Genomic DNA, 115343 nt, shown 5'->3' with positions numbered 1-115343 from the left:
GCAGCTGGTGCAGACTACGTTGGTGACAGCGAATTAGCTCAAAAAATCCAAGGAGGATGGTTTGAGTTCGACGTTATCGTTGCAACACCTGACATGATGGGTGAAGTTGGTCGTTTAGGTCGTGTATTAGGACCTAAAGGCTTAATGCCAAACCCTAAAACAGGTACTGTTACAATGGACGTAACTAAAGCTGTTGAAGAAATCAAAGCTGGTAAAGTTACTTACCGTGTTGACAAAGCTGGTAACATCCACGTTCCAATCGGTAAAGTTTCATTCTCAGATGAAAAATTAGTAGAAAACTTCAAAACAATTCACGAAACATTATTACGTATCAAACCTGCTACAGTTAAAGGTCAATACGTACGTAACGTTGCTGTGACAACTACTTTCGGCCCTGGGGTTAAAGTAGACGTAGCTTCTCTATAATTTAAAAATGGATAGAACCGAGCCATGTGCTTGGTTCTTTTTTATTAGTGTTTTTTGTTGACAATGAAGAGTCAATCGTGTAAACTAATAAAAGTTGAATGCGACCGAAGACAGTAGGGGGCACTAGCCTTAATATCCTACCGAGGGAGAACAAGTTGATCTTATTTCTCTATGTCTTTGTGGGTATAGAGTTTTTTTTATGCCCTACCTAAATTTCAGGAGGTGAAAAACGAAGATGAGTGAAGCAATCATTGCTAAAAAAGCGCAACTAGTTACAGAAGTTGCTGAACAGTTCAAAAACGCATCATCAGTTGTTGTTGTTGACTATTTAGGAATTACTGTAGAAGAAGCAACAAATCTACGTGCAGAATTACGTAAAGCAGGAGTACAATTTGCAGTTGTTAAAAACAGCATTTTAACTCGTGCAGCTAAAGAAGCTGGTTTAGAAGGAATGGATGACATTTTCAAAGGACCATCAGCTGTAGCTTTCAGTAACGAAGACGTAGTAGCTCCTGCTAAAATCTTAGCTGACTTTGCTAAAAAAGTTGAAGCTTTAGAAATTAAAGCAGGTGTTGTTGAGGGTAAAGTTTCTTCAAAAGAAGAAATCGAAGCTCTTGCAAAATTACCAAGCCGCGAAGGGTTACTTTCAATGCTATTATCAGTATTACAAGCACCAGTTCGCAACACTGCATTGGCAATCAAAGCCGTTGCAGATCAAAAAGATGGCGCAGCAGCTTAATAAAGCTAGCTAGCTAACTTTCAAAAACACAAAACAAAAATTATTAAAACAACCAAAAAATGGAGGAAATTAAAAATGGCATTAAACATTGAACAAATCATTGCTGACATTAAAGAAGCAACTGTATTAGAATTAAACGACTTAGTAAAAGCTATCGAAGAAGAATTTGGCGTAACAGCAGCAGCTCCTGTAGCTGTAGTAGCAGGTGGCGCTGGTGAAGCTGCAGAAGAAAAATCTGACTTCACTGTAGAATTAACTTCTGCTGGAGACCAAAAAATTAAAGTAATCAAAGTTGTTCGTGAAGCAACTGGATTAGGATTAAAAGAAGCTAAAGCATTAGTTGATGGCGCTCCTGGCGTATTAAAAGAAGGTGTAGCTAAAGAAGAAGCTGAAGCATTAAAAGCTCAATTAGAAGAAGTTGGCGCTTCAGTAACATTAAAATAATTTTTAATGACACTTTTCAAGGTCGGACTATCCAGTCCGGCCTTTTTGTTTTAATTAAAATCTCCGGATTGTCTGGGAGTTCAAAAAGCTTTAGCGGAGCGATAATGAAAAAATAAGCCTCCCTAGTTATAATTCGTATGTGGTCTGCAAACTACATCGAAAGAACTAAGGAGGCTTTGTCATGGGATATACCGATGACTTACACAGTTTATCACATACGAAATGGAACTGTAAGTAATCATATCGTTTTCGCACCAAAATATAGAAGAAAGGCATTCTATGAGTCAAGGAGGCTTGATGTCGGCAGAATGTTAAGGCAGCTATGCGGATGGAAACATGTAAATATAATCGAAGCAGAAGTCTGCGTGGAACATGTGCACATGTTAGTAGAAATACCACCAAAAATGAGTGTTTCTGGTTTTGTCAGATATTTAAAAGGGAAAAGCAGCCAAATGATATTTGAAAGATGGTCGAATGCAAGATTTAAGTATAGAAATAGATTGTTTTGGTGTAGAGGGTATTATGTAGACACGGTAGGTAAGAACTCGAAAGTATATACGGAATCAACTAAAAGAAGATCATATAGCGGAACAATTGGAATTAGAATTGGAAGATACGTTTGCAGAAAAACGTAAATAGGTGCTCGTCGCAGAACACACGAGCGCATTGATGCGTCGCTCTGAGATCAGGGCTATGCCCGAAACTGAAAAACCACCGGCTTAGCCGGTGGATATTTATTTAAAAAATTCCTGAGCTTACTTGTTGACATTTGTAAACTATAGTTGTAAACTAACAACGTAAACGACAAATGTAAACGAAAGCGGTGAAAGTAATGAGCAAACAAAAAGAGTACATTATTGAAGGAATGAGTTGTGCTTCATGTGCCATGACGGTAGAGAATGCCGTTAGCAAAATGCCTGGCGTTAACAAAGCTAGCGTTAACTTGGCAACCGAGATCATGACCGTTGAAGCAAACGATAGCGTGACCCCTGAAGACATCGCCAAAGTGGTCGATGGTGTGGGATACGGTGCTCGTCCTCGTGGGAAATCAGTGGAAGAAGAACTCGAAGAAAAGAACGAAAAGAAAGAAGCGCACTTAAGAGAAATGAAGCGAAACCTAACCATTTCAGCGATTTTCGCTGTGCCACTTCTCTTTATTGCAATGGCCGATATGATTGGAATTCCAATGCCAGCGTTCCTAAGCCCAATGCAAAGCCCTGTGAGCTACGCGTTGATTCAATTAGCGCTCGTTCTCCCAATTCTCTGGCTTGGACGTCATTTCTTCGTGGATGGATTTAAAGCCTTATCTAAAGGTCATCCAAACATGGACAGCCTAGTCGCTCTTGGAACAAGCGCTGCGTTCCTGTATAGCCTTTACGGAACGTACCATGTATTAGAAGGCCATGCGCATTTTGCGATGAACCTTTACTACGAATCAGCCGGCGTTATTTTAACATTGATCACACTTGGAAAATACTTCGAAGCCGTGTCAAAAGGAAAAACATCCATGGCGATTCAAACGCTCGTAGGACTCGCTCCTAAAATGGCGACGGTTTTACGAGACGGACAAGAAGTAGAAGTTCCTGTAGAAGAAGTGCAAGTAGGCGACCTCATTCGTGTAAAACCGGGTGAAAAAGTTCCAGTCGATGGCGTCGTGACAGAAGGCAACTCAACCGTTGACGAATCGATGTTAACAGGGGAAAGTATTCCAGTATCGAAAGCAGTTGGCGATGAAGTGATTGGGGCAAGTTTAAATAAAACAGGCTCCTTCATTCTAAAGGCAACAAAAATCGGGAAAGACACAGCCCTTTCTCAAATCATTCAGTTAGTTGAACAAGCACAAGGATCAAAAGCACCAATCGCAAAACTGGCCGACAAAGTTTCAGGAGTATTCGTTCCAATCGTAATCGGCTTGGCTCTTGTTTCTGGACTTGCTTGGTATTTCCTTGGACAAGAATCATGGGTATTTGCCCTCACGATTACCATCTCAGTCCTCGTCATCGCCTGCCCATGTGCGTTAGGACTTGCGACACCGACTGCTATCATGGTTGGGACTGGTAAAGGGGCCGAAAACGGAATCCTTCTTAAGAGTGGAGAAGCGTTGGAAGAAGCCAACCACGTGAATATGGTTGTTTTCGATAAAACAGGAACTATCACAAACGGAACTCCGGTTGTCACAGATGTTGTTACTGCCGATAATACCGATGCAGATGCGCTCGTTCGCCTAGCTGCGAGCCTTGAAGTAGCGTCAGAACACCCTCTTGGCGAAGCGATTGTTGCCAAAGCCAAAGAACAAGGTGCCACATTTGATGAAGTGACGAACTTCGAAGCCATCCCTGGTTTCGGGATTAAAGGCCACGTTGGTGAAACGCTCGTCTTCCTTGGGAATGAAAAATGGATGCGCGAAAATGGTCTTGCCAATGAGGCGATGAACGAAAAAGCAAACCATTTCGCCGAACAAGGAAAAACACCGCTCTATATCGGATACAACGATGCGGTACAAGGCTTGATTGTTGTAGCGGATACTGTTAAGGAAAGCAGCGCGCGTGCCATCCAAACCCTACATGAAATGGGCATTCAAGTAGCCATGATGACAGGGGACCATGAACGAACTGCACAAGCGATTGCCGCTGAAGTGGGGATTGACCGCGTATTTAGTGAAGTTTTACCGCAAGATAAGGCGAATTATGTCTCAAAATTGCAAGAAGAAGGCTATATTGTGGCGATGGTGGGAGATGGTATCAATGATGCCCCAGCTCTTGCACAAGCACAAGTCGGTATCGCAATCGGTACCGGAACAGACGTAGCCATCGAATCTGCAGACGCCGTCTTAATGAAGAGCGACTTGATGGATGTACCAGCGATGTTAAAACTCAGCCGTGCAACCATCCGTAATATTAAAGAAAATCTATTTTGGGCATTTGCCTACAACGTAATCGGAATTCCATTCGCGATGGGAGTTCTTCACCTCTTTGGCGGACCACTCCTCAACCCTATGATTGCCGGAGCCGCAATGAGCTTCAGTTCCGTATCCGTTGTCCTCAACGCCCTAAGATTAAAACGCTGGAAAGCATAACTATAAAGGAGAGATTTATGATGAAAAAAGAATACAATTTAGAAGGAATCAAATGCGCAGGATGTGCCAACACAGTGAAAGAACGCTTCTCAAACGTCCCAGGCGTAACAAATGTTGAAGTCAGCTTAGAAAACAAAGTAGCTACAGTCGAAGGAGACGCAAGCGTCGACGCATTACAAGCATCCCTCGAAGGCACAAAATACAGCATCAAAAAATAATCAACCCCAAAAAGGCCGAGCGTTTTCGCCCGGCCTTTTTTCTGTTTTCTCTCTCCCTTCCTCCGCAAACCATGGTTAGAAGAAGTAAAAAAAGAAGTGCTTTGCGAAAAAACACCTAGACTTCTGATTGGCATTTTTCTACTGGGTCTGGTTTCAACTGCGCCCATGGTTAGTGGAAGTAAAAAAGTAGAGCGTTGCGAATAACACTCAGTGTGGTTTCGGAGAATCTTGCGGATTCTATAGTAATAGTGATGGAGCTTGCATTAAAATGAGGGAGAAAGACAGAAATAGACAAAATAGAAGATGCTATTTTGTCCATTTCGTTTTCTTTCCCCCACAAAGTTGAATAGGGACGAGCGAGTTACATGTAGCGAAGCTCGTTCCATTCAACCACTGTGCAAAGGGGACGTAGGAATAAAATTCCGTACGTCCCCTTTGAGGCTTTAAAGGCGAGAGACCTTAGGCTCGAGCCGGTGCCTCATCCTTGTATCTCTCACCCTTCCTCTGCAATCCATGGTTAGAAGAAGTAAATAATGTTGAGTGTTGCGAAAAAAACACCTAGGATTCTATACGAGTAGTAGTCGCGAGTGTACTCGATGCGAATTACAGACTCAGGAAATGAAATTTCCTAGAGTCTGTTTGAGGCTCGAGAGGTCTGAGACCTTGGCTCAGACCGGTACAGCCATTACTACTCGTATGAGAAAATCCTAGGTGTTTAGAAGAGCAACGCTCTTTAAATTATTTTACTTCTGCACGATCTAACCATGGAGTTGCAGTTTCATCTAAAACAACATTAAGGTCCTCGATGTTCTTACGTCCTTGGTTTTCCAACCACGCACGACCAGCTTCTTCCCCTTCAGTCGCAAATACAGATACAGCATCTTTCCATGTTGCACGACCACATAACACACCATTGAAAGTAGAACCAGCTTCTTTAGCAAAGCGTAGAGTTTCTTGGAATAATTCAGCAGAAACACCAGCACTTAAGAAGATGAATGGTAGGTCAGTAATTTCAGATTGTTCTTTGAATAAACGTAAAGCTTCTTCGCGAGTATAAACAGGTTCAACGCCTTCTTTAGTGAAGCCTTCTACGAAGTTCATGTTTACTGGAACTTCTACTTTTAATACGTCAACGTTGTAACGTGGGTCAGAGAAGACTTTCATTGCGTCGTTTACTTTATGAGGTTTCACTTTTGCGTATGCAGCTGATTTCACATCGTCGTCACTTGCTTCGTAAGAAACGATTTCTAAGAAGAATGGAATATCTTCTGCCACACATTCGCTACCAACACGTTCTACCCATGCATGTTTGATGTCGTTGATTGCTGGATCTTCGTCAATATCATAGTATAAAAGAACTTTAACAGCGTCAGCGCCTAATTCTTTAATGCGTTTTGCAGACCAAATTGGAAGTAAGTCTGGTAAGCGGCCGATTTCAGTTGCATCGTAACCAGTTTTTTCGTAAGAGATTAAAAGTCCGCAGTCTTCGTGGCGTAATTTTGCAGCTGGAAGACCGTATTCAGGGTCTAAAAGGATTGAAGAAGAGAATTTTGTTAATTCTTCAGAGACTAATTCTTTGAAGCGGATGATGCCTTCGTCACCTTTTACATTTGGATTTCCTGCAGCAATCATTTTTTTCAATGAACCACGTTGGTCAATTGCTAAAGCACCGATGACATGGTTTTTGTTTGAAAGTTTTACTAAGTGATCATATTTTCCTTTTGTTAATACTAATTTTGACATAATAACACTCCTTTAGTTGTTTTTATTTTATTAAGCTTCGAAATAGGACTTACCGTCTAAGTAAGTCGCTTTGAGTTGTAAATCATCGTCTAATACGATGAAGTCCGCTGCGTACCCTGGGTCGATGCGTCCGCAAACGTCGTCGATACCGACTGATTTTGCAGGAACAAGGCTAGCCATTGTAATAGCTTCGTGTGGAGTCGCAATGCCCCATTTCACAACGTTTTGAACCCCTTGGATGAGTTCTAGGATACTTCCAGCAAGGCTGCCGCCGTCTTTTAATCGAGCCGTACCGTCTTTTACGATAACAGGGAATTCTCCAAGCATCGATTCGCATTCGCCCATACCGCCAGCACGCATGCAGTCTGTAATAAGGGCTACATGGTCGTGACCGCAACATTTCATCACGATACTTGCGCTCACTGGGTGGACGTGGTGACCGTCGCAGATGAGTTCGTCGAATACGTTTGGCAATGTGAGAGCCGCGCCGACAACACCTGGTTCGCGGTGGTGTAAGCCGCGCATTCCGTTGTAAGTGTGAACGAAGATATTCGCACCGGCTTCAACGGCGTTTTTACAATCTTCGTAAGTGCCATCTGTATGTGCAAGAGCTACATAGATGTCTTTTGTTTTCGCGTGTTTGATGAAATCAACGACACCTTCACGTTCAGGCGCAATCGCGATTTTCTTCACCCAACCGCCAGCGCGTTCTTGCCATTCATCCAAGATTTCAGATTTAGGGTCGCCCATGTATTTAGGGTTTTGCGCGCCTTTGTATTTTTCGCTAAAGAATGGACCTTCTAGGAAAATCCCTCTGATTTTAGCGCCGCCAAGTGTTGTGGCGTTATCGCCGACTGTTTGGCAAACATCCGCTAATAATTCGCGAGATGCGGTTAAGGTTGTTGGTAAGTAAGAAGTAACCCCGCAGGAAGGAAGTCCTTCTGAAATGGTACGAAGTGCTTCTACGTCGTTATCCATGACGTCAGCGCCTTTGAATCCGTGGATATGTGTATCTACAAGACCTGGGGCAATTTGATAGTTGCCGTAGTCGATTACAGTAGCGCCGCTTTCTGGTTTTTCAGTTTGAAAGGCTCCGAAAGTCCCATTGTCTAAGATTGGTAAGTACCCTGGGCCTTTCACTTCGTCTTCAAAATAAAATGCTTTTGCATAAATATAAGTTGTCATAGGATCATCTCTTTTCAATAAAGTTATTTATGCTTCTAATGGGTGAATCGTTACTCCTTTAACGACACGGTTCACAGTGCCTGTTGGTGAAGGAGTGTCTGGTTTGTTTCCAACTTTGATAGAAGAAAGTAGAGAAACCGTTTGTCCAAATACCGCATATGGAAGTGCAAGATAAGCATCTGGAACGAAACGATAGTCTTTATCGAAGCTGAAAGATAGACCTTCAAAGTCGCTTTCTGCATCCACTCCAACCGCAAGAACAAGGCGTGCAATTTGGTCGCCGTGTAATTCGTTTAAGATATCGATGTCGTATTGACGCGTATAGTCGTCGTTCGATACGAATACGAAGGCTAGAGAAGAGCCGTTTACGAATGATTTAGGACCGTGACGGAATCCCATTGAAGAATCGAACGCTGTTGCGATTTGTCCAGCAGTCAATTCAAGAATCTTCAATTGAACTTCGCGAGCAAGGCCGCTAAGTGAACCAGAACCTAAGTAAATCACACGGTTGTAGTCTAAGTTTACGTAATGTTGAATCACGTCTTCACGTTCGAGGACGCTTGTACCCATTTGACGGATGGCTTTCACGAAGCCTTCTTTTTCTTCAAGTGAGTGTGCTTCGTCGAATACAAGAAGCGCTGTAAGAGTCATACATGTGAAGCTTCCTGTCATCGCAAAACCAGCGTCGTTAGAGCGGTCTGGCATCATTAAGAGTAAGTTGTTTGTATCGTCTTTAGCAGCAATGGCTAATTTTCCTTCTGGCGCACAAGTGATGGTGATTTGATAGAAGTCACGCACGATTTGTTGGCCAAGTTGCACACTGGCAAGACTTTCTGGTGAGTTCCCGCTACGTGCAAATGAAACAAGCACTGTAGGAATTTCTGCTTTGAAGTAGTCATGTGGATTACTTACAAGGTTTGTTGTTCCGACAGATTGGAAATCAAAACGGTCCTCATTTCCTGTACGTTTTAAGTAAGGAAGAATCGTATCTCCCACATATTGTGATGTACCCGCACCTGCGAAAATCACGCGAAGGCGACCTTCAGGTAAGTTGCTTAAGAAAGCAGTGATGCGTTCTAAGTTTGCTTTGTAGTAATCAAAAGCTTCTTTCCACAATTCTGGTTGTTGGCGAATTTCGCGCGTTGTAATTTCTGCAGATAAAGCTTCTAATTGACTAGTTGAAAATTGAAACATAATACCCTCCAAATATTTTTTTAGTTGTTTGTACGATAGTGTCTTACTTTGTAGAAGAATTGGTCGCTTCTGGCAACACTAATCGTATATTCGATGATGCGATTTTCAGGATTTAATGTAGTTCGCATAAACCGTAAACAAGCGCTGTGCGGGTCCACATCCAAGACTTCCGCTTCTTCCGGCGTGAGAATGCTCGCTGAGAATTCTTCGTCGGCGTAGTGGATTTGCTGATTAAAATCATTCGCAAACACTTCATATAAAGATTGGCCTTCTAACTGAGTCTTCGTTAATGTTTTGAAGACGTCGTATGGTAAGAAAGTTGTTTCTTTCATGAGTGGAATGCCATCTGCATACCGAATGCGTTTCAGACGAAAGAGCTTGTCACCAGCTTCGATTCCAACGAGTGGAGCGATAAATTCATCGGCTTCGTAACAATCCAACGAAGTAATTTTCGTGGAAGGGACCTTGCCGAGTTCCTTCATCTGTTCCGTGAAACTGTAGCCTTCCAGCAAGTTTTGGCGTTCTTTCCATTGCGTTGAAATGAACGTGCCTTTTCCATGACGCTTATAAATATATCCAAGCGTCTCCAATTCCTTCAACGCTGTTCGAACGGTGGTGCGACTGACATTATAGACTTTTGTAATTTCGCGCTCCGAAAGCATTTTTTCGTGTGCCTTTCCCTTGGTCTTAATGAAGTCGATCAACGCTAAACTCAGTGTTGAGTAGAGCGGAGAAGGTTTGGCTACCATATCGGTTCCTCCTTTCGTAAAAAACTCTTCCACAACTGGTCACTACCAGTTAATACCATTGTAAGTTTTTTTTACGCTTTCGTCAATAGCGTTTGCCGAAAAATAGAGGGATTATGCGGAGTTTCAACCGAATTTGTCAAAATGTAATGTTAAGTGAATTTCCGAAAGTTGAAAAGAAGCGAAAAAATAGCCTTTATAGATGGAATAAGATCAAAAATAATTTACATTGAAGGCGTATACTGATACGATAGTAAAGCAAAGAAAGGAGTGCCGACATGGAAGGAAATAAAGTACAAAATTATAAGAGTTGTTTTGATATTATTGGTCCGATTATGGTAGGTCCTTCTTCTTCACATACTGCTGGAGCGATTGCGATGGGTGCTCTTGCGAGACAGTTGTTCGGTGGCACACCAAAGAATGTGCGATGCGACTATTACGAATCATTCTCCGAAACGCATAAGGGACACGGAACGGATTTTGCGATTATTAGCGGAATTTTAGGCTTTACGACAGATGACGAGCGCGTGCCGCGTGCCGTTGAGATTGCTGTATCCCAAGGGATGCATATTGAATTTGTCGAGCGAAAAGAACCAAGCCCTGTGAATCACGCCAATACTGCGGATTTGACCTTGAGCGACGAGAAACGTACGATTCGCCTCATTGGGACCTCTGTTGGTGGCGGAGCAGTGGAAGTGAAGTACATCGAGGTGGATGGCTTTAAGATGGATCTTTCAGGTCCGCTTCCGGTTTTACTTGAAGTGGTTTCTCTCGGGGAAATGCCTGTTCTCTACAATTTACTACATGAGCATGGCATTACCATTTCAAAACAACGAGTGGAAATGACAGAAGATAGCCAAATGATGGGATATGAGCTTGCTGATTTATTATCCCCAGAATTAAAAGAACAAATACAAACATTAAGAAAAACGCATGACATCTATATGTTTGCGTGATGATAAGGAAGGAAGTTTGCAATGTTTTCGACCATTAAAGAATTGGTAGCATTAGCAACAGAACAAAAGAAGCCCATTTCGGAAATCATGATTGAACAAGAAATGGAAATGACCCAGCAAAGTCGTGAGTACATCTGGGAGAAAATGGAAAAAAACTTACAAACGATGAAGAACGCCGTTGAACGAAGCGTGGAAGGAGAGGGTGTGTTCTCTCCAACAGGCTTAACGGGTGGCGATGCGTTGAAGATGAAGAAATATCGTGAACGTGGGAAAACATTGTCGGGCGATAGTATTCTAGCGGGGGTACAATACGCGCTTGGAACAAATGAAGTGAATGCTGCGATGGGGCTTGTATGTGCAACGCCGACAGCAGGAGCGAGTGGAACCTTACCGGGCGTTGTGTTTTCGATTGCCGATACGATGAACTTGAACCATGAACAACAAGTACGTTTCCTCTTCACTTCGGCAGCCTTCGGGATGGTCGTAGCCAATAACGCGATGATTGCCGGAGCGACAGGTGGATGCCAAGCCGAAGTCGGAAGTGCCAGTGCGATGGCCGCAGCCGCAGCCGTTGAAGCAGCCGGTGGAACGCCGCAAGAGAGTTCCGAAGCCTTTGCGACAGCGCTTGGGAATTTATTAGGACTTGTTTGTGACCCTGTAGCCGGTCTTGTAGAAGTGCCGTGCGTGAAGCGAAATGCGATTGGTGCAGGGAATGCGTTGATTGCCGCAGACATGGCGCTCGCAGGAATTACAAACGTGATTCCAGCCGATGAAACCATCGAAGCGATGCGCAGTATCGGGGTGAGAATGCCACGAGAACTCCGTGAAACGGGACTCGGTGGAACGGCAGGCACAAGAACAGGGATTGCGATTAAGATGCGCATTTTCGGGGAAGATGTTTCCTTGAACCCGGAACAAGAGTAGGAGGAATACACATGGCAAAAGAAATTGCTACATTTGCAGGAGGCTGTTTCTGGTGCATGGTGAAGCCATTTGACAGCCAACCAGGAATCGAGTCTGTGATTTCAGGATACACAGGCGGCCACAAAGAAAATCCGACATACAAGGAAGTATGTAGCGGAACAACAGGACATACAGAGGCCGTGCAAATCACGTTCGACCCAGAAGTATTCCCTTATGAAAAACTCGTAGAAGTCTACTGGCAACAAACGGACCCAACGGATGCAATGGGACAATTCGTGGACCGTGGAGATTCATACCGACCAGTTATCTTCTATCATTCAGAAGAGCAAAGAAAGATTGCGGAAGCTTCCAAAGCAGCCTTGCAAGCCAGCGGACGATTCAAAAAAGATATCGTGACAAAAATCGAGCCTGCAAGCACGTTCTATCCTGCAGAAGAATATCACCAAGATTTCTACAAGAAGGATCCAGAACACTATAAACGTTACCGCGGACTTTCAGGTCGCGACACTTTTATCGAAAGTATTTGGAAATAAGCAAAAGAGCTAAAATTATCATATATGATAATTTTAGCTCTTTTATTTGTTATTCAACTTCAGTATATTGTTTTTATCAATCGGAATGTCTTATTAGAGATTGGCTCATGAAAAAAGTTTCAGAATGAAAATGAACATGTAATTACCAAATATGGTAATTACATGTTCCGCCTCTACATTTTTTAAATAAAAACGATATAGTATATAAACTATAAAGCAAAAAAAGACCATATATGGTTTTTTTCGCCTTCCAAATATTAGATGTTTGCTAAGTAAGTTGTTAAACGAGCGACAACTTCTTTTAGGTTTTCCATTGAAGCAGCGTAACTGAAACGAACATAGCTTTCGCCACCAGGTCCGAAAGATACCCCTGGAATCAACGCTACTTTTGCTTTTGGAGCAAGGTCACGAACGAATGCCCATGAGTCAGTACCGCATTTTGCAGGAATTTTCGCGAATAAGTAGAAAGCCCCGTCAGGACTTGCGACTTCGAAGCCAAGTTTCTTCAACTCAGCAGCAAGGTAGTCACGACGTTCGCTATATTCAACCATCATTTTCGCGCAGTCATCTTGGCCGTGTAACATCGCCGCAAGCGCTCCGTATTGCGCAAAGCTTGTTGGAGCTGTCACCATGTATTGGTGAGTTTTTACGACTTCGTTCATGAAGTGTGTTGGTCCTAAGATGAATCCGATACGCCATCCTGTCATCGCGTGTGATTTTGATAAACCAGTGATGACAATCGTTTGGTCCGGTAAAATATTCGCAAGAGAGTAGTGAGTCTTGTCGTATGTTAATTCTGCGTAGACTTCATCGCAAAGCGCCCATAGTTGGTGCTCTTTAATCACTTCAGCTAAGTCTTCTAATTGTTCTTTCGAATAAGTCACGCCTGTTGGGTTACTTGGGTATACAAGAACAACCGCTTTGAAGTTTTTGTCTGGGTTTGCTTCGATGGTTTCGCGTAATTTGTCGGCTGTTAAAACGAAGCCGTCGTTACTTGTGTCCACCGTAATAAAGTTCCCTTGGTTCACCAATGTGATTGGCAAGTATAGCGGGAAGACTGGTGTTGGCACGATGACTGTGTCGCCAGGGTTTAAGATGGCTTGTAAGCTAGCGTTAATCCCTTCCGTTGCCCCGATTGTTGTGATGACTTGGTCCGCTGTGTAATTGAAATTAAATTTCTTGTTGTAATACTCAGCCGCAGCTTGTCGTAATTCAGGAATCCCTGAGTTTGGTGTGTAGTGTGAGTGATTGTCTTTAATCGCTTGGATAGCCGCCTCTTTAATATGCTCAGGCGTGTCAAAGTTTGGCTCTCCAAGAGTTAATTTGATAATGCCAGGAATTGTAGAAACTTCTGCGTCGAATTGACGAATATCAGAAACTGCAATGCCTTCTACGATTTTGTTAAATGGATGTTCTACTGTCATAGGAATCCTCCTTTATATTCATAGGAAAATTGTATCTTGTTTTGAGAAAGAGTGCAATGAGAAGTATAGAATTTTAAAAAGAAAATAAAAAACGCTGGGAATTTATCCAATCTGCCTTTCTGCCTATGAATTCTAAGGAAAATAGTGTATAATCTCTTTGAGAATATCGGTTAGCAGTCAAAGTGCGAGCCACCCTAGAAAAGGAAGGGGTGGAGTGTGCACTTTTTTTGTGCAATGAAACGGAAGTGAGGGATAGTATGCAGACAGAATTTGATACCATTGCGGCGATTTCAACGGCTCCTGGAGAAGGGGCTATCGGGATTGTTCGTATTAGTGGGGATGATGCGATTCGCATTGCCGACGAAGTGTATCGATTGAAAGACAAACGATTAAAAGAACAGCCAAGTCATACGATTCACTATGGGCATATCGTGGATCCAAAGAACGATGAAGTCATTGATGAAGTGATGGTGACGGTACTTCGCGCGCCGAAGACGTTTACGCGTGAGGATGTTGTGGAAATCAACTGTCACGGTGGGATTGTGGCGATTAACCGCATCTTACAACTCGTTCTTCGCATGGGAGCACGCCTGGCCGAGCCTGGTGAATTTACAAAACGCGCCTTCTTGAATGGACGTATCGACTTGTCGCAAGCAGAAGCCGTGATGGATTTGATTCGTGCGAAAACGGATAAATCGATGCAAATGGCGATGCGCCAACTCGACGGAGAACTCTCGAAGTTAATTCAGAATTTACGACAAGAAATCTTAAACACCTTAGCGCAAGTGGAAGTGAATATCGACTATCCGGAATACGACGATGTGGAAGAAATGACCTTGCAACTGTTGCGCGAGAAGACGCAGCAAGTCTCACAAGGAATTCGTGCGTTGCTAAACACGGCAAGCCAAGGAAAAATCTTGCGTGACGGCTTGAAGACAGCCATCGTTGGACGTCCAAACGTAGGGAAATCGAGTCTATTGAATGTGTTATTACGCGAAGAAAAAGCCATCGTAACGGATATCGCTGGAACGACTCGTGACACGATTGAAGAGTACGTGAATGTTCGAGGCGTGCCGCTCCAGCTGATTGATACGGCGGGAATTCGTGAAACGGATGACGTTGTTGAACGTATCGGGGTGGAACGAAGCCGTAAAGCGTTAAATGAAGCGGATTTCGTGCTCTTGATTTTAAACCAAAGCGAAGAGTTAATGGACGAAGACCTCCGCTTATTAGAACAAACGAAAGACTTCAAACGCATTATTTTATTAAACAAGACAGACCTACCAACGAAAATCGATATGGATAAGGTCAAAGAATTCGCGACAGATAGCGAGATTGTTACAACGTCCATGCTCAAAAAAGAGGGCATCGACCAATTGGAAGAAAAGATTGCCGATTACTTCTTCCAAGGACAAATGAACGAGCGCGACGCAACGTACTTATCAAACACGCGTCATATTGCGCTTCTTGAAAAGGCAGAACAAGCGTTGCAAGAGGTGGCGAATGGGGTCGACATGGGCATGCCCGTGGATTTAATCCAGATCGATTTTACCCGCGCTTGGGATCTCTTAGGCGAAATCACAGGCGACACTGTTCAAGACGAGCTGTTAACACAATTGTTCAGCCAGTTCTGCTTGGGTAAATAGAGCTAAAACTTCAATTCTTTACGGATATCTTCATAGTAGCGGTAATGGGGCATCGGATTGAGCCTTACGTCTCAATTCCTACCAAGCTTCAAACTGACTCTACGGGGTACACCCTAGAGTCAGTAATTCACATTGGTTGCTATTCCCCATTACTGCTACTATAGAATCCAAAAGAATTTCCGTTTTATCTCTTTGCTAAGACAGAACAATAGAACGAGTGAACGCTCGTTATTCGAGCGCTGTGATGTTCCCTAAGGTTCGGGCGCATCTGTAAAGAATTGAAGTTATAACTCTTTCAACAAAAGGCACAAGGAGGAAATGCTGATGACGAAGCTAGCGACCATTTGTTATTTGGACAATGGCAAAGAATTTTTACTGTTATTACGCAACAAGAAGCCAAACGATGTCCATGAGGGCAAGTACATTGGCGTTGGTGGCAAGCTCGAAGCAGCAGAGACTCCAGAAGAATGTGCCGTGCGTGAGATTATTGAAGAAACAGGACTGCAGGCTACGAAGATGGAGATGAAAGGAATCATCACCTTCCCGGAATTTACCCCAGGGCACGATTGGTATACGTATGTGTTTCGTGTGACGGAGTTTTCAGGAGAGCTGATTGATTCGCCAGAAGGGACACTGGAATGGGTTCCTTACGATGAAATCCTCCAAAAACCGTCTTGGGAAGGAGACCGCATTTTCCTAGAGTGGATTTTAGGAGAGGAACCGTTCTTTTCTGCGAAGTTTAATTATGAAGCAGGCGAATATGTTAGTCACAAAGTAGAATTTTATGGAGAAAGAAAGTAAAGGAGAGACTATGGTAACAACTTACGAAGCTGGAAATTATGATGTAGTTGTCGTCGGTGCAGGACATGCCGGCAGTGAAGCGGCGCTAGCAAGTGCACGTATGGGCGCAAAAACATTATTACTTACAATGAATTTAGAAATGGTGGCCTTCATGCCATGTAACCCATCTGTAGGGGGACCTGCAAAAGGGGTTGTTGTGCGTGAAATCGATGCTCTTGGGGGCGAGATGGGTCGCAACATCGACAAAACGTATATTCAAATGCGTATGCTCAACACTGGGAAAGGCCCTGCCGTACGTGCCTTACGTGCGCAAGCGGATAAGCATTTATACGCGCAAGAAATGAAGAAGACAATCGAAAAACAAGATAACTTGGATTTACGCCAAGGAATTGCGGAAGAATTGATTGTTGAAGATGGCGTATGTAAAGGAGTTATCACGAATACAGGTGCCATCTACCGTTCAAAAGCGGTTGTCTTAACGGCCGGAACGTCTTCTCGTGGTCAAATTATTATCGGTGAATTGAAATATTCATCGGGTGCCAATAACTCACAACCATCGATTAAATTATCAGAGAACTTACTCGAATTAGGCTTTGAATTGGCGCGTTTCAAAACAGGGACTCCGCCACGTATCAAAGGCTCATCGATTGATTATAGTAAAACAGAAATTCAACCAGGGGATGACACGCCGAACTTATTTAGTTTTACATCCAAAGACGAAGACTACCGCTACGACCAAATTCCTTGCTGGTTAACGTATACGAATGAAGGGACGCATGAAACGATTCGTGAGAACTTACACCGTGCACCGATGTTTACAGGGATTGTAGAAGGGGTCGGCGCGCGTTACTGTCCATCGATTGAAGATAAAATTGTTCGTTTCAGCGATAAGCCTCGTCACCAAATTTTCCTAGAGCCAGAAGGAGAAAATACGGAAGAGGTCTACATTCAAGGGTTATCGACTTCGCTTCCAGAAGATGTGCAAATCAAAATGATTCGTAGCGTGGAAGGGTTGGAAAATGCGGAGATGATGCGTACGGGTTACGCCATCGAGTACGATGTGGTCGTGCCGCACCAATTGAAAAATACTTTTGAAACAAAACTTATCCAAAACCTATTCACTGCCGGACAAATGAACGGAACGAGTGGATACGAAGAAGCAGCGGGGCAAGGGCTTTACGCTGGAATTAATGCCGTGCGCAAGATTCGCGGAGAAGAGCCATTTATTCTTGGCCGAAGCGATGCGTATATCGGCGTATTGGTGGATGATTTGGTCACAAAAGGAACGACAGAACCTTACCGTCTATTGACCTCTCGTGCGGAATATCGTCTCTTACTTCGTCATGACAATGCGGATTTACGTTTAACAGAAAAAGGACGCGAACTTGGACTGATTGACGATGAACGTTATGCCAACTTCCAAGCAAAACAAGAAGCGATTGAAGCCGAAATCAAACGCATGCAATCGATTCGCTTGAAGCCAACTGCCGAATTACAAGCGTTCTTGGCAGAAAAAGGATCTGCGGAATTGAAAGACGGCATCCTTCTAAGCGACTTGTTGAAACGTCCAGAATTAAGCTATGACGAATTAGTAGGCTTTGCCGGTGAAACGGTAGAAGTCTCTCGTGAAGTGAAAGAACAAGTAGAAATCTCGATTAAATACGAAGGCTATATTGCCAAAGCAATTGAAAAAGTGGAGAAATTAAAACGGATGGAAGCCAAACGTATTCCAGCTAATATCGACTATGATGCGATTAATGGACTTGCGACCGAAGCGCGTCAACGTTTGAAATTAATTCAACCAGAAACAATTGCGCAAGCAAGCCGTATTAGTGGGGTGAACCCAGCCGACGTATCGATCTTGATGGTCTATATCGAACAAGGAAAGATCGCGAAAGTGCAAGAATAAGGAGGCGCGTATGAAACCAGAAGAATTTTATCAAAGACTCCAAGAAGTGCATGGGATTACATTATCAGATGTACAAAAGAAGCAGTTCGACCAATATTTTCATCTATTAGTGGAATGGAATGAGAAGATGAACTTAACGGCGATTACGGATGAAGAGGGCGTGTATTTAAAGCATTTCTATGATTCATTGGCGCTTGGATTCCATCATGAATTGACAGACCAATCGCTTTGCGACGTGGGTGCGGGTGCAGGATTTCCAAGTATTCCGCTAAAAATCGTCTTCCCAGGCTTGAAGGTGACGATTGTGGATTCGTTGAATAAACGCATTACATTCTTGAATACATTAGTGGAGACACTTGGGTTAAAAGACGTGCAGTGTTTCCATGACCGCGCTGAAACTTTTGGGCAAAACAAGGATTTCCGTGCATCGTTTGATGTGGTGACTGCTCGTGCCGTTGCCAAACTCAGTGTATTGAGCGAATTTTGCATGCCGCTCGTGAAAAAGCAGGGGTATTTCCTCGCGTTAAAAGCAGCGCATACGGAAGTGGAGTTGGAAGAAGCGAAAAAAGCCATCGCGATTCTTGGCGGGAAAGTAGAAGGGGATGTCTCTTTCGACTTGCCATATGAAGGCGGAAACCGTCACGTTGTCACGATTTTAAAGACGAAGGAAACACCGAATAAGTATCCAAGAAAACCAGGTCTCCCATTGAAGAAGCCGTTATAGCCAAAGGAGGAAGAACGATGAAAAGAGCCAACTTAGGAATGATGACGTTACTAGCACTTGTATTAGGTGCTTGTGGAAATGGACAGACGAAGGACTCAGGAGCCGAGAAGTCACAAGTGACGCAAGGAGCAACCACGGCAGAAGTAACGACGCAGACTACGACAACCGTTGCGCCTAAACCAGATAATAAGGAATTGTATGCGAAAGTCTTCGAAGATATCCGTACCGTAAAAGAACTAGGCGCTGATGTGGCTGGAAAACTCAATGTACCGCTTGAATATTGGGCGGCCAACAGCTTGAATAAGCAAAAAGATTCGCTGCAATATTTATTCTATGACATCAACGACGATGGAGTGGATGAATTGTTTATCGGACATACTGCAAACGGCAAACCATTCACGGTCGTGGCGTACTACTTAGATGGCAAGACTCCAAAAATCTTGCATCAAAGTTACGTTGCCGAAGCGGGTGGAGCTAGAAGTGCCTTTAGTTTCTTCAAAGGCGGATTGCTCTACACAGTTGAATTCTTGTCTGGAACAGGAAATGGAGATGCTAAAGTGTTCAAACTGGAACCAAAAGGAGCAGGGTTGACGCTAGTAAATGCTTTGAAATTCGAAAAAATGCAATTCAAACTAGAAGACCTAGGATTGAAGCAAGAAGATACCATCGATTTAACAAAGATGGATTGGAAAGAGTTTAAATAATCAAGGAACTGCTAACACAGGAGATTAGCAGTTTTTTTATTCCATAAAAGTGAAATAACATCTCAGCATCTTGATTTAAAATAAGTTTGTGATAAAATTAACTTGAGGAAATGAAGATAGTTTTGTGAATGGTGTACTTGATGGGAGATGAAAGAATATGTTCCTAAAAAAACTATGGCGATATCTCTGGGAGGATTTACCATCTAGAACAGTTTGGCAACCTTTAATGATACAATTCTGTTTAGAAATGGGACTATTCTTTTCAGGAGTTTTTTCTAAGGATATGCAAGCGCAATATTGGATAGTAACATTTGCTTTAGTTAAACTTGCTAAATTATATTCGAATAAACCAGTTACTAGAATGTATTTTTATACGGAGTATTTCGGAATTTTTTGGTTTTTAAATAGACAATAATGACAAAAAGCTTTCTGCCTCAGATTAGTTGAGGTAGAAAGCTTTTTTATTAGAAATAATAATAGAATGGGCGCACTACGCGTTAAATTTATTTAAGATACTTTCGATATTTTTGATGAGTACCGAAACAGAGCCGTCTGGATTGTTGATGAATTCGACCATCTCCTTGTTTTCGTAGATTTCACTTGGAATGGTAATCTCGATTCCGTTGTCGAGTTTGAATTTTTGCTTGCTATATTTGCGTTCGTATTTTGGCACGTTCGTTACGGCGATTTTTTCTGGAACGCGTTCTTCGGTGATGGCCAACTGTGCGGCTTCACGTGCGAGCGGTTTTTCCTCGAACACCTTGTCGAAGATGGCTGCGGCGTCGATTTCGTCCTGTTCTTCGAGCTGGTGGAAGATGGCTTGTTGCGTCGTTGCCAGCGCTTTGTACGGTTCCTCATCGTGTTTTTTCGCGATATGAGTGACCGTTTTTTTGATTTCCTTGATTTGCTCTTTCGTTGTGACTGGCACCGTGATTTCTAAGAATTTTTCAGAGAAATAGGCAGTCTTTTGGCCTTCAATCACTACTTTTTTCTCGATTAAGTGGTAGTTTCCGTTTGATAAATCCACGATGAAAGCTTCCGAAGGTTTTTGCGTCGCGTTTGGCAAAATAGCGTGATTTTGTAAAATCGTATTGCTAACGGCTTCGCCTTCGTAATCGACAAAGTGAGTGACTTTTGAACTGTAATCGAGGCGAATCATTCCAAAGAGGGTGCCGCCTGTATCGCTTGTTCCTGTAAAGAATAAGTAGTCTGCTGGTCCGATTTCTTCTGCTGGAGCAATCAGAGCAAAGAGCTTATCGGCTAACTGTTGCGTCTTTTCTAAGAAAGAAATGCCTTCGTCTGCCAAATACCCAAGAAGCGGTTCGTCTGCAGCCAATTGACCGATATGCGGGTCGCCTTTTTTGATTTTATCCACGAGTTTTGTAATGTATTCAATGAGAAATGGGTCGCCCAGTTGCAGTGGGGCTTGTGATAAGAGTAAGTTTCCTGAATTTTTATCTAAAATATGTAAAACGGCTTCGTTAATGAGCATGAATGTGTTCCTTTCCTATTTCATTCGATAGAAAATATTATATAATAGAAAAATAGATTTGTAATGAAAAACGAGGGGAGTGCGCCATGGCGGTTTTAACGAAGATAGAAACACCATTAGGAACCGTAATTGCATCCAGTGACGGTCAGTCGTTGACGGGATTCTGGTTTGCAGGGCAAAAATACGAGTGCGCCTTTGTGGAAGGCCCAGTATGGGACGATTCGTTGCCGTTGTGGAAGAATGTGAAACAGGCGCTGGAGGACTATTTCCAAGGAGTGGGCGATGTAACTTCAGCCGTGCCAATTGCATTTGTAGGAGGGACAGCCTTTCAAAAAGCGGTGTGGGCCATTTTAACAGAAATTCCCTATCAAACCGTGTGGACGTATAAAGACGTGGCCGAACGTGTCGGTGAAAAGCTAGGACGAAAGACTTCCTCGCGTGCGGTGGGGACAGCCATCGGAAGAAACCCCGTCAGTCTTTTTGTACCGTGCCACCGCGTCGTAGCCACAACAGGAGCATTAACAGGCTATGCAGGAGGCGTGGAGCGAAAACGCGCGCTCCTAACGCTTGAAGGACATTGCGTAGTAAAAGATAGAGTCATGAAAGGAGAAAGGCATGAAGCTTAAAATTGCTAAGGTCATTGTATCGGCATTTGTGGCGCTACTTGTGGCACAGGCCCTTCAGTTATCGACACCATCCGCAGCAGCTATTATTGCGATTCTTAGTGTCATGGACACGAAGAAAGTTTCGCTTGCGGCAACCGGTCAAAGGCTTGCGGCAGCCGTTTTAGCGCTTGTGATCGGAATGGGGATATTCGCTGTTTTTGGATTCGACGTGACGAGTTTTGGTTTGTATCTTCTTTGCTACATTCCTTTAGCGTATCTTTTAAAAGTGGACATCGGCGTGGCGCCGAGTACCGTCCTTGTGATTCATCTTTGGACGCAGCAACAACTCACTTTCGAACTTTTTGTCAATGAACTCTTGCTGGTCACCATTGGGGCCGGCGTGGCGATTTTACTGAACTGGTATATGCCGTCGTATCGCCAAGAAATCGAACGTGTCCGAGAGGAAATCGAGGATAAAATGCGTGAAGTTCTCTTGAAGATGTCGGGATTCCTGACGATTGGAAATGGAAAAAATGATGGCGAAGTGCTTCAGTTGTTGAAGGAAAAGTTGAGCGAGGCACGCGAATATGTGCGCCTTGAAGCGGAGAATCATTTAACCAAAGAAGTGACTTACGATTATCAATATTTCGAAATGCGCCGCGATCAAAGCAAGCTCTTGGAAATCATGGCTGCTAACTTAAACGAGTTCCGCTGGGACGGAGAAGAGATGGCGATTCTGTCGGGGATGTTTAAACAGACCGCACAGCAGTTAGCAGAACAAAATACGGCGAGTCAATTAATCGATGACATTGAAGACTTGTTGGAACAATTTCGCGAACGGCCACTACCACAAACACGTCGTGAGTTCGAAAAACGTGCGCAATTGTATCAGTTATTACGCGATTTGAAACGATTTGTACAATTGAAAGTCGATTTCTTCCAAACGTATGGTGTTCATTATTTCAAGAAGGTCGGAGAAAAGGAATAGGTCTTATAGCTCTTTGAATACGGGGCAGGAATTTATCCGGCGTGGGCTTTTCAAAACAAACGATTCAAACAATTCATCTTTAACCTTGTTTTTCTATGAGAAAGACAAGGTTTTTTGTGTATTTAGGCGGATATACTAGAGCTGACATTAAATTAGGAGGATAAATTATGGAAGGAAAAGGGTTAGCAGAGGTTGTACATTTAGCAAAGGAGGATGAAGAGGAAGCAATCACCGAATTATTGCGGCGTTTTGACCCATTGATTATGAGCATTCATCACCATTATTTTTTTCATGAAATGGATCAAGACGATTTTGCGCAAGAGGCTCGTATCATGATGCTTCGGGCGGTTCATAAATACGATGAGAATCATGCCGTCTCGTTTGCAGGCTACTACCAGCGTTGCCTGAAGAATCTAGCAGTGGAGTGCCTGCGTAGGGAACACCGGCAGCGGCTTATTCCACACGAGTTAGTCGTTCGCGGGGAAAAGGCGGAACTCGCATTGCTCTCGGCATCGGTGGATTCATGCGAACGGCAAGTGCTTTTGCATGAAGAGGCGGAGGAATATTTCCACCACCTTTCCCGCTTTGAAAGAGATGTATTTTTAGGAGTATTGGACGGTGCGACCTTTGAGGAGATGGCGGACCATTTCGATAAATCGGTCACGTCCATCAAGGGAGCTCACAAGCGGTGCAAGAAGAAATTCAAAGACTATATTGGAGAAGGGTGACAGCTTTTATGGTAAGATAAAGGCGAAAAAGGAGGTTTGAGTAATGGATGATTTAAAAAAGAACGAAATGAATGACTTTAAGGATGAAGAAGTAACCATTCAAGACTTGTTTGCAGAGTATGAGGGAGAACCTACAGCCGAAAAGGTAACATTATTTGAACCTGTAGGAAGAGAAAAATGGTAAGAAAGCATGGAGCAACTGGAAAATCATTCTGTTGCTCTATTTTTTAATGCTATGACTACCAATCTGAAACGGTTTGTAGTACAATAGCTCGTGGCGATTTTTTTGCCGATGAGGTTCGAAACCATCCCTCAATAAAAAACTAGGAGGCAGTAACATGCAAAATAAAAAAACAAAATTGATTGTCATTAACGCAATCGTCGCAGCGCTATATGTGGTCGTAACATCTTTAACAGCATTTATGTCATTTGGAAATATTCAATTCCGTATTGCGGAAATGTTGAACCACTTATTCGCTTTTGACAAAAAATACGGGATCGGTGTGGTTGCCGGTGTATTACTTGTCAACTCAGTATTTATGTCAGCGTCTGGTCTAGGTTGGTATGACTTAGTATTCGGATTAGGACATTCTATTGTTTCATTCGCTATCAGCGCATTGATCTTCAAATCAGTGAAAGACGTTAAAACACGTATGTTTGTTTTAGCAGGTGTCTTCAGTGTGATGATCTTCTTAGTAGCGATTGAATTGAACTTAGCGCTAGAATTACCATTCTGGTTAAGCTATGGCGAAACATTCTTTGGTGAAATCGTCGTATTATTAGCGGGTATTCCGTTGATGACGGCATTAAACAAAGCCATCGATTTGAAAAAATTAATCAATGATTAATCAACAGACGTCCGAGCATGATGCTTGGGCGTTTTTTGATTGCAAGAACTCACTATTTTATGTAGAGTTAAGAGGAGACCTAAAGGAGGAATACAAATGGAGTTATTAAGCATTCCAGTAGGACGTTTAGAAGAAAATGTCTACTTTTTAATTGATGATAATAAAGAAACAGTGATTTTTGATCCAGGTGCACAAGCCGAGGACATCAAAGAACTAATTAAAGAAGAAGGATTGAAGCCTGTAGCGATTGTGTTAACGCATGCGCACGGAGACCATATCGGAGCCGTTGACGCGCTTCGTGAAGAGTACAATATCCCAATGTATATGAATGAGTTGGAGAAAGTGTTCTTACACGATCCAGAATTGAACCGTTCATACTACTCTGGCGAAAATATCACAGTGAAGCCAGCGGACGGTTATTTCCCTAAAGAAATGGGCAAATGGAAAATCGGAAGCTTTGAACCAGAATTAGCACACATTCCAGGGCACTCTCCTGGTGGAACCATCTTTATTTTTAGAGAAAATGGATTCGTCATCGGTGGAGACGTGATGTTTAAAGGCAGCGTTGGACGTAGTGATTTCCCATACGGAAGCCATAAAGAATTAATGGAAGGCATCCACAAATACCTATTGCCATTACCTGCGGAAACAGTGATTTTCCCAGGCCACGGGGAACCAGCAACGCTAAAAGATGAAATTGCGACAAACCCATTCTTAAATGGCGCAACAAGATAAGAGGCGAAATTATGATTTTTGATACGCATACGCATTTAAATGTATCTGCGTTTGAAGGTGAAGAAAAAGAGGTCATCGCGCGTGCAAAGGAATTAGCCGTGACGCGCTTTGCGGTGGTGGGATTCGATACGGATACGATTACGCGTAGTCTGGAGCTTAGCGAGGAGTTCAAAGAAGTGGTTTCGATTATCGGATGGCATCCAACCGAAGCCTATCGATACAATATTGAAATCGAAGAGTGGCTGCAGGAACGCTTGACACATCCGCAAGTGGTCGCGATGGGGGAAATGGGTCTAGATTATTATTGGAAAGATTCAACGCCCGAGGAACAAGACAAGGTGTTCCGTCGCCAAATCGCGATTGCTAAAGAAATGAAATTGCCGATTGTGATTCATAATCGCGATGCGACAGAAGATTGCTACAAGATTCTAAAAGAAGAAGGTATTCAAGACATCGGGGGCATTATGCATAGTTATAATGGCGACGTGGAATTTATGAAGCGTTTCTTAGATTTAGGCATGCATATTTCCTTTAGCGGTGTGACGACGTTCAAAAATGCGCCGCAAGTACGCGAATGTGCAAAATTAGTTCCATTCGACCGTATGTTAGTGGAAACCGATGCACCGTATTTAGCGCCCGTGCCTTACCGTGGAAAGAGAAACGAACCTGGCTATACGCGCTATGTCGTTGAAACGATTGCTAAAGAACGCGGCCTTACTTGGGAAGAAGTGGCGGCCCAAACAACACAGAATGCCATCAAGCTATTCCGTATGGAAGAAAGAGGCTTGCTATGAATCCAGTCATTGTCGTAGAAGGGCGAGACGATACAAGACGCTTGAGAGAAATCTATCCGGATATCGAGACGATTGAAACAAACGGTTCTGCGATTGACGAAGAAACGATTGCGCTCATTCAAAAGGCGCTTCAAACGCGTGAAGTGATTGTGTTTACGGACCCTGATTATCCTGGAACTCGTATTCGCAACATCATTCAAGAGCGCGTACCAGGCGTGAAACATGCCTTTATCGAACGCGAAGAAGCCGTCAGAAAAGACAATCATAAGAGTCTTGGGGTGGAACACGCGAGTACCGAAGCCATCCAGCGAGCGCTTGAATCGGTGCATGAGATTTCAACAGAAACAGGAGAACCAGTGATTTCGCAGGCAACACTGATGGCGCTAGGGTTTATCGGACGACCAGATTCAGCAACGAGACGTCAAAAGGTGGCGGATTTTCTAAAAATTGGCCATACGAATGGAAAACAGTTCTCGAAAAGATTACAATTATTTGGTATTACAGAAGAACAATTAAGGGCGGCACTCGAGGCTGTCTTAGAAAATGAGGAAAAAATGAATGAAATAAAGGATATCGCGACGCCGAAAAGAACGCGCGAGATTATGGAACGTCATGGGCTAACGGTAAAGAAGAGTCTAGGGCAAAATTTCCTAATTGAACCGAATATTTTAACGCGTATGCTAGAGGTGGCAGGAGTCGACAAAACGACAAATGTTATTGAAATCGGACCAGGGATTGGTGCATTGACCGAACGTCTAGCAAGAGAAGCTAAACAAGTGCTGGCGTTTGAAATCGATGGCCGTTTGTTGCCGGTGCTCGATGAAACATTGGCCCCATACGATAATGTAACGGTGGTTCATAGGGACATCTTGGACGTCGACTTAGAGCAAGTCATTGGAGAACATTTCGACATTAACGAGCCATTATTAGTCGTGGCCAACTTGCCGTACTATATTACAACGCCTATCATTATGAACTTATTGGAATCGAAATTGCCTATCGATGGTTTTGCGATGATGATGCAAAAGGAAGTGGCGCAACGAATGACGGCTGAGCCAAATTCGAAGGCATATGGATCACTGACGATTGCGATTCAATACTTCTGCGAGGCAAGCATTGGATTTATCGTGCCGAAGACGGTCTTCAATCCAGCTCCGAATGTGGATTCTGCGATTTTAGTATTGAAACGTCGCGAAAACCCACTCGTGGAAGTAAAAGACGAAGCGAAATTCTTCGCGCTCGTGAAAAACAGCTTCGTGCAACGTCGTAAAACGCTCTGGAATAATTTAGCCAAAGCTTACGTTGGAAATGGCCATACAAAAGAAAGCTTAGCTGCTGCATTAGAAGCTGCAGGTATTGACCCATCAAGACGCGCCGAAACACTGACGATTGAAGAGTTCGCCCGCTTAAGCGACGCACTTTAATTTAAGAGAATAACAAATTTAAAAAGATGATACCGAAGGAACTTACGGATTTTATCATCGCAGTAATGCGAAAGGGTATCGAATGTGAATTACGCGGAGTAGGGATTGTCCCTTACTCCGCGTTTGAAGCTTCGAAGGTGAAAGACGAAGGCTTGAACCGGTACAACATTACAGCGATGATAAAATAATCCGTAAGAAACCGAAGGTGTCATCTTTTACAAGCAAAGTTATTAAAAAATATTTTTAAATAACTATTGCTTTTTATGAATCGCAAGAGTATACTCTAATTAAAGATAAATTTAAATAGAAAGAAGATGAGATCATGGCAGTGAACGAAGTAATGGCCGCTCTTTCTGATGAAACGCGTCGCCAGATTTTGGAAATCCTGCGAAAAGGGAAGACCAACACCGGTGACCTTGCCACGATGATTGGGATGACGCCGCAAGCTTTATCCTATCACCTTAGAAAGCTAAAAAACGCTGATTTAATCTACGAAACACGCTATAAAAACTTTATTTATTATGAATTGAATTTGACTGTACTGGACGAAGCGATTGTATGGATCAATCAAATTATTGGGGGAAAATAACATGGAACAAGTAAAACAATTTAAAAAATATGCCTATCTCGCATTGATGTTCGCACCACTCGTTGTATCACTCTTTGTGGTATGGTTCTTACCTGAAACGATTGTATCGCGCATGGACATAGCGGGAAATGTGACGGCAACAGCAAGCAGATTCTCAATCTTTCTCTTCCCAATTCTTGTAGCGATTCTTGGGTTTGGGATTCGTGTTGCGAGCTCATCTCCAAAACTAACAGGGGGCAATGTGAGAACAGCTCGCTCGATTAGCTGGATTCTTTTACTATTATTGAACGTCATTGCGTACTTCCAATTCTGGTTATACCTAGGCGGAATGACAGTCGGCGCGCAAATGAGCCGTTTCCTAACATTTATTCTAGGGGTATTCTTTATCCTTGTTGGAAATCTAGCGCCAAAAATCAAAGAGAATTCAAAACACTTCGGATTCCGTGCTTCATGGTTGAAAAACAATGACGTAGCCTTCCGTAAAACGCAACGTTTCTTCGGGATTGCCTCTGTAGTGGCAGGTATCCTTATGATGCTTACAGGAATCTTCATGGGAAATAATGTTGCCATCCTTGTCGCAACGATGATTATGATTATTTTAATCGCAGTGACGGGTGGATATTCTTACTACATTGCGAATGTTGAGGAAGTATAAAAGAAAATAAGCGTTCATCTTGAAAAGGATGAACGCTTATTTTCTTTTATTCTAGACCTCCTGTAACTGTCTTAGGTAATTTCCAAACATATCATTGTAGAGAGTGTCTGTGATTAATGAGTTAAAAGATAGTAAATGGTGCTTCCTACAAAATAAGTGAGCAAACCTAAAACTCCAGCAAAAATATATCCTTTACGATCGTCTTTCATTATAGATCCTCCTTTTGAATGGATGTTATTTTGTAGTGGTATTTCAAGCTCAGTCTAACATATGTAAGCGTTTTTGTAAATTATTATTTTCCGAATTCTGTGAGAACATTTGCGTTTTAACTCACTTGTTTTTTATTGTTATATTAATAATCGTGCACTTTTTAGTTTAGGTGCTATCTGTGCTATAATAGAAAGGTACATATTGGTGGAAGAGAGGTTAACTTTATGCAAATAAATTGGAACAGTTTATTTTCATGGGGGAGTTTTCGCAATCTGATTGATATTCTGATTGTGTGGTATATACTCTATAATATTTTAGTCATTATTAAAGGAACTCGTGCGATTAACCTAATGAAGGGAATTGCGGTAATCGCAGCCATTAAGTTTATTAGTTTCTTCCTAGGCTTAAACACCTTGGACTGGATTATGAACTTCGTGATTCAATGGGGAGTTGTAGCGGCACTAATCGTTTTCCAACCGGAAATTCGTCGCGGGTTAGAGCACATCGGTCGTTCGAACTTCTTCTCTCGTAAATACGAAAGTGCTAACGAAGCAGAAGTCATGATTTCCGAATTGAATACAGCGATTCAATATATGGCGAAACGTCGTATCGGGGCGTTGATTTCGATTGAACAAGGTAACTCATTGGAAGAGTTTATCAATACAGGGATTCCGATTCATTCAGATATCTCGAATCAGTTGATTACGAATATTTTCATTCCAAACACACCGCTTCACGATGGGGCAGTAATTATTCGTGACTACAAGATTGCAGCAGCAGCGTGCTACTTGCCACTTTCTGAGAATAAAATGATTCCGAAAGAATTAGGAACGCGTCACCGTGCCGCAATCGGACTTAGTGAAGTGAGCGATGCGATTACAATCATCATTTCTGAAGAAACGGGGAAAGTCAGCGTTGCGATTCGTGAGAAATTACACCGCGAGTTAAGTTCAAGCGAATTAGTTGCCGTTCTATCTGAACAGTTAGTGGTTGAAGACCAAGGAGATGCAGAACCAACGATTGTCCGTTGGGTCCGTGACTTCTTCAAAGGAGGTCGTACAAATGGCTGAATGGATGAATCGTAAATCATTCTTACTAGTGATGTCGTTTATTTTAACCATCTTCCTATTCGCGTTAGCAACGGATGCAAATGGGGGCTTGCGGTCATCATCATTAAATCCACAATCAAGTTCAAATACGATTACGAATGTACCCATCTATGTGGATATCAATAGTGATGAATATGCCGTAACAGGATTACCTGATTCTGTTGCGCTACGTCTGGAAGGCCCAAATAGCTTAATTTTAAGCACAACAGGCAATGGTACCTATCGTGTGAAGACGCCTAATTTGTCTGAATTAGGAGAAGGAAAACATACGATTACGTTGGAAGTGACAGGATTACCGACAGGAGTTCATGGAATCGTGTCTCCAGAAACAGTAGAAATTAACATCGAAAAAATCACAACGAAGGAAGTTCCAGTTGTCGTGAAGGCCGATGCTTCAAGTATTGGAAATGGCTATCAAGTCGGCGAAGGAGTCGCTTCACCAGCCACTGTAACGGTGAAAGCAGCAACATCCATCGTGAACCAAGTGGATAAAGTAGTCGCAAATGTGGCGATTCCTGAAGGAACGAAAACAGACTATACGACTACGGCTCAATTACAAGCGCTCGACGCAACAGGCAAACCTGTAGCGGTGAAAATTGATCCAGAACGCGTGCAAGTTCGCGTGCCAATTTCATCGAGTCAAAAGACGGTTCCGTTAATCTTAACAACGACAGGGAAGTCACCAGGCTATTCATATTTATTGAATTCTACTACTAAGCAAGTTACAATTTTAGGAGCTAAATCGAGCTTAGACCAAATCACGGCTATCCCTGTAGTGGTGGACGTGAGCAATATTACGCAGTCGACAACGAAAACAATTACGTTGACGCTGCCTTCAGGGGTGCATAGCATTTCACCTGAAACTATCGAGGTTACAATTACGGTGACAAATAACAGTTTAACAGCGACAGAAGCGTCGACTACACAAACTGTTACAACAGAAGAACCGGCAGAAACCACAAAAGAACAAACAACACAAGCCCAATAACGGGTGAAGGAGAACAACACAATGGGGAAATATTTTGGAACAGATGGCGTTCGCGGAGTAGCGAATGCAGAATTAACACCTGAATTAGCATTTAAACTAGGTCGCTACGGCGGTTACGTTTTATTGCAACAAGCAGAAGGAAACGCACATCCACGCGTATTAGTGGGTCGTGACACTCGTATTTCAGGTCAATTATTAGAGCATGCTTTAATCGCAGGATTACTTTCTGTAGGGATTGAAGTCATGCAACTTGGAGTCATTCCAACTCCAGGTGTTGCGTATTTAACACGTATGCAAGGGGCTGTAGCTGGGGTTATGATTTCAGCGTCACACAACCCAGCGCAAGATAACGGAATTAAATTCTTTGGTTCAGACGGTTTCAAATTAACCGACGAAACTGAAGCACAAATCGAAGCATTATTAGATGCTGAGGAAGACACATTACCACGTCCTTCTACAGATGCATTAGGAACAGTGGATGAGTATTTAGAAGGAACATTGAAATACAGCCAATTCCTACAAAATACAGTGGATTCATTATCAGGCATGAAAGTCGCTTTAGACGGTGCAAACGGAGCAACGGCTTCAATGTTAACACGTCTATTCGCTGACTTAGACACAGACTTCCACACAATGGGAGACAAACCAAACGGCGTGAACATTAACGATGGCGTTGGATCAACACATCCAGAAGCATTAGTGGCATTTGTGAAAGAAACAGGCGCAGACCTTGGATTAAGCTTCGATGGAGACGGCGACCGTTGTATCGCAGTAGATGAAAATGGCGAAATCGTTGATGGCGATAAAATCATGTTCATCCTTGGTAAACATTTCAAGAACCAAGGAACGCTCAGCAAAGATACAATCGTATCAACTGTAATGAGTAACTTAGGTTTCCATAAAGCGGTAGAAGCGGAAGGCATGGTTGCTCTTCAAACAGCTGTAGGTGACCGTTACGTTGTTGAAGAAATGCGTAAAAACAACTACAACTTCGGTGGAGAACAATCAGGACATATCGTTATCCTTGATTTAAACACAACAGGGGACGGCTTACTTTCAGGAATTCAATTAATGAATGTAATGAAACAAACTGGTAAATCATTAAGCGAATTAGCAAGTGAAGTAACAACTTACCCACAAGAATTAGTGAACATCCGTGTGAGCGATAAAAATGGCGTGATGGAAGTTCCAGCGATTAAAGAAGTCATCGATGCTGTTGAAGCAGAAATGGCAGGAAACGGACGCGTTCTTGTACGTCCAAGTGGTACAGAACCGCTTGTTCGTGTCATGGTGGAAGCCCCAACAGATGAACTCGTTCACGACTACGTAACACGTATCGCTGACGTTGTTCGCAAAGAAGTTGGAATCGACTAATTTTTAGAATCCAAATATAAAATAAGAGAGCTTTGAAAAAAGCTCTCTTTTTTTGTTAAGGTAAACCACTTGATTTTAAAAAGAACAATTGATACAATGTAAAACGTAATTATTTCGATTTAGAAAGAAGAGAAGAAAATGGCAAAGAAATCTAAAATTGCAAAATATCAAAAACAGCAAGCGCTCATCGAACGTTACGCTGAAAAACGATACGAATTAAAGCAAGCTGGAGATATTGAAGGGCTAAGAAAACTCCCTAAAGATGCAAACCCGAACCGCCTCAACCGTCGCGATGAAATCGATGGTCGCCCAAGAGGTGTGATGCGTAAATTTGGAATGTCTCGTATTAAGTTTAGAGAATTAGCGCATCAAGGATTGATTCCAGGTGTTCAAAAAGCAAGCTGGTAAAAGAGGAGGTAAGGTAAATGAAACAAGATTTAGCAACGGCTTATCGTCAAATGAAGAGCCCAAACATCAAAACAAGAAAGAGAGCGTTGAAGCTGATCCACGAGGCCAAACGCTCAAAGAAAAAATAACGGATGTGGATATTGCTTTTAGTGTGGAAGAGAGAAGAACACTTATAAAATCCGAAGAATTCGTAGAAATCACAGTTAATCTAGTGTCTTTGAACGCATTTTGGTTTCATGTTAGAATAGAACAGTAAACTATCCAAGGAGCTAATCAAATGAGTACAAAAACATGTAGCCAAACACGTGCGATTCAAGCGCGTAGAATTTTTCCATTCGATGTGAATATGCATAACACGCTATTCGGAGGGAATTTAACACGAATTATTGATGATTGCGCGTCGATTACCGTATCTCGTCATTGTCGCCGTCTTGCGGTAACGGCATCGGTGGACGCAATGAACTATTTAAAACCACTTCCATTAGGGCATTCTGTCTGCGTAGAGACGTATATCTCAGGGACAGGGAAGAAGAGTATGGAAGTTTTCTGTAAAGTGGTCGGAGAAGATGTCTTGAACGGCGAACGCTATTTAGCAGCGACAAGCTTTTGGACATTTGTGGCTCTTCCTCGTGACGGTGAAACGGATTTTACAGTGGATGCCATCGTTCCAGAAACCGACGAAGAGAAATTCATCTGCAGCGGCTACGAAGAACGTCGTAAGGCCCGCTTGGAGCAACTTGGACGACAAGAAGCATTGATGGAACATATCACAGTTGTGAAACCTTGGAATTTGGAAGAGAGTGAATCTTAAATAAAATCTAAGAAAGTTGCTAAGAAACTTTTAGCAATCTCTGTTATAATGCATGTAACAAGAATAAAAGGAGTAAACTGTGGAAACTCAAAAAGCAATAGAACTCAATCGTAAAATCATTCGTATCGTAACGATTATCGGGATTATTTTAACGATTATTTTAGGATGGCTCGTGGCCAAGAATGATTATTTCGCGCTAGACGGACCGTTCCGTGAAAGCATCGCCCACTCAGGTTGGGTAGGAATTTTGATTTTTATCCTGATTCAAATTACCCAAGTGGTTTACCCGATTATTCCGGGAGGCTTAACTTGTGTCATCGGGCATATCGTATTCGGGCCTCTTCATGGCTGGATTTATAATTTTGTGGGAATCATGATTGGTTCTTGTATCAACTTCTGGTTAGCTCGTCGCTATGGTGAGACGTTGGCGAAAGCGTTCGTGGATGATGATACGTACAATAAATACATCGGTTATTTGGACAAAGGAAAACACTTCGAGCGCTTCTTCTTTGGCGCACTGGTTCTTCCTGGATTCCCAGATGATTTCCTATGTATGGTGGCAGGGCTCAGTCATATGACCTTTAAGAAATTCGTGGCCATTTGTTTAATCGCAAAACCAGTCACATTATACGTTTATACAGTGATTGCAGCAGAAGGAACGCAAGCCTTCTTCAGATTATTTAATTAAGAAAGCAGTATAGAGATGAAAAAAATCATGATTGCACTCGTGCGTGGATATCAAAAGTGGATCTCTCCCTTATTCCCGCCTTCGTGTATCTATAGACCAACCTGCTCGAGCTATATGATTCAGGCAGTTGAAAAGCATGGCGCGCTAAAAGGCGTATTGATGGGGTGCGGACGCATTTGCCGATGCCATCCATTTATTCGCGGTGGCCAAGATCCGGTTCCAGACTATTTTACGCTGAGACGGAACAAGGATTACCGTAAGAAAATTATTGATGCCAGTAAAAACGACACAGCTGACTAGAAATAGTCGGCTGTTTTTGCTTCTAAGGATAAAAAGAAAAAGGTACAAGAGAATTTCTCTTGTACCTTGTCTGTTTTTATACAGATATAGTTTTACATAAAGTAACCTAAGTAGTAACGAACGAAGAATGCAGCACATACAGCTCCGATGAATGGAGCTGTACCAGGTACTAATAATCCATATTGCCAGTCGTTATTGACTTTGTTTTTGATTGGTAATAATTGGTAAGCAAGACGAGGTCCTAAGTCACGAGCTTGGTTCATCGCGAATCCAGTTGTACCTCCAAGACCCATACCGACAGCCCATACGATTAAACCAACCACGATTGGTAATAATTCTTTGTTTACATTTTCAGTTGCTAAGATAGCTGTTAAGAAAATGAAAGTTGCAAATGCTTCGACGAAGTAGTTACGTGGTAAGTTACGTAAGTTAGGGTTTGTTGAGAAGATGTTACGGATGGCGATTCCGTCTACTTGACCTTCAGAAGCTGTGAAGTGGTCTGCGTACATAAACCATACGATCACCGCACCAGCGAATGCGCCTAAGAATTCAGCGATAGCAACAGGGATGAATTGTTCTGCAGGAAGTACTCCTAAAACTACTTTAGCAAGCGCCATAGCAGGGTTGATACTTACACCACCGAAGATGAATAAAGTAACAGTGATACCGAATGCCCATGTTGTGATGGCGAATAAGTGACCTGTTCCAGCGTATTTAGTTTTCTTCAAGACGTCATCACAGTGTACGCCGACCCCGAAGATAATCATGAGGGCTGTTCCCATAAATTCTGATAATAATAAATGCATAAATGTTTGATCCATTGGTTGATTCTCCTTAATGTAATTCTTTTGTTAATTGTTGATAGACGGCTTGAATCGATAATCCAGTTTCGTGGGCGATTCGGGCGCAGTCTTCATATTCTAAAGTTGATTTTGTATAAGTACCGTATTGGTTTTTCTTTACTTTCACTTCTCCGAGGCTCGTTTGTTGCGTCTCGAAAGTGCGATTCATGACTTTACGTTGGACGTTTTGATAACGAAAGCCAATCGTTGATGTTTGTTCGAATAAAATGGCTGTAAACCGTTCGAGGTCTCCTTCTTGAATGAGAAGTGTGAGATGTGTTGCCGGACGGTTTTTCTTTGTGTAAACGGGAGTGTAGTGCACATCAAGCGCGCCTTCTTCTAATAAAAGGCTCATGATGTAGCCAAGCTCTTCACCGCTTTGGTCATCGATGGTTGTATCGATTTGAATGATTTCATCGTTATTGGAAGTCACGACTTGATGAGAAAGTGAACTTTTCTCTAAGAGTGTTCCGCGTAACGCGTTGAATTTACCTGTGTCGCGTTTCCCAAAACCATAACCGACTTTAGTAGCAGTTAGGTTTGAAGGTTGTGCAAATACTGGGCGAATGGCCTTAAAGAGAGCAAGGCCAGTTGGTGTCACAAGCTCTGTATGAATATCAAAGTCTTGTGAGAATGGAATGGCAGTTCCAAGTCTTAATTGCATTACAGCAGGTACTGGTACAGGCATGACTCCGTGTGCAACGGTAATTGTTCCGCTACCTTCTGTGACAGCAGTGCTGTAAACCGTATCGATGTCGAGTGTTTCCCACAAAATGAAGAAGCTCATGATGTCGATGATAGAGTCAGTTGCGCCAACCTCGTGGAAGTGAATTTCTTCCACAGGCATTTGGTGTACGTTTGCTTCCGCTTGTGCAATGTCACGGAATACTTCCAAACTTTTTTCTTTTACAAAGTCACTAACACCACTTGAAAGAATGATCGTTTCGATTTCCTTCAACCCACGAACTTCTCCGTGATGGTGATGATGACTATGTGTATGTTCATGAGAATGACCGTCGTGAGTATGTTCATGCTCATGATGATGATCGTGGTCATGTTCGTGTGAATGTTCATGCGTGTGCTCATGAGAGTGAGTGTGTGCATGTGTGTGTTCTTCGTGCGTATGTGAATGAGCATGTGTATGTTCATGTTCATGTTCGTGTTCGTGGTGATGTTCATGGCCATGCTCGTGGTCGTGATGGTGATGATCAAAGTCGCCAGCGATTCCATGGTCTTTTTCACCGTGTTCCATATGCACATCGAAGTCTGTTCCCCAAATACTACTTTTCGCGATGCGGTCTACATGAAGATGATAACCGTCGAGCGAAATCGTCTTAAGGGCTTCTTCAAGATGCTTGCGGTCGGCTCCTAAATCGAGTAGAAGAGCATTTAGCATATCACCGCTCAGCCCAGAAAATGGTTCTAAATATAATGTGCTCATGCGAGTCCTCCTCGAATGTTGTTAATCATGCTTGCTGAATAGGCTGCGCCAAAACCGTTATCGATGTTCACAACAGTAACGCCGCTTGCGCAAGAAGTCAGCATGCTGAGTAAAGTCGTCACCCCTTGAAGATTCGTTCCGTATCCGATGCTGGTTGGAACGGCAATCACAGGAACGTCTACTAAACCGCCAACGACACTGACAAGCGCACCTTCCATACCGGCGATGACAATCACGACGCTAGCGCCTTGGATGTCTTCGAGACGATTGAAGAGGCGGTGAATACCAGCAACTCCGACGTCGTAAATACGTTTGACGTGATTTCCGAATGTCTCAGCAGTGACAGCCGCTTCTTCGGCAACAGGAATGTCGCTTGTGCCCGCTGTTACGACTGCGATGTAGTGTTCATGTTTTGGTGCGATTGGGTTAAGGACGAAGGTACGTCCGAGTGGTTCATAGACGCCTTCAGGGAAAGCAGATTTTAGAGCTTCACCTTTTTCAGCGTTCACGCGTGTCGCAAGAATGGCTGTTTTATGCTCATTCATTGCAGTGATGATGCCAATCAATTGCTCAATGTTTTTTCCTTCACCATAGATGATTTCTGGAAATCCATTGCGCTTTTGGCGAGAAAGATCAATGGCCGCGTAACCAATGTCTTCAATCCCTTTCAAAAGGGTGGACGCTTCTTCAATCGAGAGGCGTCCATCTTTCACTTGTTGTAGAATTTCTTCTTGCTTCATATTATTTATCTTCAACGATAACAGATAATCCATCGCGGATAACTGTTACTTTTGCGTCTGCTCCTTGAAGTTCGAAGGCACGTGCAAGAGCTTCGTCAAATGTTTTCGCTAATTCCATATGCATGTTTGTGATAAGACTTGGTTCAACTAAGTCAGATACAAAGATTACGTGGTGATGCACTAGAATACGCGCTAAGATTTGTGAAGTCCATTGGTCTGGCACTGTTTCAAGTCTTGGAGTGTTAATGGCTTGGTCTAAGAAATCTTTAGGATCTTTAACGTCAGCTAAGTTACGGTAGAAACCTTCACCACCGTGACCATCTTGACATCCAGCAACCATGATAATCACGCCGCCTTCTTTGTTTGTTGCTTCAGCAGCAGTCATACCTTTAACCGCTTGGTAGATGTTTTGGTCTAATGGGAAACCACCATTTGTTGAAACGGCGATGTCGCAAGGGATCTTAGTTACATGAGCTAATTCACGAACGAATTCGCAACCTACTTTATGGGCTTCAACCATGTCTCCGGCAAATGAACCGATGATATGTTTTTCACCGTCTAATACAACGTTTACGATGAAGGCTAAGTTTGCAGTACGTGCTGCATATAACATATCTTCGTGGATTGGGTTGTGGTCTAAGTTACCAGTACGTGATTTGTCTGAATCGATAAAATCACCACTGTGGTTAGCCATAATTGTTTTATATGAAGCAACCCCAGGAAGAACTGATTTACGTCCACCAGAGAATCCAGCGAAGAAGTGGCTTTCGATAAATCCTTCAGCGATTAATAAGTCTGCTTCAGCAGCGATACGGTTGATGATGCAGTCACCACCTGAAGGTAATTGACCGATTTTAACCATGTCTTCGTCGTTTGTAGAAATATGCATTACGATTTCTTCGTTGTCCACGATTTCTTGACCGTATTTGTTAATTAACTCTTCACGAGTTGAAGGACGGTGGAAACCAGTCGCAACTAAAATACGGATACGAGCGTCTGGGTTTACGCTACGGATACGACGTAAAATGATTGGTGTAATGATATGTGAAGGAACTGGACGTGTATGGTCAGAACTGATTAACACGATATCTTTTTTACCTTTTGCTAATTCTTCTAATGTTTGGCTACCAATTGGGTTATCCATTGATTTTTCCACTGTTTCTTGTTCAGAAAGTGGGTTGTGATAGTTTTCAGCTTTTGATTCAAGTAATCCAGCAAAGTTTTTGTCAGGAATTACAGCAGTAATAGATTTTTTGTCATAAGGTAGTTTAATTTCGACCATGATAACATCTCCTTAAATTTTTAATACGATTATAAGTATACATAAAATAGTGCACCCAGAAGTCTCAAACGTTAGTAACATTTGTTAACGTTATTTTCTGTGATAAGATGATAATAGTGTGTATAGGAATTTGCGTTAGAGGAGTGTTCAATTTGAACAGCGAAGAATATTTAATTCAATTTTTAGAAAAAGAAAATACCCCTATTATAAAGAAGAAAAAACATATGTACCTTGCTTATCGTGGGTTAGAACAAGCGTATACGTATGTGTTAATCGATGGGGTTGTAAAGACAAGTATCATTATGAATGATGGCCGTGAGTTTAATTTAGATTATGTGACACCGGTCGATATTGTTTCATTGGTACGTGATGAGGTGTCAAACTACACATCTGCACCATTTAACGTCCGTATCGAAAGCGATGAAGCAACATTCTACCGTATCCCTCGTATTAAGTTTTGGGAATACGTGAAAAACGACCAACAGTTGCAAGATTACGTGCGTGAATATTACCGTAATAAATTATCTGAAACCATCGAATCGTTGCAATATATGACGATGAACGGGAAAAAAGGAGCAGTATGTTCTTTCCTATATAAATTAGTGAATCAATTTGGGGTGGAAGCAGAAGGCGGCATCTTGATTGATTTCAACGTTACGAATGAGGATATCGCAGGATTTTGTGGAATCTCTACTCGTAATAGCGTGAACCGCATTATTCATGACCTTAAAGAAGAAGGCGTTGTTAAAATCTACAACCAAAAACTCGTGGTATTAGACAAAGCTTATTTAGAAGAATTTACAGGACGCGAAAGCTTTTAATAAAGAAAGAAGGAACCGAGAATGGATGAAAAAGAAGCACGATTACGCGAATTGCTGAAGGAAGTTGGAAAAATTGTTGTCCCATATTCAGGAGGGATTGATAGTAGTTACCTATTAAAAATCGCCGTGGATACGCTTGGTCGTGATAATGTCATCGCAGCAGTAGTGAACTCTGAGTTGTTCTCAGACCGTGAATTTAGTGAAGCAATTGACCTTGGAACGGAAATGGGTGCGCGTGTGCTAGGGCTTGAAATGGAAGAACTCTCTGATCCACATATCGCCTCAAATACACCAAACAGCTGGTACTATAGTAAGAAAATGCTCTATCAAACGATCAAAAAGAATGTAGAGAGCGAAGGGTTTACCGTACTTTCAGATGGGTTAATTATGGATGACATCAATGATTATCGCCCAGGTGTGAAGGCGCGTAATGAAGAAGGCGTACGTAGTCTCTTACAAGAAGCAGGTTTATATAAATCAGAAATTCGTGAGTTAGCCAAACGTGCAGGCGTTACTAACTGGAACAAAACTCCTTCATGCAGCTTAGCGTCTCGTTTCCCTTACGGAACACGCATTACTCCTGAAAAAGTAGAAGCAGTCTTCAAAGCGGAAGAATACTTCATACAACGTGGGTTTGAACCAGTACGTGTTCGCGTACATCAAGACTTAGCGCGTATCGAAGTCGGCGCAGACCAAATCGAAAAACTCGTGAAGAATCACGAAGAAATTAACAAGATGATGCAAGACTTAGGGTTCTTATTTGTAACGGTTGACCTTCAAGGGTATAAATACGGCCGTATGAACGACCAACTCGACGAAAAGACAAAGAAAGCAGCGGTAGAATAATGATGGCAACTCCACAAGAGGTTCTCGATTTCTGGTTTGTGGAATGTGAGCCTGCCGATTGGTTTAAGAAATCAGAGGAATTCGATAACGAAATTCGCTCGCGTTTTCTTGAGACTTACGAAGCGATTGTTGCTGGGGAAACTGCCGACTGGCGTAGTAGTGCAAAAGGCCGTCTAGCAGAAATTATCGTGCTAGACCAATTTTCTAGAAATATGTTTAGGGATGATGCTAAGGCGTTTGCTTCAGATGCATTAGCAGTTGAACTTGCCAAAGAGGCGCTGTCCGACTGGGATGAGTTCACTGTTCAAGAACGTAGCTTTGTCGTGATGCCGTTTATGCATTCGGAGTCATTAGCCGTGCATGATTGGGCGGCAAAATGGTTTGACGAACCAGGGCCCCTGCGTGAATCATCGCTGCTGCAGATACGGCTGGAACGCCTGCTGCTGTCAATGGACCAGCGAAGGTTTGAGACGCAATCGTTGAACCGGCAGTGGTTGAAGCTGTCGCAGCCCCCATTAAAATACCAGAAAGAGGAGCTAAGACGAAGGCTGGCATGTTCATCGCTTCAAGAAGAGCAATCATATCGACTTGCAATGCAGAAGCTTTGATAATTCCCGCGATGGTACCCGTACCGATTAACAGAATTGATACGCCAATCACTTTGCTAAGACCGAATTCAGTGAATTCAACTGTGTTTTTCGCATTACCTGTTACAACAATCGTCACTAAACCACCAAGAGGAAGTGCGATTAATGGGTCCACGCTGATTCCAGCGATTGAGCGAAGGGCAAGAAGGGCGATTACAACGATTGGTCCAAGCATGGCTTTGAAGAAAGAGAGAGACACGCCGCTTGTTCCAGATTCGTCAATACCGTCAAATTCATGAGCGCCGCCTTTTTTAGCAAGCAATCCAGCGAGAATAATCGCTACGAATAATGCGATAAAGGCAGGAATTAAGTTTTTCACCATCAACGCTGTAAGGTCGATTCCGAACGCTTCGGATGCGGCAATCGTATTTGGGTTTGGTGAAATGATATTTCCGGCTTTACCACCACCAATCATCGCAAGTAAAATACCAGCTTTAGAAAGGTTTGCTTTTTTCGCAATGGCGATGGCAATTGGAGCTACTGTGATCACGGCGATATCGATGAAGACCCCAACAGCACAAATAATCATTGTGGCAATCGCAATCGCGGCAATTGCGCGTTTTTGGCCAAGTTTCTTTACAATCGTATCGGCAATCGTTTCAGCCGAGCCTGTCTTAATTAATGCTCCGGCTAAAATCCCACTCGTCATGATACGAAGAACTGGAGACATCATGCTTTGAGCGCCAGTAACCATGGCTTTTACCGTTTCGGCAAGACCGCCACCTCCGATAATTCCCCCAATCAGAGCCCCGAAGATTAAACTGTAGGCTGGATGAACTTTTTTAACAATCAAAATAATAGCAAGTACGAGACCGACTAAGGCCCCTAATGTTGAAAAGGTTGGTGCTGTCATTTTAGTTTCCTCCTATTGAACTGCTTTGATTAAACGAAATACTTGTTCCACGCTGCGAATCATATTTTCGCGCGCAGTTTCTTTTTCCATCGCTTCTTGAACGGTGATGACTCTTCGTAAAATTGGGAAGAAAGCATCGATGCCGTTCTCGTTACATACCCCAGCGTCTGGTGTGAGGCATCCTGCAAAGGCGAGGACTTTCTTATCGTGTTTTTTCGCAAGATGAGCAACGCCGATTGGAGCTTTTCCAAGGGCTGTTTGACTATCTAAGCGTCCTTCACCGGTGATGACAAAGTCGGCATCCTTCATTTCGTCTTCGAGTCCTGTTTCTTCGAGGACAATCTTAATGCCGCTCTCAAGAACAGCATTTGTATATGTGAGAAACGCAAATCCCATTCCTCCGGCTGCCCCCGTACCTGGGTAGAGGCGGTCGGCATGGTCAAAGGTTTCTTTCGATAATTCGGCGTAGTGGAGAAGCGCCTCGTCGAGTTCCTTCACCATTTCTGGGGTAGCTCCTTTTTGTGGACCGTAAATGGCACTCGAGCCCATTGGACCACAGAGCGGATTTGTTACGTCACATGCCACGCGGAAAGTGCAGTCTTTTAATTCTGGCAAGACATTTTCAGCCTGGATACGCGCAATCGATTGAAGACCCGCGCCTCCGTATGCGACAGGAGCACCGTTCTTATCTAGGAAATCATATCCGAGCGCTTGTAGCATCCCAATACCACCATCGTTTGTGGCACTTCCTCCGATTCCCACGATAAAATGACGACAACCATTATCGATGGCATCCTTAATTAATTCGCCGACACCGAATGTTGTAGTATGCATTGGATTGCGTTTTTCATCAGGAACTAGCGTAATCCCTGCGGCTGCAGACATTTCGATGATTGCTGTTTTTGGACGCGTCCCGTCCGCTTTTAAGATTCCGTATTTGGCAGTTACTGGTTCTCCTAATGGTCCAGTGACGCTCACATGAACGATTTCACCTCCCATCCCGATGGCTAATGCTTCGACCGTTCCTTCACCACCGTCTGCGAGTGGCCGAACAACCACATCGGCTTCAGGATAGACGACCTGAACACCTTCCTTGATGGCCTGACCCGCTTCCAGTGAAGACAAGCTACCTTTTAGTGAATCGATCGCAACGACTACTTTCATTTCCATCCCTCCTTATTGTTGTAAAATCATTATATCAAGCGCTTACAATTAAAATTATTGCGAAAGATGGGAATTTTTATGAATTTGAAAAAGATAAAAAGGAAGGGTGCTGGTTTCATTCTGTCAGGGTGATTTTTTCGAATATTACAACGCTGTAATACACCAAAAAAGGACGAAGCGCATAGGGGTGGGAATGTGCAAAAATTCTCGAACAAAAACCGAATATGAGATTAAAAAATCCTTCCTATTTTGTAATAAAAGATTAATCAGTTTACCATTGTTTTTCGCCTTATTTTTCGGTAACATAAATAAGCAGATTTGAGAGAAATTAGGAGATATACATAATGAAAAGTCCTCGTACATGGGTGAAGAAAATCGTCTGTGCACTCAGCATTTTCGCTGTAGGAGCAACTACGGTGACACCAGCAATTTATGCGCAAGATAACGCAAAAGCAAAAGAGGAAGCAGCTGCGATTGAAGATGTGAAAAGCTACATCGCAATCGAGCAAACGAGCGGAAAAATTTTGATGCAAAACAATCAAGATGAAGTTCGCGGGATTGCTTCCATGAGTAAAATGATTTCACAATATTTAATTTTAGAAGCGATTAAAAATGGAGAAGTAACTTGGGAAACACAAATCCCAGTAAGCGACCGCGTTCACCAATTGAGTGCGAACTATAGCTTATCAAACGTGCCACTCTTACCAAGTGAAAAATACACGATTAAAGAATTATTCGACGCGATTTCCATCTATTCAGCCAACGCCGCAACATTAGCGGTGGCCGAGTATATCGGAGGTTCTGAAGCCAATTGGATTGAACGAATGAAAGCCAAACTCGATGAGTGGGGCATTAAAGACGCGACAATTATCAATGTAACGGGTCTACCGAATAAATATGGCGGCGCTGATAAGAATCCGTCTTATGGTGATGAAGATGAAAATAGCATGTCAGCCCGTTCGGTGGCGATTATCGCGAAGAACTTGGTGAATGATTTCCCTGAGATTTTAAAAGTATCATCGATTTCCACACAAACATTCCGACCAAATAGTTCAGGAACAACGAAGATGGATAACTTTAACTACCTGCTTCCAGGACTGCTCTTCGAATATGAAGGAGTAACAGGGTTGAAGACAGGAACGAGTGATGCCAGCGGTGCGTCGATTACAACGACTGCTACACGCAACGGCTTCTCGGTGATTGTCGTATCGATGGGGTCTAAAGAACCACTTAATCGGTTCAAAGTAACAAGACATCTATTAGATGAAGTGTTCAAGAAATATGAAGGCCTTCTTGTTGGCGCACCTGGAAAATCAGTGCAAAACTTGGCACCTATCCAATTAGAAGGTGGAACGGAAGAAACGCTTGGCGTGGATTACGGGAAAACCTTTATTGCGGCCGTACCAAAAGGAACAGCACTAAGTCAGATCAAAATTTCATTCACACCTTCTGATGACGTGAAGACTGAAGATGGCAAAGTGAAAGCTCCTGTGACGGCAGGGCAAACGGTCGGGACATTGAATTTTGAAATGCCAGGAGAAAACCTTGGCTATGTCGACGGGAAAGACCACGGAACGGTGGAAGCCTTAGCCGCATTTGATGTAGAAAATTCGAACGTCGTGACAGAAGGCATGCGTGGAGCGAAAGGATTTATAGGCCAAATGGTTCAAAAAGTTCAAGACTTCTTTGGGGGCATTTGGAGTAAAATCCAAAGTGTCTTCTCACCAGAAACTTCGAACTAGGAATTTTTGCTAAAAGGCTTGCACTTTTCACTAGAGACGTGTACAATTTTAGACAAATGATACAGTATGAATAGTAACTGCGATCCTTTTGTAGAGAGCTAGTGGTTGGTGAAAACTAGTAAAGAGAGACCAGCGAATCCACATACGGTGCGAGAGCGAAAACATTGATTAAGCTATCCGGAGAAAACCGTTATCCCACAAATGAGCGCAATGGAAACATTGAAACCGGGTGGTACCGCGAAGAAAATTACTCTACTTCGTCCCTTAGACAATTGTCTGGGACGGAGTATTTTTTTATACTGAAAACACAAAATGGAGGGAAAACTATGCTAGATATCAAACGCATTCGTGAAAATTTTGAAGAAGTGGCTACAGCTCTAGGAAACCGTGGAGTTGACCGCGCAACAGTGGAAGAGTTACGTGACTTAGATGAAGAACGTCGCGCACTCATCACTAAAACAGAACAATTAAAACAATACCGTAATACGGTAACAGAAGAAATCTCTCTTCTAAAACGCAACAAGGAAGATGCAACAGAGAAAATCGCTGAAATGAAACAAGTCGGCGAAGACATCAAAGCAACAGACGCTCATTTAGCAGAAGTGGAAGAAAAAGTAGAATACATCGCATCTCGCTTACCAAACACAGCGGCAGAAGGCGTGCCAGTAGGGGCAGACGAAACAGAAAACGTAGAAATTCGTCGTGAAGGAACTCCTCGCGTATTCGATTTTGAGCCAAAACCTCACTGGGAAATTGGTGAAGGATTAGGCATCTTAGACTTCGAACGCGGAGCTAAAGTATCAGGAAGCCGTTTCTTATACTACAAAGGCCTTGGAGCTCGCCTAGAACGTGCAATCTACAACTACATGCTTGATTTACACGTTGAAAAACATGGCTACACAGAAATGATCACACCTTACATGGTGAACGAACAATCAATGTTCGGTACAGGTCAATTCCCTAAATTCAAAGAAGATGTGTTCCAATTAACAGATGAACGCAACTTAACATTAATCCCAACAGCAGAAGTTCCACTTACAAACTACTACGCAAACGAAATCTTAGACGAAGCGCAATTACCAATCTACTTCACAGCGCTTAGCCCATCATTTCGTTCTGAAGCTGGTAGCGCGGGCCGCGATACTCGTGGATTAATCCGTCTTCACCAATTTAACAAAGTAGAAATGGTGAAATTCGCGAAACCAGAAGATTCATTCGATGAATTAGAAAAAATGACAGACAACGCGGAAGATGTATTACGCGGATTAGGCTTACCATTCCGTACAATCGTGTTATGTACTGGGGATATGGGATTCTCAGCAGCTAAAACATATGACGTTGAAGTGTGGATTCCAGCGCAAGATACTTACCGCGAAATCAGTTCTTGCTCAAACTGCGTGGACTTCCAAGCGCGTCGTGCGAAAATTCGTTTCCGTCGTGAAGACAGCGGAAAGATTGAATTGGTGCACACATTAAATGGTTCAGGGTTGGCTGTAGGACGTACTGTGGCAGCTATCCTTGAAAACTACCAGAATGAAGACGGTAGCGTGACAATCCCTGAAGTACTTGTACCATACATGGGTGGCGTTACAAAAATTGGTTAAAAGGAACTTTGTTCCAATAAAAAGATGAAATAGGGTGGAGCAGTCATAAGCTTCGGACTTTTCTAGACATCTTCATAGTAAAGGCTATAAGGGCACCGGGTTGAGCCAAAGTCTCAACTCCTGCCGAACTTCAAAGAGGGGCATTGCGGATAAACCGCAGTGCCCCTCTAATTCATTTCGGCTGCAAATCCTTATAGCCTTTACTATAGAGTCTGGGAAGACCTCCGCTTATCTTATTCTACTCGTGCTCATCTTTTTATTGGAACAAATCCTTTTTTATATCCCTCATACGGACAAGTACTTCAAAGTTTTTCCGCTGAGGAAGGCTAGGGTGGAGGAGAAAGTGCCAAGCACTCTCTGCCTCCGTTCCTTTTCCCCGCCCTCCAGAAATACGCTTCACACAGACCGCGCTCACCAATCCATTCAGAACCCACCCAACAAGGTTTAATAGACTGGTTTTACGCCGTGTGAATGTGCTCTAATAAAAACACAAAAGCTCCTCGGAGACTATAGTAGTGAGAATAGCGAGTGTAACCGAAGAGAATTACGGACTCTGGAAATTCATTTTCTAGAGTCCGTTTGAAATTCGGTAGGAATTGAGGCTTCGGCTCAATCCGGTGCAGCTGTTCTCACTACTATGTAGGCCTCCGAAGGAGCTAGTAGTGTTTTTACTTTATTTAGCAATTGTAACATTCAACGTGCGTAAGAAGCGGTCCATTAAACTGTTGTTGGTTTTGTGCTCCTCCTGAATGGCTTTGGCGAGCGCGACTTTGTCTGTGATGATTCCGTTTACCGGGCTGTCTACGTATTTCTCGAGGGCCTCATCCGTATTAATGGTCCAGACAAACACCTCATGTCCTGTCTCCTGCGCATGCAGTACCGCCAGTTCCTGGTAAGAAAAATCTTCCACCACATAGAAATCCACCTTCGCGTCTCCAAACCCGCCAAATTGGATGGGAATGACGAACCCAGTCGTGATTTCAGGTGCTTTTGCTTCGAGTTCTTCCATGACTTTCAAATCAAGGGACATGACCTTGTTTGAGTTGTCGATGGCGAGCTCTTTGTATTTTGCGATGAAAAGATCTACGTAGTTTGCAGGTTCGCCGCCATGTGGCTTAAGCTCGATGACGAGTGGCATGCCGATTTCTTTGGCCGCTTTGAAAAACTCTTCAAAGGTAGGAATATGGCTCTTAAAGTCGTCTTGTTCAATCGGAAGACCACGAACCTCGTCTAAGGTCATATCTTGAACGCGTTTATTCAGACCGGCTAATCGCTTCAAGTTATAGTCGTGCATAACGACGAATTGATTGTCTTTCGTCAGAAGAATATCCATCTCCACCATATTGGCGCCAGCTTCTTTAGCCGCTTTAATGCCTTCAATTGAATTCTCAACGGCCTCCTCAACATAGCCACGGTGACCGATGATGATAGGGTCGTTTGCCGATTCCGTCCGGTAAGTGGTGAGCGTTGTGAGAACCCCGCTTCCTGTTACAAAGAGAAGGGCAAAGGCCGTTACGATTTTACGTTTATGCTTAATTTCCTCGTGGTGATGATACACTTCAAGCGACGCCAACTTGTTATCGTGAATGATTTTTGTCATTACAATAAAAGTAGCAATCTTCGTATAAAGGATGATGAATCCTTGAAGCAGTTTTGCGACGGCGAGAACACTACTTAACAGAAGCGTATTCGAGCCGTTCGGGTCTAAAAATTCAACGAGAGCGACACTACCAATCGAGATGAAAATAACAAGAATGGCTAGCACCCCTTCGACGACTGCCGAAATCAGGAGCAGGCGCCAAACGTTTTTCTTCGTCAGCTTCCAGCTCGTGATGATATTTTTTGTAAATGGCTGGTCGGTAAGAATCTGAAGCGGAATCGCAAGCGAGCTTCGTGCGTGAAGGTAGAGCAACACGACGACCAGTCCTAAGTAGAAGAGAGTACCGGCACTCGTCTTAGTGATTTCACCCGTGATAAATTCCGGAATGGTAATCTTTTTAGAAATAAACGTCAGCTCACCGATATTGACGATGGGTAAGAGCGTTAAAAAGTACAGCCAGAACGTAATAAAGTGGCCATTTAGCAGCTGTTTCAGTTCTGAGAACGCATTTTGAATACTACTGCGCCATGAAAAATGAATGCCGCGAATTGTTCCGTAAATCATGAAGATGAGAATTGAGAACTCCATGAAAATAAGAAACGCGAACGCCAATAAATAGAGAATCAGGAGTGGGATGGATCCCGGACTCAGCAGGACTGTCTTGAAATTGGCGAAGTTCAAGTTGGATTGCCCAGTAATAAAGAGCATTCCGCGAAAAATAAGCGTGAGTAGTCCGAATCCAAACACGGATATAAAAAATTGTAAGAAAATGGAATTGCGTAAATACATCCAGCTGTTTTGCGTTAAATTGCTTAATGTAAAGCGGATGGTTTTCCATACGGGGATTTTTTGATTCATAAAGCCTCCGATGTGTAAAAAGTTCGTTAGATTCACCTTAGCACGAACGAAATAGAAGCGCAAGTTACTCTAAAATGGTATTGAAAAATACGGTAATAGAACTTATAATGGTGAAAGTAATCAAAAAATAGAAAAGCTTTTCAGGAGGGAATCATGAAAAAAAAACTGTTAACATTATTCTGTTTAGTAGCAACTGTATTACTTGCTGCTTGTGGCGTAAAAAAAGTAGACGCTGGTGAATCTATCAAAACCACTTTTACTGGGTTAGATACAAAAGGGGAACTTGTATATCAAGTAGATACTCAAGAGTTAGTAAAAGAGTTCTTAGTAGCAAACCCTAAAGCAGATGCGAAAACAGAAGCAGAAGTTCGTGTAGCTGCAACAAAAGTGAAAGTAACACCAAGCAAGACAGAAGGATTATCAAACGACGAAGAAATTACTTTCACATTCGCTTCAGATAAAGATGCTGAAAAATACTTTAATCTTCCAAAAGAAACAAAAGTGAAAGTCAGCGGCTTAAAAGAAGCGAAAAAATTAACGGCTGAAGAATTAGCGAAAATTACTTCATTAGAAGTGGAAGGCTTTAACAAAGGTGGCCGTGCAGAAGTTCATGTGACAGATTCTAAATTGTCATTCTTACGTTTCAAAGTTGAAAACAATGGCAAATTAGAAAATGGAAAAGATGCCAAAATCGTGTTAGACGGTAATTTCGCTAACTTATTAGAAGACAGAGGTTATGTATTAGAAGGCGACGGAAGCTTTACACTTCCTGTTAAAGGATTGAAGACAGTTGCTGAAAAACTTGATGACGCTAAGAACAAAGACGAAATTATTGCAAAACTAAAAGAAGAAGTGAATAAGAAATTTAGTGGAAATGATAAAGTAACATTTGATAAAACTTATTATCGTGGTCTAGCGAATAATGTTGATAATTCATATTCGTATGGGGATGAGATTGTTCGCGGTAATGGGAACTTAGTAATGACGCTTCAAGTGGAAACGAGCTTTGGATTCAAAAACGTGTATGCGGTTGGATTTACAAATCTTATAACGAATGAAGAGGGCAAGATGGAACTTAAAGACGCACGTGTCATTTCAACAACGTATGCGGACTTTTCTACAGCAACTCAAAAATTAGAATCAATCGGTTATACAGAAGTTAAATAATTGAATTAGAAATTGCTTGGAGAGTATTCTCCAAGCAATTTTTTTTAGGTGGGACCTCGTTGCCCAAAATTCACTTATAAGTGAATTTCGGGCAAGTTACGCCAGGAGCGTTTGTCTCTTCAAAAATGCCGTCTTTATCGCGTTTTTCAGGGATGATGACTCATCTCTAGCACCAACCCAATTTCTCTGTTTTTCACCAAAACCTCATAACAGCGCGCTTTCTAGCACTTCACTTTTTTGCAAAAAAATCTCATTTTCTTACAATCCCAAAGAACGTTGCGGTTTTATAACAACAGCAATGGAGGATAACAACCAATGTGAATTACTGACTCTAGGGTGAAACCCGTAGAGTCAGTTTGAAGCTTGGTAGGAATTGAGACGATAGGCTCAATCCGTTGCCCCATTGCAGTAGTTATAAAATGAACCGCAACAGTTCAAAAGGGATTGTAAGAAAAAACGCAAGTTTTGTTTTTTTTTTTAAGAAGCGCTATGCAACAGAAAGATGCCCCTGCATTGCAGGGGCATCTTTCTATTGTTTATTCAACTCGTTTACGAGATCAATCATACTCAAATCATGCGAGCAGATCACCGTTTTCCCTTTGATTTCAGGAAGAGCAAAGTTGCTCAAAATAATCTTATAATCAGATTTTTCTAAAATATCTAAGGAGATTTCAAGCTGGTCATGCGTATGATACTCGAAGCGGTTTGCCGCGTTGTGTTCCAAATACGATGCCAAGAATTTTGGATAGTACTCATCGAAGTCGTTTAAGATCAACACCTTGATTTTCTCTTGTTTGGCTTGCAACTGAGCAACAAGACCTTCCCAGTGCGTGTAGAACGTATAAATCAAGTGCGAAATGTTTCGTTGACGCTTCACGTTCTTGATTTCTTGTTGGTACTCCTCAAGAAGCGCTGCAACATCGTTGTAGAATTCAGGCGAGAGCGACTTGAAGAAGTTCATCAATGGTTTCTTCTTATCGAATAAGATGAAGTCTGAGTGCACTTCGATACGCTCTAGTTGAGACGTGTTATGTAAGTGCCACAATAGTAAATCATAGTTTTCGCATTTCAAGTCGTAGCGTTTTTCAAGACTTTGGATATTCGTCACTAATGTATCAAATGATAGGCGGTCACGAACTTTTTCCTGACGAGCGGCTGAGAATTCTTCAACAGTTAGGAAGAAGTGCGGTTGTAAGAAAATCGAGAAGGATTGTTCCAGAATTTCAGGCGTTACCATGATTCCAGTTTCTTTCACGAATTGCTCAACGATTTTATCTAAACCATCTAATTGATTGTAGTAATCGTAGAATTTATCTTTGCTTTCGAAGTTTTGTACGAAATGCCCTTGATAAGCGCGGAAGAAGTTCACCGTGAAAATCATCTTGAAGACACGGAATCCTTCAAAGCTTTGTGGGAAGTTCGAAGACTTGAAAAGGTCTACTAGAATTTTTTCTAGAGAAGCTTCGTCTACAAAGTCGAATGGCCATTCGAAAAAAGGTGTCTTTTCAGCAAAGTATTGAATGAAGAAGAAGCGAATGTCCTGTTCATTTCCAATAAATTTCATGTTTTTCTTCGAGATTTGGAAATCGAATTTTTTCTTTAAGCTATTGTTGATTTTTTGGATATAACGATTCAATGTTGAAGTCGTAATGAATAGTTTTTGTGTCATTTCTGCAACAGTGGTTTCTTCGTGTAAGAATAATTGTTCCAGAATTTCGTAGCAAATAGAATGTGAATAATAATAAGGATAAACCACTTCGGTACTTAAGTTTTGTGGTAATTCAATTCGCACCCCGTTCGTCGAGAAGAGGATGTCTAAACCATCAATCTTATCGCGTAAAAATGCGAGGTCGATTTTGATGGCGCGGGTAGAAACTTTAAAAGTTTTTGCGAGTTCGTCGATATGAACCCAGCCGTTTGCTTGAACTAAATAGTCGACAATATCAATTTGTCGGTTTTGATTTTTTGAAAGTAATGCTCTCATTTCTTTCTCCCTTTTCTTGTTAGTTGTGTCACACACTAAATTGCTAAAATACAATATATCACACTTTAGGTGTAAATAATACCTATTTATAACTTGAAAAGAATGAAAATAATTCTAAGAAAAATGAAAATGAAAACGATAAAAATGTAAATAAAATATTTTTTCAAAAAATACGAGTTATCTATTGCATGAATTGTCAGAATATTATATACTACTCTCAAGTTGAAAAATTCATCCATGAAAAGAGGGATCTTATGAAATTAAAGAAATTCACATTAGGCGCTGTGGTTGCAGCAATTTTAGCAGGTTGTGGAAACGCAGCAGATAGTAATACAGTCAAAATCGGAGGGAACTTCGAGTTAACAGGGAACGTAGCGACTTACGGTTCTTCTATGAACAACGGTGCTCAATTAGCCGTTGAACAAAAAGGGAAGTTATTAGATAAGGAATTAAAATACGTTTCATACGATAACAAATCAGACAAAACAGAAGTAGCTTCAGTAGCGAAGAAATTAGCTTCTGAAAAAGTGGTCGGCGTAGTCGGACCAGCAACAACAGGGGATGCTTCAGTATCAATCCCAGTAAACGAACAAGCAAAAATCCCAACAGTCTTCCCAGCAACAACAGGGGACGGCGTTACATTGAAAAACGCAGAAGATGCATCTTCAGTATATGAATACATCTACCGTGTATGTTTCTCTGACAGCTACCAAGGGGTTGTAGGAGCGAACTTTGTACACAAGAAATTCGGAAATGCTAAAGTAGCCATCTTACAAGATACAGGTAATGACTACTCTAAAGGGTTAGCAGATGCCTTTGAAAAAACTTACACTGACAGCAAAATCGGTGGAACAGTTGTCACTCGTGAATACTACCAATCAAAAGACACAGACTTCCAAGCAGTATTAACAACATTGAAATCTAAAGACTTCGATGTATTATATGTTCCTGGTTACTACGAAGAAGTTGGTCTAATCATCAAACAAGCACGTGAAATGGGTATCACTCAACCAATCGTTGGTGGGGACGGACTTTCAAGTGACAAGTTAGCAGCATTAGCAGGTAACAGCTCAAACCTTTCTAACGTTTACTACACTTCACACTTCTCAACATTAAGTGATGATGCAGACGTTCAAGCGTTCGTTAAAGCGTACAAAGAAAAATATGGTGCAAACCCAGATACTTTCGCCGCTTTAAGTTATGATGCCACTCAATTGTTAATGAAAGCTATCGAAAAAGCAGGTTCAACTGATCCTCAAGCAATCACAAAAGCTTTAGCAGAAACAAAAGACTTCGATGGTGTCACAGGTACATTCTCAATGGGTGCAGACCACACACCAGTGAAATCAGCAGTTGTCATCGAGTTCCAAAACGGACAAGAAGTAAGTGCTCAAGAGTACTCAGCTGATTAATTTTAGTTATAACAGTATTTGTCAAGAGAGGCACGAAGGGGACTTCCGCCTCTCTTTTCCACTAGATAAAGGATAGATTTGAAAGGAGAAAATATATGGAGTTGTTAGTTCAACAATTGGTAAACGGGCTTGCAGTCGGAAGTATTTACGCGTTGATTGCACTTGGATATACCATGGTTTATGGAACAATTAAGCTCATTAACTTCGCACACGGGGATGTGTACATGATGGGGGCGTTCATTGGATATTTTGCCGTAATGGTCTTGAAGATGAATGTATTCGTAGCGCTTTTAGTAGCGATGGTTGCCTGTGCGGTCTTAGGGGTTGTGATTGAACGTGTGGCGTATAAGCCGCTTCGTAATTCGACTCGTGTAGCAGCGTTAATTACGGCTATCGGGGTGTCATACCTACTAGAAAATGCAATGAGTTATTTCTTTGGAGCGGAATCTCGTCCGTTTCCCTCTGACTTTGGAACTGAAACCATCACCTTATTTGGAGACGTTTCTGTGAACGGAAAGCAAATTTTGATTTTCGGGGTTACCGTTGTCTTAATGGCGTTATTACAATTTATCGTACGTTATACAAAAATGGGGAAAGCCATGCGTGCGGTTGCCGTGGATGAGCAAGCCGCTCAACTCATGGGGATTGACGTAGACGGAGTCATCTCATTTACATTCGCGCTCGGTTCAGCGCTTGCCGGGATTGCGGGTGTGCTTGTTGGGGTGTACTACAATACCATCTCAACAACAATGGGGATTACAGTCGGACTGAAAGCCTTCGTTGCGGCCGTACTTGGTGGTATCGGTAGCATTCCTGGGGCCATGGTCGGTGGGTACCTCATCGGTCTATTAGAAACAATGGTAAGCTTCTTCGGTTACTCACCATATCGTGACGGAGTCGTTTACTTCCTATTATTCATTATTTTAATCGTGTTACCAGCTGGATTGTTTGGTAAAAATGTCAGAGAGAAAGTGTAGGTGAAGAAGATGCAAAGATTTCATAAAAAGAATATTCGTTGGACGCTGTTCGCATTAGGAATGTACGCTCTTCTTTTCGTACTTGTACAAACAGGAGTGATTAACTTCTACTACGAAAGTACCTTCATTAATATCATGATCAATATCATCTACGCCGTTGGATTGAACCTCATTCTTGGAGTTGCCGGACAATTCTCGCTAGGACATGCCGGGTTTATCGCGATTGGTTCTTATAGCGGTGCGATTCTTGGGAAAATGATGAACGGTCTTCCTGGATTATTTGCTGGGATGGCAGTCGGAGTTGTCATCTCTGTTATCGTCGCGTTCCTTGTTGGATTACCAACGCTTCGTTTAAAAGGGGACTACCTTGCGATTGCGACTCTAGGGGTTGCGGAAATCATCCGTGTAGCCGTGACAAACATGAAAATCACAAACGGTGCTGCCGGTATTAGCGGGGTGCCTTTAACAAACACATGGACGATTACGTATATCGCTCTCGTAGTAACAACCATCTTAATCTTGAACTACACATTCAGTAGCGCAGGTCGCGCCACTTATGCGGTCTTACAAGATGAAATTGCTGCGGAATCCATGGGGGTTCAAGTGACGAAATATAAAATCTTGGCCTTCGTACTGGGAGCTGCTACTGCAAGTATCGGCGGAACACTTTCTGCAACAACACTTGGGGCAGTTACACCAAGTGACTTCACGTTCATGAAATCAATCGATGTATTAATCATCGTGGTATTCGGTGGTATCGGAAGCTTCACAGGTTCATTCGTGGCAGCCGTATTACTTGGAATCATCAACCTTGTCCTACAACCATTTGGACAATTACGGATGATCATCTATGCGGTAGCGTTAATCTTAATCATGATTTTCCGTCCAGGTGGATTGCTTGGGACTTGGGAATTCAAACTAGGAGACTTCAAGTTTTCTAAGAAGAAAGAAACAAAGGAGAGTGGGAAGTGATGTTATTAGAAGTTAATGGACTAACAAAAAACTTTGGCGGACTTTCTGCGGTCTCTAACGTTTCGATGAAAGTAAATAAGGGCGAACTCATCGGACTTATCGGACCAAACGGGGCTGGGAAAACGACTTTCTTCAACTTGTTAACAGGAGTTTATGAGCCAACAGAAGGAACGGTTAGCTTAGAAGTAGATGGACAGTTGAAAAAATTAAACGGACTCGCACCTTACAAGCGTACAAGCCTAGGAATGGCGCGTACCTTCCAAAATATTCGCTTGTTTAAAGATTTAACGGTACTCGAAAATGTAATGATTGCCATGCACGCACACTCGAGCGATTCATTGTTCTCAACATTATTCCGTACGAAGAAATACTATGATATAGAAGCGAAAATGCGCGAAGAAGCGGTTGAATTGCTAAAGATTTTCGAGTTAGATACACTCAAAGATGAAAAGGCGAAAAACTTAGCTTATGGGCAACAACGTGAATTGGAAATCGTTCGTGCCTTAGCGACAAAACCAAAAGTCTTATTCTTAGATGAGCCTGCAGCGGGGATGAACCCTCAAGAAACGGCTCAATTAACCGAATTGATTGCCAAAATTCAAAGAGAATTTGATTTAACCGTTGTGTTAATCGAACACGATATGTCGCTTGTCATGAAAATCTGCCAACGCATTTACGTGTTGGAATATGGAAGACTGCTTGCAGAAGGAACTCCAGAAGAAATCAAACAAAATCCTGCAGTTATTAAAGCGTACTTAGGAGGTGAGTAGATGTTAGAAGTTAAAAATTTATCAGTTCATTACGGAATGATTCAAGCCGTACGTAATGTGGATTTTACAGTCAATGAAGGGGAAATCGTGTCTTTAATCGGGGCAAACGGTGCTGGGAAGTCAACCATCTTGAAGACTTTATCGGGACTCATCCATCCTTCAGAAGGCGAAATCCTATACTTAGGTGAGAACATCGCTTCAACATCTGCGAAGAAAATCGTTGAGAAAGGGCTCGTGCAAGTGCCAGAAGGACGTCACGTATTCCCAGGATTAACGGTAAAAGAAAACCTTGAACTAGGGGCATTTCTACGCAAGGATAAAGAAGAAATTCAAAAAGATATGGAAGCTGTCTTCGAGCGTTTCCCAATCTTGAAAGAACGGAAAGACCAAGATGCACAAACGCTCTCTGGTGGGGAACAACAAATGTTAGCGATGGGCCGCGCGTTAATGAGCCGTCCAAAACTATTGTTCCTCGACGAACCTTCAATGGGGTTAGCGCCAATCTTCATCCGCGAGATTTTCAAAATCATTCAAGAAATCCAAAAGACAGGGACAACGGTTTTACTTATCGAGCAAAATGCGAAAATGGCATTGTCGATTTCAAATCGTGCGTATGTACTAGAAACTGGATCAGTGGTATTGAGCGGTACAGGACAAGAGTTGTTAGAAAGTGATGAAATTCAGAAAGCATATCTAGGAGGGTAATCATGGAAGTTAAAGATTATATGTCAACCAACGTTATTACAGTAACGCCTGAAACAACGGTTATGAAAGCTCTAGACTTAATGAAGGAGCATGACATTCACCGCTTGCCAGTTGTAGAAGACGGAAAGTTAGTCGGACTATTAACAGAAGAACTTGTTGCAGGGCACTCACCTTCAATGGCGACAAGCTTATCAATGCATGAGTTGAACTATTTATTAAACAAGACAACTGCGAGCGAAATTATGCAAAAGCAAGTCTTAACAGTGAAGGCTCATACATTATTAGAAGAAGCAGCGTCACTGATGCGTCAACAAAATGTCGGCGTCTTACCAGTCGTAGATGCGCGTGGACACGTTGAAGGGATTATTACCGACAAAGATATTTTCGATGCGTTTATCGAAATTTCTGGATACAACACTCCAGGTTCTCGTTTATTCATTGAAATTAATGAGGATAAACCAGGTCCTCTGGAAGAAATTTCAAATGTGTTGCGCGAAAACAACGTGAACGTTTCGACAATTTCTGTATTCCATCGCGATGGGAAAGTGCAAGTGGTGCTTCATGTGGACTCTACTGAGCCCGATGAAGTAGCGGACTTTATCGCACAAAAAGGCTATCGCGTGATTTCAGCGATGAGAAAATAGTGGGAACTACGTCCCCCTAGGATAACTCCATAGTATTGATAATAGAGGCACCGGGCCAAGTCTACGTCTTGGCTCCTACCGAGCTTCAAACTGCCACTTAGAAATAAATTTCTTAGTGGCAGTAATTCACATCGGTTGCTTCTCTCTATTATTCATACTATGGAATCCTAGGGGGACTCCGTTTTTTTACCAATTCTGTGATGCGCAGTTATCACGTGATGTCGTTTTGCGGAGTCCGCACTTCATCTTTGGCAAGAAACGGGAAAAAGATTTAAAAAGTGATAGAAATAACTGCACCAGCCTGAGCCTTGGTCTCAGGCCTTGCGAAAGTCAAAGAGCTCCAAAGCGATTCTAGCTATGGAGCTCTAATTCTTTTCGCATGCGAATCGTTATTTCTATGACTATAGAGTCCAAGGATTTTTTTGCAGCGCTACCTTAGTTTTTTCATCGCTAATCACGATTTTGTGATGAACTTGCATCGGGCTCAGTCTTCATCTCAGCTCCTATCTTTGTAGTGTTCATACTATAGAGTCCAAGGATTTGATTAAAATCATGTAGATTAAATACAGTGTTGAGTGGTATTATATAGGTGAAAGCAGAGTAGTGAGAACGTGCTATTTGTATGTTGGTTATGTAGAATATTTTTTCATTTTGATGGAGCCGTCTTTTGAACGGAAGGAGATCTTAGAAATGGTTTTCAAATTAAAGAAAATATTTTTAGTCGTAGTCAGTGGATTGTTTGTAGTATCTTCAATTTTCTCAACGGTTTATGCAGCGCCGGAACTTTCGACAGAGGAATTGCATCAGGTGTTAGATGAGTCGATGGAGAAAAGTAATCAACAGGTCAAGGACAAAGAGCGTTCTTCCGAGAATGGGGTTCCTTTCGATACAAAACATACAATCTTTGTGTTTGGTGATAAGAAGCTAAAAGATGTTAAGTCCGAAGAGGAATTAAAACAGTTAATCCAACAAGCTGATGATGGGACAATCACTACTAAAAACAGCGGGTGGTTAAGTGCGCAAACCTTATTAAATGGGATGAATAAGGAGTTTTGGATTTCTGAAGTTGATGGTCGTTTACAAACGAAGTCGGGCAGCTATGCAGATAAACCACAGGATTTTGAATATCAGAAAATTTCTGAACTTTTAGGAGAGGAATATAGCAGTGATACCAAAGGAATACTAGTTTTCAATGTGGATTATGATACTCCTTTTGGTGGTATTACTGTTGCAAAAGTATTTCCGAATGGAGATGTAAAAATTGGATTGTTATACGACGTAGAAAAGCAGACAGTTCAAGCGAATAAGGGATGGTATTCTTTAAAGGAAATACAGGAAATGATTCAGAAGTATCATGAAAATGACCAGAAAACTTTCGTCGGACAAATGTCGGGAGCAGCAGAGAATTTTCTCTATCCAGCAATCGGATTGGGAGTCTGTGTAATCGGAGTGATTGTTTTCTTCCTAAAAAAACGAAAAGTATAGCGTGATTTTAGCAAAAAAATAAGTTAAAGGGTTAAAGCGTTGTTTTAAAATCCTTGGGCATCTGCATAGTTATTTCTATGACTATAGAGTCCAAGGATTTTTTTGCAACGCTACCTTAGGTTGTTTTTTTCATCGGGAATCACGCTTTTTATGAAAAAACTTGCACCGGACAGAGTTCGCGGAGGGCGTTGAGTGGAGGCGGGGGACGGTGTATAATGGTGGGGAGATTCAAGGAGGTTTTGCGGATGAAATTTGATTTTACAACGGAATATGACAGACGTGGAATGGATGCGCTGGCTGTTGATGGGCTGGGGTTGATTCCAGGGAAGTCGCCAGATAGACCGAAGAAAGGCTTCGATGTGATTCCGATGTGGATCGCGGACATGAGTTTTCCAACCGCACCGACAGTGATTTCGGCGATGCAAAAACGATTGGGACATCCGATTTTCGGGTACTTCATGCCTTCTAAAGAGTACTACGAGAGCATTATTCAGTGGCATGCGCGCCACCATCAAGTAACAGGGTTAACGCGCAAACATATTGGTCATGAAAATGGAGTGCTTGGGGGAGTCGTATCGACTTTAACATCATACGCTGCGCCTGGGGATAGCGTGTTAGTACATAGTCCAACCTATGTCGGGTTTACGCAGTCCTTAAACGATAATGGATTGAAGGCCGTGCATAGCCCGCTCGTGAAAGATGAACAGGGCGTTTATCGTATGGACTTTGAGGATATGGAACGAAAAATCAAAGCGCATAAGATACATGTGGCGATTTTCTGTTCACCGCATAACCCGAGTGGTCGTGTATGGGAGAAAGAAGAAATCGAACGCGCGATGGAGATTTACCGTAAGTACGATGTGATTGTCGTGTCGGATGAAATTTGGTCAGATATTATTTTTAAAGGCCATAAGCATATCCCAACGCAGTTGATTTCAGAAGATGCAAAGAATCGTACAGTAGCCATGTATGCGCCAAGTAAGACGTTTAACTTGGCAGGGCTCGTGGGTAGTTATCATGTAATTTACAATGATGCGTTAAGAGACCGTGTCGAGTCAAAAGGGATGAAGCCGCATTATAACGCGATGAATGTGATGTCAATGCATGCGTTAATCGGGGCGTATCAAGAAGAAGGATACGAGTGGTTGGAAGAGTTGCGTGAAGTGATTGAGAAGAATGCGGACTACGCGTGCGACTTTATTCACCGTGAATTTGACGGCGTGGAGGTCACAAAACCTGAAGGCACGTACATGCTCTTTATCGACTGCTCAGAGTTCTTGAAAAAACACAATCTGACGCTCGAACAGCTTGAAAAACGCGGCTGGGATGTCGGCGTGGCTTGGCAAGATGGCAAGATGTTCTTTGGTGAAGGATGTATTCGTATTAACCTCGCGTTGCCGTACGCGCGTCTTGTAGAAGCATTTGACCGTATGAAAAAATATGTATTTGTGGACACTGTGCCATCATTAGACTAGGAGGATTTCCATGACAAAGAAAGTAATTCAAACAGAACAGGCTCCAAAAGCAATCGGGCCTTACTCACAAGGAGTAGCCTACACAGGAGAAACGATTGTCGTCTCTGGACAGTTGCCAATCGTTCCTGAAACAGGGGAGTTCGCAGGAAGTGATATAGCTAGCCAAACTCATCAATCATTGAAAAATATCCGTGCGATTTTAGAAAGCGTAGGGGTAGGAATGGATGCGGTCGTATCAACAACGGTGCTCCTAGCGGACATCAACGACTTTGCGAACATGAATGAAGTATATGGAGAGTATTTTGCGGCCCCTTATCCAGCGCGTATGGCGTTCCAAGCAGCAGCCTTACCAAAGAATGCCCTTGTGGAAATCCAAGCGATTGCTGTAAAAGGATAAATGAATTGAGCACTTGCGTCATCTGGCGCAAGTGTTTTTTGTTGGGGATTTTCTTCTAAGGTGCAAGCGGTTGTGATAAAATAAGGGAAACAAGAAGAAAAGAGGCGTTGTGAGTGCAGGCTGTAGAACAACCAAAAAAATCAAAACTATGGGCGTTGTTAAGCGGAATACTAGGAATTGTATGGGGTGGACTCATCTTTGTGGCGCCTTCTTATATCTTGCCGAATATTTTTTCGATTGTCATTTTTAGTATTGTTTTTCCATTTACCGCGCCCTCAGAAGAAACCCTTCAGATTCTGCACCAAACGCAGATGATGTTTATTTATCTCGTTGTGTTTATTTGGGTGATGTTTATTGTCGCTAGAATTAGTCATCGCTATTATAAAAAGACGGGCGAAGTTCCGTATTGGATTACGAAAATCTTTTTACTGGCGGCAAGTTTAGGAGTTATTGCGACTCTGCCGGTTCTCGTTTCCTATATTCCAGGATTAACAGGCATCAATGATGTGACACTTCAAATCGGTGGAATGGGATCTGTTCTCATTATCACGGGTGGAGTTTCTGGACTGTTGGGCTTGATTTCTGGAGCTGGATATTTAATTTCGTTAAATCGATTTGACGGTTAAGCAATGTTTTGAATTCGAAGGAGGGGGACCGATGAAGAATAAGACATTAGCACAAGTTTGTGGCGTTGTCGGTATTGTTTGGGGTGTGATAGCGATTCTTGCACCCGTACTCATAGTCATCCTTCGACGTCCAAGGCAACCTCAACCTTACGAAGCAGTAATTATTTTAGGAATCATCAATCTATTGGTTATCGCTTTAGGGGTAAAAGCATTGAGCTATTATAGAGGAGATGTTCAGATTAAAAGATGGGTACCGAAGCTATTTTTAACTTCAGGAGGACTCATCGTACTATTTTATTTCTCGCGAATCATCATGGAGTGGAAAGCTCTGGAGACGCTCGTTTTTAGCTGGGAGTGGGCGAGCGATATTTACGCGATTAGTTATTTATTGTTACCCTGGCTAGCAGGGGTGTTGTTTATCGTCAGCGGTGTTTCTTACTTGAAGGTATCACTTCATTTCAACAGTTAAAGGAGTTGAGAAGATGAAAGATAAAAGATGGGCCAAGATTAGTGCGTTTGTGGGGATTCTAGGTGGGCCTTTAGCGCTCTTTTTCCTATTGTCGTTATTTGCGGCTGGACTTGGCGCCAGTCGTTCGGGGGCAATGCTGTCCCTTGCATTATTAGTGACGACATTTGGAATTATTTTTTTCGTAGCGTTGAAAAGTGCGCACTATTATAAAGCGGACAAACGTGTGAATCAGGTGATTGCAAATCTATTTGTAGCCTCAAGCGGTGTAGGTTTCGTTATAAGCTTACTGATTGGGTCGGCAAATGTTCCGATTGTCAGCGAAGCCCTTGATTGGATTATGTTCGCGGTATTCGACGGAAGTGATGGCTTTGAACGTGCGCTCATGCTAATGTTTCTATCATCGATTTTATCCGTTGTCTCGGGCATTTATTATGCGATTTGTCTAAGAAAATTTAAAGAGTTGGACTAAGGGAGAGGTGTAAGATGGAAGATTTAACATGGGCGGTACGATGTGCTAATGTCGGCATTAAGGGAGGAGCGCTTTTGCTAGTAGCTACTGTTGTATTATTTGCGGCAGGCCTTGGAGCAGATGGGTTCTTATTTACGGTAGCCGCCTTATTGATTGTGGCTACTTATGTGACAATCTTCGTCGTCGCTCTTAAAAGTGCTATTTATTATAAAGGAGATTCCAGAGTTAAGAAGTGGGCCTCGAACTTGTTTTTACTGGCAGGGATATTAGGGTGTGCCCCAATCCTTATCGTGGTCCTCAGTAAAGTTCTCTTCTTAGATCATGCCGTACTGCAATTCTTTGATTTGGTTGAGGAAGAAGTGGATATTTTTCTGATTCTCTTTCCGCCTATCGTAGTCGTTGGGGTTCTGTCGATTATTAGTGGCCTCGGATACGCTTCTTGCTTGAAGAATTTTAAAGAATAGAGAGAAACAAAGTTAGCAGGTGGTGTTTATTAAAGGAATTTTGAGGACTAAAAACTTAAAGGAGACGAGAATATGAAAAGTAAAAAATGGGCAATGATTAGTGCTTTGGTAGGGTTTATTGGTGGTGGTTTTTCAACCATATCACCATTTCTGTTAACTTTTGCGGCGATTGCAAAAAGTGATTCGATACAGAATACCGTTCAATATGGTATGTGGATATTGAATCCTCTCGTATTCATTGTCGCTATAAAAAGTGCGCTCTACTATAAAGATGACGAACGAGTTCCTAACAAAGTCTCAAACTTATTTGTTTTAGCAGGGGCAGTGCTGCTTATTCCGGTAGTGCTCACACTACTAGCAACAGTTCCCGGTTTGGAGGCCATTAACGCAGTCGTTATAAAAATCATCAGTAGTTTCAGTAGAGGCTTAGAAATGTATTTTGGCCCGCTGCTTATGGGTGGATGTTTGTCGGTTCTTTCAGGCGTTTCTTACTTCCTATGCGCGAAAAACTTTAAAGAGTGATAGATAACTTTAAGCTTAGAGAGTTTCTCTAGGCTTTTTTATTTTGCATGCTTTATAATGATTGGGACAAAGAAAATTGGAGGCAAGTATGAAAGTTATTGTTATTGGTGGAGGAACGAGCGGATTGATGGCATCGGTCAGTGCGGCGATGCATGGCGCGGAAGTCGTGTTGCTCGAGAAAAATCCAACCCTTGGAAAGAAGTTATTACACACGGGTGGAACGCGTTGTAATGTGACGAACCGTCGTACCCCAGAAGAAATCGTGAAGCATATTCCGGGAAATGGACGCTTCTTATATAGTGCCTTTTCGCAATTTGATAATCAGGATATTATTCAGTTCTTCGAGAGTCGCGGCGTGCGATTAAAGGAAGAAGATCACGGGCGTATGTTCCCGGTGACGGATTCGGCTAAGACGATTCTGGAGACGTTTATTCAGGAGATTAAGAAATTAGGTGTGCAAGTACGTACGAATGTGAAAGTGAAGACGATTCGTGTGAGCGATGGAGCCGTGCGAGTGGTGGAGCTGGATAATGGCGAGCAACTCGAAGCCGATGCGGTCATCTTGGCGACGGGTGGAAAATCTTATCCGAAGACGGGTTCGACAGGAGACGGGTATGGGATTGCGAAAGTAGCTGGCCATACGATTACACCGCTTTTTGCGACAGAAGTTCCGCTAACGAGTGGCGAGGAGTTTATCAAGAAGGGTGAGCTTCATGCGTTGTCGCTTCGCAATGTGGCGCTTAGTGTCTTAAATGGCAAAGGAAAGCCTGTTGTGACGCATCAGATGGATATGATTTTCACGCATTTTGGAGTGAGCGGTCCAGCCGTCTTACGTTGTTCAAGCTTCGTGCATCAAGTGCAGGAGAAAGAAGGCAAGAAGGACGTCGTGATGAGTCTGAATGCTTTGCCTGATATGAGCGACGCCGAACTCGACGCACAGTTTCGATCGTTTGTGGAGGATGCGCCTCTAAAATCGATTAAAAATCACTTGAAAGGGTTACTTCCTGAACGATATGTAGAGTTTTTACTAGCAAGAGTGGGGATTAGCGACCAAACGGCGGTCAATCGTCTAAGCGAAGCCAACTGGGCACAGATTAAAGAAGTCCTTACGAATTTCCGCTTTACCGTCAATGGCTCATTGCCGATTGAGAAGGGATTTGTGACAGGTGGAGGCGTTCATTTGAAAGAAGTGAACCCGAAAACTTTAGAGTCGAAATTAACCCAAGGACTGTATTTCTGTGGAGAGCTATTAGACATCCACGGGTACACAGGCGGGTACAATATCACCGCAGCTTTTGTAACGGGTTACGTTGCCGGTATGCATGCATCTTTGGGGTACTAAATTTCTAGAAAATTGGGATTAAACGTCACAATTTCTTCATAAAACTTGGTTATAGTAATTGTATTCCCAAATAAGAATTATTTACTCCCAAGTAAATAAAACTCTATCCTTTTTTCCTCCCGTTTCTGACGGGAGGTTTTTTGTTGTGTAAAATAAAAAAAGCAGTCCGAAGACCGCTTTATCAAAGTGAACATTGGTGGAGTGACCTTTCCACATCTCTTTCAGACCACAAGGGTGCGATAGCTGCCTGTTCTATCCTCAATGTTCTTTGTAAATATATTATACTTAAAACTTTTTAATTCGTCCACTATTCAAATAGTTTTGGAGTTTATTATCGGTAATAACGTACATTGTTCTTACATCTAGAGCTTTGTCTAATTTAACAGCTAACAGAACATTTTCCTTTGTCACTTTAATGAACTGAATGGATTGACCATCTGGGTGTAAACCAACGTAGTTAGGCTCGTTAATAACCAGATGTATTTCATTGAAACTCTTTTCAAAATCCAAAAATTCTCTTTTATGTTTTTTCATATGCTTTTTCCGTTTAGAAGAAAGAAAAATTTCTTTTCCTTCCAAATCAGGATCGAGATTTAAAAGGTTTATAATTTTATCGTTTAATATTCCTACTACTTTTTCGCTCATTATATTTTACCTGTGCTGCTGAATTAAAAATACCTGTTCAATATAAAATATGAAATTTTATTAAGAAAGGACTTTTTATAAAAAGTAACTGAACACACCGTGAATTTATGCTACAATAGGCCTATTGACAGTGTGAGGAGTTTGTGATGGCAGAGAAGAAATTAATGGAGAAGGTTGTACGAAAAGTACTACGCTCATTCCCAAAAGTAAATATGCCAGACCCGTTTGTCCCTTATCCAATTGCGTACCCACCGACCGCTAAGAGTCGTTTCGAGATTTTTGTGCATGTGGCTGAGCGTGGGAATGGACCTCTTGGGCATGTGGATTTATGTATCGATGGCTACGTCTATTCTTATGGGAACTACGATGAGCGCGACTTGAAGCTCGGCGGCTGGATTGCTGAAGGAGTTCTGATTAAGGCACCGCGCGAAGAGTATATGCTCTTTTGTAAAAACCACTACCAAAAAGCGTTGCATATTTATACGATTGCTGTGACGGATGAACAGATGGATGCCATTCATGCGTACTTGAATAAGATTTTAGAGCCGACAACACAGTGGCGTCCAACGGGAGAAGCGAATTACTATAATCCGACCTTTGACCGCTTTGAAGAGATGTATGTGTATTTCATGGCGCAACAGATGGACACCGTGTTCTATAAATTCAATCGTTCGAAGTTCATGACCTATAATGGTTGGACGAGAAACTGTCTTAGCTTCGCGGATCACGTGGCAAAAGTGTTGCGTGAAAGAGAGTTGCGTGCCACAAATATGGTCTTCCCTGCGCAATACCATAAACGGCTCCAAAAACTTCTAAAGAAAAACTCACCGCTGATTACAAATTATGAAGTGTATTAGTCTATAAAAATTGGTGAATTTATATGAAATGTTCAGTGAAATTATATGAGCCATTATATACATTAAAGACTATCGATGAGGGTATCTGGATTGTTGATGGTGAAATTGTTGAGATGAATTTTAAAATTACTCAAGTACCATTTAGCACTCGAATGACAGTGGTGCAATTGGAAAATAATGACTTATGGATGCATTCTCCTATTCATTTAACACCGCAGTTGCGAAGTGAAATCGATGCGTTGGGCCATGTGAAGCATATAGTTGCTCCAAATAAATTGCATTACGTATATATGGAAGAGTGGAGTCAAGCCTATCCGGATGCGAAACTTTGGGCGACAAAAGGATTGGAGAAAATTTTTGACAGCTTCCAATCCATTGAAAGTTATACAATCTTAGATAAAACAATCGACATTAGTTGGCTAGATGAAATTGATTATCTTCCGTTTGAAGGAAGTGCCGTTATAGAAGAGTCAGTATTTTTCCACAAAAAGAGTAAAACGTTAATTCTAACGGACTTAATTGAGAATATTGAAGTTGGAGAAGAGTGTTCATGTTTGCATCGTTTCTTGTTTAAAATCGGGGATAATGCATATCCAAACGGGCATACTCCAAGAGATTTAAGAATGACATTCTTTTTTAATAAGGAAACAGCTCAAAAGTGTTATCAACAAATAAAAGCGTGGAATCCTGTCAATGTTCTATTTGCACATGGAAAATGTTTTATTGGAAATGCTGAGGAAAAATTACCACAGGCATTCTTTTGGTTAGAGAAAAAATAAGCTACCTTGTAGAAAAACAAGGTAGTTTTTAGTTTGAAAGCGAAAGAAATCAAGAGAATCTTAAGTTTTTCATTATTGAAAGTCGGAGTTTAAATCGGTATACTATAGTAAGAATTGAATAATTCTAATTAGAAAAAATGGAGGTAATCATAATGATTAAAGAACTTATTAGTTTAGGAAAATTTGCTAAAAAATCAAGTGTATTTGCGGGAGGAGTTTTATTTGGATCGTTAGGATTAAAACTATTAGCGAGCAAAGACGCAAAACATGTATATGCTAAAGCGGTTGCTACTTCTTATAAATTAAAAGATGGTATTGACGCAACTGTTTCTACTGTAAAACAACATGCAGATGATGTCTTAGAAGAAGCAAAAGACTTATATGCTGAAGAAAAAAGTGCAGAATTAGTAGTAGAAACTAGTGAAAAATAATGAAGTTTATTATTAAACATCAATCAAACTCTAGAGTACGTTTAGAACTCCCTTTTACATGTCCGCATTCAGTCCAAATGTATTTAGAGGAACTAGCTTGCACAGTCTCAGGTATTGAAAAACTGCACTTTTATAAAGATTTAAAACATGTAGGAGTTTATTTTACTCAAGGGAAAGTTCAACAAGTTCAAAGGTTTTTATCTTTGATTCAAATGGAGAACGTAATTGAAAAACAAAAAGAAACCGAGTGGCTAGTCGCTTCTTCACCATATGATATTATTTCAATGCATCTTTATAGAAGAATGCTTTCAAAAGTCCTTCTTCCAACACCTATTCGTATGGGATGGATACTTATGAAAATGGTGAAGTTTGGAAAGGCTGCTTTCCAATCAATTTGCGAGAAAAAACTTTCTATGAGTTTACTCGATTTTGTGGCGATATCAACTTCTATGGCGATGGGAGATCATAAGACTGCAGATATGATTATGTTCCTATTAAATTTAGGAGACGATTTAGATGACTGGTCCCAAAAGAAATCCATTGAAGAACTTGAAAAGAATTTAACGAATAATATTTACGAGATATGGATTGAAAAAGAGGGCGAGCGCTTCAAAAAAATGAGCAATCATGTTGAAGTAGGAGATGTTTTTGTAGCCACAGAAGGTCAAGAAATTTACTTTGACGGAAGAGTGGTCAATGGAAGAGGCTACTTAAATGAAAGTTCATTAACAGGTGAGTCTTTCCCTGTCGCTAAGAAGATTGGGGATATGGTCTACGCTAATACAGTTGTAGAGCATGGCGAGCTACTAGTAGAAGTGACGAATAAGCAACAAAACTTACGCTTGCAGCAAATTGTTCAGCTGATTAAATCGAGTGAATTTCATCAATCGAAACAGCAAAAGCAATTAATGGAAAAAGCTGACGGATTAGTGAAATATAATTTCATCGGGATGGCGCTGACTTATTTATTCACACGCTCAGTCTCTAAAGCACTCACTTTCCTATTAGTGGATTATTCATGTGCGTTAAAATTATCTTCACCAGCAACTTATTTAACAGCCATTAAAGCAGCTTCTAATCAGGGAATTGTCATTAAAGGATCTAATTCTTTAGATGAATATGCACAAGTTGATACTTTTGTTTTTGATAAAACAGGAACATTGACAACTGGAGTTCCAAAAATTCAACGAATTATTGCGTATGAAGGATATGATGATGAGGAAGTTTTACGAATTGCAGCTTGTTTGGAGGAACATTTTTACCACCCGATTGCGACGGCTGTTGTTAAGAAGGCAGAAGATGAGGGGATTGAACATGAGGAAATGCATGGGAAATTAACTCACGTAGCTTCAAAAGGAATCGTATCATCGATTGATGGAAAAAGAGTCGTCATCGGAAGTTTGGAATTATTAGAAGATGAGAAGACGACTATTTCCAATGAGCAAAAAGCAGTGATTGAAGAATATAGCCAAAAATATAACTTACTTTATTTAAGTTATGACGGAAAATTAATTGCCATTTTCCTTATTGATACTCCGTTAAGAGGAGAAGCAATTGTATTATTGAAAGAGTTAAAAGAAAAAGGAAAACAGATTGTACTTCTTACAGGGGATACACAAAAACGTACAGAAACAATTTGCTCGCTGATTCCATTTGACAGAGTTTATACACAAGTGAAGCCAGAACAAAAGCATCAAGTAATTGAGCAGCTTCAAGAGGAAGGTCATCATGTTTTGATGATTGGAGACGGAATTAATGATTCTGCTGCACTCTCTCTTGCAAATGTTGGTATTGTTATGGCAGGTGCTTCAGATATTGCTCGTCAAGCCAGCGATATCTTATTCTTAAATGAACAATTAACGGGATTAGAGGTTTTGGAAAATATAACCGAACAACTGAATCGCCAATTAGATGCCAATTTAAAACATACAGTAGGTATTAATTCGTTCTTAATGGGATTAGGTTTGATTGATATTGTTTCTCCTAGTCTATTAGCGGTGTTACATAATGTGACCACAACGTTCATTATTGGTAAGAGTTTGACGTATATTCAATAATAAAATAAAAAGCAAGGTGAATTCACCTTGCTTTTTATTTTTGTTTCAGCTGATTACAAATTATGAAGTGTATTAAAAGAAGCTACCTTGTAGAAAAACAAGGTAGCTTTTGTTGTTTTTGCGATTATTCCGTGTAGTTGAACTCGGGCTCACAGGACTGACGTCCACTTCCTGATATGTCCGCACGACTTTTTCAAAGTCCCTTGCGGCATATCAGCCCAGTGATTCAGTCCTGAGCGTTCTTCGCAGTGGTTTATTGACTTTCTTTTCAGCACTCGTGATTCAAGAAAGTCTAATAAACTGTGCGGGCGAAAGACTACGAAGCAAAACGGACTCACACTGTGAATCCGTTTTTTGCGTCTGTCTTTCTGCCTCGTATCCTATTCATAATCCCCGCCAGGAACTCCAAAGTATTCTTCGAGAGAAAGGCCTGAGTTATAAATATCCGTTGCCCTGTCTCCTACATAACGCAAGTGCCATGCTTCAGGGATATACCCAGTAATAGCTTCTTTTCCTTCTTGGAAGCGAACGATGAAACCATATTCGTGGGCGTGCGTATGAAGCCAATGGATAGCGTCTTTATACTGGTCACCTTCTAGTAAATTACCAGATGAATCGAGGATATCGAAGGCAAGCCCAGTTTGGTGCTCGCTATACCCAGGGCGAGCTGAGTAAGTATCTGCGGCTTTTTTACCTTCTTGAGCGACGTAGTTATTATATAGCTTTGTTTGATACTCATAAGAACGATATCCACTATATGAGTTGTTAATAGGATATCCTAATTCTTGCATTTTGTGAATGAGTTTTTTGAGTTGTGCAACTGCTGTAGGATTCTCTCCAGGTGCATAATCAGCTGGAAGTGCATGTTTTTTATTTACGACAATATCTAAACCAAGAGACGTATCCGCCATTCCGTTAGGAGTAGGATTGTTTTGTGTTGTTGCGACAGTTGTTGATGTAGTGCTTTGAGTTGTAACAGTTTGTGTAGTAGCTTGAGAGGATTTAGAAGTGGTCTCGGAGGATGTAGTTTTGTTAGAACAACCAAAGAGAAGTAGGCTCAGTACTAGCGTAGTCATAAGTTCTTTTTTCATAATTAATCACCTTTCCTTTATCCTTTTAAGTCTATCACGATTCAGGCAAGGAAAACAGGCTTTTAAAAATTTTTTATTATTAATTTTAAAAAACGAACAATGAAAGATGAAACTTCCATGAATTAACAGGTTTTTCTATAGAAAAGCTTGCTTTTTCTTTTAAAAGTGGTATATTATTCGTTAATAAATTCAATCACTGGAGGTTTGAGCTATGTCAAAATGGGAAACAAAATTTCAAAAAGAAGGGTACACATTCGATGATGTTTTACTAATTCCAGCGGAGAGTCATGTCTTGCCAAATGACGTGGATTTACGCGTGCAATTAGCCAAAAATATTCGTCTCAATATTCCTTTAATGAGTGCAAGTATGGATACCGTTACTGATTCAACAATGGCGATTGCGATTGCGCGTCAAGGTGGATTAGGCGTCATTCATAAAAACATGTCAATCGCAGAACAAGCAGAAGAAGTTCATAAAGTAAAACGTTCAGAAAGTGGCGTTATCATCAATCCATTTTTCTTAACACCTTCCCATAAAGTACAAGATGCCGAAGACCTCATGGCAAAATACCGTATTAGCGGTGTTCCAATCGTAGACGACCTAGAAACACGTCATCTCGTTGGGATTTTGACAAACCGTGACTTACGTTTTATCTCAGATTATTCCATTTTAATTGACGAAGTAATGACAAAAGAAGACCTCGTAACAGCTCCAGTCGGCACATCCCTTAAAGATGCCGAAGCGATTCTTCAAAAACATAAAATTGAAAAACTTCCTTTAGTAGACGACAACGGCTGCCTCGCTGGTTTAATTACGATTAAAGACATCGAGAAAGTGATTGAATTCCCGAATGCCGCTAAAGACGAACACGGACGTTTACTCGTAGCCGCAGCGGTAGGAATTACTTCAGATACATTCGAACGTGCTAAAGCATTGCTAGACGCAGGTGCGGACGCCATCGTGATCGACACTGCGCATGGTCATAGTGCCGGCGTAATCCGCAAAATTAAAGAAATTCGCGAAACATTCCCAGATGCAACATTGATTGCCGGAAACGTAGCGACAGGGGAAGGAACACGTGCCTTATTTGAAACAGGTGTGGACGTTGTTAAAGTCGGAATCGGACCTGGTTCTATCTGTACAACACGTGTCGTTGCCGGTGTAGGGGTTCCGCAAATCACAGCGATTTACGATGCCGCAACGGTTGCGAAAGAATTTGGCAAAGCGATCATCGCAGACGGCGGGATTAAGTACTCAGGAGATATCGCCAAAGCTATCGCAGCAGGTGGACATGTGGTCATGTTAGGAAGCATGCTTGCCGGAACAGATGAATCTCCAGGTGAATTCGAAATCTTCCAAGGACGTCGCTTCAAGACATACCGCGGAATGGGAAGTCTAGCAGCGATGGAAAATGGTTCAGGCGACCGTTACTTCCAAGCGAAAAACGAAGCCAACAAACGCGTGCCAGAAGGAATCGAAGGGCGTGTAGCCTACAAAGGTTCTGCAGCGGATATTATCTTCCAAATGGTCGGCGGACTTCGCTCTGGGATGGGGTATGTTGGGGCGCGTAATTTAGAAGAGCTTCGCGAGAATACGCAGTTTGTGCGTATGAGTGGTGCGGGTCTAAGAGAAAGCCATCCGCATGATGTTCAGATCACTAAAGAAGCTCCAAACTATTCAATTTCATAAATATAGCTATTAACCGAAGGTTTTTGGATATCTTCATAATAGCGATAATAGCTGTACCGGACTGAGCCTAAGGTCTCAGTTCCTCTCGACTCTCAAACTGCCTCTAGGGAATAAAATCCCCAGAGGCAGTAATTCGTTTCGAGTACACTCGCTATTATTGCTATTATAGAATCCAAAACCCGGTTAATAGCTATTTTTGAATGAATAGTTGAGCTAAAAAGAAAATGAACATCATGTGTGCCTTTCACCACTCACGACAAACTGGTATTCTTTTTGAGAGGGAGAGGGAGAGGGAGAGAGAGAGGGAGAGGGATAGGACAGGGTGTGTGCGTTTCATGGCTGACAATTTCATTTGTGCAGGGAGATAAAAACACAAAAGTTTCGGAAGTTTACTGTTGAAGAATTAGGAAAGTTTAGCAAAGTGGTTCTTAAGAGATTGGTGCCTAGGAATGCGATGGTAGTGCGGTTTGAGGAGGGGTGGCGTTAAGTTTTGGTATGGAAAAGGTTAGGAAAAAGGAAAATTAGTTGTTTTTGGAGTGGTCATCGGGTATGATGTAAATGTTTCTGAAAATTTATGAAAGCTTTGGAAGGAAGCGACAAGGATAGCGCCAGGCCTGTTTGAAAAAGCAGGTGACGAGGAATGAGTTTATCGAAATACTCGGCGGATGACTCAAGGCAGTGCAGTCTACAGTTTCATACAAACCATTTTCGCAAGGGAATGACAAAATTGAAACGGCACCAGAAACATAATCAAAATTACAATAAAAAGAGGCCTGAATGAGACCTCTTATAAAAGGAGTTAAAAATTATGTGCGGAATCGTAGGATGTATTGGACACGACAGAATTCAAACTGTAGTGTTAAACGGATTAGAAAAGCTTGAGTATCGTGGATATGACTCAGCAGGATTATTTATTATGGACGAAGATGGATCAACACAATTAGTAAAACGTGTCGGTCGTATTCAAAACCTTCGTGATGCAGTGGATGAAGCTATTCCAGCATTTGCAGGGATTGGTCATACTCGTTGGGCAACACACGGACCAGCGACAGAAAACAACGCTCACCCTCACCAATCACAATCAGGTCGTTTCACATTAGTGCACAACGGCGTAATCGAAAACTATGACGAATTGAAAAAAGAATTCTTAAGCGACGTTGATTTCAAATCTCAAACAGATACAGAAGTTGCCGTAAACTTAGTAGAATACTTTGCGAAAAAAGAAAACTTATCAGGAAAAGAAGCTTTTCGTCGCGCGTTGAAAAAAATCCGCGGATCATTCGCTTTCGGTTTATTAGACAGCGAAAAACCAGGCGTTCTTTACGCAGCAAAACATAAGAGCCCATTATTAGTAGGGGTTGGCGAAGGCTTCAACGTAATCTGTTCAGATGCAATGGCAACAATCGCTGAAACAGACCGCTACATTGAAATCAAAGACGAAGAGTTAATCACTTTAACGGCTGACTCTGTAGAAATCGAAACAATCGACGGCGAACCAGTAGAACGTGCACCATACGTTGCAGAATTAGATGCAGACGATTTAGAAAAAGGGGCTTACGCTCACTACATGCTTAAAGAAATGGATGAACAACCAGCCGTATTACGTAAAATCATCCAAAACTACCAAGACGAAAATGGTCAATTACAAGTCGATAAAGAAATCCAAGATAGCATTTTAGCAAGCGACCGCATTTATGTGATTGCCTGCGGAACAAGTTACCATGCAGGATGGGTTGGTAAAGCTTTATTAGAACAACTTGCTGGAATTCCAGTAGAAGTTCACTTAGCAAGCGAATTTGCTTACCACCAACCATTATTATCACAAAAACCATTCTTCATTTTCTTATCACAAAGTGGAGAAACAGCGGACAGCCGTCAAGCGTTAGTAAAAGTAAACGAGCAAAACTTCCCATCATTAACAATCACAAACGTGAAAGGTTCAACTCTTTCTCGTGAAGCAAGCTATACTTTACTATTACACGCAGGCCCTGAAATTGCCGTAGCTTCAACAAAAGCTTACACTGCACAAATCGCAGTAATGGCTGTTTTAGCAGACGCATTACGCGCTTCTAAAGGCTTAGAAGCTCCATTCGACATGAAGCACGACTTAGGTGTCGTTGCCGCTTCAATCGAGAGCGTATTATCAGACAAACAAGCCGTTCAAGACTTAGTCAAAGAGCGCTTATTAGAAACTCGCAATGCTTTCTACATCGGTCGTCACTTAGACTACTATGTAGCGATGGAAGCAGCGTTGAAATTAAAAGAAATCTCATACGTGCAAACTGAAAGCTTTGCCGCAGGGGAATTAAAACACGGAACAATCGCCCTTATCGAAGAAGGCACTCCAGTTATCGCATTATTAAGCGAACCAGTAGTAGCAAGCCACACTCGCGGAAATATCCAAGAGGTGAAAGCTCGTGGCGCTGTCGTAACAACAATCGCGATGGAAGGTGTTGAGCAAGAAGGCGACGATATCATCGTTCCAGCGGTGCCAATCTTATTAGCACCAATCGTATCTGTAGTGGTAACGCAATTAATCGCGTATTACACTTCTCTAGGTAAAGGCTTAGACGTGGATAAACCGCGTAACCTTGCCAAATCAGTTACAGTAGAATAGAAAAAATGGTGGACGGCTGTCCACCATTTTTTGTTTTCGAAGGATGCAAAATCCATTTGAAAGAGAGGATATAGCCCAAAGGGCTTACGAATAAACTCCAGATCGAAGGGATGTCTCTATAGTTGCTACAATAAGGGCACCGGACTGAGCCCAAGGTCTCAGTTCCTACCAAGCTTCAAACTGACTCTACGGATTTCGCCCTAGAGTCAGTAATTCACATTGGTTGCACTCCCTTATTGTTGCTACTATGGAATCCCTTGGTCTTCCGTTTATTCTTCGCCTTTGGACCTTATTTCAAATGGATTTTGTTTCATTCGAAAGAAAGGGAAGAGAAGAAAAAAGGTAGGTGCAGGGAAAATGGTCTCTGCAGGGCTGCGGTGATGAAGTGACGTGACATGCGTTCATATGTTACAATGAAGGGGAAGAATGGAAAGCAAGGGACGGTCATGAAGGTTGTATTCGTCTGCTTGGGGAATATTTGTCGTTCGCCGATGGCAGAAGCTGTATTTAGAAAAATGGTTCATGAAGAAGGATTGGAAGATAAAATTACGATAGATTCCGCTGCGACAAGTACGTGGGAGCATGGGAATCCGGTGCATCACGGCACTCGTAAGAAACTCGAGGAGCACGACATTTCCGCAAAGGGGCTTGTGTCACGGACGTTGGATGAAACCGACCTGGATGCCGACTACATCTTGGGAATGGATGCGTCGAATGTGCGTAATATCCACTCGTTTGTCGATGGAAAATCGGATGCGACGGTGGCTCGCTTGCTTGAAGTGGCAGGGGTGCAGCGCGATATTGCCGATCCGTGGTATACAGGGGACTTTGATGCGACGTATCGCGATGTGACGCTCGGGTGCAAGGCGCTTCTAGAGCAATTGAAGCAGTAATTAAATCAATAGAGGTGTAGTTATGAAGAAAATTAGTGAACTAGGGATTACAGGGAAAAAGCTCCTAATTGAAGGGATTGCATTCCTTATTGCTGGGGTGTTGCTCCTAATCTACGGACCAAGCTTCCCAGAATTGATGTTACGTCTGTTTTTAACATTCTTATGGGCTCGTGAACTATGGAATTTCTTGTTCCGTTGGTTTAGTAAGGCGGCGGCAAAAGATCCATTATGGCTGAATGTTGCTAAATTTTTCCTTTACGGATTTTTAGCAGGAAATCAATTTTTTATCTCGCTTCCGATTGCGATTGTCAGTATCTTGATGGGGCTTAACGAAGTGATGAAAGCGGCCACTAGTGGCGTAACGTACTATATTTATGTCAAAGACGGTATCCGTCCGCGACTGCGCTTGCTCATTGATACCATTTGGCTCTCAGTTGTCGGGGTAGCGACTTTACTGGCTCTTGGGGGCGACGGCAACTTACAAATGTTCTTCCTTGCGCTTTATTTCATCGGGCTTGGGACTAGTAACATTCGTGACGGATGGTTCTTCGAGGCCGAAGTTGGAAAGAAAGTTTTGCGCAGGCATTTTCGCCAAGGATTACCGCTTGTGTTAGCTGCGATTATTCCACGAGTAACCTTGCAGAAAATCAATGATGCGTTGGAACTTGGCGAAGGCGAAACGGCTTCTGAAATTTACGATCGTTCCAAAGAAAATGCCGAACCAAACTTAGAAATGTTTATTCACGTCACAAAAGATGGGTTCGGTGCGATGGGGCATGTCGATATTTGTTATAAGGGACGCATTATTTCATTTGGGAACTACGATACGAATTCAGAACGCCTCTTTGGAGCGATGGGGGATGGGGTTCTTTTTAGTGCCGACCGTGAAAAATACATTGAATTTTGCAAGCGCGAAAACCATAAGACCTTACTCGGCTATGGCCTGGCGCTATCTCCAGAACAACTCGCGGCCATCGATAAGGAAATCGCCAAATTGATGTCGTTGACAGTACCGTGGGATCCGCCGCAAATGGTGAAACCGAAGCGGCCTGGAATCGACAAAGAAGAACCGATGTATGCTTATAAATTAAAACAAGAAGCGGACGCGAAATTGTATAAGTTCGTTTCTTCAAAATTCAAGACGTATTTCGTCATGAGTACCAACTGTGTACTGCTAGCCGATACGATTGTCGGAACAGCAGGAACGGATATTTTAAGCGCCCGAGGGTTTATTTCCCCAGGGACGTACCAAGATTACTTAGATAAGGAGTTTGAGAGACCGCATAGTCTAGTCGTGACGAAGCGCGTCTATCAGTAAGAACATGGAACTTCAGGAAAAAGAATTCTTTATGAGGGAAGCGTTGAAAGAAGCCCAGAAAGCCTATGACCAAGCGGAAGTACCAATCGGAGCTGTCGTAGTCTTGAATGGTGAAATCATTGGGCGTGGCCATAACTTACGCGAAAAGGAACAAGACGCCACCCTTCACGCTGAAATCAAAGCGATTCGCCAAGCCAACCAACACCTTGGAAGCTGGCGACTCGAAGACTGCGAACTCTTCGTGACCTTGGAACCTTGTCCGATGTGTAGCGGAGCGATGATTCTCGCGCGGCTCAAAAAGGTGACATTCGGCGCCTTCGATCCAAAAGCCGGGACAGCCGGCACCTTTATGAATCTCCTTCATGACGAGCGATTCAACCATCAAGTCGAAGTCGAGCAAGGCATCTTGGAAGACGAATGCAAAGAAATTTTGCAAACCTTCTTCAAAGGCCTCCGCGAACGCAATAAACAACGAAAACAAGCACAGCTTTCCGAGTAGGAGCTGTGCTTTTTAACGGTATTAACAAAAACTTATACTTGTAAACGGTTATCTACTCTTGAAAATTGTTTACATTTTATATATTATTTTACATAGTTTAAAAACCAAAGGAGCAGATAGTATGAAATTATCAGAAAAACAAACACAAGTCTTAGGGTGGATTGCAACATGTATGTCTGTGGCGATGTATGTAGCATATATTCCGCAAATTATGAATAACTTAGCTGGAAACAAAGGAGACTTCATTCAACCACTCGTTGCCGCATTGAACTGCTCATTATGGGTGTACTATGGACTCTTCAAGCCAGACCGAGACATCCCGCTAGCAGCTGCAAACGCACCAGGAATCTTCTTCGGTCTAGCATCTGCTTTAACAGCATTATTATAATAATGACTAGCACAATTTCGATTACGAGGTTGTGCTTTTTTGTTTTTTTTTGATTTCTGCGGAACTTGCGGACGTCTTCATAATAGCTGTAACGTTGCACCGGTTCGAGCCGAAGTCTCTCACCTTCGACAAAAGTGCGACGATTGAAATCCGATTTTTACAGGAGTAGAATAGAGGATGTCGTTAAAAGTTTCAAAGTGAACTGGAGGAATACGTATGTCATTTTTAGGTTATAACAAAGGAGAAACATTAGAATTCAACTACAAAAAGGCGTGTGGCTTATGGCTCATCGCAGTCGCATTCGTGATTGCACTCGCGACAGCTGTAGGTGGAGAACAAATCATTAATATGCAGGTCTTCAGTATCGGCTATATGGTGAGCTTCTTTTCCATCAATCTAAATAAAAAAGTCCTTCATAAGTTTTCGGATGGCCCTTCAACACCTTTCCAACGAAAAGTGTCCTTATACTCAGTAATTCTTTTATTTATCTTATTAGTGTTATTAGGTGGCCCATTCTTCGAAACAGAAAACTGGAGACTCATCTGGTTAGGCGCGCTCCTAGCAACAGGAATTCATTTCTTCCCGTACTATTTCGTTCATGGGAAATCAATGATTTTCCTAGGGTTGGCATGCGTGATCAATGCAGGGGTCGGATATCTCTCTCCTCAAAGCTCTCTCGTGACCATCGCCTATATCGATGCCTTTATTAAATTAGCCTTTGGACTTTACCTATTCTTTTTATCAAAACCATCCAAAGCATAAACTTATTTTAGAGAACAAACAGCAAATCGATCTGGTTTGCTGTTTTTTTATGGCTGATTTCTTCGGAATCAAGCGAACCGTGACTTTAGTAATGACAATCAATGACAAAAGTGCCTGTTGCGCGACTCTTTAAAATGATTTAATAAAGACAAGGAAAACAGTTAAGGAGCAATTCACATGAAAATCAACATAAAAAAACAAGACACAAACCAACTTACAAAAGATCTAATGGTTATAGCGCTCGTCGTCAATGCATTAGCCCTTGTCATGCAGCTAGTTCTAAATATTTTTATAGGCCGTTCATTGATCCTTGCACTCACAACTCATTTTATCTTTATCCTTCTCCCAATTATGTACCTAGCAGAGGATGCTAAGAAAAATAAAAAAGCCGACAACCGGTAAGCATAAGCGAACATCTTAGATAGTTTTTCCTTCTGGAGAGACTATCTTTTTTAGTGTCTCTTTTGCCATCCCTCGGCACGTATTGATTTTGGAAAAAGCAGATTCACTTGAAAAAGAAACACCATATAGAGAAGCACGAAACCCCATCGTTGGCGGTAGGGAGTAGACGTATACTCTCTTCACGTTGATTTCGGAGAAGCTTGCGGATTCTATAGTAGCAGTAACGTGTTATGCATTAAATGCGAATTAGGAGGTGTAGGAATTCATTCCGTACACATCCTTTGAGGCTTTAAAGGCGAGAGACTCGAAGAGGCTCGAACCGATGCAACGTTACAGCTACTATGAAGTAATCCGCAAGCATTCGAAGAAATCAACACCCGAAAGGGTGCATTTTTAAGAAGAGAGAACGATGTATGGAGCACGCCTCTAATTCCTACCACCAACCCCCATGGGATAGCCCCATCCGCACTCTCTATGTGGAGCGGTTTGGTTTATTTCTTTTTCAAGCAAAATCTGCTTGCTTTTCGAGGAGAAGTTTTGTATAATAGTACGTGCCGTTAGGCCGTATGGCAATAGCGAACTTATGAATCGAGTCAGGTCCGGAAGGAAGCAGCTATAAGTAACGTTCGCTATGTGCTGTATGTACATAGAAGAAGAATCAGGCTGGACCAACGGTTCAGCCTGTTTTTATGAAAAGAGTATCCAGTGGAGGGAGAATAGTCGCATGAAAAATCAGAGTTTCCAAGAAGAAGTGCAGCACTTAGAAATCGTGCAAGACTTAATGGGACAAAAAGTGGCGATCGAGAAAAACCGATTGCAAGAACGCGACCTGGATATCGCTAGACAAGATACCATTCAGTATGGAATCCAACAATTAGAAAACCAATTGGAATCCCCATACTTTGGAAGAATTGACGTTCAATTTGAAAAAGACGAGAGAGTTGAGAAGATGTACATCGGACCTGCAACTTTCTTTGACGAAGACGACAATGTGCAAGTGTATGACTGGCGTGCTCCAATCGCAAGCCTATTTTACGAAGGAACATTGGGAGAGCTTCAATACGAAACACCAAATGGCTTCGAGAACGCTCAAGCCTTCTTAAAACGCGATATCGTCATCCGTAAGGGTGAATTAAAATCTGTTTATGACATTGAAAATGAAGAATCATTATTGATGGATGCCTTAAGCGCACCAACAAACCGTGACGGACACCTAGAAGGAATCACGGCGACGATTCAAAAAGAACAAAATGAAATTATTCGTTTAAATCCAAAAGACTGGTTCATCGTGAATGGATGTGCCGGAAGTGGGAAGACGACGATTTTACTACAACGCATTGCGTACTTGATGTACCAAGCAAAAGACAAGCGTATGAGCGATATGCTCCTGTTGTCGCGTAACCAATTGTTTGCCAAATATATCTCACACGTCATCCCAAGTTTAACGGGAAGTGAGTTATACCAACAAACCTTGTCGCAACATACCATCGAGCTATATCGCAAAATGTATTTGCATAAAACAACAACGCTTAGCCAAGTGCCAACGCGAAAAGTGTACTTGACGGACAGCGAGTGGATTGCGCTTGTACACCGCAATATCAAAGGTTTAACAGCCAAAGACTTACCATACCGCGCGCTCGGGATTAAAGGGCAAGCCGTATTTACGATGAAAGACTATCAAAAACTCGTCGAAAGCGTGAATACAGCGTTACCGTTGCAACAACAATTAACACAAATGCAAACGGTGCTAGAGCGTACGTTGAAACGCCGACTCACGAAGTTCTTTATGTCTGAAAAGGCAAAAGCGGTCTATGAATCAATGAACGCGATGCAAATCGAAGTGTTGATGAAAGACGTGGAAACAAAGAGCGAGGCGGAGTACTACCAAGCCCTGGGACAAAAAGTGTTCGAGAAGGAAGTACAAGAAGTAACGCAACAAGTGGAAATGTTCGCATTCGTGGATATTGCTGCACTTGTGGCGAAATGGATGCCCGAAGCTAAAGCACGTCGCCAAGAACTCGGTAAGACCGACAACGCGCCACTTCCATTGAAGAAGATTGAAGGCAGCCGCATGCAAGTCACTGCAGAAGGAATCCGTCTGTTGCAATATGTCGCAACACGCGTGACGCCGGTTCGTGACTACACAGGCTTCAGCCACCTCTTCATCGACGAAGTGCAAGACGTGTCACTCTTATGGATTGGAACCTTATCCAACTATTATTTCCGTGCGAAATTCACGGTAGTGGGAGATACATTCCAATCGTTCTCAACGGCTACAACGATTTTCACATTGGAAAAACGACACCCAGAACTCGTGGACTTGATTTTTGCAAACCGTTCGTTAACGTACCGCAACTTAGCGATTAGTTACCGTTGTACGGCGCAAATTTCACGTTTTGCAAATGGCATCTTAAATTGGCCACTTGATAAAAATGTGTTCCCACGTTCAGGGGCAGAAGTAGCGGTATACTTAGAACAAGAAGGCCAAGAAATGGCGCGCTTAAACACGTTACTGGAAGAAAGTCCAAAAGGCTACCATACGACAGCGATTCTTTGCCGTACGATGGACGAAGCCAAAGCGTTGTACCAACAACTCGACCAAGATGACATTGCACTTCTAGAAGATAGCAGTGAGTCTCTGGGCAGCCGCTTCGTGTTAACGACGATTCAAGTGGCCAAAGGGATGGAGTTCGACGAAGTCATCATTTGGAACGCGACAGACGAAGCGTACCATACGATGAAAGAACAAATGATGCTGTACACCACATGTACGCGTGCAAAACACCAGCTCTCACTCATCTCTCAAGCAGGCAAAGAGAGCCGCTTTATCAAGAATTCGAAAGCACCGATGAAACGAATCGGGCAGTAGAATTTTTAGCAAATCTATACTAGAATAGAACTGTAAAATTTTGAAAAAGGCAGGGAAGTAAAATGGCTTATCAAGCATTATATCGAAAATGGCGTCCTCAAACGTTCGATGATATGGTCGGGCAAAGTGCGGTCACGCATACATTGAAGAACGCGATTAGCAATCACAAAACGAGTCATGCTTACTTATTTACAGGACCTCGTGGGACAGGAAAAACGAGTGCCGCGAAGGTGTTTGCAAAGGCCATTAACTGTCCAAATCAAACAAACGGTGAGCCGTGTAACGAATGTGATATCTGTAAAGGGATCACGAACGGAACAATTGGCGATGTCATCGAAATCGATGCTGCCAGCAACAATGGTGTTGAAGAAATCCGTGATATTCGTGACAAGGCGCGTTATGCACCAACGCAAGCCGAATACAAAATTTATATTATCGACGAAGTGCATATGCTCTCAACAGGAGCCTTCAATGCACTGTTAAAAACTTTAGAAGAACCGCCTCAAAAGGTCATCTTCATTCTCGCAACGACGGAACCGCATAAGATTCCAGCGACGATTATCTCGCGTACGCAACGCTTTGACTTTAGACGCATTACGTCGCAAGAAATTATCGACCGCTTGGCGTATATCTTGGGCCAAGAAGGAATCGAGTACGAAGCGGATGCCTTAAGCGTGGTGGCAAGATGTGCCAACGGTGGTATGCGTGATGCCTTGAGTTTACTCGACCAGATGATTTCATTTGGCGACGGCAAGGTGACGCTAGACGAAGCGATTCAAGTGTCGGGAAGTCTGACAGACGACTTGATGATTGATTTCGTGAAAGACTTACAAGAAACAAAGGCTGAAGAAGCCCTTGAAAAATTACAACAGCTCTTCAAAATCGGGAAAGAAGCCAGTCGACTCGTAGAAGAATGGTTGGAATTTGCTAGAGACCTCCTCATCGCGAAACAAAGTGGCGAGGCAATCGGTCGTAGCGAGCGATTCCTTCAATTCAAAGACGAAGTGGAACCGGAATTCTTATACCGTTTTGTAGAGGCGTTAAATCAAACGCAACAAGAAATGCGCTTCACGACAAAACCAACGATTTCGCTGGAAGTGTTGACGATTAAAATGGCGCAACCGTACACATTGACGCCAAGAACCAGTTCTGGTGCACCAGCGTTGCCAAGTAGCGAAGAAGTACAACAGTTGCAACAACAAATCGCGCAAATGCAGCAGCAAATGAACGCGTTGTTGCAAGGGGGCGTACCTCAAGCGCCTCAAGCACCAAAAGCGTCTGCACCAAGACCGACGCGTGCGGCCTTTAAGCCAAATACGACGGCCATCCAAAAAATCTTGACGGAAGCGACTCGCGAAGATTTATTGAAGGTACGCGACTTGTGGGGTGACTTACTCAGTTGCTTGAACCCGCAAGAACAAGCGCTGTTGAGCCAATCAACGGTGAATGCGGCGGGACCCAATGGATTCGTCCTCGGATTTGCGTACGACCACTTGTGTGATATTTCAGAAACAAGACCAGGATTCCGTGAGGTCATACAAGAACATCTGGAACGCCTCGGTGGCTACAGTGGGACGTTCGTGGCAGTGACACAACATCAATGGCCACAAATTCGTGCGGATTTCTTACAAGAACGCAAGAAGAACCAAGAAGAGGAAGCTGTTTCCATCGTGACGGAAGAACCGGCTGTGGAGGAAGCACTGACACCAGAAGAACAAGCATTTGAACAAAAAGTAAACGACACGATTGAACTCTTCGGGGAAGACATCGTGCAAATCGAAGAATAGAGACGGAGGAATTAAATATGCGTGGAATGGGAAATATGCAAGGCATGATGAAACAAATGCAAAAATTGCAAAAACAAATGGCGCAAGCTCAAGAAGAGTTAAACCAAACAGAATACACAGGAACTTCTCAAAGTGATTTAGTAAAAGTGACTGTGAACGGAAAACGCCAAGTCTTAAACGTGGAAATCAAACCAGAAGCGGTAGATCCAGATGATGTAGAATTATTACAAGACTTAGTGTTAATGGCGACAAATGATGCGTTAACGCAAGCAGAAAAAGCTAACGACCAAACAATGGGTCAGTTCACGAAAGGATTAAACATCCCAGGATTTTAATCAATTGGAGGTTTGAGCATGCATTATCCAGAACCGATTGCACGATTGATGGATAGCTTTATGAAGCTGCCGGGAATTGGTGCGAAGACGGCTGCACGACTTGCCTTCTTCTGCATGGATATGCGTGAAGAAGACGTCTTAAATTTTGCGAATTCGCTCATCAGCTGCAAGCGTGACCTACATATGTGTTCCGTTTGTGGAAATGTGACGCAAGAAGATCCGTGCGAAATTTGTGCGGACCCTACTCGTGACCGTACGAAGATTCTTGTGGTGGAAGATGCCCGAGATGTGATGAGTATGGAGCGAATGAAGGAATACAAAGGGCTCTATCATGTGCTTCACGGGGTGCTTTCTCCGATGGAAGGGACGGGGCCGGATGATATTAATATTACGTCGCTGATAACGAGGTTGCAGGATCCGGAAGTCCAAGAGGTTATCATCGCGACTAATGCGACAGCGGAAGGTGAAGCGACAGCCATGTACTTGTCACGTCTCATCAAGCCAGCTGGGATTAAAGTAACGCGTCTGGCTCATGGGCTAGCGGTCGGCAGCGACATCGAATACGCAGACGAAATGACTCTCTTCCGTGCCATCGAAGGACGAAGAGAACTATAATAAAATCTATTGATTCAATTAAAATGATGGTTAAGACGTTGTCTTAAATCGCCCTCTGGGGACATCTTCATAGTGATGATAGTAAAGGCACCGGATTGAGCCTAGGTCTCAATCCTACCAAGCCTCAAAGAGCCACAGGAGAATAAATTCTCTTGTGGCTCTATTTCGCATTGGTTGCTTTTTCTTTACTATTCTCACTATAGAGTCCCCGAGGGCTTTTTTAAGCCAACGATAAAGCTTTGAATCAATAGATTTTATTTATTTGCTTCAACGGCACGGGAGAGAGTGCGTTTCGATGTGTGCGGAGCTAGGGATGAGCAGGGCGTTACTCTCTGAGGCTTGTGAGTGTGGCGAGTCATGGCGGTGCTTGCCTTCCGGTCTTGGAACTGCGACTACGGGGTGTGTGCTTTGGAAGGGGTGTGTGCTGGGACGGGTTGGTGCTGATTAGGTTGCTGCGGAAGGGGCTGCGAAACGGGGCCTACTTAAAAATGGGTAATTTCTCGAGGGAATAGGCGGAAAGCGCAAGAAATGGTATAATATGGGAATAAAGTAACTATTTAGAGGTAATAAATGAATCAACTGTTTAGAAATTTTATTTCAAAAGAGCGAGTGAATAGTTTTCGTGAGTTGACGAAGACGCTCGTGAAAATGGCGGGGACCGATGAAGTGGTGCCTGAAGAGGATGAAAGTGTGCCTTGGGTTCCGTCAATTCTAGGATTAATTTTCATATTATGGCTTTCTTCTAGTGATTGGCTCAAAAGTGTGACGCAACCGCTAATTGATCAATTTCCACTACTTGCGCTATGGCCGTTAGCGTTTCTCTTTGTCTACCTTCCGATTTTAAATGGACTAGATGAGTTGTGGAAACAACCGCAGAGAAAACGGGACTTACAGGAGTTAATGGCGATTGCCAAACGTGCGGTAGCCGTTTTAAAAGAATATGACTATGACAATTTAGATGACGTGGTTGACGCAGAAGTGGTCATCGACGAATACACTGAGCGATACGGATTATAGGAGGCCTGGGATGAGATTATGGCATGAGGACTTGATTGGGCATCTTCCGCGTCCGCAACTCTTGGGGCAGCATCGCGAATGTTGTGCGCTCAGAGGCAATGGTTGGGGCAAGAAGCATGCGACGGTGGACTATGTATTTTCGTATAGCCCGTATGTGCTGTATCAGTACCATACGTTTATTATGGATGAAATGGAGCGCCGTGGGTATAATGTGACGCCCGAGTGGAAAGAGGCTTCGTATCGTGGAAAGATTTGCCCGCCGTATACCGAAGTGGATGAGTGTGCGTGGGCGAGTCCGTTATACAAAGAGCACGATGATGCGTATTACAAAGAATGTATTGAAAATTTAGCACAAAAAGGAATTATCCTGGAAGGAGAAAATCATGTTTAGACTTCTATTGAAAGACGTTGCGACGAAAAAAATGTTAGTGAACTTCCGAGAGTTGACAAGCTACTTAATGAAAGAGGCGGGAATGGATGATGAACTGCCGGAACTAGTCGACAAAACGGCAACCATCAAAATGATTGCGGGGATGTTTTTATTCATCATAGTGATGCGTACGGGGATTTTATCGAGACCACTTGAGTTTATGGTAAACAAGTTTGCCGGAGAAGGGAATGTGATTTTTCTACTCTTACCATTTGTTTCTTTGTACTTGTTTTTAGGATTCTTTTTTCTTCTTTACCGAATCTGGTCTAAAAAAGTACTGACACGTAAACTTGGCGAACTGATTCCAATTGCGGAACGTGCGATTGCAACGCTTAAAGCAGCAGGACGCGACGACTTAGAAGAGGATATCGAAGACGCAGAGTTCCTGATTGAGGATTATAAGAAGAGATTCGGGTTCTAGGGAGGAATAGACTTGGGAAAAAGGATTAGTGAAGAAGATATTACGCGATTAAGGGACCTACTAGAGAAAGTCTCTATGGAGAATGGTAGTCCCCAATCGTTACCTACTGCAAATGGAAAGTTAAGAAGACTTCTCTCTATTGGAGAGTGGGCAATGATTGTCATACTTTGTTGCACATTATTTCCACTAGTAGCATTAGCTTTTCTAGTGGGTTTGTTGTTAGGAAATATCGATGGGGCAATGGCTCTTGTTTACTTCAACCTTATGGCATGGCCGCTCGTGCTAATCTTCTGGGTGCTTCCTATTATTTTATTCTTTGTTTTTCGTTTCATTCAAAAAAAGACATATTCTGATGAAGTGATTCAGATAAATCAACTGATTTACGAAGAACTACGTGTACGGAAATATATTGCAGATGAAGATTTAACGGAAGAAGCTCGGGAGTTAAAAGCATTATATAAACGCATCTGGGATTAGGGGGATATATGGAATCGAAACAGAAAGTTAAGAAACAGGATGTACAGCGATTGCGTAGGTTAATTCAAGCAGTTGCCGATAAAAATGGCGAAGACGCTAGCTTACCGATCAGCTTTTTACCGTTTCGTGGTATTATAATGGTCATTAGTCTCGCTGGATTAGCATACGGAGTCGTGGCTACGTTTATTGTTACAATATCTACAATATTCTTTACAGAGCTTACGATGCAGCAGCCAGGGGAAGGGTATCAAAATGGTCTCACCAACAGTATGTTTCTTGACTGGTTCATCATGTTTGCCTTTGTAGCCGTCGTTCTCTATTGCTGCTACAAATCCGTTTACTGGGAATGGAACAAGCTAGTTGTTCGAGGAAATAAAGAAGTGGCGACGTGGAAAGCCTCTCCAAAGGAAGCCAGCCGTAGAGCCGTTGAAGTACTAGAGTCGTATATACACGAACATACAACGATGACTGAGGAGAGTCCTTCCAAGGTTGAGGAAAAAGCTCATCAAGATGATTAACGGAATCATACGGAATGACGATTTAAAAAGAATCTTTGGGGATAAAAGATACAACCTTTGAACGTCAGGAGGAATGACAATGAAAAAGAAACAGAGAGTGAAGGAACGCAATGTAAGACAACTGCGCCAGTTGATTGGAGCAGTGGCCGAGCAAAATGGGGAAGAAGGAACATTGCCAATGAGCTTTTTCCCGATACGCATCTTGATAACCGTCCTTAGTGTTGCTGGGGTGGTGTTCGCAGTGGCGTTGTTAGGACGCGCGCTTTTAGTCGAATCGGATTTCTTTCATGGGGTCGAATTGGTATTTTCGACGGGGGATTCAGAGGTTCTCGCACAAGTAGGCAGGGTCCTCTTCGGCTTGGCGATTCACTTTGGCATCATGTTTGCGGCCCTAGCCGTTGTTCTCTACTGCTGCCACAGATCCGTTCGTTGGGAATGGAAAAAACTCGTAGCTCGTGGAAATGAAGAAGTGGCGACGTGGAAAGCTGCACCAAGAGAAGCCGGCCGCGAAGCCGTTGAAGCGCTAGAGGCGTATTTACAGGAACATGCACCGCTGGGCAAACCTTCTAAATTGAAGGAAACAGTACAAGCTGCCGCTACGAGTGTCGGCACTGCGATGGAGAAAGTGAGCAAAGAACACGAAGTAGCAAAACGCCTAACAAGCGTCGAAGCTTCACGAGTTCGCGCCTTAAGAAGACTATTGAAGCTTGTCTTGAAGATAAACGGACGAGAAGAACAGCTTCCAAAAAGCTCTTATTGGCTACGCATCTACGTCCTGATTACGGTCGCAATTGCAGGCATCGTCATCGGACTAGTTTCTGGATTCTTTACGTATTTGAAACTGTTCATCGCCTGCCTAGTGACGTTGCAATGGAACTTCGCGTTTGGATATCTTGCCTTCATTTGGCCATTTGTCGTTATCTGGTGCATACCGATTGCCGCCTTCGTTGCAGTCTTCAATTGGCACCGCAGAGAAACGTTTAAGGAATGGAAAGAACTATTGGCACTGGCAGACCGCGAAGTCGAAGAGTGGAGTCAAACCACAGCCGTACCAGATGAAGTAGCAGAGTTACAAAAATTTGTGAAAAAAGCACATAAGTACTATTAGGAGGACATTATGAACTATAAAAAAACGATTTGGCAGTCTCAAACGACAAGACTGCGTGAACTTATTCGCATTGTAAACCGTAGAAGCAAACAACCGCGCATCCTGCCAAGAGATAATCGTCAGGTTCGACTCTTTTGTATGCTATTCTTTGGAATCATCACGCTCTATACGATTATGACGACAGGATTCCTGGCGGCCATCCTGGGCTTAATCTATATGCTCTTTTCAAGGAAATCCTCACCAGTCATGGACCGGATGTTACCATATTGGTGGATGCCGATTTTATGGGTGGCATTGATTGCGATTTTCATCCTCATTCTCTGGTTGGCGCGTCGTTCCCTAGTAAAAGAAACACTCTTCTTACTCGAACACGCGAAAGACGAAATCGCGCGCCAATATGAAGAAGGCAATGGAGTTGTTTCACAAGAAGTCATCAATTTAGAAAATTACGTCGACGACTTACAACGAAATTACCGGTTCTAAGGAGGAAGTAGATGCTTATTTTAGGATATCCAAGAAGACTCGTAGTGAATCAAAAAGAAGTGAAGGAAGTTCGCACCGTTGCCGAGCGACTCGTAACGGAAAGCGGCATTCCAGCCGAATTTCCAGAACAAACGAAACGCGGGGTGTTCTTATCGCTCTTACTCGGAGTCGTATCGATTATCGCAGCGCTCCTAGTGGCAGGACTGGTCTATCTATTTGTTGAAATCGGTGGAAATATTGTCGGGTTCGTGCAAGTCGTTGGGATTTTGGCATTTGGTTTTTCCGCGCTGCTCATGATTTGGTCGGTGTTACTCATTATCACAGTCATTTTATATCGCCGCGAGCAAAACAAGCGCTGGAAGGAACTGTCTGTGCTGCTGGACATTATCGATGAAGCCATTATCGTGTTACGTGAAGAAGACCGCAGTTATTTAGCATTGGAATTAAAACGCGCCGAACGACTCGTGGACCGCTACAATGACGTCCGCCGCGTCGTGACATTGGTGGAACGTGTTTAAGGAGGAGAACCATGGATTTACAAAGAATTCGATACAGAAAAAATGAAGCACAAGAGTTTCGCGCATTGACCGAGCGCCTTGTCGGGGAGAGCGGTCTTGACATCGAGCTGCCATATGAAAGTCCGGGAGTGCAGCACCTTATGAAGTATTTTTACGTCCTCGTGGGCATTCTCGTGCTCCTTACGATTGGACTCGTGGCATTTATTTTCTATGTCAACGGTGGGAAATCAGAGAACTTTATGATTACCCTCAGTAACGAAGAAATGCTCGTATTCTTCCCGCTTGTCGTCGTGTGGATGTTCGGGTTATTTTTTGCAAAGGCGTTAGACGCACGTAACCAACTCTTCATCCAAAAAGACATTCGCGCACTCTTGCCGGTTGCCCAAGAAGCACTCGAGGCACTTAGCGGAAACGAAAACGACTACGTGAAACGTGCACAGTTGCTCGTTAAAAAATACAAAACTTACGGGTTATAAAATAAAGGGATTTGAAAACAGAGGGAGTAAGAATGAAGAAGAAAGTCACACAAGAAACAGCCCATCGACTCCGAGAAGTATTGGAAAAGGTGACTTCAGAAAGAGAAGATGCAGCACCTTTGCCGAAAAATCATCAAATAGCGCGGTTACTTTTGCCAGTATTCGCTCTTTGTTTCGCAAGTGTCTATTTACAAAACGCGCACGCTTTTTCGATTATAGGGGGTGCATTTGCAACTATTTTTGAGGTTGGCGTTTGGGAAACATTCGAATTCGTGGTGACCGTCACGAGCTTCCATTTCTGGACGTGGAGTGTTCCTTTTATCGTTCTAGGAGCTGTCTTTTTCTGGAGACGTCGCTCTTTCAAGAAGGAATTCAATGCTTTAGTGGAACGAGCAAAGGAAGAGGTTGCTCTTTGGAAAAAGAAACCTCTCGAGACAAATCGCACCCTTGTAAAAGGGCTAGAAGGCTTTCTAATATCATTGCAAACGGAATATCAATTTGAACAAAGAATAAGGTAAGAATGTAAAGAGGTTAGGAACATGATTTATAAAACACTATTATTCGATCTGGATTCAACGCTCTGGGACTTTCATTCGGCGGAGAATTACGCGCTGACAAAGCTCTTGGAACAGCAAGGCGTGGAGGATGTCGAGGCGTATATCGACGTCTACGTGCCGATGAATCGTGCCATGTGGCGTTCGTTGGAAAAGGACGAAATCACGCGTGAGGAACTCGTCGAAACGCGCTTTGCCAAGTTGTTCGACCACTTCGGTTTTGAAAAAGACGGGAAGGAACTCGCGGCAGATTACGAAGCCGTCCTCTCGACGCAAGGCCAAACGTACGAAGGAGCGGAGGCATTGCTTCAAGCATTACAGGATGCAGGATATGACTTATACGCTGCCACAAACGGCATCACGACGATTCAAAAGGGCCGCTTATCGAACTCACCGATTGCGAAATACTTCAAAAAAGTGTTTATCTCGGAAGAAGTCGGCGCGCAAAAGCCGAGTGAAGTCTTCTTTGAACGAGTAGCTGATGCGATTCCAGACTACGACAAGGACAAAGCCGTGATCATCGGCGACTCGCTAACAGCGGATATCCAAGGTGGCATCAACGCAGGGATCGATACGATTTGGATGAACCTCGCGGCAAAAGAAAACAGAACGGCCATTAAGCCAACCGTGGAAGTGAGAAGCTACGCGGAATTATTAGAATTTTTAGCCTAAAACGAACCGACTGCAGGGAGGACTTGCGGTCGATTTTTTTATGCAAAAAAGTTGAGGTTCCAACAGTTAGCGGGTAGACTACTTAAAAGGGCAAAGACCCTACCAAAAATGAAAGTTGGACATGAATGAAAAAAGGATTATTAGGAATTGGCGTGGCGCTACTACTCGCAGCGTGTGGAACGACAACAACGAACCAGGCGACCACCGCGCAGACGCCGCAAACAACACAAGCACCGCATGTCGAAGTAAAGACAGACGGCACGTATACCGTAAAAGAATATGATTTTGATAGTAATGGCAAGGACATCTACGCCCGTGCTTTTGTTCCAGACGCGAGCGGACGCGTGCCCCTCGTGATTTTTAGCCACGGACTTGGCGCCAACGTCGAACACGAGGAAGAAGTGCAGAAGACATTGGCCAAGGCTGGCATTGCGGTCTTCAGCTTCGAATTCGCAGGAGGCTCGTCTTCATCGGTTCCGATGAGTGAAGGATTGACGACCGAGATGTCTGTTCTAACCGAAGTGCAAAACTTGAAAGACGCCATCCGTATCGCAAGCGGCATGGAATATGTCGATCCGCAGAAAATTTATCTGATGGGAAGTAGCCAGGGTGGACTCGTCACGGCACTTGCCGCAGAAGAAGTGACCAATATCGCAGGCCTCTTCTTGTTCTATCCTGCATTTTCACTGCCGGACGATATCCGAAGTAGCTTCCCGAAACTAGACGAAGTACCCGAGACCTTTAACTTACTCGGCACGAAAATCGGCAAGATTTACATCACGGACATCTACGATATGGATCCTTACGCGAACCTAGACGAGCTTGTGATTCCTGTGCATATTTATCACGGCAAAGACGACAATATCGTGCCACTCACGGCCTCTCAAAAAGCAATGAAGCGCCTAAAAGACGCCCGCCTCACAACACTGGAGGACACCGGTCACGCCTTGACGCCCGAGCAACAAGCAAAAATTGGGTTTGAGATTGCGGATGAGATTTATAATGGGATGAAGTGAAGCAGAAAAACTGGACTCAATTGAGTCCAGTTTTTATTTTAACTCTTCCTCTTTTCCAAGCGGGCCGATAACCCCTCGTGTCTTGAAAAAGAACGCGGCACCATTCCAAACCGCACTTCGCCCAATCGGACTACCAGCCCCAATACAAAGCTCCAATCCCTCCTTTGCACCAGTGCACCTTCACTCGATGCATATATAAAAAGACTGAATAAGCTCAAAATGATTACGCAAAATCCGCGGATTCTATAGTAGCAATAACGTGTTTCGCATTAAAAGTGAATTAGCAGGAGTAGTCCAAAATTGGACGTACTCCTGCTTTGAATCTTTAAAGGTGAGAGACTTTAGGCTCGAACCGGTGCAACGTTATCGCTACTATGAAGAAATCCGCAAGGATTTGGAGTAATCATATATAGAAGCTTATATAACATCGCTATTCAGTCTTTTTAAATATCTAATTCTTTCATTAAGTTCTCTACGCACTGTACAACAGAGGAGTCGAAGTCTTTGCGATAGACGAGCTGGATGTTCCGTTTTGGAGTGAAGCCATCGAGTTCGAGTTTGGAAAGGTAGCCGCTCTCCAAGTCTTTTTTTACAAGAAGCTCAGACACGATGGAGATACCGAGCCCGTGCGCCACGGCTTCCTTGATACTGTACTGGTTATCCACCACAAACGGCTGCCGATTCATAAACTCCGGCTCCCGTAACTGCTTCAACAAAAACTTATGCAGCGACGACTGACTCCCTTTCGAGATATACCGTTCCCCATTTAAGTCCTCTAGCGTGCAGTGGCCTTTCTTTGCCAACGCATGATCCGCCTTACAAATGACAATCAAAGAATCCTCGTAGACCGTCGTACTCGCAAATTGCTTCATATCGACTGGAATATATTCCGAGAAGAACGCCAGCTGGATTTTTCGGGCTTCCAAGTCCGCTAAAATCACCTTCGAGCGGTCGACCTTAATCGATACTTGATGGTCTGGGAAGGCGTCGTTTAAAAGCGGCAGGAGGGCAGGCAAAATCGTCGACCCGATAAACGGCGTAGCCCCGATAACAATTGAACGACTCGTCGTATCGGCCAATTCCCGAAGCGCGTTCAAGCCGCCGTTCATCGTTGCGACCACCTTCTTGGCCGTCTCATAGAACAGCTTGCCGTATTCGGTCAGAGTGAAGCTCTTATGCGTGCGCTCAATTAGCAGGTACCCGAGCTCTTCCTCCAGGCTCTTGATTTGTTTTGTGACATTTGGTTGCGAAGTATAGAGTTCCTCGGCGGTTTTCGTGAAGCTCATCGTCTCGCAGAGGGTTTTAAAGGTTTGTATTTTATCGATATTCATGATATCCCGCCTTTCCACACTAGTATATCATAATTATTCTAATCTGTTATACAAATGTATAACAAAATGGCATACAAAACGTTAAAAAGTGAATTGGACGCCTCCCGTTATTCTCAGTACACTGTATGTAACGTCAAGGACGAAAAAAATAAACGAAAGGTGATTATTATCATGAGTAAAGATAAAAACAAAAAATCCGCTCTGTGGGGCATTCTTCTCGCATTAGCAGCATTCCTCATTATCGTATTTATGCCGCCAATGGAAGGTCTCTCAGTCGCAGCACAACGTAGTTTGGCTATCTTTGTATCAGCACTTATTTTATGGATTGCAAAACCAATTCCAATTTATCAAACATCGATTATAGCCGTATTACTACTTCCATTAATTGGAGTCGTTGAAAAGCAAAAAGAAGCGTTTGGGACATTAGGGTACGACATCATTTGGTTAATGGTGGCCGCATTCGTATTAACATCAGCTATCAGCGAAACGAACCTCGGTAAACGTATCGCGCTCTCAATGGTCGTGAAATTCGGACGCACGAAGGTACAGACACTTGCCGTATTACTAGCGGTAAACTTCATTCTAGCTTTCTTCGTACCATCAACAACAGCTCGTGCTTCATTAATCTTGCCAATCTCAATCGTATTATTACAAATTTACAATGAGCTTCCAGGAGAATCGAACTTCGGGAAATTAATGATGTTACAAAACGTTCAAAACAATGCGTTCGCAACATCAATGGTTATGACAGCAACATCAGCACAAGTTATCGCAATTGGATTCATCAACAAACAAACAGGATCAAACCTTGGCTACATGGACTGGTTAATCGTTTCAATGCCACAAGCGATTCTTACAGCCGTAATTATCTTCTTTATCGGTGTGAAATTATACAAGGTCGGTAAAGAAGCCGGCGAAGAAGCAATGGCAAACGTAAAAGAAACGTTGAAGAAACAATTAGCAGACTTAGGACCAACTTCACCAGAAGAAAAACGTGTCGGAATCATCTTCCTTATCACTTTAATCTTATGGGCAACTGGAGACATCCAAAAGAAATATCTAGGCTTCTCAATCTCAACAGAACAAACAGCCGTATTAAGTATGTTACTCTGCTTACTTCCAGGTATCGGTGTATTAACTTGGAAACAAGCTAAAATCAAATGGGACTTAATGATCTTCTCTGCAGGGGCATATGCCGTAGGGAACGCATTTGACAACACAGGCGGAGCTGAGTGGATGATTACAAACTTAGTAAATGCCATCGGTTTAGATAAATTAAACCACGCTGCAGTAGCAGTTATCTTAATCTTCATTACTGTATTCTCACACTTAATCTTCACAAGTAAGACAGTACGTACAACAATCTTGATTCCAGCGATTATCTCAATCGCAACAACAGTCGGCATGAATCCAGTGTCACTTGCATTAACATGTTCACTTGGTATCGCGACAACGATCACTTTACCACCACACTCTAAAGTAAACACATTGTACTTCGGTACAGGTTACTTCAGCGTGTTAGACGAAGTGAAATTCGGATTACTTGCCTGCTTAGTACACTCAATCATCCTATCAGGAATGTACTTCGCTTGGATCCAATTCATCTACTAATCGGGAGGGGATACAATGAAAAAGAAAATCATCGTAGCGATTGCCGACGGTGTGGGAGATCGCCCAAACGTCGAACTTGGAGGATTAACGCCGTTACAATACGCAAAAACACCTCACCTCGATCAACTCGCTAAAGAAGGTATGACCGGGATTATGGACCTGATTTCACCAGGGATTACGGTTGGGACCGACATGGGTCACTTAATCTTATTCGGAAATCCTTCAGTCAACTACCCAGGACGCGGACCGATGGAAGCGGCAGGAGTTGGTATGGACTTACAACCCGGAGACGTTGCCTTCAGATGTAACTTCGCGACACGTGGCGATAACAATATCGTCATCGACCGTCGTGCAGGACGTATTCGTGAACGCACGAATGAACTGGCAGCCATCATCAACGGCCTACAAATCGAAGACGTAACGTTCTTATTCAAAGAAGCAACAGAACATAGAGCCGTACTCGTAATGCGCGGGGAAGGTTTAAGTGCCAAAGTCACAGACACAGATCCAAAGGCACCAAACGATGGCCATCCATTTAAACAAGCATTGCCAAAAGACGACAGCCCAGAAGCTGCCAAAACAGCGCGTATCTTGAATGAATTCTTAGAAGTTATCTATCCACTCATGGACGAACACGACGTGAATGTGGAACGCCTCGCTAACGGACAATTACCAGCGAACTTTGTGATTACACGTGGGGCTGGACAATTCTCCGTCATCGACCGCCTTGGCGAACAATTTGGCTATAAGGCTGCAGTCGTGGCAGGGGAAGATACGGTACTTGGTGTTGGACGCTTATCTGGATACGACGTGTACAAGGAAGACTCGTTCACAGGAAATATGGATACAAACGTGAGACGGAAGGCTGAAAAAGCGTTAGAGATGATCCAAGATCACGACCTAGTCTACGTCCACTTGAAAGTGACAGACGTGAAAGGGCATGATAACAAACCATTCGAGAAAGCTAAAGGAATCGAGCTCTTCGATGAAATGGTCGGCATCTTGATGGAAAATAGACCTGAAAACACACTGATTGCGCTTTGTGCAGACCACTCAACGCCTTGCGAAAAAGGCGAGCATAGTGGTGAGCCTGTGCCAATCGTCATCTCAGGACCTGGCATCCGCCGAGACAAAGTCGAACACTACGACGAAATCTCTTGTGCCGAAGGTGCCATCAACCGCATCAAAGGCCGCGAATTTGTCTGGACATTGCTCGATTATCTAGAAGTGGTGCCGAAACAGGGGAACTAGCATCGAATATAATAAAGTTGAGAAACCAGGGTTAGAGCCCTGGTTTTTTGTATTTGGGATGATAAATTATTCATCACTTTTTATGTATCCAATAGAAAGAAAAAATTGAAAAAATAATCAAAAAAATTTATTTCCTCAAAAATCCTATTGCTATAAGGTTTATAGCAGGTTATAATTAAGTGTAAACGCTTTTATAAAAATGCCTTGCTAGGGAGGGGAAGAAGCACCTGTTCAGGTACAAGAGTACGTTTTAGGCTTAATAATAAGGATTTTGGGAGAATGTTTTTTGAAAACAAAGGAGACGCTTAGCTGCCCGAAATTCACTTATAAGTGAATTTTGGGATTCTGCATAATTGGGAGGTGTTTTTATGGCAAAATATCGAGTAACAAAGAAGATGATTGACGAAGTAGAAGGCTTAACGTACGAGGAACAAGTCAAAGTTTTTGCAGTATTAATGATATTACAAGAAGAAGGACTTTCTCCAGAAGTACGTGAAAAATGGGAACGAGGAAAACAAGGGAAAAGATGTTTAAGGATTCCAATTAGTCGAGAAACAGAAGAGGGGGAAACTGAAGATGACCTACCTAACAAAAAGGTTAAATGCATTGAAATCCCGCTGCCCTGAATTTAAGCAAAATCTACTTGAAGAATATCACCTTCAAAAGATATCTCTAAGGGTTATTGAACTGCGACTAGAATTAGGCTTATCTCAGAAAGAGATGGCAGATGCTTTAGGAATGATAGAGTCGCAATACTGCAGATTAGAAAAAGGTAAACACAATCCAACAGTGCTTTCATTGATAGAAATAGCAGATTCATTTGGATTCGATCTAGATATAAAATTAAAAAAGAGAAAATAGAAATATATTTTTCAAAAAAGGAGATGGAAATAGTTAAGTTATGGGTAAAACAGAAAATATGAAAACTAATGAAACAACATTTAATTCACTAACTCCGGATATTCTTGACGAGAATAAAAAAGTATACACAGATGCTCTTGATTATGCATTTGGAAATTCTGATATAAGAAATATAGCAATTACAGGAGTTTATGGAGCAGGAAAAAGTACGGTATGGAATACATACAGAAAATATAAATTAAGTAATCCAGAGGAGAATACTTTCAAAAAAATAATAACGGTCTGCTTGGGAAAGTATGAAGATAAGTCTGATGAAAAAAGGGAAGATAGTTCTGATGAAAAAAGGGAAGATAGTTCATTAGAAGATGATGAAAACTATTCTAATAATAACAAAAAAGATAAAGTGCTTGATAATAGGGTTGAAAGACAAATAATAAATCAAATATCAGCACAAATTAAATCGAGTGATATTCCTTTGAGTAAGTATAAATTTAAAGGAAACTTATCGGGATGGAGTTTGTGGGCTAATATAATTTGTACAATCTTTATAAGTTGTTCCATTCTATTTATGGTGTATTTAAAGAATATATTCATATATTTAAGAGGATTATTAGGAGATTATTTAGCAATTATAATAACAGCTGTCTTATTCACTATGTTATTTATTGTCCCTGTCAGTTACTATTTGTTTCATTTTTATAAGAAAAATAAAGTGAAATTTTCGAAAGTCAATTTTAAAGTTGCTGAGGCGCAATTTACCGAGATTAACGATGATGAAACTGTTCTTGAGCGTGATATGAAGGAAATAGTTTATCTCTTGAGTAGTTCAAATACTAGTATTGTTGTATTTGAAGATTTAGATCGCTACGATAGTGTTGATATATTTGTAAAATTAAAAGAACTAAATTTTCTTTTGAATGCTTATTTGGAAACGAACCAGATGAATAGAATAGTTAGGTTTGTATACTTAATAAAAGATGGCCTTTTTTATTCAGAAGATAGAACTAAATTTTTTGATTTTATTTTACCAATAATTCCTATAGTGAACTCAAAAAATTCAGAAAATCATTTGTTAGAATTAATAAATTTTGTAGGTATTGAAGAAGATGAGCGTGGAGTAAAAGAGTTAAGCAAAAAAACTTTATGGAAACTTTCGCTTTATATTGATGATATGAGAATTTTACGAAATATCGTTAATGAATACACAATATATTCAGCTGTTTTACCAATTAGAGAAATTGAGTTGGATAGAAATAAGTTGCTTGCTTTAGTTGTTGTTAAAAATATATTTCCTCATGAATTTGATCTTTTACAAAAAGATCAAGGATACATTATTGATGTATTTAATAAATTAGAGACAGAAAAAGAAAATAACGCAAATAAGGATAAAAAGAAATTAAAAGAGATTAACGAGAAGATTAACTTTTTAGAAAACAGATTTGAAAATGATAAATTTGAAGCAATGGCATTAATGATTCCTACAGATTTATATTTTGACAATGAGGAGTATACTACATGGTCAGAATTGCTAAAATCATGGAGTTCGGAGAGGGGAACAAGCAAACAAATTGATTCGCGTTTTCGAATTGTTTCGGCATCTAATTATGATAGTTTCGTAAAGCAATATATACTAACAGATAATAAAGCAGTTGAATTAATTGAAAGTCTTCCGGAAGATAAAGCAATAGAAATTAATAGGTTAAAAAAAGAACGTAATCTTTTAGAAAAGAGTCTTAAGAATAAAAATATAATCAACTATACCCAACTAATACCAAAAATGAGTGATAATGAAAGGGATGCGGTATTTTTAACTAAAAATAAAACGCTTAAAAATAACCACTATTTTGGGTTAATTCGATTCTTAATAGTCGAAGGATTAATAGATGAGACATATTGGTACTATAAGGGAAATTTTGATATTAAAGATTCAAATGCACTTATGTCAAATGACATGATCTACATGAAAGGATTAATGGAAGGAAAAGAAATTGATATATTCCAAGAAGTGGAATCGCCTGAAAAAATTACACAACGATTGGAAGCTTCCGAATTTAATCGATCCAATAGTTTAAATGCCGAAATTTTAAGGTATTGTATTACAACACATCGTAATGATATTGTGCTTGCGCTTACCGATTCAGTTGTTGAAAATAATAAATTTAAAGATTTAATTCGAATTATCAAAGAGTATGAATATTTATTTCTAAAAGAATATGTAAAAATATTAGCAGAAAATAATATAGTCAATTTGGTAAGTATTTTGGAAAATAGTGCAGATGAAAATGAAACTCTACTTTTAAATTTATTGAAGGCTACTTTTTCTCTTAACAGTATTGGAATTAGCGAACTGAATCTATTTAAACCATATATCCAAAGTAACGAGAAAGTTATTAATAATATCACTGACAGTGATTTTGAAGTTTTTTTTGATAATTTAAAAAATGTAAATGTAAAATTTAACTCCTTAAAAGGAGTTGATGCTACGAAATCCCTAAAAGGTGGATTGCTAATAGAAAAGAATAGATTATATAAGATGAGTATTAGTAATCTAGTTAAAATTACAAAGATGGTACTTAATAAATTTGTTCCATACGGAGGTTTATTAAATGCTATATTTGAATCTCCTCAGCTCTTCTCAACAGAAGACTATATTTTGACTGATTTTGATACAGTAGTATCTGATTATATCGATCAAAAAGCTGATACAGATAAATTTGAGAATAGTGAAGATATACTTATAAAAATTCTTAATTCATCAAAACTTTCTGTTGAACAGAAATGTAAATATCTTGAAAATAATATAGTGAAAATTTCCGAATTAAACAGATTAGCAATAGATTCAACAGATGATAAGATTTTTGAAGTGCTATTTGATAAAGATTTAATTTTCTGTTCTTCTGATAATATTAATGAATACTGGAATAGTGTAAAATCTTATCTTAATAATTTTGTTGAATATTTGAATCGAAATATAAATGCTTCAAATGCAACAGAAATATTCGGTAAAAATAAGGGTCTTTGTTATTCTATGATGCGAGACATTTCTACTAATGATATAGTGTTTGAGGCTGCTGTAAATTATGCAGAGGATGGACTTGCTGAAATTGGCTCTGATTTTAAGCAAGATAGAATAAGAATTTTAATAGAAAAAGATTTATTAGAACCTACAGAAGAAAATGTGAAAGTGTTGTTAGAAAAATCTTACAATGAAGAATTACTTCTTTTAGCAAATTCTTATGAGAAAGAAGTTGTGGATCTCTTATCTGCTGAATCACTTTCTGAAGAACTGATATATAGTTTGATTAATAGTAATTTATCCACTAGTAGCTGTTTAATTTTAATTAAGAAGTTAAACGATGGAATTTTACTAGAAAAAGTAAATCTAAATAAAATTGATTTAATAGAAATAATTTTGGATCAAAGTATATCTCCAGAAAATATTGCTTATATTTGCAATGATTTTCAATCTTTTACTCTAAAAGAAGAGTTTATTAGACAATTAGATAATTATGGTGATTTGGAACGGCTAGATAACAAATATCTAAGTGATTCTTTCATGGAATATGTTCTTAAACAAGAATATATAGATATAGAAACAAAAATATCTTTAATAGAAACTAAGATAACAAATGACACTAAGCCGGAACAACTAAGAGAATATATCTCTCTAGTAGATGAAATTTCAGACTTAGCTACTGTGTGGGAAAACAAACAACCAGCTTTGGATAACGAATATAAGGAACAAGTAGGAGAAAAACTAATCGATAAAGAGTACGTAAAAATACGTAATAGTAAGGATGTACAACGACTTATGCTCAATAGATAATATTGAAATATAATTAATTCTAAGGACTGACTTTTGCAAGTGCAGTCCTTTTTATATTTCGACTTTTTATCCAATATGGATTCGTTATATTTACATTAGAAAGAAGACAACCGCACATTTTTTAAAATAGTTTCCAAACAGAATAACATCTACAAAAATAAGAAGTATTATTAATATATAGGAAATATTCTCGCCCCTCTTTAACTTCTTCTCCATAGTTCAATATAGAGATTAGCTAGTTTCTAATTCTATTTTAGGAGAAGAACTATGAAAGCATGGACAGAAACTGAAGAAACAACTACTCAACTTTTCGAGCAATTCGAAGGGGTTATTTATCACGTAATGAAAAAGCTTAACATTCAAAAGAATAATTCTGAATATGATGATTTCTTGCAAGAAGGACGATTACTACTATTGGAATCCTATCAAGATACTGATTCGAATCCACTTGACTCTGCGGATGCAGCCAAGCAATTTAATACCTATCTACAACGGAAATTATATTGGAAGTTTCTCAAACGCATAACTAAGAAAAACATCGAAACCGTAGAGTTTAATCAGGATTGGATGCAGGAATCGGAAAAAGATCCCTACTGGTTCGAGGTGGAATCTGATTATAAGGAATTTTTCCGAATGCTCACGAAAATTCAAATGAAAACACTGCAATATATGATGCAAAGTGATGAATCTGTTACAGAATATGCAAAAAGAATAGGGCGCACACGTTCAGCAGTGCAGCAGGATATTCTATCAATCCGAAAAAAGTTGAAAAAATTTTTAGACAAGCATAGCAAATTAGATGCCTAATTGGTTTATATAGATGTAGAAGTCATGACACTACAAAACAAAAAATAAACCAAATAAGGAGGACATAAACATGTCAGAAACATTTAATAAAGCAACATTGGAACTATTCTACCAAGATGCGGAAAAAGGGAAAGTGAAGAAATTCAAAAGTCTTCAAAACTTGAAGCAAGGGGCTACGCATGATGCGGTAATGACGGTCTCAGACGCAGTCGATACTCTTGCAAAAGAAGCGATGACATACTGCGATACAGTCGTTCGAACACGACACGACAGAAACTAATAAACAAAGGAGGGAAATATCATGGCAGATGAAACAACAACAACAGTTAAAGAGCTATATTTAGGGTTCACAGGAAGTGATGGTAAAACAAAACGTCTTGTTATTGCACATCCAGAAGATAATCTTGATGCTACGACTACTCGTGCAGCAATGAAAAAAATTGCGGATGCCAACTTGTTCGAAAAACAAGGGATCCAATTGTATACGAATGGGGAAAGCGCTAGCTATATGACTCGTATTAAGAATGAGATCTTTAACGACAAAAAGAAAAAATAAATGAAGGTTAGGAAGGTGAGCTAGAAAATTCTAAAGGGTAATTTTCTAGCAGGAATGGAGAATCATCTATTAAGGATGGTTCTCCTAACCTTCTCGAAATGATGTAAGGGAGGAAATTTTATGAAAACATCATTTTACTATTTGCAAACCGGAATTTTTACCCTCGGAGCTCTATTGGGTGGGTTCCTTGGAGGGAAAGATGGCCTCCTCTATGCTTTGTTAGTTCTTATCATTCTGGATTACATAACAGGAGTACTAAATGCTATTGATCAACGGCAGCTTTCAAGTGCAGTTGGGTATAAGGGTATTGCTCGTAAGGTACTTATTTTTGTGCTCGTAGGAACGGCAAATGTTGTAGATGTTTATATTTTGGGGAAAGCAGGAGTGTTACGAGCAGCAGTAATCTTCTTCTATATTTCGAATGAAGGAATCTCAATTCTCGAAAATGCGTCACATCTCGGATTGCCTGTTCCTCAAAAGCTTCAAAATGTGCTAAGACAACTACATCAAAAGGAGGAGAATTAAAATGATTAAAATTTTGAGAGATTTTGTAATGAAGGATAGTGGATTTTTAGAAAGTTTTGACTTTGTGGTGATCCACAATGATGCAGGGAGAATAAAACCACAACGATATATTTCTTTTCTAAGGAATCGTGATAAAGCCTTAGGAATAGCACATTTCTATTGCAACCGAGACACGATTGTTCAGGTTGTTCCAATTGAAAACATTGGCTACCATACCGGAGATTGGTGGAGTAACTGCCGTTCTGTCGGATACGAGGTTTGTGAGAGCCTATCAGCAAGCGATGAGGAATTCCTACAGAATGAAGATGTGACTCTATTGAAAGCAGCAGCGGACTTGGTAGAAGCAGGAATGCCAATCTCACGAGAGACGGTTCGACTCCATCATGAATTTGTACCAACCAGCTGCCCTCATCGGAGTATGGAGTTACATGGAGGAACTACGGAGAGTGTACGATCATATTTTATTGAAAGAATGAAATATTTTGCTTCCCTAGGAAATAATCTGATTGAGATTTTACATAACTACTTTCCAGAGGAAAAATTCCACATGAAAACATGGGTACGTCATGAAGTTTTCAATAATGATAATGAAATTGTCCAACAAGTTATTCGAGGAGAATGGGGAGTTGGCCAAGAACGAATAAAACAATTGACAGAGGCTGGGTATAATGCAGAAAGAATTCAAGAGAAAGTAAATCTTGCATTACAAGGATCTCAAATCAATGATATAAAAACGATGGATGCTCTTGCCTATGAAGTAATTCAGGGCGATTGGGGTAATGGAGAAGAACGCAAAGAGCGGCTGGAAGCTGCTGGGTACGATTATGATGCAGTTCAGCAAAGAGTCAATGAAATATTGGGATAAATTAGAGCCTACTGATGAAGATGTCAGTAGGCTATTTTATTTTCATAGTGAATCGGAATTATTACCTTGTTTTAGAAGAGTGAAAATAGGATGAAGGAAATATTCCTAAGTTGGTTGAAACCAGAAAGTGATGTTTTTAGATAGGATACCTCTTTTTCAGAAAATGCTTTCATGGTATACTTAAAAAGTATATTTCAAAAAATGTTAAAAATAGACTGAATTTAAAATGGAGGTAGTTTCTAATGTCAGAAGATTTCATTGAACGTCCACGAAAAAATGAAAAAGATGGCGCAATCCAATATGTTAAACAACTCTTGGAACAGGCTCTTGAGGAGCATCGTAATGAAGATGTCAATAAACTAGAAGAAGTTTTTCGCCTATTACAAACTAAAAAGTACGGTCTAGTTTGGGAAGAGCATGCGGAAATCGTTGAAGAAGAAATGAAAACAAAAATACCTGTCTTCGTGGAAGCTGTAGAGAAAAAAATAGTAGGGAATCCAGAGGTTAAAGATTATAATTTTCTTTTAGAGGGAGAAAATCTACACAGTTTACATCTTCTTGAAAAAACACATTCTGGTAAAATAGATGTTATTTACATCGATCCTCCTTATAATACAGGGAATAAGGATTTTATATATAATGATAGAATAGTGGATAAATCAGATAGTTATTCTCATTCCAAGTGGCTAAGTTTTATGAGTAAGCGATTGAAAATTGCTAAACATCTGCTTTCTGATTCAGGAGTTATTTTGGTTAGTATTGATGAAAATGAACATAGTCAGCTCAAACTATTGATGGATGAGATTTTTGGGGAACATAACTTTATAGAGACAATTGTTTGGGATAAAAAATCGTCTGCAAAAGGTGTTCCACCAAGAAATATGATGGTAGGAGTACATGAGTACATATTAGCCTATCAAGTTTCAGATAAATTTAGATTTCTGGGAGAAAAAAGAGACGAGACAGGTTTTAAGAATCCAGATAATGATCCTCGCGGACCATGGAGAGAATCAAATATAAAAAGTACAACTAAACCGCTTGAAGAAGCCTTTACTATTACTGACCCCAACACTGGAAAAGAATATACAAATACTTGGGCTTTCTCCAAAGAGTCATTAGAAAGGATGATTATTGAAAACAGGATTTTGTGGAAGAAAAACTTACCTAAACAGAAAGAATTCCTATATAATATGAGAAATTCTACAAAAGCACTAAAATCGAACTGGGGAGTATTTGATAATCAAAGGACCACTATGTTTTTAAAAAAATTATTGCCAGATGTTCAATTTAATAATCCAAAACCTTTAGAGCTGATGAAATACTTAATTGAGGTAACAGCTCCTGAAAACTCAGTGATTCTTGATTTTTTTGCAGGATCCGGCACGACTGCTCAAGCGGTTCTAGAGTCGGGAGGAAATAGGAAATTTATTCTAGCTACAAATAACGAAAATAACATAGCTCAAGAAATAACATTCGCAAGGTTGAAAAAAATATCTGAAGGAACTGAGTTTTATAAAGGTAAAGATTTTAACCTCAAATATTTTAGAACAGATTTTGTTGATAAGAACGATTTTCCAGATTTTCAACTAGAAGATGAACTTTTGAATTATATCACTCCACTTGTTGAATTAGAATTTGGAATTGATATCTCAAATCCATCTGTTCAAATCATTCTAACAGAAGAACAATTGGGAAAATTGATTAAAGAAGGAAAGTTAGAAAAAGATTCAACTCTCTTTTTGCATCCAACGGTTTTGCTCAATAATAAGGAGGCAGAATTGTTGTCAAAATTAAATGTTACAAAACAAATAATTCCTGATTATTACTTTGGAAAGGATTTATGGTAATGATAGAATTAAAAGATTTTCAAAAAAACGTTGTTGATAAACTTCTGAGTTTCACTGCTCCTGAATATGGAGTAAACGAGTTAGTAATTAAAGCCCCGACTGGTTCGGGTAAAACAATCTGTCTGCTCTCATGGATAAATGACTACATATCAACTACACATGATAATGTTGCTTTTGTCTGGTTTACTCCTGGAGCTGGAGAATTAGAGGAACAGAGTCAAGACAAGGCGAAAGCTTTTTCTGGCATCAAGGCGCAATCAGTTGATGATGCACTGCTAAATGGTTTCGATAGGGATACTGTGACATTTATCAACTACGAACGAGTAATCGGGAAAAAATCTAAAGCGATGTTAACTGATAGCGAGCGCGATAATCTTGAGGATAAGATAGAAAAAGCTTTCCAACAAGGGCGACATTTCATACTAGTTATCGATGAAGCGCATCGTAATGATACTAAAAAAGCTCGTGATGTAATTTCTCGATTTAAAGCCTCAAAAACTGTACGTGTATCGGCTACCATTGCCAATCCTCATACTCCGAAGAGTTCGGAATACTACGAAGTTACAGAAGAATCTGTTATCGAATCAGGATTGATCACAAAGGCCGTGGTAGTCAACGAGGGATTAGATATCGAATTGGACGTTACAGATGAATTCGCTCTTCTTTTTGAGGCGGCGGAGAACAAACGGAAAGAAATAGTTCATGAATACCAAAACAACGATATTCAAGGTGTAAATCCCTTAGTCATCGTTCAGTTGCCTGATAAATCAGATTCAGAAGCTGATTTAGTTTCAAGAATTGAAAATTATATTGAAAACCATCTGAAGAAAACATACGAAGACGGGAAACTAGGAATCTGGTTAGCGGATAAAAAACGAAACCACCTAGATGTGACAAAACTAGATAATCCCGTCGAATATCTAATCATCAAACAGGCAATCGCCACAGGTTGGGATGCTCCACGAGCAAAAATCTTAATTAAAATCCGTGAAAATATGGGTGAATACTTTACCATCCAAACAATCGGTCGTATTCGTCGTATGCCTCAACCACAACGAGGGCACTATAACGTTGACGTTCTAGATAATGCATATCTCTACACTTTTGATAAAGATTTCCTAACAGGAGCTTTCGTGGAAGGCGGAGCCGTTGCCCCAACGCCTATCCTTCGATTAAAAGATAGTGCTAAAGATTTAAAATTGATTAGTGAGCGTATTATCAATGAAACTGCGGAGAAAGATGAAAAAGCTATCCGCAAAAACCTCTACGAAGGATTGAAAGAAGCATGGAATCTTTCTGATGATGTTGAAGAAAATAGAATGAAAGTGGAGAATCATGGATTAATTATAGGTCGAACGATCAAGACAACGTATAAGCAGGGACGATTTGATACCCTCGATCATTCAGATCGACTACAAGATCTTGAACGCTCTGTAGAGGTGGATTATCGTGGGAATCGTCTTGATTTACTGCATGCCTTTCATGAACTAGATCGTGTGACTCACCTACCTGTATCAAAGGTTGAAGCGATTCTTAAACGTTTCTTCCTAGCTGATGGACGTCCAACAGAGGAACGCCTCCTAAAATTAGATGCACAAGAGTGGACGGCATTTATCCTCAATAACTGGCGTGTGCTCCGTGAAGAGTTTAGAAAAATTGATATAGCGAAAGCAATGACTCTAGAACTTGAAAATATCCAACAAAACGATTTTACACTTCCGTTGGAGGAACGATATACCTATAATCCTCAAATAGAAGGCAAGATTGTTCGGACAAGCGCATATGCGGGATATACTACTGCATCGATAGCAGCCAGACCTAGCCTTGTTGAAAGACTTTTCGAGCGCTATATGGAAGAACGAGAAGATGTAGATTTTGTATACAAAAATGGTGATTCTGGTACACAATATTTCTCACTAGCCTACGGAACAAACGGTGGACGAAGTCACTTCTATCCAGACTTCATTGTGAAAATGAAAAATGGAGATATTTATATCATCGAAACAAAAGGCGGAGAAACTTTATCTGGAATGGATAAGAATATTGATCCGTATGCACCAGCTAAATATGAAGCTCTTAAGGACTACGCAAAACGTCATAAGGTTAAATGGGCCTTTGTAAGAGATTATAATGAAAGCCTCTGGTATCTCAATGAAGGTAAGTGGGTAGATGAGATGACTCAAGATTCTTGGAAGCCAATTGAAATGTTGTTTGAAAATTAATAACTAAATTGATTCGGCGAGAGTTTAATAACTGTCGAAGTGCTTTAAAAGGAATTAAGCAGACACTCTCTGCTTAATTCCTTTTTTTATCTCCACCAGCACCTGCTTTTTCTTTCCCACCTATGCTATAATAATCTTGAATAGAGAAGGGTTTCATGATTGGAGGAGAGAGTATGAAGAGAAGACAAATCCTAGCATCAGCGCTTTGTGTGTTGGCGCTTGTGGCATGCAACAAAAAGCCAGAAGAGGCGGGGACGACCCAGGCAGCTACAACGGTTCAAGCGACAACGGTGGCACCGACGACGGTTGCCCAGACTGAGCACGCGACGTATTTTGAGATGTTGCAGTTGGCGTATAATGTAGCGGCCAAGGATGCGGATATTACGGAAGGATTAGCCGCGGCCAAGAAGGTCCGTGACGAGATGTTTGCGCAGTTTCCAAGCGACAAGGATGACATCGACTATGCCTATTCAGACTTGGAGCTCTTGGTTCGTTTTAATGCGACTGGATTTAGCGACTTCATGAAGCATTGGAATGCGTCGACTGGGCAGCATTTCGAGGCTTTGCACGAAGCGATTCACATGGACGGAGCGACGCTTGATGGCGAGAAGATCAAATGGAATATGATGGGCGTTGTGGCTTCAAACGACTACGATGTGATCGTGGTGGAGGCGTATTTGGATGCTGCGAAGAAAGAGGCGTTCCTCTTTGGGTACGAAGACGGAGAGCCACTGGTGCTTCATGCGACCAATGTGACGCGTGAGACCTTGCCAAAAGCAGCGTTCCAAGTTGTGAAGGACGCGGATTTACTCAAGGGCTTTACCGACAATGCGACATGGAAAGCAACCTCTAAGCCGTCTGCGAATCAATCGATTGCGGATGTGATGGCCATTTACGCGCGTAAGAAGGGCGAAGTTTATGAGCGCACGAGTCCCGCGACGCAGCGCAAGTACTATGATTTAGCCGTTCCAGACCAGCTCTTCCAATATGCAACGGTTGCTGGAATGAAGGCGAAGTTTACATGGGGAGAACTCACATTTAAACAAGGAGACGTCCCTTATGAAATCGTGGAGTGTTATGTGTCCGAATCTGGAACGACGGTGATTGTGTTTGCCAAAGTCGGCAATGGCAAAGTGATTTTAATCGGGCAAAAAGCACCAGAGACGGTGAAGAACGCGGATGGAACGATTAAGTCGGCCGTAGTGAACCTAGAACCTTACAATAGCGAAACATTATCACGTGCACTGTGGTAAGACAGGAGAATTAGAATGACAGAAGTACAACAACTCGAACAATTAATGAATGAGATGCTGCCGGGATTGCAGCTGTTTGCTAGAGATATCAACCTCACGCCAGAAGAAGCATCGAAGTTCCACGTGGGGCAGATTGTCCGTAACGCGGCCTTCACCGATGCGACGAGTCGCGTCGGGGGCATGGTGACGACGCACCGTTTCAGCATTTTATCCAACCACCTCTTTGACCTGACGAAGGCGGAGCACGGCACGAACTGGGGGCTACACGTGGCCAATCGCGACAGCCACTTCAAGGTGCTGGACATTTACGAGCATGAAGGCAAGACGCAGATTTTGCTCTTGCATTTACCGGATGATTATCGTTGGAAATGGATGGAGCATGTGAACCTGGATCTGCCGGTGGACATCGTGGCCGATAGCAGAGAACGTTTCGCCTCTAAGGCCCACGCCGAACCGATTCCAGAGGTGACAAGTCCAGAGTGGCTTGATCGATGCGGATTTGCGCCAGGACTCGACATCAAAGGCGAACTCTTCCCAAATGAAATCCCAATCGCAAGCCAAATGCAAAAAGTAAAAGACGCCTCTTTCCGTAGCTTCTATCATCAACTCGTCTACGTTCGCTGCGTGGCGCTAATCGAAGACGTGATGCCAGAAGTTGCCCAGGCAGGCGACACGGGGCTTGTCCTCTACGGATATATCGACGAAGAGGCTGGCGTTTCGTTCCAACCGCTATGGATTGCAAAAGAGGGCGAAACAACGCTAGACATGCGCCTCATTCCAGAAGAGACGATGTATCTTATCCGTCTTGCGAACCTCGATGACTGCGAGTTCTGTTCGATGAAATGGATTGAAGTGGATCCGTATATCGTAGACCGTGCAAGACGCGTTATTGCCGAAGTCTATGACACGAAGAGCAAGGAAAAAGAAGAGACACGTACCTTCCAAGGCCTTGACCGTTTCCGCCACCGCGAGCATCCCGATGACTTTGGCGTGGCTTTCTACTACGAAGACAAAACGAAGGATCCCGAACGCTTATGGGTCCGCATTTCGCGCGTGGAAGGCAACCAATGCTTTGGCACGCTCTTGATGGACTCGAAGCACCCAGACGGACCAAAAGAAGGCGATGAGATTATGTTTAAAGTTCTTCAGAACGAAAACGGCGAGCTCGAAGTTGTGTCAGTGCAAAAATAATAAAAAAGACAAAGTAACCCTCGGTTACTACATAGTGTTTATGGTAAGGCACCGGGCCAAGCCTAGGTCTTGGCTCCTACCAAGCTTCAAACTGACTCTACGGGTTACACCCTAGAGTCAGTAATTCACATTGGTTGCTCTTCTTACCATTCACACTATAGAACCGAGGGCCTTTTGTCTTTTTTTAAACTGCCTCACCTTTTTCATGTATGAGTGGAATCTCACCGTTCTTTTACCTTGAATGAAGCGCACCTTGACATTAAAGAAATTTATGGTATATTAAAGGAGCAAGAAAATAGTGAATATTTCAATCACTAAAGCCAGAAAGAGTATTGGATTTTCCACATCCAATGCTCTTTTTTTGTTTGTATTAATGCGCGCCGTCCGCGATTTGCACGATGATGTTCTATCACATTATAATTTGATGCAGAGTGTAGCGATATAGTCATTGCCATAACGGGATAATCGATGCCTTTTGTCGCACGATTCATAAAAATCGATCATCGCGAGACCGTTTTTCAATTGTCCTCGAATCTGAGTTTCTAAGGTATGGCTGAATTCATATCCGTATTCTGGATTGATGGTGATTTTGCCATCTGCTTCAAGCTCTTTTGAATTAAAAGGGATGGAAAACTTTAACAGTAATTCCTCGTCGGGTTGGTCCCATACAACGTCAGCATCATACATGTATATCCAAGGATTCATAAACCCGACCATTAACAGCCCGCCCTTTTTCAATACACGAGCGGCTTCTTTATACATGTTTTCTAAATCTTCTATATAGACATTCGAAACAGGATTAAAAATAATATCAAAGGTTTCATCTTCAAATGGGAATGGTTTTGTCATATCGGCTTGAACGGTGTTGATTGTTAAGCCTTCTCTTTTAGCAACCATCGCATCTTTTTGTAATTGTGATGTCGAAAAATCCATTATGGTGACATCATAACCTTTTGCGGCAAAAACGGGGCCCTGCTGACCGCCACCACAAGCTAACCCTAATATCTTTTTCCCGCTGGCTTTTTCAAACCATTCTTCCGGAACTTTTTTTCCAACCGTTAATGCAACAGAAATTGGATGTTTCTTAGCTTCTTCTAATTCTTCATGTGTTACTGGCTCGGTATAGGCATTTTTCACATTATTCCATCTATCTTGATTTAATTTTAAATAATTGCTCATCTCTCATCACCACTTTCCGTCTTCTCAGGTTCATTATACTATTGCTAGGAAAAGTAGGGAAGTGTCCACTAATTTACTTGATTATAAAAATAAGTATGCTATAGTGAAGGGGTAGATAATAAATACCTTCACAGAAAGAGCATTGGATTTTCCACATCCAATGCTCTTTTCTTTTTATTTAAATTAATGCGCCCCGTCTGCTATTTCGGCAATGTAGAAACTTGGAGCGTAGCCAATCTCTTTAGTATAAACTTTGGCAACGTTGGCTTTAAAGGCATCGATATGATCCTTATGCACCAGCGCGATGGCACAGCCGCCAAATCCAGCCCCTGTCATACGAGCACCAAGAACGCCTGCTTGTTCCCAAGCGGTATGCACGAGCGTGTCGAGTTCCTTACCGGTTACTTCGTAGTCGAGTTCAGTCGAGAGATGGCTCTCGTTCATCAGACGTCCGAAGTGAGCGAGGTCGCCTTCTTTTAAGACACGTGTCGCAAGCACCGTCCGTTCGTTTTCACTAACGGCATGACGAGCACGTTTCACAAAGAGTTCGCTAGATAGGTGATGCTTCAACTCATCGAACTGATCGATGGTGAGGTCTCCCAAGGTTTCGATAGCCACATGCTCTTGTAGTTCCTTCAAGGCAATGCGCGTTTCGGCAAAGCGTTCGTTGTATTTCGAATCGGCCAGTTCGCGGCGTTTATTCGTGTTCATAATCACGATACGATAGTCGCCGAGTTTAACAGGAACGAGTTCATACTCCAGCGTTGCACAGTTGAGGAAGATGGCGTGGTCCTTCTTGCCCATCCCTACAGCGAACTGGTCCATGATGCCGGAATTCACACCAATGAAGTCATTTTCCACACGTTTCCCAACCTTCACGAGACCCAGCGTGTCGATGCCTAGAGTATATACTTTGCGAGCGATGACGCCCACGAGCAGCTCGAATGAGGCTGACGATGAGAGGCCCGAGCCGTTCGGGATGTTTCCGTAAAATGCGATGTCCATGCCGTGCGGAAAAGCGAAGCCGAGATCCGCCAAGTACACGAAAACGCCCTTGACATAGTTCGCCCACGAGTCACTGCCCCTGTAAGCCATGTCGGTCATATCGAGCTCGCGTATACCATCCTTCGGAAAATTGTCCGAATAGAGACGGAGCCTCTTGTCCGACCGTGGCTTCACCCACGCATAAGTCCCCAGCGTAATCGCGCAAGGAAAAACGTGCCCGCCATTATAGTCGATATGTTCCCCAATCAAATTCACACGCCCCGGAGCAAAAAAGCTCTCCTCAGGCTCCGTGCCATATACCTCCACAAACGTCTGTCGTAATTGTTCTGTAATTTGTCCCATCTCATCACCACTTTCTGTTTATTCACCTTCATTATACGCCAAAATCTTGGTAAAAAAAGAGGTGTTGTGGATTTTCAAAAAGAAATCCAACAACACCTAAAAATCGTCCAGCAGCATTCCTTCTATGACAGCATCCTTTTGAAGCACTGGCTAACTTGAAGTTTCCCTCTGTGCCGATAATTAGCGTTAGAGAGGGCTATTCTTTCTTCTTGCGTCATCTCTCAGAGTAAGAAGCGCTGAAAAGAGACAAAAATCCCTCGGTTCTATAGTGTGAATGGTAAGGAAGAACAACCAATGTGAATTACTGACTCTAGGGTAAGACCCGTAGAGTCAGTTTGAAGCTTGGTAGGGCTGAGATTTAAGCTCAGCCCGGTGTCCTTACCATCAACACTATGAAGAAACCGAGGGTTTTATTTTGTCTCTTTTCTATTAAAATATTTCATGCCTTACTTCTTTAATAAGCGGATGGCGCAAGAAGGCATATGAAAGATAAATCGCCATCAAACACCAGATAATCGGCTCCGAGAAAATCACTCCAAGATACCCAGTGCGCGGAATGATAAAAATTACAAAAATCACCTTTCCCACCAACTCAATAAAGCTCGAAACCAATGGCGTTACCTTTTGCCCTAGCCCTTGCAAACTATTTCGTAAAATCAATAGAAGCGCAAGCGGAATATAAAACGCTGACCCGATACGGTTGTAGAGCGCCGCATTTTCCAGAAGTACAGAGTCGCTTGAACCAGAGATGAGTTCATTTAACGCAGGACTTGCAAAGAACAAGAAGATGCATACCAGAATTGCCCAGCCGAACGCTACGAGACTTCCTTGACGAATGCCTTTCGCGATACGGTGCGGTTTGTTTGCCCCGAAGTTTTGCGAAGTGAAGGTCGTCATCGCTGCCGCAATCGCCGCGAATGGGAGTGTCGAGAACGCGAAGATGCGTCGTGCTGACGTTTGCGCGCTGATGATGACTGGTCCGAGTGCGTTGATAGAAGATTGAAGCATCACGGATCCAATCGATACGATGGACGACATGAGTCCCATGGCTAGGCCTTGGCTGAGTAAGTCCATGTATAATTCGTCGTCGCGTACGAAATCACTTTTTGCTGGAATCAAGAAGCTGGCGCGTTTTTTAATATAAATAAAGCAGAGGACGGCCGATAAGCCTTGTGCGATAATCGTCGCAATCGCCGCTGCCGCAACGCCCATGTTGAACGTTGTAATGAGTAAGATATCTAAAAACACGTTCACGACCGCTGAGAAAATCAGGAAGTAGAGTGCCGCCTGACTGTCGCCGACTGCACGAAGTAGACCCGCACAGAGGTTATACGCGAAGGTCACAGCAATACCGATCACGACAATCGAGATATACTCATACGACTGATTGATGATACTCTCAGGTGTTCCAAGGAACTGAAGGAGAGGATACATGCCGAAACTTCCGATAATGGCCACAAGCAGACTGAGAAAGGCGCCGATGACAAGAGTTGCTCCAACGGCACGTTTCAAGAGACGATGATTATTGGCGCCGTAATAGCGTGCGATAATAACGCCCATCCCGTTTCCGACTCCAAGCGAGAAGCCGACGATGAGTTCAAAGATGGCGGCTGTGGCTCCAACCGCTGCCAGCGCATCCTGCCCAAGGAACCTCCCTACAATCATGATATCGGCAGTGTTGTATAGTTGCTGGAATATGTTTGAAATGATAATTGGGATTGCAAATGCAATAATGGACCGCAAAATCGGCCCGTCTGTTAAGTTGATTGCTGTTTTTTTCATAAAGGAAATTATACTCGTAACAGTTCATATGGTCAAGCGTACCAACGGTCCGAAAAGATGACTCCGAACTCTTGCGGATTTTCGTTATACATACCGTAACGTTGCACCGGTTCGATTCTCGAAGAGTCTCTCACCTTTACAGCCTCAAAGTTGGCGTAGGGAATAAATTCCAACGCCAACTAATTCGCATGTAATGCTAAACACGTTACGGTTTGTATAACATCCGCAGGTTCTCCGTCATCTTTTCTTGTGCTTTTTAAGAAGCGAGCATAATGGCGATGAAAATAGGGCTAAACTAACAGAGGATTATGAGCACATTATTGCATTTGGAATCCCGGCGGAGGGGGGAGAGGTGCTTGGAGGTAGATAGAATCGCCTAACTTATTTTCAAATCGCCTAAAAATGAGGAAAAATTAGGAGAAAAAGAATCTCATTGATATGTACTTCCTATACTGGGAAGCGCAAAAAAAGCTAGCAGATTTTTCTGCTAGCTTTTTAAATAGGTTTGTTTAGATTAGTTTTGTTCTGCTTTTTTAGAAACGAGAACGAACATCGCAGAGATTGTTACGATGATTCCTGCTAGAATTACGGCTGTGTTGTTTGATGTACCAGTATTTGGTAACTCTGGTCCAGGTGTTGTAGTAGGAGCTTCTGTAGTCGTAGGAGCTTCCGTTGTAGTAGGAGCTTCCGTTGTAGTAGGAGCTTC

General features: G+C 41.9%; 114 protein-coding genes, 1 other RNA gene, 4 pseudogenes, 1 riboswitch and 2 other annotated features (1 of these 122 running past the window's edge). Of the genes and pseudogenes, 97 read left to right on the top strand and 22 right to left on the bottom strand.

Going from position 1 to position 115343, the window contains the following annotated elements; genetic code table 11:
- From rplA to ADH02_RS03085, 6 genes and pseudogenes are all read left to right on the top strand, one after another.
- Positions 1-426 carry the 3' portion of a 50S ribosomal protein L1 gene (rplA, locus tag ADH02_RS03110; RefSeq protein ID WP_048782526.1) on the top strand. It extends 264 nt beyond the left edge of the window, so only the last 426 of its 690 coding nucleotides appear in the window; its start codon lies off the left edge, out of view; its stop codon occupies positions 424-426.
- Between the two features lie 86 nt (positions 427-512).
- Positions 513-633 (top strand) — a sequence feature (ribosomal protein L10 leader region).
- Positions 634-661: 28 nt separating this feature from the next.
- The gene (rplJ, locus tag ADH02_RS03105) at positions 662-1165 is read left to right on the top strand and encodes a 50S ribosomal protein L10 (RefSeq protein WP_048782524.1); all 504 of its coding nucleotides are present in this window, start codon (positions 662-664) and stop codon (positions 1163-1165) included.
- 75 nt (positions 1166-1240) lie between these two features.
- Positions 1241-1609 carry a 50S ribosomal protein L7/L12 gene (gene rplL, locus ADH02_RS03100; protein WP_048710944.1) on the top strand — a complete coding sequence of 123 codons (369 nt, stop codon included), beginning with the start codon at positions 1241-1243 and terminating at the stop codon, positions 1607-1609.
- A gap of 181 nt (positions 1610-1790) precedes the next feature.
- Positions 1791-2248: pseudogene (gene tnpA, locus ADH02_RS03095) on the top strand (IS200/IS605 family transposase).
- 193 nt (positions 2249-2441) lie between these two features.
- Positions 2442-4685, top strand: coding sequence for a heavy metal translocating P-type ATPase (locus ADH02_RS03090; protein ID WP_053091394.1), 2244 nt, complete (start codon positions 2442-2444; stop codon positions 4683-4685).
- A 20-nt stretch (positions 4686-4705) separates the two neighbouring features.
- Positions 4706-4903: a heavy-metal-associated domain-containing protein gene (locus ADH02_RS03085; RefSeq protein ID WP_048782585.1), complete on the top strand. Its 198-nt coding sequence runs from the start codon at positions 4706-4708 to the stop codon at positions 4901-4903.
- A 738-nt stretch (positions 4904-5641) separates the two neighbouring features.
- On the opposite strand, the gene lacD is transcribed toward ADH02_RS03085, so the two are convergent.
- The 4 genes from lacD to ADH02_RS03065 are packed head-to-tail and all read right to left on the bottom strand — an operon-like array spanning position 5642 to position 9774.
- The gene (gene lacD, locus ADH02_RS03080; protein ID WP_048782523.1) at positions 5642-6646 is read right to left on the bottom strand and encodes a tagatose-bisphosphate aldolase; all 1005 of its coding nucleotides are present in this window, start codon (positions 6644-6646) and stop codon (positions 5642-5644) included.
- A 30-nt stretch (positions 6647-6676) separates the two neighbouring features.
- On the bottom strand, positions 6677-7831 hold the full coding sequence (gene nagA, locus ADH02_RS03075) for an N-acetylglucosamine-6-phosphate deacetylase (RefSeq protein ID WP_048782521.1): 1155 nt from the start codon (positions 7829-7831) through the stop codon (positions 6677-6679).
- Positions 7832-7858: 27 nt separating this feature from the next.
- Entirely contained in the window at positions 7859-9025 is a 1167-nt protein-coding gene (locus tag ADH02_RS03070; protein WP_048782519.1) for an SIS domain-containing protein, read from the bottom strand.
- Positions 9026-9045: 20 nt separating this feature from the next.
- Positions 9046-9774 carry a GntR family transcriptional regulator gene (locus tag ADH02_RS03065; RefSeq protein ID WP_048782517.1) on the bottom strand — a complete coding sequence of 243 codons (729 nt, stop codon included), beginning with the start codon at positions 9772-9774 and terminating at the stop codon, positions 9046-9048.
- Between the two features lie 275 nt (positions 9775-10049).
- Between ADH02_RS03065 and sdaAB the strand changes: the two genes are divergently transcribed.
- The 3 genes from sdaAB to msrA are packed head-to-tail and all read left to right on the top strand — an operon-like array spanning position 10050 to position 12184.
- The gene (gene sdaAB / locus ADH02_RS03060; protein WP_048782515.1) at positions 10050-10727 is read left to right on the top strand and encodes an L-serine ammonia-lyase, iron-sulfur-dependent subunit beta; all 678 of its coding nucleotides are present in this window, start codon (positions 10050-10052) and stop codon (positions 10725-10727) included.
- Between the two features lie 21 nt (positions 10728-10748).
- A complete protein-coding gene (gene sdaAA, locus ADH02_RS03055; RefSeq protein ID WP_048782513.1) occupies positions 10749-11651 on the top strand; it encodes an L-serine ammonia-lyase, iron-sulfur-dependent, subunit alpha in 903 nt (300 codons plus the stop codon).
- 11 nt (positions 11652-11662) lie between these two features.
- Entirely contained in the window at positions 11663-12184 is a 522-nt protein-coding gene (gene msrA, locus ADH02_RS03050) for a peptide-methionine (S)-S-oxide reductase MsrA (RefSeq protein WP_048782511.1), read from the top strand.
- 257 nt (positions 12185-12441) lie between these two features.
- Here the strand turns inward: msrA and ADH02_RS03045 are convergent, their stop codons facing one another.
- Positions 12442-13608: an aminotransferase class I/II-fold pyridoxal phosphate-dependent enzyme gene (locus tag ADH02_RS03045; RefSeq protein WP_048782509.1), complete on the bottom strand. Its 1167-nt coding sequence runs from the start codon at positions 13606-13608 to the stop codon at positions 12442-12444.
- A gap of 257 nt (positions 13609-13865) precedes the next feature.
- On the opposite strand from ADH02_RS03045, the gene mnmE reads away from it, so the two are divergent.
- The 5 genes from mnmE (at position 13866) to ADH02_RS03020 (ending at position 19392) form a co-directional block, all read left to right on the top strand.
- Positions 13866-15254, top strand: a complete 1389-nt coding sequence (mnmE, locus tag ADH02_RS03040; RefSeq protein WP_048782507.1) for a tRNA uridine-5-carboxymethylaminomethyl(34) synthesis GTPase MnmE — start codon at positions 13866-13868, stop codon at positions 15252-15254.
- A gap of 324 nt (positions 15255-15578) precedes the next feature.
- On the top strand, positions 15579-16055 hold the full coding sequence (locus ADH02_RS03035) for an NUDIX hydrolase (protein WP_048782504.1): 477 nt from the start codon (positions 15579-15581) through the stop codon (positions 16053-16055).
- Positions 16056-16065: 10 nt separating this feature from the next.
- Entirely contained in the window at positions 16066-17964 is a 1899-nt protein-coding gene (gene mnmG, locus ADH02_RS03030; RefSeq protein WP_048782583.1) for a tRNA uridine-5-carboxymethylaminomethyl(34) synthesis enzyme MnmG, read from the top strand.
- 10 nt (positions 17965-17974) lie between these two features.
- On the top strand, positions 17975-18688 hold the full coding sequence (rsmG, locus tag ADH02_RS03025) for a 16S rRNA (guanine(527)-N(7))-methyltransferase RsmG (RefSeq protein WP_048782502.1): 714 nt from the start codon (positions 17975-17977) through the stop codon (positions 18686-18688).
- 17 nt (positions 18689-18705) lie between these two features.
- On the top strand, positions 18706-19392 hold the full coding sequence (locus ADH02_RS03020) for a hypothetical protein (protein ID WP_048782501.1): 687 nt from the start codon (positions 18706-18708) through the stop codon (positions 19390-19392).
- A gap of 490 nt (positions 19393-19882) precedes the next feature.
- Here the strand turns inward: ADH02_RS03020 and ADH02_RS03010 are convergent, their stop codons facing one another.
- Positions 19883-20884 (bottom strand): nucleoid-associated protein, encoded by a 1002-nt coding sequence (locus ADH02_RS03010; RefSeq protein WP_048782499.1) that lies wholly within the window; start codon positions 20882-20884, stop codon positions 19883-19885.
- Between the two features lie 86 nt (positions 20885-20970).
- On the opposite strand from ADH02_RS03010, the gene ADH02_RS03005 reads away from it, so the two are divergent.
- The 19 genes and pseudogenes from ADH02_RS03005 to yidD all read left to right on the top strand — a co-directional run bounded on the left by ADH02_RS03005 (position 20971) and on the right by yidD (position 34138).
- On the top strand, positions 20971-21510 hold the full coding sequence (locus ADH02_RS03005) for a methylated-DNA--[protein]-cysteine S-methyltransferase (protein ID WP_048782498.1): 540 nt from the start codon (positions 20971-20973) through the stop codon (positions 21508-21510).
- Positions 21500-22477 carry an aromatic acid exporter family protein gene (locus tag ADH02_RS03000; RefSeq protein WP_048782496.1) on the top strand — a complete coding sequence of 326 codons (978 nt, stop codon included), beginning with the start codon at positions 21500-21502 and terminating at the stop codon, positions 22475-22477. Before ADH02_RS03005 ends, ADH02_RS03000 begins: the two co-directional genes overlap by 11 nt.
- Before the next feature lie 167 nt (positions 22478-22644).
- The gene (locus ADH02_RS02995; protein ID WP_048782494.1) at positions 22645-23205 is read left to right on the top strand and encodes a sigma-70 family RNA polymerase sigma factor; all 561 of its coding nucleotides are present in this window, start codon (positions 22645-22647) and stop codon (positions 23203-23205) included.
- A gap of 43 nt (positions 23206-23248) precedes the next feature.
- Entirely contained in the window at positions 23249-23389 is a 141-nt protein-coding gene (locus tag ADH02_RS09510) for a hypothetical protein (RefSeq protein ID WP_160312858.1), read from the top strand.
- A 104-nt stretch (positions 23390-23493) separates the two neighbouring features.
- A riboswitch (PreQ1 riboswitch) is annotated at positions 23494-23538 on the top strand.
- A 5-nt stretch (positions 23539-23543) separates the two neighbouring features.
- A complete protein-coding gene (locus ADH02_RS02990) occupies positions 23544-24053 on the top strand; it encodes a QueT transporter family protein (RefSeq protein ID WP_048710722.1) in 510 nt (169 codons plus the stop codon).
- Between the two features lie 96 nt (positions 24054-24149).
- On the top strand, positions 24150-24788 hold the full coding sequence (locus ADH02_RS02985; protein WP_048782492.1) for an MBL fold metallo-hydrolase: 639 nt from the start codon (positions 24150-24152) through the stop codon (positions 24786-24788).
- Between the two features lie 11 nt (positions 24789-24799).
- Positions 24800-25582, top strand: a complete 783-nt coding sequence (locus tag ADH02_RS02980) for a TatD family hydrolase (protein ID WP_048782490.1) — start codon at positions 24800-24802, stop codon at positions 25580-25582.
- Positions 25579-26097 (top strand): annotated as a pseudogene (gene rnmV / locus ADH02_RS09585) (ribonuclease M5); the annotation flags it as partial. The gene ADH02_RS02980 and the pseudogene rnmV, both read left to right, overlap by 4 nt.
- Before the next feature lie 39 nt (positions 26098-26136).
- A complete protein-coding gene (rsmA, locus tag ADH02_RS09580) occupies positions 26137-27006 on the top strand; it encodes a 16S rRNA (adenine(1518)-N(6)/adenine(1519)-N(6))-dimethyltransferase RsmA (protein WP_048782581.1) in 870 nt (289 codons plus the stop codon).
- 322 nt (positions 27007-27328) lie between these two features.
- Positions 27329-27595 (top strand): metalloregulator ArsR/SmtB family transcription factor, encoded by a 267-nt coding sequence (locus ADH02_RS02970; protein WP_048711185.1) that lies wholly within the window; start codon positions 27329-27331, stop codon positions 27593-27595.
- A 1-nt stretch (position 27596) separates the two neighbouring features.
- Entirely contained in the window at positions 27597-28250 is a 654-nt protein-coding gene (locus tag ADH02_RS02965) for an SdpI family protein (protein ID WP_048782486.1), read from the top strand.
- Between the two features lie 434 nt (positions 28251-28684).
- Positions 28685-29530 carry a diadenylate cyclase CdaA gene (gene cdaA, locus ADH02_RS02960; RefSeq protein ID WP_048782483.1) on the top strand — a complete coding sequence of 282 codons (846 nt, stop codon included), beginning with the start codon at positions 28685-28687 and terminating at the stop codon, positions 29528-29530.
- Entirely contained in the window at positions 29523-30557 is a 1035-nt protein-coding gene (locus ADH02_RS02955; RefSeq protein WP_048782481.1) for a CdaR family protein, read from the top strand. Before cdaA ends, ADH02_RS02955 begins: the two co-directional genes overlap by 8 nt.
- A gap of 21 nt (positions 30558-30578) precedes the next feature.
- Entirely contained in the window at positions 30579-31931 is a 1353-nt protein-coding gene (gene glmM / locus ADH02_RS02950) for a phosphoglucosamine mutase (RefSeq protein ID WP_048782479.1), read from the top strand.
- 138 nt (positions 31932-32069) lie between these two features.
- Positions 32070-32339, top strand: a complete 270-nt coding sequence (gene rpsN, locus ADH02_RS02945; protein ID WP_048782478.1) for a 30S ribosomal protein S14 — start codon at positions 32070-32072, stop codon at positions 32337-32339.
- 17 nt (positions 32340-32356) lie between these two features.
- Positions 32357-32467, top strand: a complete 111-nt coding sequence (locus tag ADH02_RS09505; protein WP_160312857.1) for a putative metal homeostasis protein — start codon at positions 32357-32359, stop codon at positions 32465-32467.
- 149 nt (positions 32468-32616) lie between these two features.
- Entirely contained in the window at positions 32617-33150 is a 534-nt protein-coding gene (locus ADH02_RS02935) for an acyl-CoA thioesterase (RefSeq protein ID WP_048782472.1), read from the top strand.
- Positions 33151-33229: 79 nt separating this feature from the next.
- The gene (locus ADH02_RS02930; RefSeq protein ID WP_048782470.1) at positions 33230-33838 is read left to right on the top strand and encodes a TVP38/TMEM64 family protein; all 609 of its coding nucleotides are present in this window, start codon (positions 33230-33232) and stop codon (positions 33836-33838) included.
- 15 nt (positions 33839-33853) lie between these two features.
- Positions 33854-34138 carry a membrane protein insertion efficiency factor YidD gene (gene yidD / locus ADH02_RS09335; protein ID WP_082161667.1) on the top strand — a complete coding sequence of 95 codons (285 nt, stop codon included), beginning with the start codon at positions 33854-33856 and terminating at the stop codon, positions 34136-34138.
- Between the two features lie 92 nt (positions 34139-34230).
- Here yidD and larD read toward each other — a convergent pair whose 3' ends face one another.
- Genes larD through larA form a run of 4 tightly spaced genes read right to left on the bottom strand, consistent with a single transcriptional unit; the run spans position 34231 to position 38443 of the window.
- Positions 34231-34959, bottom strand: a complete 729-nt coding sequence (larD, locus tag ADH02_RS02925; RefSeq protein WP_239681722.1) for a D/L-lactic acid transporter LarD — start codon at positions 34957-34959, stop codon at positions 34231-34233.
- Between the two features lie 13 nt (positions 34960-34972).
- Positions 34973-36421, bottom strand: coding sequence for a nickel pincer cofactor biosynthesis protein LarC (gene larC, locus ADH02_RS02920; protein ID WP_048782467.1), 1449 nt, complete (start codon positions 36419-36421; stop codon positions 34973-34975).
- The gene (gene larB, locus ADH02_RS02915) at positions 36418-37161 is read right to left on the bottom strand and encodes a nickel pincer cofactor biosynthesis protein LarB (RefSeq protein ID WP_048782465.1); all 744 of its coding nucleotides are present in this window, start codon (positions 37159-37161) and stop codon (positions 36418-36420) included. Before larB ends, larC begins: the two co-directional genes overlap by 4 nt.
- 1 nt (position 37162) lies before the next feature.
- On the bottom strand, positions 37163-38443 hold the full coding sequence (larA, locus tag ADH02_RS02910) for a nickel-dependent lactate racemase (protein ID WP_048782463.1): 1281 nt from the start codon (positions 38441-38443) through the stop codon (positions 37163-37165).
- A 107-nt stretch (positions 38444-38550) separates the two neighbouring features.
- Between larA and ADH02_RS02905 the strand changes: the two genes are divergently transcribed.
- From ADH02_RS02905 to ADH02_RS09330, 3 genes and pseudogenes are all read left to right on the top strand, one after another.
- Positions 38551-39264, top strand: coding sequence for a Crp/Fnr family transcriptional regulator (locus ADH02_RS02905; protein WP_048782461.1), 714 nt, complete (start codon positions 38551-38553; stop codon positions 39262-39264).
- Between the two features lie 21 nt (positions 39265-39285).
- Complete coding sequence (gene larE / locus ADH02_RS02900; protein ID WP_048782460.1) at positions 39286-40110, top strand: ATP-dependent sacrificial sulfur transferase LarE; 825 nt, start codon at positions 39286-39288, stop codon at positions 40108-40110.
- Positions 40110-40445 (top strand): annotated as a pseudogene (locus ADH02_RS09330) (DUF924 family protein); the annotation flags it as partial. The gene larE and the pseudogene ADH02_RS09330, both read left to right, overlap by 1 nt.
- Positions 40446-40485: 40 nt before the next feature.
- On the opposite strand, the pseudogene ADH02_RS02895 reads toward ADH02_RS09330, so the two are convergent.
- Positions 40486-41610 (bottom strand): annotated as a pseudogene (locus tag ADH02_RS02895) (GntP family permease); the annotation flags it as partial.
- A 12-nt stretch (positions 41611-41622) separates the two neighbouring features.
- Positions 41623-42774 (bottom strand): glycerate kinase, encoded by a 1152-nt coding sequence (locus ADH02_RS02890; protein ID WP_048782458.1) that lies wholly within the window; start codon positions 42772-42774, stop codon positions 41623-41625.
- A gap of 344 nt (positions 42775-43118) precedes the next feature.
- On the opposite strand from ADH02_RS02890, the gene ADH02_RS02885 reads away from it, so the two are divergent.
- Together ADH02_RS02885 and serS are read left to right on the top strand one after the other, a co-directional pair.
- Positions 43119-44516, top strand: coding sequence for a serine hydrolase (locus tag ADH02_RS02885; RefSeq protein WP_048782456.1), 1398 nt, complete (start codon positions 43119-43121; stop codon positions 44514-44516).
- A gap of 55 nt (positions 44517-44571) precedes the next feature.
- Positions 44572-44784: a binding site (T-box leader), on the top strand.
- A gap of 58 nt (positions 44785-44842) precedes the next feature.
- Complete coding sequence (serS, locus tag ADH02_RS02880) at positions 44843-46120, top strand: serine--tRNA ligase (RefSeq protein ID WP_048782454.1); 1278 nt, start codon at positions 44843-44845, stop codon at positions 46118-46120.
- Positions 46121-46793: 673 nt separating this feature from the next.
- Here the strand turns inward: serS and ADH02_RS02875 are convergent.
- On the bottom strand, positions 46794-48578 hold the full coding sequence (locus ADH02_RS02875) for a glycerophosphoryl diester phosphodiesterase membrane domain-containing protein (protein WP_048782452.1): 1785 nt from the start codon (positions 48576-48578) through the stop codon (positions 46794-46796).
- Between the two features lie 153 nt (positions 48579-48731).
- On the opposite strand from ADH02_RS02875, the gene ADH02_RS02870 reads away from it, so the two are divergent.
- Complete coding sequence (locus ADH02_RS02870) at positions 48732-49745, top strand: lipoprotein (protein WP_048782450.1); 1014 nt, start codon at positions 48732-48734, stop codon at positions 49743-49745.
- Between the two features lie 529 nt (positions 49746-50274).
- Here ADH02_RS02870 and ADH02_RS02865 read toward each other — a convergent pair.
- Positions 50275-51729 (bottom strand): M protein trans-acting positive regulator PRD domain-containing protein, encoded by a 1455-nt coding sequence (locus ADH02_RS02865; RefSeq protein ID WP_048782449.1) that lies wholly within the window; start codon positions 51727-51729, stop codon positions 50275-50277.
- 254 nt (positions 51730-51983) lie between these two features.
- Here ADH02_RS02865 and ADH02_RS02860 point away from each other — a divergent pair, with 254 nt between their 5' ends.
- From ADH02_RS02860 to ADH02_RS02790, 15 genes are all read left to right on the top strand, one after another.
- Complete coding sequence (locus tag ADH02_RS02860; protein WP_048782448.1) at positions 51984-53141, top strand: ABC transporter substrate-binding protein; 1158 nt, start codon at positions 51984-51986, stop codon at positions 53139-53141.
- A gap of 95 nt (positions 53142-53236) precedes the next feature.
- On the top strand, positions 53237-54118 hold the full coding sequence (locus ADH02_RS02855) for a branched-chain amino acid ABC transporter permease (protein WP_048782447.1): 882 nt from the start codon (positions 53237-53239) through the stop codon (positions 54116-54118).
- A gap of 9 nt (positions 54119-54127) precedes the next feature.
- Complete coding sequence (locus ADH02_RS02850) at positions 54128-55090, top strand: branched-chain amino acid ABC transporter permease (protein ID WP_048782578.1); 963 nt, start codon at positions 54128-54130, stop codon at positions 55088-55090.
- On the top strand, positions 55087-55860 hold the full coding sequence (locus ADH02_RS02845) for an ABC transporter ATP-binding protein (protein ID WP_048782446.1): 774 nt from the start codon (positions 55087-55089) through the stop codon (positions 55858-55860). The genes ADH02_RS02850 and ADH02_RS02845 overlap by 4 nt, the downstream gene beginning before the upstream one ends.
- Complete coding sequence (locus ADH02_RS02840; RefSeq protein ID WP_048782445.1) at positions 55861-56565, top strand: ABC transporter ATP-binding protein; 705 nt, start codon at positions 55861-55863, stop codon at positions 56563-56565. It begins immediately after the preceding gene.
- Positions 56566-56567: 2 nt separating this feature from the next.
- On the top strand, positions 56568-57209 hold the full coding sequence (locus ADH02_RS02835; protein WP_048710982.1) for a CBS and ACT domain-containing protein: 642 nt from the start codon (positions 56568-56570) through the stop codon (positions 57207-57209).
- 690 nt (positions 57210-57899) lie between these two features.
- Entirely contained in the window at positions 57900-58694 is a 795-nt protein-coding gene (locus ADH02_RS02830; protein ID WP_048782444.1) for a hypothetical protein, read from the top strand.
- A gap of 245 nt (positions 58695-58939) precedes the next feature.
- Positions 58940-60169 carry a MalY/PatB family protein gene (locus tag ADH02_RS02825; RefSeq protein ID WP_048782443.1) on the top strand — a complete coding sequence of 410 codons (1230 nt, stop codon included), beginning with the start codon at positions 58940-58942 and terminating at the stop codon, positions 60167-60169.
- Between the two features lie 10 nt (positions 60170-60179).
- On the top strand, positions 60180-60566 hold the full coding sequence (locus tag ADH02_RS02820; RefSeq protein WP_048782441.1) for a RidA family protein: 387 nt from the start codon (positions 60180-60182) through the stop codon (positions 60564-60566).
- A gap of 113 nt (positions 60567-60679) precedes the next feature.
- Positions 60680-61192 (top strand): hypothetical protein, encoded by a 513-nt coding sequence (locus ADH02_RS02815; protein ID WP_048782439.1) that lies wholly within the window; start codon positions 60680-60682, stop codon positions 61190-61192.
- A 31-nt stretch (positions 61193-61223) separates the two neighbouring features.
- Positions 61224-61661 (top strand): hypothetical protein, encoded by a 438-nt coding sequence (locus ADH02_RS02810; protein ID WP_048782437.1) that lies wholly within the window; start codon positions 61224-61226, stop codon positions 61659-61661.
- Between the two features lie 13 nt (positions 61662-61674).
- Positions 61675-62130: a hypothetical protein gene (locus ADH02_RS02805; protein WP_048782435.1), complete on the top strand. Its 456-nt coding sequence runs from the start codon at positions 61675-61677 to the stop codon at positions 62128-62130.
- Between the two features lie 74 nt (positions 62131-62204).
- On the top strand, positions 62205-62594 hold the full coding sequence (locus ADH02_RS02800) for a hypothetical protein (protein ID WP_152903886.1): 390 nt from the start codon (positions 62205-62207) through the stop codon (positions 62592-62594).
- Positions 62595-62666: 72 nt separating this feature from the next.
- Positions 62667-63116, top strand: a complete 450-nt coding sequence (locus ADH02_RS02795; RefSeq protein WP_048782431.1) for a hypothetical protein — start codon at positions 62667-62669, stop codon at positions 63114-63116.
- A gap of 88 nt (positions 63117-63204) precedes the next feature.
- Positions 63205-64458, top strand: a complete 1254-nt coding sequence (locus ADH02_RS02790) for an NAD(P)/FAD-dependent oxidoreductase (protein ID WP_048782429.1) — start codon at positions 63205-63207, stop codon at positions 64456-64458.
- 285 nt (positions 64459-64743) lie between these two features.
- On the opposite strand, the gene ADH02_RS02785 is transcribed toward ADH02_RS02790, so the two are convergent.
- A complete protein-coding gene (locus ADH02_RS02785) occupies positions 64744-65103 on the bottom strand; it encodes a hypothetical protein (protein ID WP_048782427.1) in 360 nt (119 codons plus the stop codon).
- A gap of 146 nt (positions 65104-65249) precedes the next feature.
- Between ADH02_RS02785 and ADH02_RS02780 the strand changes: the two genes are divergently transcribed.
- The 4 genes from ADH02_RS02780 to ADH02_RS02765 all read left to right on the top strand — a co-directional run bounded on the left by ADH02_RS02780 (position 65250) and on the right by ADH02_RS02765 (position 69227).
- Positions 65250-65960, top strand: coding sequence for a hypothetical protein (locus ADH02_RS02780; RefSeq protein ID WP_048782425.1), 711 nt, complete (start codon positions 65250-65252; stop codon positions 65958-65960).
- Between the two features lie 35 nt (positions 65961-65995).
- The gene (locus ADH02_RS02775; RefSeq protein ID WP_342585579.1) at positions 65996-66739 is read left to right on the top strand and encodes a DUF4336 domain-containing protein; all 744 of its coding nucleotides are present in this window, start codon (positions 65996-65998) and stop codon (positions 66737-66739) included.
- Positions 66740-66891: 152 nt separating this feature from the next.
- Entirely contained in the window at positions 66892-67170 is a 279-nt protein-coding gene (locus ADH02_RS02770) for a DUF6110 family protein (protein ID WP_048711049.1), read from the top strand.
- Positions 67171-67382: 212 nt separating this feature from the next.
- The gene (locus ADH02_RS02765; RefSeq protein ID WP_239681723.1) at positions 67383-69227 is read left to right on the top strand and encodes a heavy metal translocating P-type ATPase; all 1845 of its coding nucleotides are present in this window, start codon (positions 67383-67385) and stop codon (positions 69225-69227) included.
- 380 nt (positions 69228-69607) lie between these two features.
- On the opposite strand, the gene ADH02_RS02760 is transcribed toward ADH02_RS02765, so the two are convergent.
- Positions 69608-70318 (bottom strand): M15 family metallopeptidase, encoded by a 711-nt coding sequence (locus ADH02_RS02760; RefSeq protein WP_048782419.1) that lies wholly within the window; start codon positions 70316-70318, stop codon positions 69608-69610.
- 211 nt (positions 70319-70529) lie between these two features.
- On the opposite strand from ADH02_RS02760, the gene guaB reads away from it, so the two are divergent.
- The 25 genes from guaB (at position 70530) to ADH02_RS02640 (ending at position 92183) form a co-directional block, all read left to right on the top strand.
- Entirely contained in the window at positions 70530-72008 is a 1479-nt protein-coding gene (guaB, locus tag ADH02_RS02755; protein ID WP_048782417.1) for an IMP dehydrogenase, read from the top strand.
- A gap of 808 nt (positions 72009-72816) precedes the next feature.
- Positions 72817-74625, top strand: coding sequence for a glutamine--fructose-6-phosphate transaminase (isomerizing) (gene glmS, locus ADH02_RS02750; RefSeq protein WP_048782415.1), 1809 nt, complete (start codon positions 72817-72819; stop codon positions 74623-74625).
- 446 nt (positions 74626-75071) lie between these two features.
- Complete coding sequence (locus ADH02_RS02745) at positions 75072-75518, top strand: low molecular weight protein-tyrosine-phosphatase (RefSeq protein ID WP_239681721.1); 447 nt, start codon at positions 75072-75074, stop codon at positions 75516-75518.
- A gap of 22 nt (positions 75519-75540) precedes the next feature.
- Positions 75541-76836, top strand: coding sequence for a hypothetical protein (locus ADH02_RS02740; protein ID WP_048782413.1), 1296 nt, complete (start codon positions 75541-75543; stop codon positions 76834-76836).
- Positions 76837-76840: 4 nt separating this feature from the next.
- Positions 76841-77335: a tRNA adenosine(34) deaminase TadA gene (gene tadA, locus ADH02_RS02735; protein WP_082161661.1), complete on the top strand. Its 495-nt coding sequence runs from the start codon at positions 76841-76843 to the stop codon at positions 77333-77335.
- A 121-nt stretch (positions 77336-77456) separates the two neighbouring features.
- A complete protein-coding gene (locus tag ADH02_RS02730; RefSeq protein ID WP_048782409.1) occupies positions 77457-77723 on the top strand; it encodes a SemiSWEET family transporter in 267 nt (88 codons plus the stop codon).
- A 216-nt stretch (positions 77724-77939) separates the two neighbouring features.
- Entirely contained in the window at positions 77940-78485 is a 546-nt protein-coding gene (locus tag ADH02_RS02725) for a DUF6609 family protein (protein ID WP_048782407.1), read from the top strand.
- A gap of 177 nt (positions 78486-78662) precedes the next feature.
- On the top strand, positions 78663-78887 hold the full coding sequence (locus ADH02_RS02720) for a hypothetical protein (protein WP_048782405.1): 225 nt from the start codon (positions 78663-78665) through the stop codon (positions 78885-78887).
- Positions 78888-79448: 561 nt separating this feature from the next.
- Positions 79449-79535: signal recognition particle sRNA small type (gene ffs, locus ADH02_RS09245), an RNA gene on the top strand.
- A gap of 76 nt (positions 79536-79611) precedes the next feature.
- Positions 79612-81756, top strand: coding sequence for a HelD family protein (locus ADH02_RS02715; RefSeq protein ID WP_048782403.1), 2145 nt, complete (start codon positions 79612-79614; stop codon positions 81754-81756).
- Positions 81757-81818: 62 nt separating this feature from the next.
- Entirely contained in the window at positions 81819-83543 is a 1725-nt protein-coding gene (gene dnaX / locus ADH02_RS02710; protein ID WP_048782400.1) for a DNA polymerase III subunit gamma/tau, read from the top strand.
- Between the two features lie 17 nt (positions 83544-83560).
- On the top strand, positions 83561-83878 hold the full coding sequence (locus tag ADH02_RS02705) for a YbaB/EbfC family nucleoid-associated protein (protein ID WP_048713938.1): 318 nt from the start codon (positions 83561-83563) through the stop codon (positions 83876-83878).
- A gap of 18 nt (positions 83879-83896) precedes the next feature.
- Complete coding sequence (gene recR / locus ADH02_RS02700; RefSeq protein WP_048782397.1) at positions 83897-84493, top strand: recombination mediator RecR; 597 nt, start codon at positions 83897-83899, stop codon at positions 84491-84493.
- 570 nt (positions 84494-85063) lie between these two features.
- Complete coding sequence (locus tag ADH02_RS02695; RefSeq protein WP_048782395.1) at positions 85064-85510, top strand: hypothetical protein; 447 nt, start codon at positions 85064-85066, stop codon at positions 85508-85510.
- 10 nt (positions 85511-85520) lie between these two features.
- On the top strand, positions 85521-85901 hold the full coding sequence (locus tag ADH02_RS02690) for a TIGR02328 family protein (protein ID WP_048782393.1): 381 nt from the start codon (positions 85521-85523) through the stop codon (positions 85899-85901).
- Complete coding sequence (locus ADH02_RS02685) at positions 85894-86361, top strand: hypothetical protein (RefSeq protein ID WP_048782391.1); 468 nt, start codon at positions 85894-85896, stop codon at positions 86359-86361. The genes ADH02_RS02690 and ADH02_RS02685 overlap by 8 nt, the downstream gene beginning before the upstream one ends.
- 153 nt (positions 86362-86514) lie before the next feature.
- The gene (locus tag ADH02_RS02680; protein ID WP_152903885.1) at positions 86515-86838 is read left to right on the top strand and encodes a hypothetical protein; all 324 of its coding nucleotides are present in this window, start codon (positions 86515-86517) and stop codon (positions 86836-86838) included.
- Between the two features lie 50 nt (positions 86839-86888).
- The gene (locus ADH02_RS02675) at positions 86889-87356 is read left to right on the top strand and encodes a hypothetical protein (RefSeq protein ID WP_152903884.1); all 468 of its coding nucleotides are present in this window, start codon (positions 86889-86891) and stop codon (positions 87354-87356) included.
- A gap of 79 nt (positions 87357-87435) precedes the next feature.
- On the top strand, positions 87436-88464 hold the full coding sequence (locus tag ADH02_RS02670) for a hypothetical protein (protein WP_048782385.1): 1029 nt from the start codon (positions 87436-87438) through the stop codon (positions 88462-88464).
- A 9-nt stretch (positions 88465-88473) separates the two neighbouring features.
- Positions 88474-88947 carry a hypothetical protein gene (locus ADH02_RS02665; RefSeq protein ID WP_048782383.1) on the top strand — a complete coding sequence of 158 codons (474 nt, stop codon included), beginning with the start codon at positions 88474-88476 and terminating at the stop codon, positions 88945-88947.
- 11 nt (positions 88948-88958) lie between these two features.
- Positions 88959-89465, top strand: a complete 507-nt coding sequence (locus ADH02_RS02660) for a hypothetical protein (RefSeq protein ID WP_048782381.1) — start codon at positions 88959-88961, stop codon at positions 89463-89465.
- Positions 89466-89476: 11 nt separating this feature from the next.
- A complete protein-coding gene (locus ADH02_RS02655; RefSeq protein WP_048782379.1) occupies positions 89477-89941 on the top strand; it encodes a hypothetical protein in 465 nt (154 codons plus the stop codon).
- Positions 89942-89973: 32 nt separating this feature from the next.
- Positions 89974-90459 carry a hypothetical protein gene (locus tag ADH02_RS02650; protein ID WP_048782377.1) on the top strand — a complete coding sequence of 162 codons (486 nt, stop codon included), beginning with the start codon at positions 89974-89976 and terminating at the stop codon, positions 90457-90459.
- A 21-nt stretch (positions 90460-90480) separates the two neighbouring features.
- The gene (locus tag ADH02_RS02645) at positions 90481-91167 is read left to right on the top strand and encodes a YjjG family noncanonical pyrimidine nucleotidase (RefSeq protein ID WP_048782375.1); all 687 of its coding nucleotides are present in this window, start codon (positions 90481-90483) and stop codon (positions 91165-91167) included.
- Between the two features lie 125 nt (positions 91168-91292).
- Complete coding sequence (locus tag ADH02_RS02640) at positions 91293-92183, top strand: alpha/beta hydrolase family protein (protein WP_048782373.1); 891 nt, start codon at positions 91293-91295, stop codon at positions 92181-92183.
- A gap of 33 nt (positions 92184-92216) precedes the next feature.
- Here ADH02_RS02640 and ADH02_RS09695 read toward each other — a convergent pair whose 3' ends face one another.
- Both ADH02_RS09695 and ADH02_RS02635 read right to left on the bottom strand, forming a co-directional pair.
- A complete protein-coding gene (locus tag ADH02_RS09695) occupies positions 92217-92339 on the bottom strand; it encodes a hypothetical protein (RefSeq protein WP_275043190.1) in 123 nt (40 codons plus the stop codon).
- A 287-nt stretch (positions 92340-92626) separates the two neighbouring features.
- Positions 92627-93514 carry a LysR family transcriptional regulator gene (locus ADH02_RS02635; protein WP_048782371.1) on the bottom strand — a complete coding sequence of 296 codons (888 nt, stop codon included), beginning with the start codon at positions 93512-93514 and terminating at the stop codon, positions 92627-92629.
- A 171-nt stretch (positions 93515-93685) separates the two neighbouring features.
- On the opposite strand from ADH02_RS02635, the gene ADH02_RS02630 reads away from it, so the two are divergent.
- The 14 genes from ADH02_RS02630 (at position 93686) to ADH02_RS02565 (ending at position 110329) form a co-directional block, all read left to right on the top strand.
- Positions 93686-95125 carry an SLC13 family permease gene (locus tag ADH02_RS02630; RefSeq protein ID WP_048782369.1) on the top strand — a complete coding sequence of 480 codons (1440 nt, stop codon included), beginning with the start codon at positions 93686-93688 and terminating at the stop codon, positions 95123-95125.
- 15 nt (positions 95126-95140) lie between these two features.
- Positions 95141-96376: a 2,3-bisphosphoglycerate-independent phosphoglycerate mutase gene (locus ADH02_RS02625; RefSeq protein WP_048782367.1), complete on the top strand. Its 1236-nt coding sequence runs from the start codon at positions 95141-95143 to the stop codon at positions 96374-96376.
- Between the two features lie 368 nt (positions 96377-96744).
- Positions 96745-97002 carry a hypothetical protein gene (locus ADH02_RS02620; protein WP_048782365.1) on the top strand — a complete coding sequence of 86 codons (258 nt, stop codon included), beginning with the start codon at positions 96745-96747 and terminating at the stop codon, positions 97000-97002.
- Positions 96953-97237, top strand: coding sequence for a helix-turn-helix transcriptional regulator (locus ADH02_RS02615; RefSeq protein WP_065427006.1), 285 nt, complete (start codon positions 96953-96955; stop codon positions 97235-97237). Before ADH02_RS02620 ends, ADH02_RS02615 begins: the two co-directional genes overlap by 50 nt.
- 40 nt (positions 97238-97277) lie before the next feature.
- A complete protein-coding gene (locus ADH02_RS02610; RefSeq protein ID WP_048782363.1) occupies positions 97278-101063 on the top strand; it encodes a hypothetical protein in 3786 nt (1261 codons plus the stop codon).
- 267 nt (positions 101064-101330) lie between these two features.
- On the top strand, positions 101331-101870 hold the full coding sequence (locus tag ADH02_RS02605; RefSeq protein ID WP_048782361.1) for a sigma-70 family RNA polymerase sigma factor: 540 nt from the start codon (positions 101331-101333) through the stop codon (positions 101868-101870).
- 70 nt (positions 101871-101940) lie between these two features.
- Positions 101941-102150 carry a hypothetical protein gene (locus tag ADH02_RS02600; protein WP_048782359.1) on the top strand — a complete coding sequence of 70 codons (210 nt, stop codon included), beginning with the start codon at positions 101941-101943 and terminating at the stop codon, positions 102148-102150.
- A 21-nt stretch (positions 102151-102171) separates the two neighbouring features.
- Positions 102172-102426, top strand: coding sequence for a DUF2922 domain-containing protein (locus ADH02_RS02595; protein WP_048782357.1), 255 nt, complete (start codon positions 102172-102174; stop codon positions 102424-102426).
- 120 nt (positions 102427-102546) lie between these two features.
- Positions 102547-102951, top strand: a complete 405-nt coding sequence (locus ADH02_RS02590) for a phage holin family protein (RefSeq protein ID WP_048782355.1) — start codon at positions 102547-102549, stop codon at positions 102949-102951.
- 1 nt (position 102952) lies between these two features.
- On the top strand, positions 102953-103816 hold the full coding sequence (locus tag ADH02_RS02585; RefSeq protein WP_048782353.1) for an N-acetylmuramoyl-L-alanine amidase: 864 nt from the start codon (positions 102953-102955) through the stop codon (positions 103814-103816).
- Between the two features lie 242 nt (positions 103817-104058).
- Positions 104059-105663, top strand: coding sequence for a site-specific DNA-methyltransferase (locus ADH02_RS02580; RefSeq protein WP_048782351.1), 1605 nt, complete (start codon positions 104059-104061; stop codon positions 105661-105663).
- Positions 105663-107885 carry a DEAD/DEAH box helicase gene (locus tag ADH02_RS02575; RefSeq protein ID WP_048782575.1) on the top strand — a complete coding sequence of 741 codons (2223 nt, stop codon included), beginning with the start codon at positions 105663-105665 and terminating at the stop codon, positions 107883-107885. The genes ADH02_RS02580 and ADH02_RS02575 overlap by 1 nt, the downstream gene beginning before the upstream one ends.
- 173 nt (positions 107886-108058) lie before the next feature.
- Positions 108059-109138 carry a hypothetical protein gene (locus ADH02_RS02570; protein WP_048782350.1) on the top strand — a complete coding sequence of 360 codons (1080 nt, stop codon included), beginning with the start codon at positions 108059-108061 and terminating at the stop codon, positions 109136-109138.
- Positions 109139-109405: 267 nt separating this feature from the next.
- A complete protein-coding gene (locus ADH02_RS02565) occupies positions 109406-110329 on the top strand; it encodes a hypothetical protein (protein ID WP_152903883.1) in 924 nt (307 codons plus the stop codon).
- 414 nt (positions 110330-110743) lie between these two features.
- On the opposite strand, the gene ADH02_RS02560 is transcribed toward ADH02_RS02565, so the two are convergent.
- From ADH02_RS02560 to ADH02_RS09650, 4 genes are all read right to left on the bottom strand, one after another.
- Positions 110744-111508, bottom strand: a complete 765-nt coding sequence (locus tag ADH02_RS02560) for a class I SAM-dependent methyltransferase (protein WP_048782346.1) — start codon at positions 111506-111508, stop codon at positions 110744-110746.
- 183 nt (positions 111509-111691) lie between these two features.
- Positions 111692-112855: a galactokinase gene (locus ADH02_RS02555; protein ID WP_048782345.1), complete on the bottom strand. Its 1164-nt coding sequence runs from the start codon at positions 112853-112855 to the stop codon at positions 111692-111694.
- A gap of 429 nt (positions 112856-113284) precedes the next feature.
- On the bottom strand, positions 113285-114637 hold the full coding sequence (locus ADH02_RS02550) for an MATE family efflux transporter (protein ID WP_048782343.1): 1353 nt from the start codon (positions 114635-114637) through the stop codon (positions 113285-113287).
- Between the two features lie 514 nt (positions 114638-115151).
- Positions 115152-115343: LPXTG cell wall anchor domain-containing protein (locus ADH02_RS09650; protein ID WP_048782342.1), on the bottom strand; the 192-nt coding region annotated here is incomplete at its 5' end.

The organism is Streptococcus sp. 263_SSPC (genome assembly GCF_001071995.1).
Lineage (GTDB): Bacteria > Bacillota > Bacilli > Lactobacillales > Aerococcaceae > Granulicatella.
This window is presented reverse-complemented; position numbering and strand designations above follow the sequence as displayed.

What these genes read in the sequence shown, in the direction of transcription:
- ADH02_RS02890 (WP_048782458.1), bottom strand. Translation starts at nt 42,774, where the DNA reads ATGAAAGTAGTCGTTGCGATCGATTCACTAAAAGGTAGCTTGTCTTCA.
- ADH02_RS02955 (WP_048782481.1), top strand. Translation starts at nt 29,523, where the DNA reads ATGGCTGAATGGATGAATCGTAAATCATTCTTACTAGTGATGTCGTTT.
- serS (WP_048782454.1), top strand. Translation starts at nt 44,843, where the DNA reads ATGCTAGATATCAAACGCATTCGTGAAAATTTTGAAGAAGTGGCTACA.
- rplL (WP_048710944.1), top strand. Translation starts at nt 1,241, where the DNA reads ATGGCATTAAACATTGAACAAATCATTGCTGACATTAAAGAAGCAACT.
- ADH02_RS02595 (WP_048782357.1), top strand. Translation starts at nt 102,172, where the DNA reads ATGGCAGATGAAACAACAACAACAGTTAAAGAGCTATATTTAGGGTTC.
- ADH02_RS03020 (WP_048782501.1), top strand. Translation starts at nt 18,706, where the DNA reads ATGAAAAGAGCCAACTTAGGAATGATGACGTTACTAGCACTTGTATTA.
- ADH02_RS02630 (WP_048782369.1), top strand. Translation starts at nt 93,686, where the DNA reads ATGAGTAAAGATAAAAACAAAAAATCCGCTCTGTGGGGCATTCTTCTC.
- mnmG (WP_048782583.1), top strand. Translation starts at nt 16,066, where the DNA reads ATGGTAACAACTTACGAAGCTGGAAATTATGATGTAGTTGTCGTCGGT.
- ADH02_RS02580 (WP_048782351.1), top strand. Translation starts at nt 104,059, where the DNA reads ATGTCAGAAGATTTCATTGAACGTCCACGAAAAAATGAAAAAGATGGC.
- ADH02_RS02825 (WP_048782443.1), top strand. Translation starts at nt 58,940, where the DNA reads ATGAAATTTGATTTTACAACGGAATATGACAGACGTGGAATGGATGCG.
- ADH02_RS03010 (WP_048782499.1), bottom strand. Translation starts at nt 20,884, where the DNA reads ATGCTCATTAACGAAGCCGTTTTACATATTTTAGATAAAAATTCAGGA.
- larC (WP_048782467.1), bottom strand. Translation starts at nt 36,421, where the DNA reads ATGAGCACATTATATTTAGAACCATTTTCTGGGCTGAGCGGTGATATG.
- ADH02_RS02655 (WP_048782379.1), top strand. Translation starts at nt 89,477, where the DNA reads ATGGATTTACAAAGAATTCGATACAGAAAAAATGAAGCACAAGAGTTT.
- ADH02_RS02610 (WP_048782363.1), top strand. Translation starts at nt 97,278, where the DNA reads ATGGGTAAAACAGAAAATATGAAAACTAATGAAACAACATTTAATTCA.
- ADH02_RS02585 (WP_048782353.1), top strand. Translation starts at nt 102,953, where the DNA reads ATGATTAAAATTTTGAGAGATTTTGTAATGAAGGATAGTGGATTTTTA.
- ADH02_RS02600 (WP_048782359.1), top strand. Translation starts at nt 101,941, where the DNA reads ATGTCAGAAACATTTAATAAAGCAACATTGGAACTATTCTACCAAGAT.
- ADH02_RS02720 (WP_048782405.1), top strand. Translation starts at nt 78,663, where the DNA reads ATGAAAATCAACATAAAAAAACAAGACACAAACCAACTTACAAAAGAT.
- ADH02_RS02670 (WP_048782385.1), top strand. Translation starts at nt 87,436, where the DNA reads ATGAAAAAGAAACAGAGAGTGAAGGAACGCAATGTAAGACAACTGCGC.
- ADH02_RS02835 (WP_048710982.1), top strand. Translation starts at nt 56,568, where the DNA reads ATGGAAGTTAAAGATTATATGTCAACCAACGTTATTACAGTAACGCCT.
- ADH02_RS02665 (WP_048782383.1), top strand. Translation starts at nt 88,474, where the DNA reads ATGAACTATAAAAAAACGATTTGGCAGTCTCAAACGACAAGACTGCGT.
- ADH02_RS02790 (WP_048782429.1), top strand. Translation starts at nt 63,205, where the DNA reads ATGAAAGTTATTGTTATTGGTGGAGGAACGAGCGGATTGATGGCATCG.
- ADH02_RS02690 (WP_048782393.1), top strand. Translation starts at nt 85,521, where the DNA reads ATGAGATTATGGCATGAGGACTTGATTGGGCATCTTCCGCGTCCGCAA.
- ADH02_RS03085 (WP_048782585.1), top strand. Translation starts at nt 4,706, where the DNA reads ATGAAAAAAGAATACAATTTAGAAGGAATCAAATGCGCAGGATGTGCC.
- larE (WP_048782460.1), top strand. Translation starts at nt 39,286, where the DNA reads ATGGATGAAAAAGAAGCACGATTACGCGAATTGCTGAAGGAAGTTGGA.
- ADH02_RS02935 (WP_048782472.1), top strand. Translation starts at nt 32,617, where the DNA reads ATGAGTACAAAAACATGTAGCCAAACACGTGCGATTCAAGCGCGTAGA.
- rpsN (WP_048782478.1), top strand. Translation starts at nt 32,070, where the DNA reads ATGGCAAAGAAATCTAAAATTGCAAAATATCAAAAACAGCAAGCGCTC.
- ADH02_RS09505 (WP_160312857.1), top strand. Translation starts at nt 32,357, where the DNA reads ATGAAACAAGATTTAGCAACGGCTTATCGTCAAATGAAGAGCCCAAAC.
- glmM (WP_048782479.1), top strand. Translation starts at nt 30,579, where the DNA reads ATGGGGAAATATTTTGGAACAGATGGCGTTCGCGGAGTAGCGAATGCA.
- ADH02_RS02615 (WP_065427006.1), top strand. Translation starts at nt 96,953, where the DNA reads ATGACCTACCTAACAAAAAGGTTAAATGCATTGAAATCCCGCTGCCCT.
- ADH02_RS02820 (WP_048782441.1), top strand. Translation starts at nt 60,180, where the DNA reads ATGACAAAGAAAGTAATTCAAACAGAACAGGCTCCAAAAGCAATCGGG.
- larB (WP_048782465.1), bottom strand. Translation starts at nt 37,161, where the DNA reads ATGAAGCAAGAAGAAATTCTACAACAAGTGAAAGATGGACGCCTCTCG.
- ADH02_RS02985 (WP_048782492.1), top strand. Translation starts at nt 24,150, where the DNA reads ATGGAGTTATTAAGCATTCCAGTAGGACGTTTAGAAGAAAATGTCTAC.
- msrA (WP_048782511.1), top strand. Translation starts at nt 11,663, where the DNA reads ATGGCAAAAGAAATTGCTACATTTGCAGGAGGCTGTTTCTGGTGCATG.
- ADH02_RS03090 (WP_053091394.1), top strand. Translation starts at nt 2,442, where the DNA reads ATGAGCAAACAAAAAGAGTACATTATTGAAGGAATGAGTTGTGCTTCA.
- larD (WP_239681722.1), bottom strand. Translation starts at nt 34,959, where the DNA reads ATGGATCAAACATTTATGCATTTATTATTATCAGAATTTATGGGAACA.
- ADH02_RS02605 (WP_048782361.1), top strand. Translation starts at nt 101,331, where the DNA reads ATGAAAGCATGGACAGAAACTGAAGAAACAACTACTCAACTTTTCGAG.
- ADH02_RS02870 (WP_048782450.1), top strand. Translation starts at nt 48,732, where the DNA reads ATGAAAAAAAAACTGTTAACATTATTCTGTTTAGTAGCAACTGTATTA.
- guaB (WP_048782417.1), top strand. Translation starts at nt 70,530, where the DNA reads ATGTCAAAATGGGAAACAAAATTTCAAAAAGAAGGGTACACATTCGAT.
- ADH02_RS02550 (WP_048782343.1), bottom strand. Translation starts at nt 114,637, where the DNA reads ATGAAAAAAACAGCAATCAACTTAACAGACGGGCCGATTTTGCGGTCC.
- ADH02_RS02905 (WP_048782461.1), top strand. Translation starts at nt 38,551, where the DNA reads ATGATAATAGTGTGTATAGGAATTTGCGTTAGAGGAGTGTTCAATTTG.
- ADH02_RS02705 (WP_048713938.1), top strand. Translation starts at nt 83,561, where the DNA reads ATGCGTGGAATGGGAAATATGCAAGGCATGATGAAACAAATGCAAAAA.
- recR (WP_048782397.1), top strand. Translation starts at nt 83,897, where the DNA reads ATGCATTATCCAGAACCGATTGCACGATTGATGGATAGCTTTATGAAG.
- rsmA (WP_048782581.1), top strand. Translation starts at nt 26,137, where the DNA reads ATGAATGAAATAAAGGATATCGCGACGCCGAAAAGAACGCGCGAGATT.
- ADH02_RS02865 (WP_048782449.1), bottom strand. Translation starts at nt 51,729, where the DNA reads ATGAGAGCATTACTTTCAAAAAATCAAAACCGACAAATTGATATTGTC.
- ADH02_RS09510 (WP_160312858.1), top strand. Translation starts at nt 23,249, where the DNA reads ATGGATGATTTAAAAAAGAACGAAATGAATGACTTTAAGGATGAAGAA.
- ADH02_RS02740 (WP_048782413.1), top strand. Translation starts at nt 75,541, where the DNA reads ATGAAGAAAATTAGTGAACTAGGGATTACAGGGAAAAAGCTCCTAATT.
- ADH02_RS02695 (WP_048782395.1), top strand. Translation starts at nt 85,064, where the DNA reads ATGAATCAACTGTTTAGAAATTTTATTTCAAAAGAGCGAGTGAATAGT.
- rplJ (WP_048782524.1), top strand. Translation starts at nt 662, where the DNA reads ATGAGTGAAGCAATCATTGCTAAAAAAGCGCAACTAGTTACAGAAGTT.
- nagA (WP_048782521.1), bottom strand. Translation starts at nt 7,831, where the DNA reads ATGACAACTTATATTTATGCAAAAGCATTTTATTTTGAAGACGAAGTG.
- ADH02_RS02625 (WP_048782367.1), top strand. Translation starts at nt 95,141, where the DNA reads ATGAAAAAGAAAATCATCGTAGCGATTGCCGACGGTGTGGGAGATCGC.
- ADH02_RS02830 (WP_048782444.1), top strand. Translation starts at nt 57,900, where the DNA reads ATGGTTTTCAAATTAAAGAAAATATTTTTAGTCGTAGTCAGTGGATTG.
- ADH02_RS02805 (WP_048782435.1), top strand. Translation starts at nt 61,675, where the DNA reads ATGAAAGATAAAAGATGGGCCAAGATTAGTGCGTTTGTGGGGATTCTA.
- ADH02_RS02640 (WP_048782373.1), top strand. Translation starts at nt 91,293, where the DNA reads ATGAAAAAAGGATTATTAGGAATTGGCGTGGCGCTACTACTCGCAGCG.
- ADH02_RS02760 (WP_048782419.1), bottom strand. Translation starts at nt 70,318, where the DNA reads ATGAAAAAAGAACTTATGACTACGCTAGTACTGAGCCTACTTCTCTTT.
- ADH02_RS02795 (WP_048782431.1), top strand. Translation starts at nt 62,667, where the DNA reads ATGAAAAGTAAAAAATGGGCAATGATTAGTGCTTTGGTAGGGTTTATT.
- ADH02_RS02810 (WP_048782437.1), top strand. Translation starts at nt 61,224, where the DNA reads ATGAAGAATAAGACATTAGCACAAGTTTGTGGCGTTGTCGGTATTGTT.
- ADH02_RS02850 (WP_048782578.1), top strand. Translation starts at nt 54,128, where the DNA reads ATGCAAAGATTTCATAAAAAGAATATTCGTTGGACGCTGTTCGCATTA.
- ADH02_RS02990 (WP_048710722.1), top strand. Translation starts at nt 23,544, where the DNA reads ATGCAAAATAAAAAAACAAAATTGATTGTCATTAACGCAATCGTCGCA.
- cdaA (WP_048782483.1), top strand. Translation starts at nt 28,685, where the DNA reads ATGCAAATAAATTGGAACAGTTTATTTTCATGGGGGAGTTTTCGCAAT.
- glmS (WP_048782415.1), top strand. Translation starts at nt 72,817, where the DNA reads ATGTGCGGAATCGTAGGATGTATTGGACACGACAGAATTCAAACTGTA.
- ADH02_RS02725 (WP_048782407.1), top strand. Translation starts at nt 77,940, where the DNA reads ATGTCATTTTTAGGTTATAACAAAGGAGAAACATTAGAATTCAACTAC.
- ADH02_RS02590 (WP_048782355.1), top strand. Translation starts at nt 102,547, where the DNA reads ATGAAAACATCATTTTACTATTTGCAAACCGGAATTTTTACCCTCGGA.
- ADH02_RS03005 (WP_048782498.1), top strand. Translation starts at nt 20,971, where the DNA reads ATGGCGGTTTTAACGAAGATAGAAACACCATTAGGAACCGTAATTGCA.
- ADH02_RS02715 (WP_048782403.1), top strand. Translation starts at nt 79,612, where the DNA reads ATGAAAAATCAGAGTTTCCAAGAAGAAGTGCAGCACTTAGAAATCGTG.
- ADH02_RS02970 (WP_048711185.1), top strand. Translation starts at nt 27,329, where the DNA reads ATGGCAGTGAACGAAGTAATGGCCGCTCTTTCTGATGAAACGCGTCGC.
- ADH02_RS02620 (WP_048782365.1), top strand. Translation starts at nt 96,745, where the DNA reads ATGGCAAAATATCGAGTAACAAAGAAGATGATTGACGAAGTAGAAGGC.
- ADH02_RS02965 (WP_048782486.1), top strand. Translation starts at nt 27,597, where the DNA reads ATGGAACAAGTAAAACAATTTAAAAAATATGCCTATCTCGCATTGATG.
- ADH02_RS02680 (WP_152903885.1), top strand. Translation starts at nt 86,515, where the DNA reads ATGATTGTCATACTTTGTTGCACATTATTTCCACTAGTAGCATTAGCT.
- yidD (WP_082161667.1), top strand. Translation starts at nt 33,854, where the DNA reads ATGAAAAAAATCATGATTGCACTCGTGCGTGGATATCAAAAGTGGATC.
- lacD (WP_048782523.1), bottom strand. Translation starts at nt 6,646, where the DNA reads ATGTCAAAATTAGTATTAACAAAAGGAAAATATGATCACTTAGTAAAA.
- mnmE (WP_048782507.1), top strand. Translation starts at nt 13,866, where the DNA reads ATGCAGACAGAATTTGATACCATTGCGGCGATTTCAACGGCTCCTGGA.
- ADH02_RS02660 (WP_048782381.1), top strand. Translation starts at nt 88,959, where the DNA reads ATGCTTATTTTAGGATATCCAAGAAGACTCGTAGTGAATCAAAAAGAA.
- rsmG (WP_048782502.1), top strand. Translation starts at nt 17,975, where the DNA reads ATGAAACCAGAAGAATTTTATCAAAGACTCCAAGAAGTGCATGGGATT.
- ADH02_RS03070 (WP_048782519.1), bottom strand. Translation starts at nt 9,025, where the DNA reads ATGTTTCAATTTTCAACTAGTCAATTAGAAGCTTTATCTGCAGAAATT.
- ADH02_RS02570 (WP_048782350.1), top strand. Translation starts at nt 108,059, where the DNA reads ATGAAGAGAAGACAAATCCTAGCATCAGCGCTTTGTGTGTTGGCGCTT.
- sdaAA (WP_048782513.1), top strand. Translation starts at nt 10,749, where the DNA reads ATGTTTTCGACCATTAAAGAATTGGTAGCATTAGCAACAGAACAAAAG.
- ADH02_RS02995 (WP_048782494.1), top strand. Translation starts at nt 22,645, where the DNA reads ATGGAAGGAAAAGGGTTAGCAGAGGTTGTACATTTAGCAAAGGAGGAT.
- ADH02_RS03065 (WP_048782517.1), bottom strand. Translation starts at nt 9,774, where the DNA reads ATGGTAGCCAAACCTTCTCCGCTCTACTCAACACTGAGTTTAGCGTTG.
- ADH02_RS02780 (WP_048782425.1), top strand. Translation starts at nt 65,250, where the DNA reads ATGGCAGAGAAGAAATTAATGGAGAAGGTTGTACGAAAAGTACTACGC.
- ADH02_RS02745 (WP_239681721.1), top strand. Translation starts at nt 75,072, where the DNA reads ATGAAGGTTGTATTCGTCTGCTTGGGGAATATTTGTCGTTCGCCGATG.
- ADH02_RS03045 (WP_048782509.1), bottom strand. Translation starts at nt 13,608, where the DNA reads ATGACAGTAGAACATCCATTTAACAAAATCGTAGAAGGCATTGCAGTT.
- ADH02_RS02980 (WP_048782490.1), top strand. Translation starts at nt 24,800, where the DNA reads ATGATTTTTGATACGCATACGCATTTAAATGTATCTGCGTTTGAAGGT.
- ADH02_RS02860 (WP_048782448.1), top strand. Translation starts at nt 51,984, where the DNA reads ATGAAATTAAAGAAATTCACATTAGGCGCTGTGGTTGCAGCAATTTTA.
- larA (WP_048782463.1), bottom strand. Translation starts at nt 38,443, where the DNA reads ATGGTCGAAATTAAACTACCTTATGACAAAAAATCTATTACTGCTGTA.
- ADH02_RS02555 (WP_048782345.1), bottom strand. Translation starts at nt 112,855, where the DNA reads ATGGGACAAATTACAGAACAATTACGACAGACGTTTGTGGAGGTATAT.
- ADH02_RS02650 (WP_048782377.1), top strand. Translation starts at nt 89,974, where the DNA reads ATGAAGAAGAAAGTCACACAAGAAACAGCCCATCGACTCCGAGAAGTA.
- ADH02_RS02645 (WP_048782375.1), top strand. Translation starts at nt 90,481, where the DNA reads ATGATTTATAAAACACTATTATTCGATCTGGATTCAACGCTCTGGGAC.
- ADH02_RS02770 (WP_048711049.1), top strand. Translation starts at nt 66,892, where the DNA reads ATGATTAAAGAACTTATTAGTTTAGGAAAATTTGCTAAAAAATCAAGT.
- ADH02_RS02855 (WP_048782447.1), top strand. Translation starts at nt 53,237, where the DNA reads ATGGAGTTGTTAGTTCAACAATTGGTAAACGGGCTTGCAGTCGGAAGT.
- ADH02_RS02840 (WP_048782445.1), top strand. Translation starts at nt 55,861, where the DNA reads ATGTTAGAAGTTAAAAATTTATCAGTTCATTACGGAATGATTCAAGCC.
- ADH02_RS03000 (WP_048782496.1), top strand. Translation starts at nt 21,500, where the DNA reads ATGAAGCTTAAAATTGCTAAGGTCATTGTATCGGCATTTGTGGCGCTA.
- ADH02_RS02875 (WP_048782452.1), bottom strand. Translation starts at nt 48,578, where the DNA reads ATGAATCAAAAAATCCCCGTATGGAAAACCATCCGCTTTACATTAAGC.
- dnaX (WP_048782400.1), top strand. Translation starts at nt 81,819, where the DNA reads ATGGCTTATCAAGCATTATATCGAAAATGGCGTCCTCAAACGTTCGAT.
- ADH02_RS02560 (WP_048782346.1), bottom strand. Translation starts at nt 111,508, where the DNA reads ATGAGCAATTATTTAAAATTAAATCAAGATAGATGGAATAATGTGAAA.
- ADH02_RS02635 (WP_048782371.1), bottom strand. Translation starts at nt 93,514, where the DNA reads ATGAATATCGATAAAATACAAACCTTTAAAACCCTCTGCGAGACGATG.
- ADH02_RS02730 (WP_048782409.1), top strand. Translation starts at nt 77,457, where the DNA reads ATGAAATTATCAGAAAAACAAACACAAGTCTTAGGGTGGATTGCAACA.
- ADH02_RS02785 (WP_048782427.1), bottom strand. Translation starts at nt 65,103, where the DNA reads ATGAGCGAAAAAGTAGTAGGAATATTAAACGATAAAATTATAAACCTT.
- sdaAB (WP_048782515.1), top strand. Translation starts at nt 10,050, where the DNA reads ATGGAAGGAAATAAAGTACAAAATTATAAGAGTTGTTTTGATATTATT.
- tadA (WP_082161661.1), top strand. Translation starts at nt 76,841, where the DNA reads ATGGAACTTCAGGAAAAAGAATTCTTTATGAGGGAAGCGTTGAAAGAA.
- ADH02_RS02885 (WP_048782456.1), top strand. Translation starts at nt 43,119, where the DNA reads ATGAAAAGTCCTCGTACATGGGTGAAGAAAATCGTCTGTGCACTCAGC.
- ADH02_RS02765 (WP_239681723.1), top strand. Translation starts at nt 67,383, where the DNA reads ATGGAGAACGTAATTGAAAAACAAAAAGAAACCGAGTGGCTAGTCGCT.
- ADH02_RS02575 (WP_048782575.1), top strand. Translation starts at nt 105,663, where the DNA reads ATGATAGAATTAAAAGATTTTCAAAAAAACGTTGTTGATAAACTTCTG.
- ADH02_RS02685 (WP_048782391.1), top strand. Translation starts at nt 85,894, where the DNA reads ATGTTTAGACTTCTATTGAAAGACGTTGCGACGAAAAAAATGTTAGTG.
- ADH02_RS03035 (WP_048782504.1), top strand. Translation starts at nt 15,579, where the DNA reads ATGACGAAGCTAGCGACCATTTGTTATTTGGACAATGGCAAAGAATTT.